Origin of the sequence: Vibrio thalassae, assembly GCF_900089835.1 — a bacterium.
Lineage (GTDB): Bacteria > Pseudomonadota > Gammaproteobacteria > Enterobacterales > Vibrionaceae > Vibrio > Vibrio thalassae.
The window spans coordinates 57,672-149,400 of sequence record NZ_OANU01000009.1; the positions used below are offsets into that span (position 1 = coordinate 57,672).

89 protein-coding genes, 6 tRNA genes and 3 pseudogenes (1 of these 98 running past the window's edge) are annotated in these 91,729 nt (G+C 43.9%); 58 read left to right on the plus strand and 40 right to left on the minus strand.

Translation table 11 applies throughout. The annotated features are described in order from the left end of the window. Together VTH8203_RS05255 and VTH8203_RS05260 are read left to right on the plus strand one after the other, a co-directional pair. On the plus strand, positions 1 to 462 hold the end of the coding sequence (locus VTH8203_RS05255; protein WP_096992719.1) for a PAS domain-containing hybrid sensor histidine kinase/response regulator. It extends 2,964 nt beyond the left edge of the window; the window shows 462 of its 3,426 coding nt (coding positions 2,965–3,426); the start codon falls outside the window, past its left edge; its stop codon occupies positions 460 to 462. A gap of 161 nt (positions 463 to 623) precedes the next feature. Beyond that, positions 624 to 959 carry a DUF3316 domain-containing protein gene (locus tag VTH8203_RS05260; RefSeq protein WP_096992720.1) on the plus strand — a complete coding sequence of 112 codons (336 nt, stop codon included), beginning with the start codon at positions 624 to 626 and terminating at the stop codon, positions 957 to 959. A 68-nt stretch (positions 960 to 1,027) separates the two neighbouring features. Here the strand turns inward: VTH8203_RS05260 and VTH8203_RS05265 are convergent, their stop codons facing one another. Together VTH8203_RS05265 and VTH8203_RS05270 are read right to left on the minus strand one after the other, a co-directional pair. After that, positions 1,028 to 2,731, minus strand: a complete 1,704-nt coding sequence (locus tag VTH8203_RS05265) for a sodium:solute symporter family protein (protein ID WP_096992721.1) — start codon at positions 2,729 to 2,731, stop codon at positions 1,028 to 1,030. Positions 2,732 to 2,742: 11 nt separating this feature from the next. Next, positions 2,743 to 3,009, minus strand: a complete 267-nt coding sequence (locus VTH8203_RS05270) for a DUF4212 domain-containing protein (protein ID WP_096992722.1) — start codon at positions 3,007 to 3,009, stop codon at positions 2,743 to 2,745. Between the two features lie 945 nt (positions 3,010 to 3,954). On the opposite strand from VTH8203_RS05270, the gene gspS2 reads away from it, so the two are divergent. Then, positions 3,955 to 4,317, plus strand: coding sequence for a type II secretion system pilot lipoprotein GspS-beta (gene gspS2 / locus VTH8203_RS05275; protein ID WP_158296057.1), 363 nt, complete (start codon positions 3,955 to 3,957; stop codon positions 4,315 to 4,317). Between the two features lie 534 nt (positions 4,318 to 4,851). Here gspS2 and VTH8203_RS05280 read toward each other — a convergent pair. The 5 genes from VTH8203_RS05280 to VTH8203_RS05300 form a co-directional block, all read right to left on the minus strand. Then, positions 4,852 to 6,297 carry a formylglycine-generating enzyme family protein gene (locus VTH8203_RS05280; RefSeq protein ID WP_096992724.1) on the minus strand — a complete coding sequence of 482 codons (1,446 nt, stop codon included), beginning with the start codon at positions 6,295 to 6,297 and terminating at the stop codon, positions 4,852 to 4,854. After that, the gene (locus VTH8203_RS05285; RefSeq protein WP_158296058.1) at positions 6,287 to 7,861 is read right to left on the minus strand and encodes a hypothetical protein; all 1,575 of its coding nucleotides are present in this window, start codon (positions 7,859 to 7,861) and stop codon (positions 6,287 to 6,289) included. Before VTH8203_RS05285 ends, VTH8203_RS05280 begins: the two co-directional genes overlap by 11 nt. Then, a complete protein-coding gene (locus VTH8203_RS05290; RefSeq protein ID WP_096992726.1) occupies positions 7,842 to 8,357 on the minus strand; it encodes a hypothetical protein in 516 nt (171 codons plus the stop codon). The genes VTH8203_RS05285 and VTH8203_RS05290 overlap by 20 nt, the downstream gene beginning before the upstream one ends. Beyond that, on the minus strand, positions 8,347 to 9,039 hold the full coding sequence (locus VTH8203_RS05295; RefSeq protein ID WP_158296059.1) for a MotA/TolQ/ExbB proton channel family protein: 693 nt from the start codon (positions 9,037 to 9,039) through the stop codon (positions 8,347 to 8,349). The genes VTH8203_RS05290 and VTH8203_RS05295 overlap by 11 nt, the downstream gene beginning before the upstream one ends. A 507-nt stretch (positions 9,040 to 9,546) precedes the next feature. Continuing rightward, positions 9,547 to 11,862 carry a putative bifunctional diguanylate cyclase/phosphodiesterase gene (locus VTH8203_RS05300; RefSeq protein ID WP_096992728.1) on the minus strand — a complete coding sequence of 772 codons (2,316 nt, stop codon included), beginning with the start codon at positions 11,860 to 11,862 and terminating at the stop codon, positions 9,547 to 9,549. A gap of 176 nt (positions 11,863 to 12,038) precedes the next feature. Between VTH8203_RS05300 and VTH8203_RS24960 the strand changes: the two are divergent. Further along, positions 12,039 to 12,220 (plus strand): annotated as a pseudogene (locus VTH8203_RS24960) (IS4 family transposase); the annotation flags it as partial. Between the two features lie 73 nt (positions 12,221 to 12,293). After that, positions 12,294 to 12,542 carry a DUF5062 family protein gene (locus VTH8203_RS05310; RefSeq protein WP_096992729.1) on the plus strand — a complete coding sequence of 83 codons (249 nt, stop codon included), beginning with the start codon at positions 12,294 to 12,296 and terminating at the stop codon, positions 12,540 to 12,542. Between the two features lie 133 nt (positions 12,543 to 12,675). Here the strand turns inward: VTH8203_RS05310 and VTH8203_RS05315 are convergent, their stop codons facing one another. The 4 genes from VTH8203_RS05315 to aspA all read right to left on the minus strand — a co-directional run bounded on the left by VTH8203_RS05315 (position 12,676) and on the right by aspA (position 18,282). Further along, positions 12,676 to 13,311: a response regulator transcription factor gene (locus VTH8203_RS05315; protein ID WP_096992730.1), complete on the minus strand. Its 636-nt coding sequence runs from the start codon at positions 13,309 to 13,311 to the stop codon at positions 12,676 to 12,678. A gap of 109 nt (positions 13,312 to 13,420) precedes the next feature. After that, positions 13,421 to 15,235 (minus strand): protein-disulfide reductase DsbD, encoded by a 1,815-nt coding sequence (locus VTH8203_RS05320; protein ID WP_096992731.1) that lies wholly within the window; start codon positions 15,233 to 15,235, stop codon positions 13,421 to 13,423. Positions 15,236 to 15,372: 137 nt separating this feature from the next. Further along, positions 15,373 to 16,683 (minus strand): anaerobic C4-dicarboxylate transporter, encoded by a 1,311-nt coding sequence (locus VTH8203_RS05325; RefSeq protein ID WP_096992732.1) that lies wholly within the window; start codon positions 16,681 to 16,683, stop codon positions 15,373 to 15,375. 147 nt (positions 16,684 to 16,830) lie between these two features. Continuing rightward, a complete protein-coding gene (gene aspA / locus VTH8203_RS05330; RefSeq protein ID WP_096992733.1) occupies positions 16,831 to 18,282 on the minus strand; it encodes an aspartate ammonia-lyase in 1,452 nt (483 codons plus the stop codon). A 352-nt stretch (positions 18,283 to 18,634) separates the two neighbouring features. On the opposite strand from aspA, the gene VTH8203_RS05335 reads away from it, so the two are divergent. Genes VTH8203_RS05335 through mutM form a run of 3 tightly spaced genes read left to right on the plus strand, consistent with a single transcriptional unit; the run spans position 18,635 to position 20,465 of the window. Further along, entirely contained in the window at positions 18,635 to 19,138 is a 504-nt protein-coding gene (locus VTH8203_RS05335; protein WP_096992734.1) for an FxsA family protein, read from the plus strand. Between the two features lie 4 nt (positions 19,139 to 19,142). Beyond that, on the plus strand, positions 19,143 to 19,643 hold the full coding sequence (locus VTH8203_RS05340) for a hypothetical protein (protein WP_096992735.1): 501 nt from the start codon (positions 19,143 to 19,145) through the stop codon (positions 19,641 to 19,643). A 12-nt stretch (positions 19,644 to 19,655) separates the two neighbouring features. Continuing rightward, positions 19,656 to 20,465, plus strand: a complete 810-nt coding sequence (mutM, locus tag VTH8203_RS05345) for a bifunctional DNA-formamidopyrimidine glycosylase/DNA-(apurinic or apyrimidinic site) lyase (protein WP_096992736.1) — start codon at positions 19,656 to 19,658, stop codon at positions 20,463 to 20,465. 71 nt (positions 20,466 to 20,536) lie between these two features. Here mutM and lpxM read toward each other — a convergent pair whose 3' ends face one another. The 4 genes from lpxM to coaBC all read right to left on the minus strand — a co-directional run bounded on the left by lpxM (position 20,537) and on the right by coaBC (position 24,473). Then, complete coding sequence (lpxM, locus tag VTH8203_RS05350) at positions 20,537 to 21,493, minus strand: lauroyl-Kdo(2)-lipid IV(A) myristoyltransferase (protein WP_096992737.1); 957 nt, start codon at positions 21,491 to 21,493, stop codon at positions 20,537 to 20,539. Between the two features lie 12 nt (positions 21,494 to 21,505). Further along, entirely contained in the window at positions 21,506 to 22,447 is a 942-nt protein-coding gene (gene lpxL / locus VTH8203_RS05355) for an LpxL/LpxP family Kdo(2)-lipid IV(A) lauroyl/palmitoleoyl acyltransferase (RefSeq protein ID WP_096992738.1), read from the minus strand. 5 nt (positions 22,448 to 22,452) lie between these two features. After that, positions 22,453 to 23,043 carry a nucleoid occlusion factor SlmA gene (gene slmA, locus VTH8203_RS05360; RefSeq protein ID WP_096992739.1) on the minus strand — a complete coding sequence of 197 codons (591 nt, stop codon included), beginning with the start codon at positions 23,041 to 23,043 and terminating at the stop codon, positions 22,453 to 22,455. A 227-nt stretch (positions 23,044 to 23,270) separates the two neighbouring features. Further along, positions 23,271 to 24,473 carry a bifunctional phosphopantothenoylcysteine decarboxylase/phosphopantothenate--cysteine ligase CoaBC gene (coaBC, locus tag VTH8203_RS05365; RefSeq protein WP_096992740.1) on the minus strand — a complete coding sequence of 401 codons (1,203 nt, stop codon included), beginning with the start codon at positions 24,471 to 24,473 and terminating at the stop codon, positions 23,271 to 23,273. Positions 24,474 to 24,683: 210 nt separating this feature from the next. Here coaBC and radC point away from each other — a divergent pair, with 210 nt between their 5' ends. The 3 genes from radC to rpmG all read left to right on the plus strand — a co-directional run bounded on the left by radC (position 24,684) and on the right by rpmG (position 26,075). Next, complete coding sequence (gene radC, locus VTH8203_RS05370; protein ID WP_096992741.1) at positions 24,684 to 25,358, plus strand: RadC family protein; 675 nt, start codon at positions 24,684 to 24,686, stop codon at positions 25,356 to 25,358. 299 nt (positions 25,359 to 25,657) lie between these two features. Further along, entirely contained in the window at positions 25,658 to 25,894 is a 237-nt protein-coding gene (rpmB, locus tag VTH8203_RS05375) for a 50S ribosomal protein L28 (RefSeq protein ID WP_004728407.1), read from the plus strand. A gap of 13 nt (positions 25,895 to 25,907) precedes the next feature. Then, positions 25,908 to 26,075, plus strand: a complete 168-nt coding sequence (rpmG, locus tag VTH8203_RS05380) for a 50S ribosomal protein L33 (RefSeq protein ID WP_002535344.1) — start codon at positions 25,908 to 25,910, stop codon at positions 26,073 to 26,075. Between the two features lie 80 nt (positions 26,076 to 26,155). Here rpmG and trmL read toward each other — a convergent pair whose 3' ends face one another. The 4 genes from trmL to VTH8203_RS05400 all read right to left on the minus strand — a co-directional run bounded on the left by trmL (position 26,156) and on the right by VTH8203_RS05400 (position 30,148). Next, positions 26,156 to 26,632, minus strand: coding sequence for a tRNA (uridine(34)/cytosine(34)/5-carboxymethylaminomethyluridine(34)-2'-O)-methyltransferase TrmL (gene trmL, locus VTH8203_RS05385; protein ID WP_096992742.1), 477 nt, complete (start codon positions 26,630 to 26,632; stop codon positions 26,156 to 26,158). A 220-nt stretch (positions 26,633 to 26,852) separates the two neighbouring features. Then, positions 26,853 to 27,977: a M14 family metallopeptidase gene (locus VTH8203_RS05390; RefSeq protein ID WP_096992743.1), complete on the minus strand. Its 1,125-nt coding sequence runs from the start codon at positions 27,975 to 27,977 to the stop codon at positions 26,853 to 26,855. Positions 27,978 to 28,076: 99 nt separating this feature from the next. After that, on the minus strand, positions 28,077 to 29,462 hold the full coding sequence (gene cpxA / locus VTH8203_RS05395) for an envelope stress sensor histidine kinase CpxA (RefSeq protein WP_096992744.1): 1,386 nt from the start codon (positions 29,460 to 29,462) through the stop codon (positions 28,077 to 28,079). A 2-nt stretch (positions 29,463 to 29,464) separates the two neighbouring features. Beyond that, positions 29,465 to 30,148, minus strand: a complete 684-nt coding sequence (locus tag VTH8203_RS05400) for a response regulator (protein ID WP_096992745.1) — start codon at positions 30,146 to 30,148, stop codon at positions 29,465 to 29,467. A gap of 171 nt (positions 30,149 to 30,319) precedes the next feature. On the opposite strand from VTH8203_RS05400, the gene VTH8203_RS05405 reads away from it, so the two are divergent. From VTH8203_RS05405 to pfkA, 3 genes are all read left to right on the plus strand, one after another. Next, positions 30,320 to 30,838: a CpxP family protein gene (locus VTH8203_RS05405; RefSeq protein ID WP_096992746.1), complete on the plus strand. Its 519-nt coding sequence runs from the start codon at positions 30,320 to 30,322 to the stop codon at positions 30,836 to 30,838. A 200-nt stretch (positions 30,839 to 31,038) separates the two neighbouring features. After that, the gene (fieF, locus tag VTH8203_RS05410; RefSeq protein ID WP_096992794.1) at positions 31,039 to 31,950 is read left to right on the plus strand and encodes a CDF family cation-efflux transporter FieF; all 912 of its coding nucleotides are present in this window, start codon (positions 31,039 to 31,041) and stop codon (positions 31,948 to 31,950) included. A gap of 282 nt (positions 31,951 to 32,232) precedes the next feature. After that, the gene (gene pfkA / locus VTH8203_RS05415; protein ID WP_096992747.1) at positions 32,233 to 33,195 is read left to right on the plus strand and encodes a 6-phosphofructokinase; all 963 of its coding nucleotides are present in this window, start codon (positions 32,233 to 32,235) and stop codon (positions 33,193 to 33,195) included. 121 nt (positions 33,196 to 33,316) lie between these two features. On the opposite strand, the gene tpiA is transcribed toward pfkA, so the two are convergent. Beyond that, a complete protein-coding gene (gene tpiA, locus VTH8203_RS05420) occupies positions 33,317 to 34,090 on the minus strand; it encodes a triose-phosphate isomerase (protein ID WP_096992748.1) in 774 nt (257 codons plus the stop codon). A gap of 253 nt (positions 34,091 to 34,343) precedes the next feature. Between tpiA and VTH8203_RS05425 the strand changes: the two genes are divergently transcribed. Both VTH8203_RS05425 and VTH8203_RS05430 read left to right on the plus strand, forming a co-directional pair. Next, positions 34,344 to 34,691 carry a 5-carboxymethyl-2-hydroxymuconate Delta-isomerase gene (locus VTH8203_RS05425; RefSeq protein WP_096992749.1) on the plus strand — a complete coding sequence of 116 codons (348 nt, stop codon included), beginning with the start codon at positions 34,344 to 34,346 and terminating at the stop codon, positions 34,689 to 34,691. 14 nt (positions 34,692 to 34,705) lie between these two features. Next, positions 34,706 to 35,131: a DUF805 domain-containing protein gene (locus tag VTH8203_RS05430; protein ID WP_096992750.1), complete on the plus strand. Its 426-nt coding sequence runs from the start codon at positions 34,706 to 34,708 to the stop codon at positions 35,129 to 35,131. Positions 35,132 to 35,137: 6 nt separating this feature from the next. Here VTH8203_RS05430 and VTH8203_RS05435 read toward each other — a convergent pair whose 3' ends face one another. The 3 genes from VTH8203_RS05435 to glpX all read right to left on the minus strand — a co-directional run bounded on the left by VTH8203_RS05435 (position 35,138) and on the right by glpX (position 37,369). Beyond that, entirely contained in the window at positions 35,138 to 35,467 is a 330-nt protein-coding gene (locus tag VTH8203_RS05435; protein WP_096992751.1) for a DUF3135 domain-containing protein, read from the minus strand. A gap of 124 nt (positions 35,468 to 35,591) precedes the next feature. Next, positions 35,592 to 36,212 (minus strand): helix-turn-helix transcriptional regulator, encoded by a 621-nt coding sequence (locus VTH8203_RS05440; RefSeq protein ID WP_096992752.1) that lies wholly within the window; start codon positions 36,210 to 36,212, stop codon positions 35,592 to 35,594. 149 nt (positions 36,213 to 36,361) lie between these two features. Then, positions 36,362 to 37,369, minus strand: a complete 1,008-nt coding sequence (gene glpX, locus VTH8203_RS05445; protein ID WP_096992753.1) for a class II fructose-bisphosphatase — start codon at positions 37,367 to 37,369, stop codon at positions 36,362 to 36,364. A gap of 341 nt (positions 37,370 to 37,710) precedes the next feature. Here glpX and zapB point away from each other — a divergent pair, with 341 nt between their 5' ends. The 3 genes from zapB (at position 37,711) to VTH8203_RS05460 (ending at position 39,847) form a co-directional block, all read left to right on the plus strand. Then, entirely contained in the window at positions 37,711 to 37,953 is a 243-nt protein-coding gene (gene zapB, locus VTH8203_RS05450) for a cell division protein ZapB (RefSeq protein ID WP_006075487.1), read from the plus strand. A 147-nt stretch (positions 37,954 to 38,100) separates the two neighbouring features. Then, entirely contained in the window at positions 38,101 to 38,754 is a 654-nt protein-coding gene (locus VTH8203_RS05455) for a TetR/AcrR family transcriptional regulator (RefSeq protein ID WP_096992754.1), read from the plus strand. Positions 38,755 to 38,851: 97 nt separating this feature from the next. Then, on the plus strand, positions 38,852 to 39,847 hold the full coding sequence (locus VTH8203_RS05460; RefSeq protein ID WP_096992755.1) for an acetyltransferase: 996 nt from the start codon (positions 38,852 to 38,854) through the stop codon (positions 39,845 to 39,847). Positions 39,848 to 39,868: 21 nt separating this feature from the next. Here the strand turns inward: VTH8203_RS05460 and VTH8203_RS05465 are convergent, their stop codons facing one another. Further along, positions 39,869 to 40,999 carry a murein hydrolase activator EnvC family protein gene (locus VTH8203_RS05465; protein ID WP_096992756.1) on the minus strand — a complete coding sequence of 377 codons (1,131 nt, stop codon included), beginning with the start codon at positions 40,997 to 40,999 and terminating at the stop codon, positions 39,869 to 39,871. A 156-nt stretch (positions 41,000 to 41,155) separates the two neighbouring features. Beyond that, the gene (gpmM, locus tag VTH8203_RS05470) at positions 41,156 to 42,688 is read right to left on the minus strand and encodes a 2,3-bisphosphoglycerate-independent phosphoglycerate mutase (RefSeq protein WP_096992757.1); all 1,533 of its coding nucleotides are present in this window, start codon (positions 42,686 to 42,688) and stop codon (positions 41,156 to 41,158) included. A gap of 396 nt (positions 42,689 to 43,084) precedes the next feature. On the opposite strand from gpmM, the gene VTH8203_RS05475 reads away from it, so the two are divergent. The 4 genes from VTH8203_RS05475 to cysE all read left to right on the plus strand — a co-directional run bounded on the left by VTH8203_RS05475 (position 43,085) and on the right by cysE (position 46,182). Next, complete coding sequence (locus VTH8203_RS05475) at positions 43,085 to 43,519, plus strand: rhodanese-like domain-containing protein (protein WP_096992758.1); 435 nt, start codon at positions 43,085 to 43,087, stop codon at positions 43,517 to 43,519. Between the two features lie 159 nt (positions 43,520 to 43,678). Next, positions 43,679 to 44,146: a protein-export chaperone SecB gene (gene secB / locus VTH8203_RS05480; protein ID WP_096992759.1), complete on the plus strand. Its 468-nt coding sequence runs from the start codon at positions 43,679 to 43,681 to the stop codon at positions 44,144 to 44,146. Positions 44,147 to 44,298: 152 nt separating this feature from the next. Further along, complete coding sequence (gene gpsA / locus VTH8203_RS05485; protein ID WP_096992760.1) at positions 44,299 to 45,321, plus strand: NAD(P)H-dependent glycerol-3-phosphate dehydrogenase; 1,023 nt, start codon at positions 44,299 to 44,301, stop codon at positions 45,319 to 45,321. A gap of 39 nt (positions 45,322 to 45,360) precedes the next feature. After that, complete coding sequence (gene cysE, locus VTH8203_RS05490; RefSeq protein WP_096992761.1) at positions 45,361 to 46,182, plus strand: serine O-acetyltransferase; 822 nt, start codon at positions 45,361 to 45,363, stop codon at positions 46,180 to 46,182. A gap of 57 nt (positions 46,183 to 46,239) precedes the next feature. Here the strand turns inward: cysE and VTH8203_RS05495 are convergent, their stop codons facing one another. Beyond that, positions 46,240 to 47,583 (minus strand): MATE family efflux transporter, encoded by a 1,344-nt coding sequence (locus tag VTH8203_RS05495; protein ID WP_096992762.1) that lies wholly within the window; start codon positions 47,581 to 47,583, stop codon positions 46,240 to 46,242. A gap of 232 nt (positions 47,584 to 47,815) precedes the next feature. On the opposite strand from VTH8203_RS05495, the gene VTH8203_RS05500 reads away from it, so the two are divergent. The 4 genes and pseudogenes from VTH8203_RS05500 to VTH8203_RS05515 all read left to right on the plus strand — a co-directional run bounded on the left by VTH8203_RS05500 (position 47,816) and on the right by VTH8203_RS05515 (position 52,742). After that, on the plus strand, positions 47,816 to 48,106 hold the full coding sequence (locus tag VTH8203_RS05500; RefSeq protein ID WP_031493033.1) for a co-chaperone GroES: 291 nt from the start codon (positions 47,816 to 47,818) through the stop codon (positions 48,104 to 48,106). A 68-nt stretch (positions 48,107 to 48,174) separates the two neighbouring features. Then, entirely contained in the window at positions 48,175 to 49,812 is a 1,638-nt protein-coding gene (groL, locus tag VTH8203_RS05505; protein WP_096992763.1) for a chaperonin GroEL, read from the plus strand. A 926-nt stretch (positions 49,813 to 50,738) separates the two neighbouring features. After that, positions 50,739 to 51,851 (plus strand): annotated as a pseudogene (locus VTH8203_RS05510) (reverse transcriptase domain-containing protein); the annotation flags it as partial. A gap of 327 nt (positions 51,852 to 52,178) precedes the next feature. Then, complete coding sequence (locus VTH8203_RS05515) at positions 52,179 to 52,742, plus strand: VC2662 family protein (protein ID WP_096992764.1); 564 nt, start codon at positions 52,179 to 52,181, stop codon at positions 52,740 to 52,742. A gap of 44 nt (positions 52,743 to 52,786) precedes the next feature. On the opposite strand, the gene VTH8203_RS05520 is transcribed toward VTH8203_RS05515, so the two are convergent. Both VTH8203_RS05520 and epmB read right to left on the minus strand, forming a co-directional pair. Continuing rightward, complete coding sequence (locus VTH8203_RS05520; RefSeq protein WP_244181150.1) at positions 52,787 to 53,209, minus strand: MgtC/SapB family protein; 423 nt, start codon at positions 53,207 to 53,209, stop codon at positions 52,787 to 52,789. Positions 53,210 to 53,361: 152 nt separating this feature from the next. Then, positions 53,362 to 54,384 (minus strand): EF-P beta-lysylation protein EpmB, encoded by a 1,023-nt coding sequence (epmB, locus tag VTH8203_RS05525; protein ID WP_096992765.1) that lies wholly within the window; start codon positions 54,382 to 54,384, stop codon positions 53,362 to 53,364. Positions 54,385 to 54,418: 34 nt separating this feature from the next. Between epmB and efp the strand changes: the two genes are divergently transcribed. Beyond that, complete coding sequence (gene efp / locus VTH8203_RS05530; RefSeq protein WP_096992766.1) at positions 54,419 to 54,985, plus strand: elongation factor P; 567 nt, start codon at positions 54,419 to 54,421, stop codon at positions 54,983 to 54,985. A 61-nt stretch (positions 54,986 to 55,046) separates the two neighbouring features. Here the strand turns inward: efp and VTH8203_RS05535 are convergent, their stop codons facing one another. The 5 genes from VTH8203_RS05535 to frdA all read right to left on the minus strand — a co-directional run bounded on the left by VTH8203_RS05535 (position 55,047) and on the right by frdA (position 59,213). Next, the gene (locus VTH8203_RS05535; RefSeq protein WP_096992767.1) at positions 55,047 to 55,742 is read right to left on the minus strand and encodes a VV20781 family protein; all 696 of its coding nucleotides are present in this window, start codon (positions 55,740 to 55,742) and stop codon (positions 55,047 to 55,049) included. 155 nt (positions 55,743 to 55,897) lie between these two features. Beyond that, positions 55,898 to 56,260, minus strand: a complete 363-nt coding sequence (gene frdD / locus VTH8203_RS05540) for a fumarate reductase subunit FrdD (protein ID WP_096992768.1) — start codon at positions 56,258 to 56,260, stop codon at positions 55,898 to 55,900. Positions 56,261 to 56,270: 10 nt separating this feature from the next. Then, on the minus strand, positions 56,271 to 56,654 hold the full coding sequence (frdC, locus tag VTH8203_RS05545; protein WP_096992769.1) for a fumarate reductase subunit FrdC: 384 nt from the start codon (positions 56,652 to 56,654) through the stop codon (positions 56,271 to 56,273). A gap of 1 nt (position 56,655) precedes the next feature. Further along, complete coding sequence (locus VTH8203_RS05550; protein ID WP_096992770.1) at positions 56,656 to 57,396, minus strand: succinate dehydrogenase/fumarate reductase iron-sulfur subunit; 741 nt, start codon at positions 57,394 to 57,396, stop codon at positions 56,656 to 56,658. Continuing rightward, a complete protein-coding gene (frdA, locus tag VTH8203_RS05555; RefSeq protein WP_096992771.1) occupies positions 57,396 to 59,213 on the minus strand; it encodes a fumarate reductase (quinol) flavoprotein subunit in 1,818 nt (605 codons plus the stop codon). The genes VTH8203_RS05550 and frdA overlap by 1 nt, the downstream gene beginning before the upstream one ends. 249 nt (positions 59,214 to 59,462) lie before the next feature. Between frdA and epmA the strand changes: the two genes are divergently transcribed. Next, complete coding sequence (epmA, locus tag VTH8203_RS05560; protein ID WP_370739204.1) at positions 59,463 to 60,437, plus strand: elongation factor P--(R)-beta-lysine ligase; 975 nt, start codon at positions 59,463 to 59,465, stop codon at positions 60,435 to 60,437. Here the strand turns inward: epmA and VTH8203_RS05565 are convergent. From VTH8203_RS05565 to rsgA, 4 genes and pseudogenes are all read right to left on the minus strand, one after another. Next, positions 60,434 to 61,330 (minus strand): DMT family transporter, encoded by an 897-nt coding sequence (locus tag VTH8203_RS05565; RefSeq protein ID WP_096992772.1) that lies wholly within the window; start codon positions 61,328 to 61,330, stop codon positions 60,434 to 60,436. The genes epmA and VTH8203_RS05565 overlap by 4 nt on opposite strands. A 123-nt stretch (positions 61,331 to 61,453) precedes the next feature. Beyond that, a pseudogene (locus VTH8203_RS05570) lies at positions 61,454 to 62,869 on the minus strand (SLC13 family permease). Between the two features lie 225 nt (positions 62,870 to 63,094). Continuing rightward, positions 63,095 to 63,985 (minus strand): archaetidylserine decarboxylase, encoded by an 891-nt coding sequence (gene asd, locus VTH8203_RS05575; RefSeq protein ID WP_096992773.1) that lies wholly within the window; start codon positions 63,983 to 63,985, stop codon positions 63,095 to 63,097. A 131-nt stretch (positions 63,986 to 64,116) separates the two neighbouring features. Next, complete coding sequence (gene rsgA, locus VTH8203_RS05580) at positions 64,117 to 65,172, minus strand: small ribosomal subunit biogenesis GTPase RsgA (protein ID WP_096992774.1); 1,056 nt, start codon at positions 65,170 to 65,172, stop codon at positions 64,117 to 64,119. Between the two features lie 99 nt (positions 65,173 to 65,271). Between rsgA and orn the strand changes: the two genes are divergently transcribed. From orn to VTH8203_RS05615, 7 genes are all read left to right on the plus strand, one after another. Further along, positions 65,272 to 65,817 (plus strand): oligoribonuclease, encoded by a 546-nt coding sequence (orn, locus tag VTH8203_RS05585; RefSeq protein ID WP_096992775.1) that lies wholly within the window; start codon positions 65,272 to 65,274, stop codon positions 65,815 to 65,817. 175 nt (positions 65,818 to 65,992) lie between these two features. Next, a tRNA-Gly gene (locus tag VTH8203_RS05590) sits at positions 65,993 to 66,068 on the plus strand. A 41-nt stretch (positions 66,069 to 66,109) separates the two neighbouring features. Further along, a tRNA-Met gene (locus tag VTH8203_RS05595) sits at positions 66,110 to 66,186 on the plus strand. A gap of 30 nt (positions 66,187 to 66,216) precedes the next feature. Then, positions 66,217 to 66,292, plus strand: a tRNA-Gly gene (locus VTH8203_RS05600). Positions 66,293 to 66,333: 41 nt separating this feature from the next. After that, positions 66,334 to 66,410, plus strand: a tRNA-Met gene (locus VTH8203_RS05605). A gap of 121 nt (positions 66,411 to 66,531) precedes the next feature. Further along, positions 66,532 to 66,607, plus strand: a tRNA-Gly gene (locus VTH8203_RS05610). 55 nt (positions 66,608 to 66,662) lie between these two features. Continuing rightward, a tRNA-Gly gene (locus VTH8203_RS05615) sits at positions 66,663 to 66,738 on the plus strand. Positions 66,739 to 67,331: 593 nt separating this feature from the next. On the opposite strand, the gene queG is transcribed toward VTH8203_RS05615, so the two are convergent. Continuing rightward, positions 67,332 to 68,459 carry a tRNA epoxyqueuosine(34) reductase QueG gene (gene queG / locus VTH8203_RS05625; protein WP_096992797.1) on the minus strand — a complete coding sequence of 376 codons (1,128 nt, stop codon included), beginning with the start codon at positions 68,457 to 68,459 and terminating at the stop codon, positions 67,332 to 67,334. 247 nt (positions 68,460 to 68,706) lie between these two features. Here queG and tsaE point away from each other — a divergent pair, with 247 nt between their 5' ends. The 13 genes from tsaE to rlmB all read left to right on the plus strand — a co-directional run bounded on the left by tsaE (position 68,707) and on the right by rlmB (position 83,780). After that, positions 68,707 to 69,171, plus strand: coding sequence for a tRNA (adenosine(37)-N6)-threonylcarbamoyltransferase complex ATPase subunit type 1 TsaE (gene tsaE / locus VTH8203_RS05630; RefSeq protein WP_096992777.1), 465 nt, complete (start codon positions 68,707 to 68,709; stop codon positions 69,169 to 69,171). Positions 69,172 to 69,191: 20 nt separating this feature from the next. Then, complete coding sequence (locus VTH8203_RS05635) at positions 69,192 to 70,883, plus strand: N-acetylmuramoyl-L-alanine amidase (protein WP_096992798.1); 1,692 nt, start codon at positions 69,192 to 69,194, stop codon at positions 70,881 to 70,883. A 34-nt stretch (positions 70,884 to 70,917) separates the two neighbouring features. Then, positions 70,918 to 72,918 (plus strand): DNA mismatch repair endonuclease MutL, encoded by a 2,001-nt coding sequence (gene mutL / locus VTH8203_RS05640; RefSeq protein ID WP_096992778.1) that lies wholly within the window; start codon positions 70,918 to 70,920, stop codon positions 72,916 to 72,918. Further along, a complete protein-coding gene (miaA, locus tag VTH8203_RS05645) occupies positions 72,915 to 73,862 on the plus strand; it encodes a tRNA (adenosine(37)-N6)-dimethylallyltransferase MiaA (RefSeq protein WP_096992779.1) in 948 nt (315 codons plus the stop codon). The genes mutL and miaA overlap by 4 nt, the downstream gene beginning before the upstream one ends. A gap of 190 nt (positions 73,863 to 74,052) precedes the next feature. Beyond that, on the plus strand, positions 74,053 to 74,316 hold the full coding sequence (hfq, locus tag VTH8203_RS05650) for an RNA chaperone Hfq (protein ID WP_006075248.1): 264 nt from the start codon (positions 74,053 to 74,055) through the stop codon (positions 74,314 to 74,316). Between the two features lie 44 nt (positions 74,317 to 74,360). Then, the gene (gene hflX, locus VTH8203_RS05655; protein WP_096992780.1) at positions 74,361 to 75,650 is read left to right on the plus strand and encodes a ribosome rescue GTPase HflX; all 1,290 of its coding nucleotides are present in this window, start codon (positions 74,361 to 74,363) and stop codon (positions 75,648 to 75,650) included. Positions 75,651 to 75,695: 45 nt separating this feature from the next. Continuing rightward, positions 75,696 to 76,898: an FtsH protease activity modulator HflK gene (hflK, locus tag VTH8203_RS05660; RefSeq protein ID WP_096992781.1), complete on the plus strand. Its 1,203-nt coding sequence runs from the start codon at positions 75,696 to 75,698 to the stop codon at positions 76,896 to 76,898. Between the two features lie 2 nt (positions 76,899 to 76,900). Beyond that, entirely contained in the window at positions 76,901 to 77,881 is a 981-nt protein-coding gene (gene hflC, locus VTH8203_RS05665) for a protease modulator HflC (protein WP_096992782.1), read from the plus strand. Positions 77,882 to 77,940: 59 nt separating this feature from the next. Further along, entirely contained in the window at positions 77,941 to 78,132 is a 192-nt protein-coding gene (locus VTH8203_RS05670) for a DUF2065 domain-containing protein (protein WP_096992783.1), read from the plus strand. A gap of 129 nt (positions 78,133 to 78,261) precedes the next feature. Then, positions 78,262 to 79,578 carry an adenylosuccinate synthase gene (locus VTH8203_RS05675; protein WP_096992784.1) on the plus strand — a complete coding sequence of 439 codons (1,317 nt, stop codon included), beginning with the start codon at positions 78,262 to 78,264 and terminating at the stop codon, positions 79,576 to 79,578. A gap of 225 nt (positions 79,579 to 79,803) precedes the next feature. Beyond that, positions 79,804 to 80,460, plus strand: a complete 657-nt coding sequence (gene motX / locus VTH8203_RS05680; protein ID WP_390341069.1) for a flagellar protein MotX — start codon at positions 79,804 to 79,806, stop codon at positions 80,458 to 80,460. 94 nt (positions 80,461 to 80,554) lie between these two features. Beyond that, a complete protein-coding gene (gene rnr / locus VTH8203_RS05685) occupies positions 80,555 to 83,026 on the plus strand; it encodes a ribonuclease R (RefSeq protein WP_096992786.1) in 2,472 nt (823 codons plus the stop codon). A 16-nt stretch (positions 83,027 to 83,042) separates the two neighbouring features. Then, entirely contained in the window at positions 83,043 to 83,780 is a 738-nt protein-coding gene (gene rlmB / locus VTH8203_RS05690) for a 23S rRNA (guanosine(2251)-2'-O)-methyltransferase RlmB (protein ID WP_096992787.1), read from the plus strand. Positions 83,781 to 83,937: 157 nt separating this feature from the next. Here the strand turns inward: rlmB and VTH8203_RS05695 are convergent, their stop codons facing one another. Then, the gene (locus VTH8203_RS05695; RefSeq protein WP_096992799.1) at positions 83,938 to 84,165 is read right to left on the minus strand and encodes a SlyX family protein; all 228 of its coding nucleotides are present in this window, start codon (positions 84,163 to 84,165) and stop codon (positions 83,938 to 83,940) included. 5 nt (positions 84,166 to 84,170) lie between these two features. After that, a complete protein-coding gene (locus tag VTH8203_RS05700; protein WP_096992800.1) occupies positions 84,171 to 85,151 on the minus strand; it encodes a WD40 repeat domain-containing protein in 981 nt (326 codons plus the stop codon). A gap of 160 nt (positions 85,152 to 85,311) precedes the next feature. On the opposite strand from VTH8203_RS05700, the gene fkpA reads away from it, so the two are divergent. The 9 genes from fkpA to VTH8203_RS05745 form a co-directional block, all read left to right on the plus strand. Further along, positions 85,312 to 86,097 (plus strand): FKBP-type peptidyl-prolyl cis-trans isomerase, encoded by a 786-nt coding sequence (gene fkpA, locus VTH8203_RS05705; protein WP_096992788.1) that lies wholly within the window; start codon positions 85,312 to 85,314, stop codon positions 86,095 to 86,097. A 222-nt stretch (positions 86,098 to 86,319) separates the two neighbouring features. Beyond that, on the plus strand, positions 86,320 to 86,994 hold the full coding sequence (locus tag VTH8203_RS05710; RefSeq protein ID WP_051647237.1) for a helix-turn-helix transcriptional regulator: 675 nt from the start codon (positions 86,320 to 86,322) through the stop codon (positions 86,992 to 86,994). 1 nt (position 86,995) lies between these two features. Further along, positions 86,996 to 87,391: a sulfurtransferase complex subunit TusD gene (tusD, locus tag VTH8203_RS05715; RefSeq protein ID WP_096992789.1), complete on the plus strand. Its 396-nt coding sequence runs from the start codon at positions 86,996 to 86,998 to the stop codon at positions 87,389 to 87,391. Then, positions 87,388 to 87,744, plus strand: coding sequence for a sulfurtransferase complex subunit TusC (tusC, locus tag VTH8203_RS05720; RefSeq protein WP_096992790.1), 357 nt, complete (start codon positions 87,388 to 87,390; stop codon positions 87,742 to 87,744). Before tusD ends, tusC begins: the two co-directional genes overlap by 4 nt. Before the next feature lie 7 nt (positions 87,745 to 87,751). Next, positions 87,752 to 88,015, plus strand: coding sequence for a sulfurtransferase complex subunit TusB (tusB, locus tag VTH8203_RS05725; RefSeq protein WP_096992791.1), 264 nt, complete (start codon positions 87,752 to 87,754; stop codon positions 88,013 to 88,015). 175 nt (positions 88,016 to 88,190) lie between these two features. Further along, a complete protein-coding gene (gene rpsL, locus VTH8203_RS05730) occupies positions 88,191 to 88,565 on the plus strand; it encodes a 30S ribosomal protein S12 (RefSeq protein WP_004399892.1) in 375 nt (124 codons plus the stop codon). A 97-nt stretch (positions 88,566 to 88,662) separates the two neighbouring features. After that, positions 88,663 to 89,133 (plus strand): 30S ribosomal protein S7, encoded by a 471-nt coding sequence (rpsG, locus tag VTH8203_RS05735; protein WP_023402463.1) that lies wholly within the window; start codon positions 88,663 to 88,665, stop codon positions 89,131 to 89,133. A 77-nt stretch (positions 89,134 to 89,210) separates the two neighbouring features. Next, positions 89,211 to 91,307: an elongation factor G gene (gene fusA, locus VTH8203_RS05740; protein WP_096992792.1), complete on the plus strand. Its 2,097-nt coding sequence runs from the start codon at positions 89,211 to 89,213 to the stop codon at positions 91,305 to 91,307. Between the two features lie 125 nt (positions 91,308 to 91,432). Further along, positions 91,433 to 91,729: GTP-binding protein (locus VTH8203_RS05745; RefSeq protein ID WP_244181149.1), on the plus strand; the 297-nt coding region annotated here is incomplete at its 3' end.

Consider the following 91,729-nt stretch of genomic DNA (forward strand, 5'->3'; position numbering starts at 1 on the left):
CGCTCTTGGCCAGATAAAGGGAGCGTGTTCTCGATAACGTTGGATTTGGCGACGGAGCTGGCACCGATTGCCGACAAAGCAAAAGTGGCACCAGATACAGGGTTAAGCCATCTCAAAGTGTTATGCGTGGATAACGAACCCGATATTTTGGTTGGTATGCAAACCTTATTAGCTCGATGGGGATGCGATGTTCGAACCGCATTGGATTTGGTTGCGAGCCTCAAGCATTTAGAGCAAGGATGGGAACCGGATGTCATTTTATCGGATTACCGACTGGACAATGGACGCACTGGGTTGGAGGTGCTTCAACAATTTAGGTTACGTATCGGTGATTCATTTAACGGCGTTATTATTAGCGCCGATAGAACCGAATCTATGCTTGAAGGAATTAAATCGAATGGCTTTAAGTTCATAGCTAAACCAGTGAAACCACTAAAGTTGAGAGCTATGTTAAGTCAATAAAATGTCAGAGAGAATGCGATTGTTATAGGTATGTCTTCTCTTTTTCTATATCTTTACTGAATATGTTGTTGCCTTTACCTTCATTGACAGACTCTTTACAGATGAGGCGGTAATCTAGATACCACTTACAGAGAGTCAGCCAGCAATAAAAAGGTGATTACATGAAAAAGTTAGCATTTATCACAGCATCATTAATAATGTCTTCTGCTGCAATGGCAGCGACCACGAGTATGGTGGGCGATACTGATTTCCGTACAGAAGGTTTTAACACTAAAGAGCAAGCATATGAGGCTGGCTTCAAAATGGTAAACGATTTGAAATCTACCCCTTCTACCGATTTGGTTTATAAGCTTCGCGTTAATGAAAATGACCTGCTGCGAAATTCCATTGAAGTTCAAGATGCTCAAGTCATCATAGAGGAGTTCGCTGATAACAGCAGCAACATCATGTATCGGGCTGTGATTGATGTTGATTACTCATACAAAAAGCGCTCATAAGTTTGACGTTAACAAAAAAGCCACCGCATTTTGCGGTGGCTTTTTTGTTATAGCTTAAGAGAATGATATTAGTGGTCGTGTGCCGCGCCTGCACCTTTCGGATAGCGGATTGACTCAACCATATCTTGCACTTCTTTCGGTACTTCTGCGGTGAACTTGTTAACGACGATAGAAACGGTGAAGTTCAAACACATACCTAGAGTACCTATACCTTCTGGACTGATTCCGAATAACCAGTTATCCGGCGTATTTGCGGCAGGGTTTACAAACTTGAAGTAGATGATGTAAGCCGCAGTAAACAAGATACCGGAAAGCATACCTGCGATCGCACCCTCTTTATTCATCTTCTTATAGAAGATACCAAGGATAATAGCAGGGAAGAAGGAAGCCGCGGCTAAACCGAAGGCAAACGCGACGACCTGAGCTACGAACCCTGGTGGGTTGATACCTAGGTAACCAGCACCTATTACGGCGAGTGCGGCGCCTATCCGGGCATACATCAATTCTTGCTTATCGGTCATATCGGGCTTAAACCCTTTCTTGAGCAAGTCGTGCGAGACGGCCGTTGAGATAACAAGCAGTAGACCTGCTGCAGTAGACAGTGCAGCGGCAAGACCACCAGCAGCCAGCAATGCAACTACCCAGTTTGGTAATTGAGCAAGCTCTGGAGAAGCCAATACGATAATGTCACGGTTAATCTTCATCTCATTGCGCTCATCGCCTGAGTAGAACATTCTGCCGTCACCATTTTTATCTTCCCAGCCTACTAGACCAGTGCTTTCCCAGTTTTTATACCAGCTTGGTGCTTCAGCTGCAGCGACACCTTTCATGTCTGGGCCGTTGATCGTGTCAATCATGTTAACACGAGCGAAAGCTGCTACCGCAGGCGCTGTGGTATAAAGTAGCGAGATAAAGACCAGTGCCCAACCTGCTGAGATACGTGCATCTTTTACGCGAGGTACTGTGAAAAAGCGAATAATAACGTGAGGTAAACCTGCAGTACCAACCATCAATGCCGCACAAATAAAGAAGACATCGACCATGCTCTTCGAGCCATCAGTATAGGCGGTAAAGCCAAGCTCTTGAGTCAGCCCATCAAGTTTATCCAGCAAATAAGTTTCCGACCCTGAAATCGTCGAGCCAAAGCCCACTTGTGGGAAGACAGAGCCAGTCATCATCAGTGAGGTAAATACAGCCGGTACTAGGAAAGCAAAGATTAGTACGCAGTACTGAGCTACCTGTGTATACGTGATGCCTTTCATTCCACCCATGACCGCGTAGAAGAAGACGATCGCCATACCGATAACGATACCAAGGTTAATGTCGACTTCTAAGAAACGAGAGAATACAACACCAACACCACGCATCTGTCCTGCCACGTAAGTGAAAGAAACGAAAATTGCGCAGAATACTGCTACCATACGTGCCGTTTTAGAGTAGTAACGATCACCGATAAAATCAGGCACGGTAAATTTACCAAACTTACGTAGGTAGGGGGCGAGACAGAGAGCTAGCAGAACGTAACCACCGGTCCAACCCATTAGATACACCGCACCATCGTAACCGATGAACGAGATGATGCCTGCCATTGAGATAAACGATGCCGCTGACATCCAGTCCGCGGCGGTCGCCATCCCGTTTGCTACCGGGTGAACACCTCCGCCAGCAACATAAAATTCACTTGTTGAACCCGCACGTGCCCATATCGCGATACCGATATAGAGTGCAAAAGTGATGCCAACAAGAATAAACGTCCAAGTTTGAATATCCATTAGTGTGCCTCTTAGTCTTCCTGTACGTTATATTTCTTGTCGAGAGCGTTCATACGAGCGACATAAACAAAAATCAGTGCAACAAAGGTGTATATCGAACCCTGTTGTGCAAACCAGAAGCCCAGTTTAAACCCGCCAAATTGAATCGCGTCGAGTGCGTCAACAAACAGGATTCCTGCTCCGTAAGATACGAGGAACCAAACCGCTAATAGGGATCCCATGATTCCCAGATTTTCCTTCCAATAGGCTTGAGCTTGTTCTGATGATTCGAACGCCATGGCCTTCTCCTTTTGTGTGATGTTAACGTATTGTTACGTTAAATAAGGTAGCAGGCTAAAAGCGATAACTCAGTGCAACTTTAGTCGACTGAGGAAAAAGATTAAAGTCATAAAAAACAGTGCGTTGACTGTAGGTGGGCAGAAAAGCGTGATGTTGATTTGGTGTTAAATTAGCCAAAGGTCTAATGTTTATCGATAAGATTAGAAATAAAAGTTATTGAATTAGGTAAGGAGACATTGGAATGTAAGTGATATCAATAGCCCTGTCTTGGTTCGAAAGGGGGCTATGTTCTCTAGTCATAATCGGTTTCACAATGGCTTGGTGCTATTTAGACAGATCAATCACTTAAAGTCATTTCCGAAAATTGAGAGCCACTTCTTAGTGTGCGCGGTCTAACCTTATCAGTTCCGTCCCACTTACTGTTGAAAAACAAGGAAACAAACCTATACTAAAAACAGAAATTAAAGTTAGGGGTTACGTGATGCAAAAGATCATTTCCGCTTATATTATTTATTTTTGCTAGCTCATTTCTAGCGTCAACATTGATAGAGATAAAATCTGGCGGATTGTCTCATCGCGTCAAAACTAGAGGTAAATTTATTGAAGGGATTAGAATCGAAGATTTGTAATCAGGACACTAACATCAATCAAGTCGAGTAGGATGTTGGACAATTAAAGGGAGCTTAAATGCAATAACGACTAGTTCGGTTTGAATTATAGAGATAAGAGAAAAGTAAATAATAACACAGAAATACTTCCATCTGTTGGTTAGTGAAAATATTAAAAAATAGGGTAGGGATAAATGGAGTAATAACAAAGCATGGTTTTTCACTATTGATCCTATCACTATCATTTAACTTTTATTAAAAGCATGGATTAGATTTATTCTAGGTCCCTAAGGATGTCTTTTAGATATAATGATTTCTTCATACAGGAGGGGGGGTATGAAAATTATACTTTCTATAATTTGGTTGTTTGTGTTAGCTGCAGGCTGTGCTAACCAAGAGCATCAAAACTATATAGTGGAAGAGATGGCTAAAAACAGAGCTAACATTATTAAATCGCATACACCAAAGCCTGTACGATGGGGAACAATAACGGATGCCTACAATGACGATGATACGGTTGTTGTTATAATTGACTCATCAGAGAGTGATTATATTAATATTCTGAACGGAAGAGAGGAGATAATAGAAAGGATATGTTCAAATCAGGATGTTGTAAATATAATATCAAGAGGGGTTTCGTATAGGTTTATAGTAAATCATAGTAATAAAAGGTCCATTTTTTCCTTGAAAAAATGTTAACTTATAGCCCAAGGATGGATTTCTGATACCCTTATATCATAATATGTTACTTTGTTGATTAATTTAGATAGAATATATTTTTGTCCTATCGTACTTAACTCTTAAACCATTTACTGATTTCAGGTATACCTAGTGCTGTAAGCTTGTTCGGCATTTTTATCATAGTACAAGTCTCGATCACTTGAGTGTTGTAGCTTTTCAGGCTTAATTTCCAGCGTACAACAACTGTTTTACTCGATCTATGCAATTATACTTAGCAAGATAAACGAGAGGCAAATTACTTGGTTTGAGTAATGTTTGGATGGATGGTCTCGTTGCAGGGTTGATATGTTGATTAGAGTCTAAAGGTCTGTACCGCTGAGATTATATATCAACATAGGATATGGACTATCTGCGGTGGGTAAGTACCTACTAATACATTTCTTGAGTATACTTTTGCCTGATGCGTTATACAAGACAACATGTGAAGGGGTGGAAAAATTCAAAAAGTTGACCGTGAATAATTTGGCCGAATGAAATATTAATTCCGAAACTTCACGGGAATATGACCCTAAACCCTAGAGTATCTGCACGGTAATGAGGAGAGATACTCTGCATATAGTGAGGATCTAGTGTTTGTTCGGTAGGAATACGAAAGTTCCCACCCTTGTAGATCATTTCTATTGCTCCCTCAGGAGTGATAACAACACTTGATGTCCATTCAGAAACATTATCAAATAACCCACAAATAGAGGTACTAGCAGAAGAGCATGTCGCCGATACTTCCTGAATTCCAGACATTGTGTCAGGAGCGTGATAAACATGGTTGAGAGTTTGTATATATATGTTGGTCCATTCATCCTGACTAGGAAGTCGTCCGCCGGCCCATACAGCAAAAGCGTGCGCAGACCACCAATCCACTCCCCGAACGGGATAGCTAGGAGATAAGAGCTGAGTTTTCCAGTCTAATGGTGTATAAGAGTGATTTTTTGGTTGGTTGCCTGAGGAAAACAAGTTCAAATGTACTAACGGGTCGAGTAGAAATCGATGATATTGATCTACAGTTATCTCATAGACAGAGAATTGCAAACTAGTACTGTGGTTTTTAGGATCAGAAGCTGTCAACAAGGAGGAATTGAACTCACTTTTAAAGTAGCTAGCGGGTATGGCCAGTAGCGACTGTTTAGGTACTCCGACTAAGTAGTTACCATCAGGGATTTTAATGATGTCTTGATTCTGTACAACGTTGTCAAAAATGCAGCGAAATCCGATCTGCTTACTCTTGGTTTTTGGATTAGCAGTTCGGTAAAACAAATTCAGTGATGAAAAAATACTGTCTTTATCGAAGCCGTTTCCACCTTTAATCATTGCAGATTGATCACTTACAACCCACTCTGATACATTGCCTGATAGATCGTGGACGTTGATAGGTGTTGATGTGCTTATTACTTTGCCACAACTTTTTGTCGTATTCAAAATAGGGTCAATGTACGGGTTATCGTCGTTTGAAAAAGAATTGCCCCATGGATAAAGACGCCGTTCTATACCGGTAGCTGCAGCTTCCCATTCGTAGTGAGTAGGCAGCCGTCCGCCAATACTATCGCAATATCTTTGAGCTTGTAGGAAGTTAACTCCTGTCACTGGTGAACTAAGTTTCCCACTTATTTTGTGGCTAAACGTTGCCGAACGATTTTCTCTCCCTTGAGAGTTTTGTACAAACTGATTAAACTCTTTTTGTGTCACTTCACACTGATGTATATATTTGTTTTTTATATTTACTTCTACCTCTGGTTGTCTCAATGACTTCCTAATGTTAGGGTTATTTGATATATATGAACGATTCTCATCAATAATAACGTCCAAATAGTGCTTATTAAATCTGTTGTCTAGGTTTTTGACATTAAGAGTCGGAATGTCATTCAGACTAGACATGGTACTTATGGCTATAACCAACGAGAATATAACAAAAATAACTAAGATAAAAAATATATTATTTTTCATGATATACACTTTTTAATATTTTTGAGAAAAAAAGTAACAATACAACAAATAAAGCTATAAACAGTATGATCGCCACTTTAACTGATTTGCTAACTATAGGCGGTATGTTAGAAGCAACTGCTTCACCTTGAATGCTAGGCTTACTCTCTTCAGCAGGTAATATTAACTCTCTCGTGTTGTTATTATATTGTGAAAATATTAATCCGAGTGTTATTTGACGTGTTTTTGAGTCCAAAACGCCAATCAGTCTCCACCGATGATTCTCATTTTTAATATTATCAACATAGAGTAATACGGAATTTCTATCTAGATTAATCCTATTCCCCTTATGAGGTAGAGGATAAGTATTGAGATTGATTTCCAAAAAATAATCTGATGATTTATTTAGGGGGGGGGCGATAGCTGAGTTATATAACCTTATATCATTAGCTGGTCTATTTTCATACAGACCAATTGCTGCGTATCCTCCGGTTTTTTCGACCAAATCTACATTATACAATGAACTAGAATTATCTAAGTTAATAAGATACATAATATCGCTGGCCCAGTACTTGAAGTCATTTGTGCTTGTGATTTTTTTGACTGTCTTACTGACTTCTATTGGGTTGATTTTTTCTAAAGATTCAAATGTGCCGTTTGTTATTTCTATATTGACTTGTAGCATTATTGCGTAGCTCATGGCAAGAGTGTCTACAAAATTAATATTACTTGTCTCAGAATTTAACACTGATAAACCAACAATATTTATCGTCGATGTTTCATTGGTTGATGTATCGAGTGATTCATAACTTTCGTTATATGAATGATTGTCACCAATATTTAATGAGTCTTGAGATATGAATGATTCATCAATATACTGACTGCCGGTATTCTCTGACAATTCCTGCTCGAATATGATATTTTCACTTTCCTTCTCAGAACCCTCATCTGTAGTGTTTTTTCCTTTAGATAGAGGGTCTTCATTGGAAATGTCATTATTTAAGCTATTATCACCTGATTTGTTATCAATGATTTTTAATACATTCTTTCCATATTCACTCATTATATCTTCACCCATAAAGTGCCAATGTTTCGGCTTTAGTTTATGGTCTTCCAGAATCGATATGAATAAGTAATAGTTTGTTATGTCATAGATGTCGATTCTGAATAGCATCCTATTTTTTTTAGATAGGCTTGATAGATAACTGTCGAGACTAGAATCTTGAGTAAGCAATGATTTTTTTGACCAGAATTTTTTTGATTGAACCTCATAAACACCATTATTTAAAAGTTCGAATATTGGAATCCTATCTTTGATTATCTTCTTATCTAACAAACTGTTGTTATAGTCATGTAAGATAGAGGGAGGGCTACTTTTAAGTGAATTCATAACTAAAGAAGACGCAATTTCTCGACTTAGTATGACCGTGATCTCTTTGGCTTGCTCAACTTTAATCGATTCTTTTTGCTTTTCACCGATTATCGTAGTTATTATTAGTATTAATAATATGATCACGCCATTTGCTAGAATATCGGATAGTGTCATGCTGAAAGTGTTGAATACTTTAGTTTTTCTTATCATCATTCTGTTCTATATAATAGGGCATGTCCCCTAAATTTATTGCTTTCATTGTGTTTTTATCTACTATCATCCAACCGATAGAAACTCTTTTTCCTTTGTATGTTTCTTGTATGCAGTCTCTAGCTTTTCTCATGGTGCCAACACTATTGTCTAGAACTGCAAATATTATTTGCGAGTTTTTCTGAGAGTAAGTCTTCCTTGTGTATTCTATAAATTTACTTTTAGCACTACAAATGTTGTCGTGTTTCTCAAATTCTCCAGTCTCGATGATAAACACGCTATCAGGATAAGTGACAATAACAAATCCATTTCCATGTTCTCCCCATTTTATTTTGAATTCTCCTTCATTTGATAATCTATCTAATCTTTCTTCAAGTCTAGCAGTGGCAAGAATATTAATAATTAAGAATAAGACCATCAGGATTGCGAATACACCACCGAATACCTCTATGCTTGCAATGCTTTCATTGTTTTCTATATTCTCTCTATTACTTTTCATGTCTATCTTTCTCCAGGTGAACTTGAAGTTCAGAGATATATCGTCTGTCAGAGTTCGAAGATACTAGAGTAAAGAAAGTAGAGATAATACCAAGCGATAGTGCGATAAGTGTTGTATCAAACGCGATGCCAAGAGGAGCAATGGCTTCACTTATACCTTTGTTCATATTGCTCATGCTATCATCGTTAGAAATCACTTTTTGAATGTTCTCAGAAGATAGAGATATACCTAGTACTGTGCCAATAAACCCTAGAATAGGAATCGACCAGTTGATAAATAATGGTAATTGAAATCTTCTATGATGCAATTCTTCAATGACTGCCATTTTTGTATGAATTGACATATTACTCGTTGAAAAAAAACTGTTGATATTTTTGCTTTTGTTCAGTTTTGCAAGATTTATTTTTGAATTTAAAAAAGTAGAAGATGTATCAACAATACACCAAAAAAATAAAAATAGAGTCATCGGAGGGATTACACCTCTATCTAAGAATTTTTCGCTAATGTTTAAAGCATAACTATCTTGGTAAATAAATATAATAACTAAGCTGAATAGTGTAATTGGCATTGCAACAAGAAAACTATAAACACTATGATTGGTGCTCTCATCAGCGTAGGCATAACCTTTATTATTATTGCTACAGTAAAATATTATAGAGTAGGATATAATGCTGAATGACATAGTTATCACAGTTTCTCTTAAACTGGAAAAGGAGCCAGAAAAAACCAAGTTATATATTGTTATTGACGCGTAAGAAAACGAAGATATGCTAATTAGCATCTGAGAATAAATAATTGTTATTAAAGGGACGTGTTTTATTCGAAGCAGTAATGCTAAATTAATTATTAATATTATACATATGAAAGAAATAGCAATGTAGTTTGTGTTGATGTATATGGAAACAACAAGTGCTGATAACAATGTAACTATATTAAGTAATCCTATTATTTTCATGTCACTAACGTCCACTTTATTCAAATCAGTACCCACTCTTACAACTATAGTATAAACTCACAGAAGTGGTAGACTTCTATTTATCCCCTTGGTACTAAAGTTTCGCGGTCTGTTCGTGTATCCTTGGTACATTGAAAATGCTCCGGCTTAACACTACTTTGCAAGTCAAGAGATTCCTCTCGCTAACCTAGTGAACGATGAAAATGAAGAGAGCTAGGGTGAAATACTTCGTCGTTAATCGTTGTCTTTTAGCTTTTCTGTGAGCTCTTGTATGCTCATTGGTTTAAACAAATAAAAACCTTGAATGATATCGACACCAATTGATTTTAAATATTCCAATTGTATTTTATTTTCAACGCCTTCTGCGACAGTATGTATACCAAGGTTGTCAGCAAGGTCTACTATTGTTTTGACCAATGCTTTTCCTTTCGGCCCGTTTTCTATTCCCTTTACGAATGTCTGGTCTATCTTTAGCTCCGAGATTGGCGTATCCTTGATCATGCTTAAGGATGAAAATCCCGTTCCGAAATCATCTAAAGAGAGCTGCACTCCGGCTTCATTTAACTTTCTTATTTGGTCGGTAGCATTTGAACCAGCTATTATAGCGCTTTCAGTGATCTCTAGCTTTATTCTGTCTAAATCGAAATTACTGTTACCCGAAACTTTCTTGATTAATCCTAGTACGTTACCTTTATTCAATTGAATAGGAGATATATTAATTGAAATGATTACTTTTCTCTCTGATAAAGAATCAATGTGTTTTATATCTTCGATAACTTTGAGTATAATCCATTTTCCTATGTCTAATATTAATTCAGATTCCTCTGCTATAGGAATAAACCTTTCAGGAGGTATCTTTCCATATTTATTACTATTCCACCTTAGTAGCGCCTCTAATCCAATTATTTTATTTGAACTGATACTCACTTGTGGTTGATAGTATACATCTAACTCATTGTTAGGTATGGCTTCTCTCAACATTTCTCGGACTAAAAACATTTCATTTATTTTTACGTTAGTATCTATGTTATAAAATCGATAAGTGTTTTTCCCATCTTTTTTAGCATCGTACATTGCAATATCTGCTTTTTTCATTAAATCCTTGTAATCTATAATATTATTACTAGTCGTAGCTATGCCGACACTTAGGTTAATTACGACCTTGTGATTATCAATTAATGAAGGGTTTCTGAATTCATGAATTATGTCTGAAGCTAGATTGCTTGGTTTAAAACTCGTGTTTTGTGTTCTCACAAAAATGGCAAATTCATCTCCTCCAAATCGACATAGCACATGCTCGCCATTTTCGAAGATATATTTATTTTCCATCATAACTGAATGCAGTTTTTTTGCCGTCTCTTGTAATACCCTATCACCAAATTCATGACCTAACGTATCATTAAATATTTTAAACTCATCAAGATCAATAAATAGTAAGAAACCAGAGGTAACTTCACAATCTTTTGAGAATATGTCCTTGAGGTATTTCTCAAAAAAGACACGGTTTCTCAATTTAGTCAAACTATCGAAATATGCAATATCTTTTATCTTCCGCTTTTGTCTTGATAGTTTATTATTAAAGTTTACCATCAAGAGTAAAAGTTCTCTGAGCTCTCTATTCATGTTTTTTGGTATTGAAATGCTTCTAATGTTTATCCGTGAACTTTTTAATTGAGTGATAACGTTCTCTATTGGTAATACTATAAATTTATCAATATGATTTATTAGAATGAAATTTGAGATCGCTATTATCAATAAACAAAGAGCAAGGCCGACATATAAGGTACTGCCGAATATATCTAGCAAAATTCCAGGTTTCCATCCAACAATATAGTCAAGAGTTAAGAATGATGATTCTTTATATAAAGAATCATTAGCATTTTTATTTTTTAACGCTACTTTATCACGTGGTATGTCATGGCGTAAGGCGCTTCCATTATGATGTATCAGGACGTCATTGTTATACAAAGCATGCCAACCTCCTTTGCCCATATGGGACGCGTCCATATATTCTATAATAAAATCTAGCGGATGAATAAGAGCAATATGGCTATACCCATTTTCAGGTTTTTCTATTGTCTTTATCAACTCAATCCAAAGCTTACCTTTAAGCTCTATAATTTCCAAATGTTCATCAAATTTTTTTTCTAATATTTTTTTGTGAATATTATTATAAAGTTCCTCATCCTTGGCTTGATTGTTTGTTATTGGTTTTCTTTCGATTGAATATATCGGGCTATTACCGTCTTCTATGATGTAATATAGTATTTGTTTTTTTTGTCCAAAAATGTATGAATTTAAATCCAGTTGGCTTTTTTCATAATTAAGGTCAGATTCAATTATTCTACTTATTGTTGAGAATGTTGATAGTATATACTCGACTTTATCTTCTATTATCCACTCAAATCTTTTGTTTTCTTCTGAGAGTAAGAATTCTATCTGAGTTTCAATGTGGGATTTATATGTATAGTAGGAAGAGAAGATTATTAATATGAATTGTATGATTATAGACACTGTTGACGTTACGATAAGTCTTTTTTCTAATTTCATTGTCTAACCTTCACTTTGCGCCCAACAACAATTAACCGAAGAGTTTTTATTCTGTAATGTTAGTCGTGATTGATATATTGTTCGCTCTATAAACTCAGTGTAGTTGTAATCCTCCTCACCTACCAGTCACAGAAATTAACCAATTTATTTGTCGTGTTATCTCATGCGTAGAAACCGGTTGGGATAAACTCTTTCAGGCGAACACTGTCAGAAATCGAAACGTTCTTTCAACAGTGCGCTTAGCATGGAAGTTTTGTGGCATTCTCGCTATCCAATAATAGTGGAGAGCTTGCTCTCAGCTGCGATCCCGCTTGTTCAAAGGCTATTCAAGCGTGCTTGTGTTTTGGGGAAATTATAAGGGGATCCTTCAGAGTTGAGCATTGTGATCTATACTCATCTATTGAAGCTAGTGATGTTTTTGGGGGTGCATAATGAAAGGAAAAATGAAAGATGAAGACAAACTATTTAAGCAAGCTATCAGCTATGGATTAAAACTTGCCGATATGCAAGGTTATCAAATCACCGACAAAAGAGCCTCTCAAAAGAGCGTTTCCAGAGCAGTATACTTGTTTTTAGTGAAAGTTCAGCTGCTTACCCCGCTTCCAGTAGATAAGACAGATGGGCCAAGTATCAAACGCAGACTTGCCGTCTGGATGAAGAGGGTTCTTAAGGAGTCATAATCAAGAACCCATCTCCCTAAGACACAGGACGTGAAGTATTGCTATTGAGTTTAGTTTATGGCGAGCGCCCTCTTAGCGCCGCGACAGCGGTTCTGAGAGAAAGGTGGCGAATAGAGCTAAGGGATTGAATGACTTAGCTGTCAGATTCCATTTGCTGCAATAGAATCACCGCTTGGGTACGATTCTTCACACCAAGCTTTCTGAATATCGCCGTCATATGTGCTTTGATTGTGGCTTCAGAGACATTTAAATCATAAGCAATTTGCTTGTTCAGTAAGCCATCAGACAACATGCCGAGTACTTTGTATTGTTGTGGAGTCAGTGTCGCCAGCTTTTCCGCAAGATCGTTATTCTCAGCACTATCAATCAATAACTCGGCAGGGAAGTAAGGTTCTCCATTCAATACCTGATTCAAAGCATTAATCAGTTCTCGCATGTCACTGGATTTAGGAATAAAGCCAAATGCGCGATGCGTTTTGGCTTGAGACACGATACTTGGCTCTTCACTGGCAGAGATAACGACGACCGGAATATCGGGATAGTCGGCACGTAGGTGAATGAGCCCGGACATGCCATTAGCGCCTGGCATTTTAAGGTCAAGCAAGATTAAGTCAGGTTCGTCATTCTTAGCCAGTAATCCAAGTAGCGAATCTAAGGAGTCCGCTTCTAGTAGATTGGCACCACTTATCGCCATGTGCACTGATTGGAACAGTGCATTTCTAAACAGAGGATGGTCATCGGCGATAATGATGGTGTAGCTGGGTTCCATAACATCTCAACTTTTTACGAAAGTGTTAATTTATATTATTAATTCAGACGGCTTTTTGAACAAATGAATCAAGGCAAAACTCTGATGAGAATCGAATTTTTATTATCAATCATGGGGTCAAAGTATCAATTAGCTGATTTTTACGAAGATGTTGCAAAAAGTCCTCCGCAGCAACAAAGCCGGTCAGGCGAGCGACAGGAATCGCATTTCCATTGGCATCCCAAAATTCAATGGTGGGAAGTCCCAGGACATCCATTGCTTTGAGCAACTCAATATCTTGTGGCTGGTTTTTGGTGACATCAGCTTGAAGTAACACAAATTGAGACAGCACGGGCTCGACCGAAGCATCGTGGAAGGTATATTTCTCAAACTCCTTGCAAGCCACGCACCAATCAGCATAGAAATCGAGCATGACTGGCTTTCTTGCTTGCTTAGCTTTAGCGAGCTCTGCGTTGAGTTCTGCTACATTACTGATTTGGATAAAACGAATGGATACTTCGCTGCCAATATTCTTGCTAGGGGTTCCAAACCAGTGATCGAGTATAGGTTGTGCGGAAGCAAATAAGCCTAAGATAGCAAGTATCCCGACGCAGCTTTGCTTCCAGCCGCCAAAGGGTAGAGCATTTTTTTGATGATACAGCCAACCAAAGGCCGCAATACCCAACAATGACCAAAGCACGCTGCTCCAAAACTCAGGTAGTAACCTTTCTAGTAGAAAGATTGGCGCGGCGAGTAGGACAAAGCCAAACAGTACTTTGACGCGTTCCATCCAACTACCCGCTTTGGGTAGTAGCTTATTGCCAAAGACTGCCGCAGCGATAAGTGGGATGCCCATTCCTAGTGCTAGAGCATACAGTGCGATACCGCCAGTGAGTAAGTCTCCGCTTTGGGCAACGTACAATAACGCGCCTGATAATGGAGCGGTGGTACAAGGAGAGCACACTAATCCGGAGATTGCTCCCATTGCAAAAACACCAAGTAGGTTACCACCTTGCTGTTTATTGCTGAGATTATTGAGCCACGTTTGCAGCCCGCTTGGCAATTGCAGAGTATACAAACCAAACATGGATAATGATAAAGCGACAAACAAGACACTCAGACCGATCAATACATAGGGGTGCTGCATTGCGGCTTGAAATTGCATTCCAGCTGACGCCACCACCAACCCTAAAAGGGTATAGGTCAGTGCCATGCCTTGCACGTAAACCATCGATAGTAAAAGTGCTTGCTTGTGACTGCGTCTACCACCACCTAAGACGATGCTGGTTAGAATGGGATACATAGGAAGAACACAAGGTGTGAAGGCGAGCCCTATGCCCAAAAGTAAAAATAGTGCTGGAGTCCACCAACTTTTCCCGAGCTGATCTGTTAGCTCATTGTCTCGAGTTTGTGTGGCGGCTGGTGGCGCTGTTTTCTCGGTATTTGTGTTAACCGCATTGATTTTATCGAGCGAGGCATCGTCAAAGCTGAAGGGTTTAATGTCGATGATGCGTGTTTCAGGAGGATAACAAAACCCTGCTTTGGCGCAGCCTTGATACTGGACGATAAGTTTAGCGTTTGCTTGATATTGGCTTAACGGGATGTCGATAAGTAATGGCTCAGTATAGATATTCACATCACCAAAGAACTCATCGTGATAAGGTTGGCCGTCTCGCATGTTGATGTGACCAACCAACACATTCTCACCGCTGATTGAGATACGATCTTGGTATAAGTAGTAGTCATCCTTTACCTGCCAATCAATGAAGATCTTATTACCCTGTTGGTAAAAATTCATTGGGAAGGCCTCGTCAACAGGTACAAACGTATTGGAAGCACTTGGTGTGAAAGCTGGCGCATTATTGGTATTACCAAACAACGCCCAACTCGGTGTAGAGAAGGCGATAGTAAAAAGCAGGACGAAATGAGACAAAATTCGGAACATATAAGCCAAGTAAACTCGATCGTGAATATGTTGAGGGTATCTTAACTTAAGACAGGAAGATAGGTGGTTTTGTTGCACGAAGGGTAAAAAAAGAGCGGCGTATTTACGCCGCTCTTTTTAGATTTCATGAGTGGGGCTTAACCAATCAAGATACCGCCGAAGGCGAAACCTAGTGCCACCGCTGTTGCGATAGTCACCACTCCAGGAACAAAGAATGGATGGTTAAAGACTAAGTTACCGATTCGTGTTGAACCTGTATCATCCATTTCTACTGCGGCTAGAAGCGTTGGGTAAGTCGGTAGTACGAATAGCGCACTCACTGCAGCAAATGAGGCAACGGCTGTCAGTGGAGCAACACCGATCGCTAGAGCTGCTGGCATCAGTGCAACCGTTGTTGCGCCTTGTGAGTAAAGCAGCATAGAAGCAAAGAAAAGAACCAGAGCTAGCATCCATGGATAATCAGCAAGTAGCGCACCTGCGAATTCTTTGATGCCGTCAACGTGTGCGTTAACGAACGTTGAACCTAACCATGCGACACCCAATACGCAGACACAGGCCGTCATACCTGAACGGAAAGTCGCGGCGGAAGGAATTTTAGACGCATCGATCTTTGTGGTCAGTGTGATGATGGTCGCTGCTGCTAGCATCACTGTCATAATCGCTTCGTTACGTCCAAGTGCCGGATTCTCAATTAGGCCAACAGAGCTAGAAATAGCCGCGGCATAACAAACGACGAAGGCAATAGCACCTAGGAAAATGTACGTTGCCTTTTTCGCTGTTGGCAGAATTTCACGTTTTTGAGCTGTGTTGAGTTTAATTAGACCCTGAGCAAGGCGCTCTTGATAAACGGGGTCGTCTTTGAGCTCGCTGCCCATGAAGTTGGCAACAAATGCCCCTACCATACAAGCGATAAAGGTAGTTGGTATACAAACCGCAAGTAGAGTTAGGTAATCAACACCCATCGGCGCTAGCATAGCAGCAAACGCGACAACCGCTGCTGAGATTGGAGACGCTGTGATAGCAATTTGCGATGCGACAACCGCGATAGACAGTGGACGAGATGGACGAACGCCTTGTCCTTTGGCAACTTCAGCAATGACGGGCAATGTGGAAAATGCAGTATGGCCAGTACCAGCCATGAGTGTCATCAAGAAAGTGACAATTGGAGCGTAAAAGGTAATCCTTTCTGGATGTTTACGGAGAAAGTCTTCGGCAACTTGCACTAGCCAATCCAGACCACCAGCGACTTGCATTGCAGCGATAGCAGTAATGACCGACATAATGATTAAGATAACATCTACCGGGATGTAAGCTTGATGTGTCGGAACCCCTAAGACCAAAGATAGGGAAATAACACCCGCACCACCCGCTAAACCAATTCCAATCCCGCCTATACGTGCGCCTAAATAGATAAACAGCAGTACGACGGCCAGTTCTATAGCAACCATAGCAATTCCTCGCATTATACCTTTGGGTTATTCGTGTAAACAACTGGAGGTATTTATTTGTGTCGTGTTATATAAGTTTTAAAAAGCTTTTAATTTGGCCTAGTGGCAATTAAAAAGGCTCTCCAAAAGGAGAGCCTTAAAAGCAGATTACTCGTAGCGTTTCGCTTTATACTGAGGTTTCATTAGATTGTCTACTGAGAATATATCATCAAGTTCTTCTTCTGATAGTAGACCTCTTTCAAGGACCACTTCACGAACACTCTTACCGGTTTCAGCACAAATTTTACCGACGATGTCGCCTTCATGGTGACCAATATATGGGTTAAGGTAAGTCACAATACCGATTGAGTTAAAGACGTAACCTTCACAAATTTCTTTGTTTACCGTAATACCCTCTACGCATTTATCACGAAGGTTGATACATGCATTCTTTAGAATCTCGAGTGATTCAAACATGCTCTGTGCAATGACCGGTTCCATAACGTTAAGCTGAAGCTGTCCACCTTCCGCTGCAAAAGAGATGGTATTGTCGTTACCAAGAACCTTAAAGCATACTTGGTTAACCACTTCTGGTACTACCGGGTTCACTTTTGCTGGCATGATTGATGAACCAGCTTGAAGTTCTGGTAGATTCAATTCGTTCAAACCCGTACGTGGGCCTGAAGACAATAAACGAAGGTCATTACAGATTTTAGAGAGTTTTACCGCCAAGCGCTTTAGAGCACCGTGTATCATGACATAAGCACCACAGTCTGATGTTGCTTCAATTAAATCTTCTGCCGGGACACATTCTAGTCCAGTTACTTCCGTGAGGTGTTTAACAGCGAGCTCTTGATAACCTTCGGCAGCATTCAGACCAGTACCGATCGCTGTCGCACCTAGGTTGACTTCAAGTAATAGCTTCGATGTGTAATCGAGGTTACGAATTTCTTCGTTTAAGGTGACAGCCCATGCATGGAACTCTTGACCTACGGTCATTGGCACGGCGTCTTGTAGCTGAGTACGACCCATTTTTAGAATGGTAGAGAACTCTTGGCTCTTGTCTTCAAATGCGCCTTTGAGATATTCGATAGCATCAATAAGCTTGCGAACACTGTTGAAAACTGCGATGCGGAAACCAGTTGGGTAAGCGCAGTTAGTTGATTGGCTCTTGTTTACATGGTCATTCGGGTTAATAAACTCATATTGCCCTTTTTCTTTGCCCATCAACTCAAGAGCAATATTGGCAATGACTTCGTTAGTGTTCATGTTCACAGACGTACCAGCACCACCTTGGAAAACATCCGATGGGAACTGATCCATGCATTTGCCAGTTTCTAAAATCACGTCACAGGCTTGAATAATGAAATGAGCAATATCTTTTGGAATGACACCAAGCTCCCTGTTAGCTAATGCTGCCGCTTTTTTGGTCATTACCATACCACGAACAAAGTCTGGCACATCAGAAATGGTGACGTTGGAGATATTAAAGTTTTCGATAGCGCGTAGCGTGTGAATGCCGTAGTAAGCATCCGCCGGGACATGACGTTGACCTAATAGATCTTCTTCAATACGAGTGGCTTGATTTGCTACAGGGTTAGCGTGTGTGGTTGTAGCCATATTATGGATCCTTAGATTATTGTTCTGCGTTGATTACAGTATATTTGCCAAATCTGTTTTAAGAATCCATTCGCCAGAATAATTGGCTAGTTATTACGTCCTGACTTATAGAGTACATATTACTTAAAGTAGCACACAAAAATAGTAGCCAGATCACCTTTTTCACCTAAAGTTTGCACAAGGTTGCGTAACGAGCCGGAGATGCGATGACCATCAAAAAAATTCATGGATAGAAGGCGCTCATTTACGCTTTGTAAAGCTAAATTTGTGGTTTGGATTGACGAAAACGCGCTTTTTATTTGTGGTTTGGTTCTAGGTCAGCGTAAACTGACATCAAACCAAGGAGGACGTTGTGTTTCCGATATTATTATTACTGTTTATTTTTGTGCCGATTATCGAAATTGGGTTGTTTATTCAAGTGGGTGGTTTCTTAGGACTCTGGCCAACAATCGGGTTAGTTTTACTAACCGCTTTTGTGGGGGCTTCTCTGGTAAGAAGCCAAGGTTTACAAACACTAATGTCGGTGCAAACACGACTTCAACAAGGTGAAATGCCAGCGCAGCAAATTGTCGAGGGTGTGATGTTGGCCGTCGCAGGTGTGCTACTACTCACTCCTGGTTTTATGACTGATGCCTTGGGCATGTTAGTGCTGTTGCCGGCTCCACGAGCGGCGATTGCCAAATACTTAATGAGTAAAATGGTCGTTAAAACGATGTCTGGTGGTGGATTCCACCAAGGCGGCTTTCAAGGGCATGACCCTTTTCAGCAAAATCCTTTCGATAAACACCAAGATGGACATACTTTCGAAGGTGAATATGAACGTAAGGATGACGATGACCGCAACAAATTAAATTAACACGATGTTTAAACGAGTTAAGCTGACCAAGCGCCGCTGGAATAACGTATTAATCATCGCTATCTCGGTATTTATGTTGTTGATGGCGGCGCCGAACCTCATTAAGCAGTACCTTCTTGAGCAAAAGGTAGCCCCTAAGACATTAACCGGTTATGTGTTAGACCCGAATGCGCAGCCTATTGAAATTAACTATGCGGGCATTCAATTTTATTTTGATGACGACACTTGGCATGCCATCCCAGAAAAATGGACACCAGAAGCGGCCAACGTTATTCAACGCTGGCAACAGATTCATGGAACGCCTGTGGATGAAGCGACCTACGCCAAACTGCAACCTGCATTGGAAAGCCCAATGACGGTAGAGGTATGGTATCAAGAGAAAGAAGAGCCTCAACGTATCACCGCCTACTCACTGAAAAAGTTCTGGCTTTTGAATACTTACGATGAAAATTGGGTTGCAGTCAGTTTTGAAGCCAGTAGTCTAATACCTACCGAAGACAACTAACAAAGAGCTCTTATGCCAGAGTTACCCGAAGTAGAAGTGTCTCGTCTTGGGATCAGCCCACACTTATTAGATGAGACCATCAAAGAAATTGTCGTGCGCCAGCGACAACTGCGCTGGTTGATCCCGGAAGAAATTCATCAGTTACACGGACAAGCGATCACTTCCATTCGTCGTCGAGCAAAGTATTTATTGATTGAGACGGAAGCAGGAACGGCGATCGTTCACTTGGGAATGTCTGGTAGCTTACGCGTTCTTGAAAACCCACCACCTGCAGACAAACATGACCATGTTGACCTAGTGTTGAGTAACGGCAAAGTGATGCGTTACAACGACCCACGCCGTTTTGGTGCTTGGCTTTGGTGCCCTCCTGGAGCGTCCCACGAGCTGTTGGCAAATTGTGGTCCAGAGCCACTAACAGAAGAGTTTTGTGCCGATTGGATGTTAGAACGAGCAAAGAACAAACGTGTGGCGGTAAAAACCTTCATTATGAATAATGCGAATGTTGTGGGAGTCGGCAATATCTACGCGTGTGAGTCATTGTTCAGTGCTGGAATTCACCCAACAACACCCGCTTATAAAGTCACGTTAACTCAGTGGCAGCGGCTGGTTGCAGAAATAAAGCGAGTATTAGCGCAGGCGATTGCACAAGGTGGCACGACGTTAAAAGACTTTTCGCAATCGGATGGTAAACCTGGTTACTTTGCTCAAGAGTTACAAGTATACGGGCGTGCGAATCAACCGTGTCAACAATGCACAGAGCCGATAGAGCAAATGAAAATCGGACAAAGAAATACGTTCTTTTGTTCCCATTGCCAACAGTGATAAGGTGTCTCGTTATCAAAAAAGAAGCGCTTGCCTTGGCAAGCGTTTCTTTTTGGGTAAGGCTTTACGAACTAGATATTGTCGTAGATACGAACACCATCACGCTGGGTTTCTAGCAGGTATAAGTTCCACATATATTGTTCGGGTCTATCTCGTAGCAAATCTTCAATCGCTTTATTCATCGCTCGTGCATCTTGCTCTTCATCGCCCGTCGGGAAGTTGTCAATAGCGGGCAAAATATGCACCTCATATTTGCTGGTTTTATCGTTATAGGCTGGCAGCACTGGGACGACTTTCGCTCGTGATAATCGCGACATTTTGCCAAAACCTTTTAACGTGGCTTTTTCGGTGGCAAAGAAAGGCACAAATACTGAGTTCTGCGGACCGTGATCCTCATCAGGGAGCCAATATCCGATATAACCATCTTTAATCGAGCGCACGAAGGGTTTTACACCGGCACTACGAGCGAAGATACGACCACCATATTGTATACGCTGCACATGCATCAGCCAGTCACCAATGGGGTTGTTTTGTGGTTTCATGATCGTTGCTACTTTATAGCCTTGTGCTGCGAGCATTACCGCTGGGTAATCTACCGCCCATGCGTGTGGTGCCAAGATGATCACATTTTCGCCGGCATCGAGCAGTGGCATCAGATTTTCTTCACCGATCATGATGCCACGTTTTTGATTGTGTTTAGTGGAACGAATCAAAAACTCTGAATAGCCCAACAAGTATTGACCTGCTTTAGCGAAGGTCTCTTCGACAATATGTTGTATTTCTTGCTCAGACTTTTCTGGAAAACACTTTTGTAGATTAAGGCGAGTGCGTCTTACAACACGGCCATTCTTGCCAACGATAATACCCGAGATATAACGAGCGAATTTATCGCGTGGTTTAGCAGGTACAAAAGCCAATAAAACGGCAAACAGAATACCGAGCCACGTTCCCCAATGTTTTGGGTGTAAAAACGCCCATTGGAATGTTGGGTTATAGAGGTTTTTGTCTATATTTTCTTGATTACTCATAAGGCTTCGCAGTTAAAGATAGCGTGAGTTAGTTTGAGTCTCATCTGGCACTGACTTAAATCGTTTATGCATCCACAGCCATTGTTCAGGTGCTCTTAGGATAATTTGCTCTACATATCGATTCATTAGTGCCGCAGCGGCTACTTCATCCTTTTGAGGATATTCATCTTCAATAGATTGGTTCGCTATGATTTCATACTGACCATTGTCATTCCTAAATCCAGAACCAGGTACGATAGCGCATTTACTGGTATAAGCCAAAATACTGGTACCAGTTGTTGTACAGGTTTCGTTGACGGCAAAGAAAGGGACAAAAACGCTCTTATTGTGCCCATAGTCTTGGTCTGGAAGGTAGAACAAGCGGTGACCTTGACGCATGACGCGGATCATTGATTTTAGGTCGGTGCGGTAGATCAGCTTGTTGCCGTTACGAGTTCGCCCTCTATATTGAATAAACTCGTAGGCAGGGTTGCTATGAGGTCGATAAGCCCCATAACCAGGAAGTCCTAGCACAGCGAAAGCTCGAGCGGTAATCTCGAGGTTTAACGCATGGACGCAGCACAACAGCACCCCTTTACCTTCGGCTTCGTGTCTTTCTAGCGCGCTGATATCTTGAGCAACCAAAATACGCTTAAAGCGCCACGTTGGCCAAAACCAAGTGATACCCGTTTCAATTAAAGCCATCCCTGAGTTCTTGAAGTTTTCTTCAATAAAAGCATCAAGCTCTGATGGGGTTTTCTCTGGAAAGGCGAGTTCTAAGTTGCGTCTTGCTATTTGAGCGCGCTTACCGCCAAATCGCATCCCAAACTTGCCCAAACCTCGTCCTAGTTTGAAGAGTAGAGAATAAGGAAGTAAATTCACAATGAGCGCGAGCAGACCAAACCCGAACCATACCCCCCAGTATTTAGGATGAAGTAACGATACGGTAAAGTCTGGCTTTTTATCTATTTTCATTCGGTTTACTGCAATTGTAGTTTTAGCAACGCCCAATATTCATCAAAGGTGGACGTTGGCGTGTATTTAAAGTCAGAACGAACAAAACGGTTTAGGCTTCCCTCAACTTGTCCGAGCAATTGTGCAGCTAAGATCTTTTCATCAACAGGGAAGCTCTTGCCTTCGCGAATCTTGCGCTCACGAAGAATTTGACGTAAAGATGTCTCAATTCTTTCATAAAGCTGATTAATTCGTTCGCGTAATCGTTCATTCTCAAACATTAGAGCATGACCAGAAAGAATGCGACTTAATCCTGGGTTGCGCTCAGAAAAGACAAGAATTAATTGAAGCACTAGACGGATGCGTGTCAGCGTGTCTTTTTCTTCATCAAGAATACGGTTAATGCGAGACATTAAAGATTCTTCGATAAACTCGATAAGCCCTTCAAACATACGGGCTTTGCTGGGAAAATGACGATAGAGCGCTGCTTCAGACACCCCAACTTGCTTGGCAAGTTTTGCGGTGGTGATGCGAGATGTTCCTTCGTTAGACTCAAGCATTTGAGCAAGAGCTTGAAGGATTTCCTCTTTTCTATTCGACTTTTTCGTAGCGGACATAAATCCTTTTCCTTTTGATTACTGCATGCCAATTTCAGCATGTTATCGCCCATAAGTAGATCTGTTAGTGTACCTAAGCGACTTATAACTACACAGTTCAACGTGGTAAATGGTTGAACTGTGTAACAATCTCTGTTTTGGGAAGTGCATTAACGGAAAGGCACTCTGTGATAAGTAGTGTGCTTAAGCGTGGCATGACTGACGTGTGCCACTATTTGTCATTAGATTTAGGCGATTTGTTCTGAGATAGTTTCCCAAATGGCATGACTTAACTCAGTTTTCATTGCATTGCCTAATGACTTGCTACCGCCTTGCCAATATACGGTAATCGCATTTGAGTCACTGTTAAAGCCCTGACCTGCAATAGACACATCATTTGCACAAATCATATCCAGATTCTTACGTTGTAGTTTGTCTAAAGCGTACGCCTCGACATCTTGAGTCTCTGCGGCAAAGCCGACAGTAAAGGGACGAGATTCTAACAATGATGCTACCGAGGCAATGATGTCAGGGTTCTTCACCATAGTGATTTGCATATCGTCTTTATCTGCGGTTTTCTTTATTTTTTGCGTAGCAATATCAAGCGGACGATAATCGGCCACAGCGGCGCAGCCAATGAAGATATCATGACACGTGGCATTTGCTAAGGCAGCTTGATGCATTTCTTCCGCGCTGACAACGTTAATACGTTTTACCCCATTAGGTGTTGGGAGTGTCACAGGGCCTGAAATCAGTGTTACGTCAGCACCGAGTTGCTGTGCTGCTTGAGCTAAAGCGAAGCCCATTTTTCCTGAACTGTGGTTAGAAATATAACGGACAGGATCGATGGCTTCGCGGGTCGGTCCTGCGGTAATGACGACGGATTTTCCTGCCAGCAACTTAGGGCCAAAAAACTGCTCACATTTCTCGACTAATTGCATAGGTTCAAGCATACGACCTGGGCCAACATCACCGCAGGCTTGCTCCCCAGCCGCTGGCCCCCAAATCATCATGTTTCGGCGAGAGAGGGTGGCGATATTTTCTTGAGTGGCTACGTTGAGGTACATTTGTTGGTTCATTGCCGGTGAAACTGCAACCGGGGCATCCGTGGCGAGAACGAGTGTAGACAGTAAGTCATTACCCATACCTGCCGACATTCTTGCAATGAGGTCGGCTGTCGCCGGCGCTAAAAGAACCAGATCCGCCCATTTGGCTAATTCAATATGTCCCATTGACGCTTCTGCAGCAGGGTCGAGTAAACTGTCGGAAACTGGTCTGCCGGAAACCGCTTGCATGGTGAGGGGAGTAATGAACTCTTTAGCCGCTTTCGTCATGACGACCTGAACCTGTGCTCCACGCTCAATGAGTCGTCGAGTCAGCTCCGCACATTTATAGGCTGCGATGCCACCGCTAATGCCTAAGAGTATTTTCTTTCCAGCTAATGTTCGCATAACCAGCTCCTTAAATTTTTCTGCGGCTAAGATACCAAATGCGTTGATGTCCCGCCACTTTCAAGGGGCTTACTGTCTAAAGTACTTTTTGATAAACCGCATAGTTACATAGCAATACGTACTGATTCGCAGCTTCTATGCTGTCATCTGTCTATTTCTCGCAAATTAAGTAATAAAGCAAAGACCCAAGGTCTAACTCAAATTTCCATTATGGTTCTAAAACACTTACCCAGTGAATCATTGCCGCGAGAGAAGCTACTCAATAGAGGAAGTCATGCGCTTAGTGATGCTGAGTTGCTGGCTATCTTTTTGCGCACCGGCACAAAGGGGATGAATGTACTGCAGTTGGCTGATGCCTTGTTGTCAGATTTCGGCTCACTGAGAGCGTTGTTTACGGCTAATCGGGAGGTGTTTTGTCAGCGAAAGGGGTTAGGTCTGGCAAAATATGTTCAATTACAAGCTGTATTGGAAATGAGTCAGCGTTACTTAAGTGAGACCATACAGCGAGGAGACAGCCTAAATAGTCCAGAACAAACCAAACATTATTTAATGAGCGTTTTGCGAGATCGGCATAGAGAGGCCTTCTATGTTTTGTTCTTAGATAACCAAAATCGTGTTATTGCTGGTGAAATTATGTTTGAAGGGACCATAGATGCGGCATCGGTTTACCCACGGGAAGTGGTAAAGCGAGCCCTGTATCATAATGCGGCGGCGATTATCTTGTCTCACAACCACCCTTCAGGTGTGGCTGAGCCAAGCCAAGCGGATAGACGGATTACCAGACGGTTAACCGATGCACTTGGTCTGGTTGATATTCGAGTTTTAGATCATTTTGTCGTGGGGGATGGCGAAGTGGTCTCTTTTGCCGAAAGAGGCTGGATTTAATGGCTTAAATAGAGGAAAGTACATTTTATTGCAATAACTGTGATACAGAGCTTTTGTTTTGGTGATTTTCTGCTATGATTCGCGCACTAAATTATCAACCAACATCAGCTCAAAGTGAAAAAGATCAGCAAATCCTTAAAAAAGGATCTGTTCGGGTCTTGAGCAATGCATGTCAAGTTAGTATAATGCGCGACCTTTGATAGCCTTGTATGGGTATTCCATAATGGTTATGGCCTCTTATAATTGAGGTTCGGCCACCAAGGTTGATATCGAGCTGAAACGATTTGGAGAAGACATTCATGTCCCGAGTATGCCAAGTAACTGGTAAGCGTCCTGTAACGGGTAACAACCGTTCACACGCACGAAATGCTACCAAGCGTCGTTTTCTGCCGAACCTACAAACTCATCGTTTCTGGGTAGAAAGCGAAAAACGCTTTGTTAAACTACGTCTAACCGCTAAGGGTATGCGTATTATTGATAAGAAAGGCATCGATGCTGTTCTTGTTGATATCCGCGCTCGTGGCGAGAACGTATAAGAGGAATTAAGCAATGGCTAAAGGCATTCGTGAGAAAATTCGCCTAGTATCTTCTGCAGGTACTGGTCACTTCTACACAACTGACAAGAACAAGCGTAACATGCCAGGCAAATTTGAGATCAAAAAGTTTGATCCAGTTGTTCGCCAACACGTTATGTACAAAGAAGCTAAAATCAAGTAATTGATAAGTTTCTACTTGTTAAGTATTGAAAACCCAGCTTAGTGCTGGGTTTTTTATTATCTAAAGCATCACAAAAGCGCTTAGAGCGCGCCTTCAAAGCCGAGTTGACGCCATGCTTCATAAGCGATGATTGCTACGGCGTTAGATAAATTCAAACTACGAGCGTCCGGCATCATTGGAATACGAATTCGTTGCTCCATAGGTAAGCTTTCAATTACTTCTGCTGGGAGTCCGCGAGTCTCCGGTCCAAATAAGAGTACATCACCGTGCTGATACTGAGCGTCGGTATGATGTCCTGTTGTTTTTGTGGTGCAGGCAAATAAGCGGTAGTCAGGATTATGCTGTTTGAGGTAAGCGATAAAAGCAGCGTAGTCTTTATGACGTTTCACGCGCGCTAGGTCGTGGTAGTCAAGACCGGCACGACGCACTTTCTTCTCTTCTAAATCAAAACCAAGCGGTTCAATTAAGTGTAAGTTTGCGCCGCAGTTAGCACAAAGTCGGATGATGTTTCCGGTGTTTGGCGCAATTTCAGGCTCGTAAAGGGCAATATCAAACATAGTGGATGTCGACTCAAATCAAATCATGGAGTGAGTATACCTGAAGTGATGAGAACGTGAGGCGACTAATTACAATAATGACATCATCCCGAAGTATAACGTCATCCTTGCGTATGCAGGGATCTCCCTAAAGCGATCACTCGACCTTAAGAAAATTCCTGCCTACACATGCACACAGCAAGTAGAATGACGAGCGAGCCAAAAGATGCTCGTTCCCTGATTACAGTTTTTCAGTCACTGCTAATGTCGCCGCCAACATATCGCGACCAAACATAATGCTTCGCTCTGGTGACCAACCGTAGAAAGGATCAGGATAGTTGTTGTTATCCTTAAATGGCATTTCAATGGTGTAAGACAGGCACTTAAATTGCTCTGCAACCCAATTAGAGCCAACCGTTAGGTTAGCTTTGCCCGGTTCATCCTTATCGTAGCCATAGTCATCTTGGAACTCAGGTGTGATAGTCAGTAGTGCTTGCTTGAACGCCGACTCTAGTGATGCCAAGCGTTCATCATAAGATGGTATACCTTCAGAACCCGCAGCAAAGTTGTATGGAATTGCTTCGTCGCCGTGGATATCAAGGAACATGTCCACGCCAGTTTTCAGCATACGTTCGCGTACTAAGTAAACTTCAGGACTTTTCTCCATTGAAGGCGTTTGCCATTCACGATTAAGGTTCACGCCTATAGTGTTCGTTCTGAGGTGGCCGCGAATGCTGCCATCAGGATTCATATTTGGGACGACATAAACAACGGCTTGTTCGAGCAGGGCTTGAGCGGCAGTATCAGTGTCGTCAACAAGGCGTTGAATCATGCCTTCAATAAACCATTCTGCCATAGACTCGCCTGGATGCTGGCGTGCAATCACCCAAATGTTCTTTTTACCTTCTTCAGGCTCACCAAACGTTAGCAACGACATATCGTTACCATCGAGAGTGTGGCCTAGGGTTTCAAGCGTGCAGTGATGTTCATTTTGAGCCATATGCAGTAAGTCGAGATGGCGATCGTAACTATAAGGTGCAAAGTAAGCGAAATACATTGAACCTCTCTCTGGAAGAACCGTGCAGCTCAATGTGTCCCCATCGAACTCGCAAGGAATTCGGAACCACTCCTCACGGTCATAAGAGGCAACAATATCGTAACCCTTCCAGCCTTCAGGGTAGGCCGATTTAGCTAAATCAATAATTTTAATGGTATGTGCTAGTTCAGGCGTCGACTCTAAGCGAAAGTGAAACCACTGATAAAACTCTGACTGATTGTCGTTGACGATTTTAAGTTGGATATCATTGTTGTCGTCGGCTTTAACGACTTGGATATTGCCACTTTCAAAGTTGCTGAAGATTTTCATCGGCTTAGTTCTCTTTATTCGGTGTATTGAGCAAGACCTCGAGGCTACCACATACCATGGCTATTTGAGTATAAATACAATGTCAGATTCGTGCCGATTTTATAACGGTAACTCAACATGCATCTTCAAACCGCCCAATCGACTTCTAGATGCCTCTATCTGACCGCTATGCTGCAAAATGGCGCTCTGAGTAATCGCCAGCCCCAAGCCGGTACCACCAGAATCGCGATCGCGCGCTTTTGACACTCGGTAGAACGGACGGAAAATATCTTGTAGTTCATCGTCAGGCACACCAGGACCATCATCTTCTACGACAATGCGTAACGTATCTTTATCAGTCGACAAAGTAATATTAATGGCCGTTTTACCGTAACGAATGGCATTTCTCACAATATTTTCAATGGCACTCATCAGCAATTTAGGATTGCCAGAAATAGAGACATCCGGGATCTCAGAAAATCGCAGTGTTTTGCCTAATTGCTCGGCTTCAAATTTAGCATCACTAAAGATCTCTTCCCATAAGCTACTCGCAGGTTGAGATTCGCGAGTCACATGGCTGTCGGTGTTCATGCGTGATAGTTCCAACAGTTCACCAATCATTTGCTCCAACCGCTGGGCCTCAGTATCAATTCGCAATAGTTCTTGGCTCTCGCCCTGTTTGCGTGTTGCTAATGCGGTCGCCATCCTCAGGCGAGTGAGAGGGGAGCGAAGTTCGTGAGAAATATCGGACAATAGACGCTGTTGCCCAGAGATCATCTGATTGACAGCCATCACCATCTGATTAAAACTGCTGCCGGCTTGTTTGAACTCGGACATGCCTTTTTCTAGCTCAGGATCTTGTTTGAATTCGCCATTGGCGACTCGCTTAGCCGCTAGCTCCAACCTTCTTGCTGGTTGGCTTAATGCCCAGGCCAGCCATAACAGTAAAGGTGTACTGACCGCCATCACGGCAAATAACAGCTGAAAGGGTTTATCAAACATACGCAGTAAAAAAGGTGGCGGCTCGGTCCAGCGCAATCCGATATAAAGGTATAGCTCTTGATTTGCCAATTTAATGGGAACGGGGCCAGCCAGCATGTAACGCCCATAGAGTTTCTGCATAGGGGTATCAAAAGAATCGACAGACGTAATGAAGTTCTTTAACACTTTGGTCTTAAAATCAGGGTTTTTCTGCGTGCTGAGAATATTGCCTTCTTGATCGACAATAAACACACTTGGGGCACGCTGTTTGTGGTTTCCTTTATGTCTAGACTCTGGCTTATCAAGTTGATAGATAATGCGCCCAAGATTACTTTGCCCTGCGAAACGTTTTTCTACTTTATCTCTTAGCGACAGCAGTTGCTCGAGTGGCTCTCCTGAAATCTCTTTAGTAACGCGTGGGTCAAGGTGCGGCAGTGCAAGCACTGCGATCAAGACCAAGAGCATCGTCAACCAGAAAATGGCAAAGATACGGCCGTAAAGGCTGGTTATCTTGGGCAATTTCATTGTTACTCCTTAACCAGTAAGTAGCCACGTCCACGCAGGGTTTTGATGCGTGGTTTTCCATCTGGTTTTTTTGGCAACTTCTTACGTAAATTGGAGACGTGCATATCCACCGCGCGATCAAAAGCCGATAACCGTTTGCCAAGAACATCAAGACTTAAGGATTCTTTGGTTAACGCCTCTCCAGGCTTTTGAACAAAATAGTGCAAAAGGGCAAACTCTGTCGTCGTTAAATCCAACAACTGGCTTTGGCAGTGAGCTTCTTGTTTCCCTGGGAACACTTGAATGTCTTCAAACGCTACACAGTCAGAAGAGGCTGTTTCTGGTTTACTTTGAGTACGGCGAAGAATGGCTTTAATACGAGCAAGTAATTCTCTATCGCTAAAAGGTTTTGGAAGATAGTCATCTGCACCCAATTCAAGGCCGATAACACGATCAATTTCTTCACCTTTAGCCGTGAGCATCAGAACGGGGGTTTCCCACTTTTCACGTAGTTTTTTGAGCGTGTCCATACCATTGAGTCGCGGCATCATGACATCCATTAATACCAGATCGATATCGTTATGCATTGCCTCTAAACCTGCGATGCCATCATTCGCTTCAGACGTCTCAAACCCTTCAAAGCTGAGTATATCTTTGAGTAGACTGGTTAGCTCTGTGTCGTCATCAATGATAAGTATGTGTGCCATAAACTACCTCTGTATTGTTCTATGCCCTGTAATAATAAAGCGTTAAATATTAGAAAAAGCGATCTTTACGATTCTTTACGCTCACTGTACGTTACTTTACTCACCAGGCCCTATTCTATACTCAAGCGCTGCAGAGGCAGCCATGGTATGAATCACATAAGGGTAAAGATTATGAAAATGTCAAAGAAACTGGTTATCGCTGCAACGGTTCTTCCATTAGTGCTTGGCTCAGCAAGCGCCTTGGCATACGGCGGCGGTAAAGGTGGCCACCATGGTAAAGGTGGCGAGGGTATGTGTGGTGGCTTTGATGGTAAACGCATGTTCCGTGAACTCGATTTGACCGATGCTCAGAAAGATCAAATGAAAGAACTGCGTCAAGCCAACAGAGACGCGATGCATGCGAAGTTCTCTGGTGACTTTGCAACTAAGCAAGCGGAAATGCAAGCTCGCCAACAAAAGATGCAAGATTTAGTGCTTGCCGATAGTTTTGATGCCGATGCTGCTAATGCACTTGCATCAGAAATGGTACAGCAGCAAACCGAACGCCGTGTACAAATGCTAGAAAGACAGCATGAGATGTTAAACATCCTAACGCCAGAGCAGAAAGTGAAGTTCAAAGAGCTTCAAAAAGAGCGTATGGAAAGATGTTTCTCTAAAATGGAATCTCGTGCAGCAAAACACGCTAACTAGTACGAGCAGTCCCTTCTAGACAATAGTGAAAGCTCCATGCCTTTTTAATGCATGGAGTTTTTTGTATATTTCACTCTAGGCGACGGCCATCTGGATAATGTTGTCGGTAAAGCCGACCCAATAGTTTTTCTATTTTTGTGAGGATTTATCGGTATACTTGCGGTTATGTTTTGAAATGACCTCAAGGTGCCAAAGTGAGTATCACCCAGAACAAATATGCAAGGCTTGTCACCGTTGCTGCTTGGACTGCAACAACCATTGCGAGCTTACTGTTTATTGTGAAGGTGCTGGCTTGGTGGGTAACCGGTTCAGTGAGCTTGTTGGCATCGTTGATAGACTCGGTCATCGATATTGCCGCCTCAGTGATCAACTTACTGGTTTTACGCTACTCTTTGCAGCCTGCCGATAAAGAACATACTTTTGGTCACGGTAAGGCGGAATCTCTAGCTGCACTGGCTCAAGCCATGTTTATTTCCGGCTCGGCATGTTTCCTTATTCTCAATGGTGTTGATCGCTTTTTCCGACCACAAGAACTTAACTCGCCAGAGTTAGGTATTTTTGTCAGCTTGTTTGCCTTCCTCGCGACTTCTGGGTTGGTTGTGTTTCAAAAGTATGTGGTGAAACAAACAGGTAGCCAAGCCATTGCCGCAGACTCTTTACACTATCAAACTGACCTGTATATGAATGCGGCTATTATGGTGGCATTAGGCTTAAGTTGGTATGGCATCAACCAAGCCGATGCTTTCTTTGCTGTTGGCATTGGGATCTTTATTTTAGTAAGCGCCGTAAAAATGGCTTACGGTGCTATTCAGTCTTTGTTAGACCGACAGTTGCCAGAAGAAGAGTTAACTAAAATTCGTGAGATAAGTACGGCCGTTGAAGGCGTGATTGGTATTCATCAACTTCGAACGCGAATGTCTGGTCCGGTCCGTTTTATTCAGTTACATCTTGAACTTGATGATGATTTGCGTTTGATAGAGGCTCATAAAATCGCAGACCGTGCTGAATCTAAATTGAAGCAGGCCTTTCCTGGCGCCGATGTGATCATTCATCAAGATCCGTATTCGGTGGTGTTAACTGAAGAAAAACAGCAGAAAGAGCAGGGCTGGTAGTTAACTAACAAAATGGGCTAGTAAGCGGCATGGCGAATGAAAATGGCAAGTTCAAAATGGATTGTCTATTATCAAGGCTCATGATAAAAAGTGCGATTCTGATGTGAATCAACACAATAGTTCTTATAAACTGTAATACTCTTACATAAGTAATAAAGTTACGTCGATGTTGTTGTGGGGAACGCATCGAATCATCGTAGCGATAACAAGAATTCTGTGCGTTGCGCAAGCAATAAGCGGCGTACTCAAAATTGAAATTAGATTGCCAAATCGAGGGTGAGCATGATTAAGAAAATCGGTGTTTTGACAAGTGGTGGTGATGCACCAGGTATGAATGCTGCGGTACGTGGTGTAGTTCGTACGGCTTTGTCAGCGGATTTAGAAGTATATGGCGTGTATGACGGTTACCTAGGTCTTTATGAAGACCGCATCAAAAAGCTAGATCGCTCTAGCGTATCTGATGTGATTAACCGTGGTGGTACGTTCTTAGGTTCAGCACGCTTCCCTGAATTTAAAGAAGTAGAAGTTCGTGAGAAAGCGATTGAAAACCTTAAGAAACACGGTATCGATGCACTAGTCGTTATCGGTGGCGACGGTTCGTACATGGGTGCGAAGAAACTGACTGAGATGGGCTACCCATGTATTGGTCTGCCAGGCACTATTGATAACGATATCGCAGGTACTGACTACACAATCGGTTATCTAACTGCGCTTAATACAGTTATTGATGCGATTGACCGTCTACGTGACACGTCTTCATCTCACCAACGTATCTCTATCGTTGAAATCATGGGCCGTCACTGTGGTGACCTAACGCTTATGTCAGCGATTGCTGGTGGTTGTGAATACATGATCACTCCAGAAACTGGCCTAAACAAAGAGCAACTTATTAGCAATATCCAAGATGGAATTGCGAAAGGTAAGAAGCACGCGATTATCGCACTCACTGAGCTTATGATGGATGCGACTGAGCTTGCCAAAGAGATCGAAACTGCAACTGGTCGTGAAACTCGTGCAACTGTTCTAGGTCATATCCAGCGTGGTGGTCGTCCAACAGCGTTTGACCGCGTCCTTGCGTCTCGCATGGGTAACTACGCAGTGCATCTTCTAATGGAAGGTCACGGTGGTCGTTGTGTTGGTATTCAGAAAGAGCAACTAGTACACCATGACATCATTGATGCGATCGAAAATATGAAGCGTCCAGTTCGTGATGACCTATTCAAAGTTGCTGAAGAGTTGTTCTAATCGACATTGATTCAAAAGATAACAAACCGCGGCTTAAGTCGCGGTTTTTTTACGCCTTAATAAAATGAAAGCATAAAAAAACAGGCTCGATGAGCCTGTTTTCCAGTAATGCGATAAGCGATTACTTAGCTTTTGCTGTTGCCGCTGCTTTAGCGATGGCTGCGAAGCTCTTAGCATCTAGAGATGCACCACCAACTAGAGCACCATCGATGTCTGGTTGTGAGAAGTATGCTTCAGCGTTCTCTGGCTTAACAGAACCACCGTATTGGATGATAACTTGCTCAGCAACTGCTTCGTCTTTTGCTGCAATTAAAGCACGGATAGAAGCGTGAATGCGTTGTGCATCTTCTGCTGTTGCTGCTTTACCAGTACCGATAGCCCAGATTGGCTCGTATGCGATGATAGCGCCGTTTAGCGCTTCAACACCGTATGCGTCGATTACTGCGTTGATTTGACGTGCACAAACTGCTTCAGTTTCGCCTGCTTCGTTTTGCGCTTCAGATTCACCGATACAGAAAACTGGCGTTAGGCCATTTTCTTTTAGGAATGCGAATTTCTTAGCGATGAACTCATCAGATTCGTTGTGGTATTCACGACGCTCTGAGTGACCGATGATGATGTGAGAAGCACCAAAATCTTTAAGCATCTCTGGAGACATGTCGCCAGTGAATGCACCGCTGTTGTTTAGGTCTGTGTTTTGAGCGCCAAGAATGATCTTGTTACCGCCTTCAGCGATTAGACGCTCTGCTAGGTCGATGTACAGTGCAGGTGGAGCTACCGCCACGTCTACACCAGTTACACCTTCAAGTTCAGCGTTTAGGCCAGTTAGCAGCTCAGTTACCATTGCTTTGCTACCGTTGAGTTTCCAGTTACCCATAACTACAGGTTGACGCATGAGATTTTCTCCAAAATCAGTGTTTGTAAAAAACGAATGTAAAAAATAAACGTGATTACGAAAGAATATAACAGATTAACTCAAGTAGATCATGACTGGAGTCATTTCTTTATCGCTTTGACGTTTTATTCTAGTAAACAAAACCAGAATCTCACCAGAGTGATCCAGTAAACAGAATAATAGAATACTTCTCGGAATTTTCCTTATAGCTTGTTATACCTTGTCGCTTGATGGTTAAAAATAGGGACGTAGCATGCCGAACCTTGTACTAGAGTACTCAAATACTGCGGATGAAAGACTGAATGTTCAGGGGTTACTGGAAGACTTACATCGAGTCACGCTAAACTGTGGGTTATTCGAGAAAGATTCTGTGAAATCACGTTCGTTGCGCAGCCACAACTGGTTGATTGGCGAGTCCGGAGACAGTGAGGATTTTCTACATATTAGTTTTGAACTTTTGTCTGGTCGCACTGAGGAGCAGAAAAGAGAACTTTCGAGAAAGTTGATGGAAGTGCTTCGAGAGCAGGCGGGACATATCAAAAGCTTAACGGTCAATGTCCGAGATATGGATAAAAGCTGCTTTCAAAAAATTACCAATTAAAAAGAGATTATGTGATGTCGTTTAAATCGTTACTGTTTTCGTTTGAAGGTCGTGTTGGGCGTAAAATATTTTGGATTTGGAATGTTTTTTATTACCTAGCTATTATTTTCTTTTTGAAAGGTATGGTTGAGCTGGCCCCACAGTGGGTGAACATTCTAGTGCCAATCTTTTTACTCATCCTTTTGATCCCAGACTTAGCGATTACGGCGAAGCGTTGGCATGACCGCAATAGATCGAGTTGGTGGCTGCTGCTCAACATTCCACTGGTTTTTGGACGTATGAGTTTACCCACATTGGACCCAGCAACGGCGGTACAACCTTCAATGGCTCAGAGTGTGATCTCGTTTGCTTCACTCGCTTGTGGTCTTTGGATATTAATTGAATGCGGCTTTATGAAAGGCACCCAAGGTCAAAACCAATATGGGCAAGAACCGCAGTAAGTTCATTTAACGCCAATCGTCAGATTTAGAAAAAGGGACGATTTCAGCGCCGTTTTCTACACTGGGCGCGTTGCCGTTCAGCGCTTGAGAGAATTTGATAATTTGACGATGCAGTTCCTGGCGCAGCAAAATGTTGGCATGAATGGGGTTCTTAGCATGCTGTAGAATCCGTTCAATGTGACTTTGCTGGGCGTGCAATCTAGGCTGCATGTCGGTAGAACAAGATGCGATAAACTGCTCAGTTAAATCATGACGTAATTGACTGAGTTGCTCTGGGTTATGTTTGGCCATAGCGACGAGTTCATCGAATGAAGGTAAACGAATAGAGGGGTCCATGTGCTTTCCTCGCTAAAATAATCTCCATGCATATAGATAGCGTAGGAGTTAATGAGAAAAGACACAATAAAACTTCCAGCAGTCTCAACGGTAAGACGAGAACCTTCCGGTCGCACTTGTAAGCTTAGACTTTGTTATTAAAGGTGTATACGCAGCGACGAGCACCTTGCACGATGTGCTCATCTCGTCGAACTGAAATATCGCTGCCAACCAAAGCTTGAAAGACATTGAGCTCAGACTGACACAGGGTCTCGCAGCGCTGTGCCGCTTTGCAAATTGGGCAATGGTTTTCAATTAACAGAAAACCATCTTCCGTTGCTTGATACTCTGCCATGTAGCCGTCTTGGTCACGTAACTCAGTGAGCTTCTTCACTTTGCTTTGTAGGTCAGGCAGGCTATCAAAATGAGGTCGATAGGTTGCGAGCGTATTCACTTCACGCTCTTTTGATATTTTATTCAGGCCTTCAGAACCAAACACTTGCTCAATCGCATCAATAAACTGAACCGTTAAATCGCTGTGGCGGTCTGAAAATTGAGCATGTCCTTTTGCGGTGAGTGACCAATGACGATTAGGACGACCTACTTTGACTTTGACATCTTCAAAACGCAGAAACCCTTCTTCTTCCAGTCCCTGTAAGTGTTGTCTAGCACCCATCGTGGTGATGCTTAAACGTAAAGCGATCTGTTTAGCAGTGACTGCGCCTTCTCGTTTAATGATGTCAATGATCTGGTCAGTGGCTTTCATCAGTGCGTCCGTTTCTGTTAAATCAGCCTAAGGGTAATGATAGTTGAGGTATTATGGCGAATAAGGTTAATAAAGCAAATTATTTACTATCGTCACCATAGATGAAAAAAACGCTGGCCATAGCCAGCGCTTTGTTCCAATGATGGCGATTACAAGATGATATCGCGGATCTCTGGATCTTTACGCTCTAAATAGTGCGTCGATTTGATACGGCGGATCGTACGGCAACGACCACGAATAAGCAGTGTTTCAGTCGTTGCAATGTTGCCTTGGCGAGCAATGCCCTCTAACAGATCACCTTTAGTAATACCGGTTGCCGAGAAAATGACATTATCACTGCGAGCCATATCTTCCATGCGAAGAACAACGTTCGCCTCAACGCCCATTTGCGCACAGCGTTCAAGTTCAAGCTCACCCGCTTTGCGATTTTCTTCGTTGTCGCCTTTTACTTCGTGACGTGGCAGTAGTCGGCCATGCATATCACCATCTAAGGCGCGAATCACAGCGGCAGAAACCACTCCTTCAGGTGCGCCGCCAATACAATACATAACGTCTACTTCACTATCTGGCATACAAGTGAGAATAGAGGCTGCGACATCACCATCGGGCACTGCAAATACACGTACGCCCATGGCTTGCATCTTTGCGATGACATCATCATGGCGCGGTTTCGCGAGCGTAGTAACGACAAGCGTATCAAGAGGCTTACCTAGCGCTGCGGCAATGTTAGTAAGATTATCTGACAGTGGCTTATTGAGATCGATAACCCCTTTTGCTCCAGGGCCGACCACCAGCTTCTCCATGTACATATCAGGTGCTTTCAAGAAGCTGCCTTTTTCACCAGCGGCTAGAACAGCAAGTGCATTTGACTGGCCCATTGCTGTCATACGCGTACCTTCGATAGGATCTACCGCGATATCGACGGCATCACCACCAAGACCGACTTGTTCACCGATATATAGCATAGGCGCATCATCAATTTCACCTTCACCAATAACAATTTCACCTTCGATATCGGTTTTGTTCAGTAGGCTGCGCATGACTTCAACTGCGGCACCATCCGCAGCATTTTTATCGCCACGTCCAAGCCATTTATAACCTGCTAAGGCGGCACCTTCGGTAACTCGTGAAAAAGCCATCGCTAAATCGCGCTTCATACTGACTCCAATTAAATGAAAAATGACAAAAGGATTTCTGGCGCGAATTCTAGCACATCCCAAAGGAAACGTTTGCTTTTTTGTGGATTTGGCCGCTATCTTGTCGCTAAGTGATGATGACTCATTAAGAAAATGCAAGACAAAAGGTCAGAGTAGGGTGATAGCAGGTTAGCTTTGACAAGCTTTAGGTAAAGCTTATGTCATTTTGCGATGCTTTTTTGACCGAATGGTGAAAAATCTGCAATATAGGGCGTGTCTATCTTCTCTATGCTGAGTAGAATGGGACAATATAGAGTATGAAGTCTTTTCATGTCACAGAATTAAATTAAGGGTAGGCCGAGATGTCTTTTGAAGTACTGGAACAACTAGAAGCAAAAATTCAAACTGCAGTTGACACAATCGCGCTTCTTCAAATGGAAGTTGAAGAACTGAAAGAAGAAAAAGTGCAACTAGCAAATCAAGCGGAAGAGCTACGTAATAGCCGTGAAGAATTGGTTCAAAAGACTGAGCAAATGCAACGTGAGCACGGCCAATGGCAAGAGCGTATTCGTAACCTGCTTGGTAAAATGGACGAAGTAGAGTAATTCATTCGTCAAACGTATTCGAAAAGCACTCATTTGAGTGCTTTTTTTATATCATTTGGTCTAACCAGTGTAACTCACCGTCTCTTGACTTTTCGTACACAACTTGAGCACGTATACTAACCCCAACTAGGGAAAGGAAAAGTTAGAATGAAAACACGTGACAAAATAGTGTATGCCGCCCTCGACTTATTTAATTTAGATGGCGAGCGCAACGTGACGACCAACCATATTGCGGCTCATATCGAGATTAGCCCAGGAAACCTCTATTACCACTTTCGCAACAAGCAAGAAATCGTCAGAGAGATCTTTGCTTTGTATTCGCAAGAACTCATCGAGCGTTTTACGCCGATCCAAGGTCAGCAAGAAAGTTTGGCACTCTTAAAACACTACCTTGATTCTATCTTTAACCTGATGTGGAAATACCGTTTCTTCTACGCTAACTTACCAGAGATACTTCAGCGTGACCCTAAATTGCATGATGAGTATATTGAGGTGCAAGAGCGACTCCAAGGTAACTTGGTGAACATTCTAAGGGCATTCGTCGAGCTTGACTTACTCGCTATTAATGAGAAAGAACTCAAGTCATTAGTGACCACATTGCATATGATGGCAGTGGGTTGGCTTAGCTACCAATCTGCGATGTCTCCAAAAACCAAAATCACCGAAGAGGTGATTCAGCAAGGCATGCTTCATATGATTAATGTCGTGAAGCCACTCTCGACGGCAAAAGGTCGCGAACAGCTATCGCTTTTGGAAGATGGAGTAAAAATGATGGGGACAGCAGAGAGTCGTTCGTTCTAATGGTATGATATATAGTCAATTCATCTTGCAACAAACCCTACATCCTTAGTAGGGTTTGTTGTTTTAGAAGCAAAGAGAACGCTAGGATGGTAATGTCATGGTCAACAAAGAAACCAGCATGAAAGCGCACTATGACGTGTTTAATGGCGATGCGGATGGCATCCTGTCTTTACTGCAATTACGACTGGCTCATCCTAAAGAAACACGATTGATATCAGGTATTAAGCGAGATATTGCTTTATTACAGCGGGTTCCTGTTGAACAGGCGAGATCGGTGACCGTACTCGATATTTCAATGGATAAAAATCAGGCCGCACTAGCTGAGCTTTTGGAACATGATGTTGCTATTACTTACATCGATCACCACAAAGCCTCAGTGATTCCCCAACATGAGAGTTTTGAAGCGCATATCGACCTTGATGCCAACATATGCACCGCATTAATAGTGGATAATCTGCTGCAGGGACAATTCCGGACTTGGGCGATTGCTGCTGCTTACGGCGATAATATGCTGGCTAGTGCCGAGCGATTAGCGGATACGCTGAAACTGACTCAGCAGCAGCGACATTTTCTCAAACAGCTAGGAATCTTGGTGAATTATAACGGCTATGGGGAAACCTTGGATGACCTTCACTTCGATCCAGTAATCTTGTTCCAAAGGTTATTGGCCTACCCTGATCCTTTTGAGTGCCAGCAAGATGCGGCTTCACCGTATTACACACTTAAGGCAGCGTTTGATAGTGACGAAATGGCATTAGGCGCGGCGGAAACTATTTTTGAATCTGATGCACTAAGAGTGATAAAGCTGCCAGCGACGTCAGCGGCAAGACGAATGTCGGGGACTTGGATTAATCGCTTAGCGAATGAGTCTCCTGAACAAGCGCATATCTCTCTGGTGCCAAGACGTGATTCAAGCAAAGGTGTGAGTTATACCGTTTCTGTCAGAGCCCCGCTAAACAATAAGCGAGGCGCTGCCGAGGTTTGTAGTCAGTTTGCCACTGGCGGTGGACGAGAAGCGGCTGGGGGGATTAATGCGCTGCCAGAGCATGAAATCGAGCAACTGATTCACGTTGCTCAATCACGTTATTGCTAAAGGTTCAGGCTTGGCTTGCGGTTACCGCTTTAACCAACTCTTTGGGTTTTGAACTTTACTATTGCGGCGGATCTCGAAATACAAAGATGACGTTGACTGACCGCCAGTATCTCCAGCAAGAGCAATGGTTTCACCAGCCGATACTTTATCGCCCTCTTTTTTCAAGAGTGTTTGGTTATAGCCATAGAGAGTCATGTCGCCCTTACCATGGTCTAGCAGCACAACCAGTCCATAACCGCGTAAATAGTCTGCAAAAACCACCGTACCGGAATAGACAGACTTAATTGCCTCACCATATTTGGCTTGAATGACCATACCTTTCCAATTGACCTGGCCGGTTTGTTTAGTACCAAAGCTGTGTAAGGTCTTTCCTTTTACCGGCCACGGCAGTTGCCCTTTTTGTCGAGCTAAGCCATCCATAGGGACTTGATTTCGCTTGGCGGCTTTAGCGATTTCCGCCTTCAGGCGTGTCTCATTGCGTTGCAGCTCTGCCAAGTATGTTTTATCACTAGAAATACTTTTCCTAATTTTCGAAACGGTACTTTTGCGGCTAGCTTGATTTTTCGCCAGTGAATTGCGTTTCTCTTTTTGTTGCTCCAGTAATTGAGCGATTTGATTTCGTTCTAGCTCAAGTGCACGTTCGCTTTCCGCTAGCTCAAGCTCAGTTTGCGCCAACTTCTCTAACGTTTCGGCACGCGCTTTAGCAAGATATTGATAGTACTGGCTAATGCGGTCTTCATCTGGAACAGAGCTAAAGACATTCGTTGCAGAGTTGTTCTGCTTAGTGACGTAATAGGTTTGTACTAATTCGGCGAGAATTTTCTGTTGTTGTTTCTTTTGTTCGGTCAGCGCTTCAACTTGTTGATGAAAACTGTCTAGATTGCGATTCGCTTGTGTAAGTTGTGCTGTGGTCGCCTTGATCTCTTTTTCGATATTAGAGATTCCGACTTCTTGTTGGCGCAAGGATTTTTGCAGTTTATCCAGCTCTTTTTGCTGGGCAGAAAGCTCTTTTTGTTGGCGCGTAATTTCACTTTTTACACCGCTAAGCTCACTTTGACTCGCTGAAGAGAGTGTCGGATATGTAATAAGCCAGATGCTAAGAACCAGTGCCGATATAGCGGGGATGAAAGGCGATTTGTTATTGGGTTTCATTCTACTTCCGTTAAAAATACCGACCAAGTTTGTTCGTGCCCATATGCGTAAGCACCATTATATCCACACTTAGTGTCACAGGTGCAAGCATACAAAAACGCCGATGCGTATGCACCGGCGTTTTATCAAGTAAATGTCATTACTTTACGAGGTCGGTTATTTAACCAAAACGTCGCCAGACATTTCCGCTGGAATTTCCATGCCAGACATAGAAAGCATCGTTGGAGCTAGATCAGACAGTTTACCGCCTTCTTTAAACTCAACCGCTTTATCACCAACATAAATCAGTGGTACTGGTAGGTTAGTGTGAGCGGTGTGGATACCACCAGTCTCAGGGTCTACCATCATTTCTGCATTACCATGATCTGCAGTGATCAGCATTTGACCACCGACTTCGTTAATGGCTTCTACTACTTTACCTACGCTTGTATCTAAAGCTTCAATCGCTTGCTCAGCGGCTTCGTATACACCTGTATGGCCAACCATATCGGCGTTTGGATAGTTACAGATGATAGTGTCATATTTGCCTGACTTGATAGCCGCAACCATTTTTTCAGTCAGCTCTTCAGAGCTCATCTCTGGTTGAAGGTCATAAGTTGCTACTTTTGGAGAAGCAACAAGTTGGCGCTCTTCACCATCAAATTCAGTTTCAACACCACCGTTGAAGAAGAACGTTACGTGAGCGTATTTCTCAGTTTCAGAGATACGTAGCTGAGTTTTACCTGCTTTCGATAACCACTCACCATAAGTATTCTCTAATGATGCTGGTGGGAATGCACAAAGTAGAGGAATGTCCGCTGCGTATTGAGTCAACATAACGAAATCAACCGCTGGGAACGCTTTTCGCTCAAAACCTTCAAACGATGGTACAAACGCACGAGTAATTTCACGAGCACGGTCAGCACGGTAGTTCATAAAGATCACTGCATCGCCATCAACGATAGCTGCCGATTCTTGACCTTCAGAGCGAATTTCTGTGGGCGCAACGAATTCGTCGTTTTCATCACGAGAGTAGGCCGCTTCAAGACCTGCAACTGCAGAGTCAAATGTGTACGCACCTTGTGCTAGAGTCAGTAGGTCGTAGGCTTTTTCTACGCGATCCCAGTTGTTATCACGATCCATTGCGTAGTAACGACCAACAAGAGATGCTACACGACCTTTGCCTAGCTCTGTAAATAGAGCGTCAAAGCGTTGTAGTGAACCTTCTGCACTACGTGGTGGTGTATCACGACCGTCTAAGAAGCAGTGTAGGTAGATTTTTTCTGCGCCACGTTCTGCCGCCATTTTCACTGCCGCGTAGATGTGATCTTCGTGAGAGTGAACACCACCTGGAGACATCAGACCCATAAGGTGAACCGCTTTACCTGCAGCGATAGCTTTATCCATTGCAGCGACAAGAATTTCATTCTGACCGAACTCACCGTCAGCGATAGATTTTGTGATGCGAGTAAGATCTTGGTATACCACGCGACCAGCACCAATATTAGTGTGACCCACTTCTGAGTTACCCATTTGACCATCCGGTAGACCTACGTCCATGCCAGAAGCCGAAATTAGTGTACGTGGATTGTTTGCCCACAAGCCGTCCATTACTGGAGTTTTTGCGTTATTGATTGCGTTGCTTGCGTTGTCTTCACGGTAACCCCAACCGTCAAGAATCACTAGAGCCATTGGCTTCTTAGCTGACATAGTTATAACCTCGTCAAATCGATAGTAACTTTACAGAAAACAAATTAGCGTAATTTTACTACACTTTTTAACCAAAACTGTAGTGGCAGATCAAATAATGTTTGTGATTGCCGTTGCTTGTTTTCAGTTTTGGACAGTTGAAAACACGAATCGTTTCCCGTGTGAGGTAATCATAGACGCTATTTTAGGATGATTCCTCGCCTTTGTTTCTATTAATACGCCTGTATTGGTCGGTTTGGCTAATCGGTTTTCTCTATCTTTGCAATAGTGAAGACATTCGGGTTGAGGAGAGGGATCTCAATTCTTTGTTCGAAACATTTTCCCCTCTCGCCACAGCACGACTAAGCCGCTATACTCCTCGACTGATTTAATGTTCAACTATTAAGAGCGCAAGCTATGCAAGAATATTTAGAATTTTTCCAACAAAACATGATCATGGCACTAGTGTGGGTTGCACTATTCGTCGCTCTGATTGCCAACATCTTCAAATCAGCAAACGCTGCATATAAAGAAGTATCGGCTGCGCAAGTGACTCATATGATGAATCGTGAGAATGGTTTAGTGGTTGATATTCGTTCAAAAGACGACTTTAAACGCGGTCATATTACTGACGCCGTTAACGTCCAACCGTCGGAAATTAAGTCAGGTTCAATCCCAAGCCTTGAAAACCATAAATCAGACCCAATCATTGTTGTATGCAAAACTGGACAAACTGCGCAAGAGAGCGCAAACCTGCTGGCAAAAGCAGGGTTTGAGAAAGTTTTCTTGCTGAAAAATGGTCTGACGGCATGGAGCGAAGCGAGCCTGCCACTGATCAAAGGCAAAAAGTAATCGAGAAATTTGAGTAATTTCGCGGCAGTTATGACTAAGGGATGTGATAAATGCCACGGAATTAACGGCTCGCCTAGTCATAGAACATTGGCTCGGATAGTCTGCAAGACAACTCATAAACGTTTTTGACAATTTTAGACGTATTTAAGGAAAATCATCATGGCTGAAGCAGCTCCACAAGAAGCACAACAAAACTTCGCAATCCAACGCATCTTTCTAAAAGACGTATCTTTTGAAGCACCAAACTCACCAGATATGTTCCAGAAAGATTGGAATCCAGATGTTAAGCTAGACCTTGACACTCAAAGCCGTGAATTAGGCCAAGGTATCTATGAAGTGGTTCTTCGCTTGACTGTGACTGTGAAAAACGCAGAAGAAACCGCTTTCCTATGTGAAGTTCAACAAGGTGGTATCTTTACTGCTGAGCAAATGGAACCAGGTCAACTTGCACACTGTCTAGGCGCATTCTGCCCGAATATTCTGTTCCCTTATGCTCGCGAAACGATTTCGAGCCTAACGATGAAAGGTACGTTCCCTCAATTGAACCTAGCACCAGTTAACTTTGATGCTCTGTTCATGAACTACCTACAACAGCAAGCTCAACAAGAAGGTAAAGCGGAAGCTTAAGCCTTTTTCGCAGAATCTCAATTCTGCATGAATGAGCAAAGTGAATAGACTTAGCTAATAAAAATGCACAGCGCGTCGCGATGTGCATTTTTTATTTGCTCCGTACGGAGTAGACTAACTACATTGAGCCATAACGAAAATTTGGTGGTGTTATGAATAACGCATATGGAAAAGAAATCGCAATGACCGTTATCGGTGCGGGTTCTTATGGGACCTCGTTAGCGATCTCTCTTGCTCGTAATGGGGCAAACGTGGTGATTTGGGGACACGAACCTGAGCACATGGCTAAGCTTGAAGCGGACAGGGCCAATCATGAGTTTTTGCCTGGGCTCGAATTTCCAGAAACCTTGATTGTAGAGTCTGATTTGCACAAAGCGGTTCAAGCCAGTCGTGATCTCTTGGTTGTTGTACCAAGTCATGTCTTTGGTATCGTACTTAACAGTATCAAACCTCATCTTCGTCACGATAGCCGCATTTGTTGGGCAACTAAGGGCTTAGAACCAGAAACGGGTCGACTTTTGAAAGATGTAGCCCATGACATCATTGGTGATAAATATCCCCTTGCGGTGCTGTCTGGTCCTACGTTTGCCAAAGAGTTAGCCGCAGGACTACCAACAGCCATTGCTGTTGCCTCACCTAATGCTGAGTTTGTCGCTGATCTTCAAGAAAAAATTCATTGCAGCAAAACATTTCGTGTCTACGCCAACGATGACTTTACGGGGATGCAGCTCGGTGGCGCAGTGAAAAACGTGATTGCGATTGGTGCAGGGATGTCAGATGGTATCGGTTTTGGTGCTAACGCACGTACTGCGCTGATTACCCGTGGGTTAGCGGAAATGACTCGTCTAGGTTCAGCATTGGGTGCCAAACCGGATACCTTTATGGGCATGGCTGGCCTTGGTGATCTTGTACTGACATGTACTGACAACCAATCACGTAACCGCCGTTTTGGTTTGGCGCTTGGTCAGGGCAAAGATGTCGACACCGCACAGACAGAGATTGGTCAGGTCGTTGAAGGCTATCGCAATACCAAAGAGGTGTGGTTACTCTCTCAGCGTATGGGTGTGGAAATGCCAATTGTTGACCAAATCTATCAAGTACTGTATCAAGGTAAAGACGCAAGACTTGCAGCGCAAGATTTGCTTGCTAGGGATAAAAAAGCGGAGCAACAATAACGCTCTGTTGGTGATTGAATACCAGTCGTAGGACAAGAAATGAAACACTGTGAAAAGAAGAATGTCTGGGAGTGCATTGTAACAGAAGCGCGCGAACAAGCAGAGCAAGAGCCGATGCTTGCGAGTTTTTATCATGCCACCATCATCAACCACGAAAGCTTTGGTGCAGCATTAAGCTACATTTTGGCCAATAAGCTGAAGACCGCGTCGATGCCAGCAATGGCAGTACGTGAAGTGGTTGAACAAGCATTTAATGCTGATCCATCGATTACCGATGCAGCCGCTTGTGACATTTGTGCCACAGTGAACCGAGATCCAGCGGTTGCCATGTACTCAATGCCGCTACTTTATCTTAAAGGCTACCATGCGCTCCAGGGTTATCGTGTCGCCAACTGGCTTTGGAAACAAGGACGTATGGCTCTTGCTACCTATTTGCAGAACCAAATTTCCGTAGCGTGTCAGGTGGATATTCATCCGGCGGCTCGCATTGGTAAAGGTATCATGCTTGACCACGCCACCGGCATTGTTATTGGTGAAACGGCTGTCGTTGAAAATGATGTTTCTATCTTGCAGAACGTCACACTAGGCGGTACTGGTAAAGACTGTGGTGATCGACATCCAAAGATCCGTGAAGGCGTAATGATTGGAGCTGGAGCGAAGATCTTGGGTAACATTGAAGTCGGTAAGGGAGCCAAAATTGGCTCTTGCTCTGTCGTGCTTCAGCCTGTGCCGCCACACACCACGGTGGCAGGGGTGCCCGCTAAGATTGTCGGTAAACCGAAAACCGATAAGCCATCATTGGACATGGATCAACAATTTAACGGTAAATCGCAAACCTTTATGGGTGGTGATGGGATCTAGTTCGTTACCGACAACGATGGTAATAGAGAAGCCAAGGTCATGTGCCTTGGCTTTGTTTTATCTGACAGCGGAAAGATGCTGCTTTCGAACTTTTAACGCGTAGAAGTATGCGAGAACGCCACCTAGTACATTACCTATAGCCACGCCAATAAACATGCCCTCTACGCCATAATAGTGACTTCCTAAAGCGGCAGCAGGGAGGGTGAAAACAAACAGTCTCATCGCACTCCACATAAAAGCTTTATTCGGTTCATGTAAAGCGTTCATACCACTGCCCAGCATCATGATGATACCTTGGAATCCATAGCTGAATGGCACAACGAGTAAGTAATGCCACAGAATATCTCGCACCGCTTGCTCTTGGGAAAACAGCGCCGAGAGAGGAATGCTCAGTGGAACCATCATGGCGAATATAAGGAGCTGGAAAACAATAGAGAATCGCATGCTTAAAAATAGACCTGCGAAGCTACGAGCGGGTTGTTTCGCACCAAAGTTTTGCGACATAAATGGCGTTAGAGCAGAGCTTAACGAAATCAAGACCAAAATAAGTATCGACTCTACACGTTGAGCTGCACCATAAGCAGCAACGGCTGCGGTGCCATGGGATGACAACATCTTCATCAGAATCGCACCTGAAATAGGAGACATGGCGGTCGACAGTCCTGAAGGCGTGCCAATATGCAAGATAGCGACCCAATCTTGCCAGATTTTGGTTGGCTCGAATTTGCCGAGTAGTTTTTCCCGTTTGATGAGGACGAACAATGAGCCACATAGGGCTCCAAGCCACGCGATGCCACTCGCAATGGCTGCGCCTTGAATACCTAACTCAGGGAAAGGCCCGATACCAAAGATTAACAGTGGGTCGAGCACCCCATTGATGAAACCAGATAACATCATGATCTTAGCGGGTGTCTTGGTGTCTCCAGTGGCGCGAATTGCGCTATTGCCTGCCATTGGTATAACGAGCAAAGGCACCGTCAAATACCAAATCACCATATATTCGTGAATCAGTGGAATGATCTCTTCACTTGCCCCAAGCAGTCTAAATAGCGGCTCAATAGTCAGAAGCCCAAAGGCTGAAGCTATGGTGACTAAAACGACCGCGAGAAGTAACCCATGGGTAGCAAACCGAGCGGCATTTTGAGTATTGCCTTGTCCAAGTTGACGGCCAATATTGGTTGAGAGACCCATACCAATACCCATAGTGATGCAATTGACCCCAAAGGTAACGGGGAACGTAAAGCTGATCGCGGCGAGAGCGTGTGTACCAAGCAGAGAAATAAAGAAGGTATCAACGAGGTTGAATGCCAAGATAGCAACCATGCCAAATACCATAGGAACTGTCATGTTTCTAAGGACGGTGGAGATGGGATCAGAAAGTAGACCGTGTTTATCTTGCATGGCATTCTGTGCTGATGAGACAGGCGCCTAGAATACAGCAATTGATGCCTTGGCGCGACAAAGGGTTTGGTGATGAAGGTCATTCACTGCTCAAAGCTCATTTTCGTTATTTTTGTCACACTTTTTTGGCATTCTGCCCTTGGTATTGAAGAAAATGCCCCCAACATATTCAACACAAGGCCTTGAAGGCAATCTAATAAGCTAAATGGAAAATAATCAGGAGAATCGACCGATGAATATCCGTCCTCTACACGACCGAGTTATCGTTGAGCGCCAAGAAGTTGAATCTAAATCTGCTGGCGGCATCGTTCTAACTGGTTCTGCTGCAGAAAAATCGACACGTGGTACTGTTTTGGCTGTGGGCAAAGGCCGCATCCTAGAAAATGGTACTGTTCAGCCATTGGACGTGAAAGTAGGTGATACGGTTATCTTTGCTGAAGGCTACGGCACGAAAACAGAAAAGATCGACGGTAAAGAAGTTCTGATCATGTCTGAAAATGACATCATGGCTATCGTTGAATAATTAAGTAGACGTTGAGTAATTTTTTACTCTAAACAAGCTATCCACTGAATTTAGATAAGGAAATAACAATGGCTGCTAAAGACGTTAAGTTTGGCAACGACGCACGAATCAAAATGCTAGAGGGTGTAAACGTTCTAGCTAACGCGGTAAAAGTAACACTGGGCCCTAAAGGTCGTAACGTAGTATTAGACAAATCTTTTGGTGCACCGACTATCACTAAAGATGGTGTATCTGTAGCGCGTGAAATTGAGCTGGAAGACAAGTTCCAGAACATGGGCGCACAAATGGTTAAAGAAGTTGCTTCTCAAGCCAACGATGCAGCTGGTGACGGAACGACGACGGCAACGGTACTGGCTCAAGCGATCATTTCTGAGGGTCTAAAGGCAGTGGCTGCTGGCATGAACCCAATGGATCTTAAGCGTGGTATCGACAAAGCTGTTGTGGCTGCGGTTGAGGAGCTAAAAGCGCTTTCTGTAGAATGTAAAGACACTAAAGCAATCGCTCAGGTTGGTACTATCTCTGCAAACTCGGACTCTACCGTTGGTAACATCATTGCTGAAGCAATGGAAAAAGTAGGTCGTGATGGCGTTATTACGGTTGAAGAAGGTCAGGCTCTACAAGACGAGTTAGACGTAGTAGAAGGTATGCAATTCGATCGTGGTTACCTATCTCCTTACTTCATCAACAACCAAGAAGCTGGTAGCGTTGATCTAGAGAGCCCGTTCATTCTTCTTATCGATAAGAAAGTTTCGAACATCCGTGAGCTTCTACCAACTCTTGAAGCAGTAGCTAAAGCATCTCGTCCACTGCTTATCATTGCAGAAGACGTAGAAGGCGAAGCGCTAGCAACGCTTGTTGTGAACAACATGCGCGGTATCGTAAAAGTAGCTGCGGTTAAAGCACCTGGTTTCGGTGATCGTCGTAAGTCTATGCTTCAAGACATCGCTATCCTAACTGGCGGTACAGTAATTTCTGAAGAAATCGGTCTAGACCTTGAGAAAGTGACGCTAGAAGATCTAGGTCAAGCTAAGCGTGTAACCATCACTAAAGAAAACTCAACCATCATCGATGGTGCGGGTGAAGAAGCGATGATTCAAGGTCGTGTTGCACAAATTCGTCAACAGATCGAAGAAGCAACGTCTGACTACGATAAAGAGAAACTTCAAGAGCGTGTCGCTAAACTTGCTGGTGGTGTAGCTGTTATCAAAGTTGGTGCTGCAACTGAAGTTGAAATGAAAGAGAAGAAAGACCGAGTTGAAGACGCACTTCACGCTACTCGCGCTGCTGTTGAAGAAGGCGTAGTGGCTGGTGGTGGTGTTGCACTTATCCGTGCTGCATCTAAAGTTGCTGGTCTTGAAGGTGACAACGAAGAGCAAACAGTGGGTATCCGCGTTGCACTTCGCGCAATGGAAGCACCAATTCGTCAAATCACAGCGAACGCAGGTGATGAAGAGTCTGTAGTAGCAAACAACGTGAAAGCGGGTGAAGGTAGCTACGGTTACAATGCTGCAACGGGTGAATATGGCGATATGATTGATATGGGTATTCTAGACCCAACAAAAGTAACGCGTTCTGCACTTCAGTTTGCTGCGTCTGTTGCTGGTCTAATGATCACAACGGAAGCAATGGTAACAGATATTCCTCAGAAAGATGCACCAGCAATGCCTGATATGGGCGGTATGGGTGGCATGCCTGGTATGATGTAGTGCGACAAGCGTCGCACTGACCGTTCCTTAGCATAATATGCTAAGGTGGGCGGAAATATCGATGGATATAACCGCCCTAGCTATCTACCCCGAGGATGTAATTGATAGCACTCTGCCTAGAGCTCCTCGACACTCAACCTTTCGCTGGAAACGGCAATCTTAGGATGAATAAGATTTGAGGCAGTGTATTGCTGCCTCCTATTTACCAGTATTACGGGTTACTCAAACTAATTGAGGTGTTCGTAATCAGCGGGAGACCGCTAGTAAAGGAGATAAGTCTTTGAGTCCACACACTTGTTTAAGTGTGCCTCAATATTAACTAAAGCACTTGGCTTCTTAACCTAGTGGGAGTAATCCTATCTAAGCAACGAGAAGATGCGCTTCAACGGTCAATGTGACTGAAGTCTGTGTTTTGTATTGTCTTACGCTCAATATCAATTTGAGTCGATAAGACCAATTTTGTAGCAAGTTGTAGCCTAGGGATAGTGCGAGTTTGGTAACGAACTGGTGCGAAGCTTCCTGACAATGTACTCCCTTTCGAGGTGCGTTATTCGTGTGAGCGAATAGGGCAGATATCGGTAATGACAACCGATTGAGAGGCTAGGCTTGGTTATAAGGTTAACGGATGTGAACTGTTGATAAACAACGTGAGCCGGAATGAGCGAAACGTCATTGCTTGCAGAAAACAACTCAGGTTGGCTTCTGCATGACGCTCTGACCAAAAGGTATGTGGACAGGTTATTCCTTTTACATCTGGGAATACGCTACTGTTGTGCCACCGTTGGATAGACAGAACCTAAGTAACTATCTGTACAAACACAGGAACTTGGTAAGCCCAATTATCCGCCCTAGTGGCAGGTGACCCGCAAGGGAAGCTGTTGGGTAAGTGGGTATGGGAACGATGGAAAAAGCGAATGCTTGACTGTATAGAGGGAGATATTAAAGGGTGTTTTGATTTCATAAGTCACGACTGGTTAATCGCCAATATTCCTATGGATAACGTGATTCTCAAGAAGTGGCTTAAAGCTGGATTCATGGAATCTGGGAGTTGGAATCCTACGGAAGCAGGTACACCACAAGGAGGAATAATATCTCCTGTACTTGCGAACATGGCATTAGATGGACTGGAAGCGGTACTTGAATCCCACTTTGGGAAGAAGAACACCAAAGCCAGTTACAAAACTAAGGTCAACTATGTGCGTTATGCGGATGACTTTGTAATCACTGGCATCTCGAAAGAGTTATTAGAGGATGAAGTTCTCCCTCTCGTTGAAGCCTTCATGGCGGAGCGAGGACAGTCTCTATCGAAAGAGAAGACACTCATTACTCACATTGAAAAGGGGTTCGACTTTTTAGGTCAGAATGTACGTAAGTATGACGGCAAGCTCTTAGTTAAACCGTCGAAGAAAAACGTTAAAACATTCTTGAGCAACATACGAGACTATCTCAACAGCCACAAAACGGCTCCAGCGAGTGCAATTATTGCCAAGCTGAATCCGATGATCCGAGGATGGTGCAATTACCACCGATGGGTCTGTGCAAGTGAGGCATTCAAGTATGTAGATTTCCGTATCTGGAAAATGCTTTGGCGTTGGTGTCGAAGAATACACAAGAACCGACGTAAACGCTGGGTTAAAGATAAATACTTTAGAACAGTGGGAGGAAGGAGTTGGGTATTCAGCGCACCAAGACCGAAAGGCGAAGATGGTTACTATCGTTTGACTTACGCAACGCAAGTAAAAATCGAAAGGCATGTGAAAATTATCGCTACAGCCAACTGTTACTTACCAGAGGATGAACAGTACTTTGAAAGTCTAACGACTAGAAGACTGAAGAAATCTTTAGGAGGTAACTTGAGGCTCTGGAGAATTGCTGAAAGGCAGGACTTCAAGTGTGCGGTATGCCATCAGCAGTTTGGCTCTGAGGATGAATGGGATGTTCACCATATCATTCGACGAGTCGATGGTGGCAATGACAATAGCTCAAATCTGATGATGTTGCATGTTAATTGTCATAGGCAAATCCATAGTGTAGCGTAGCCAAAACACTTAATTTGTGATTAGTAGCTGGCTTGTATTGATTACGAGCTTATAAAGGCTTGAGCCGTATGCGGGGAAACTCGCACGTACGGTTCTTAGGGGGCGGTGGTACAGTAATGTACTGCTGCTACCCGCCATTCGCATCAGAATGTTCTGACAAGCCGAAGGGAAACCTTCGGCTTTTTTGTATCTGGTTCAATAATAACCAAGTAATTTGTGAGAATGTTGCTGAATATGACATTTCACTGACAAATTGTATGGTTGTCCTTTTTAGCATCGTTTAAACTTATCGTTCGACAACAAGAAAATGTCAATGGAGACAAGATAATGAAAAAAGTCATTTCAGCCCTAGCAGTGGCAGCAGCGGTAACTTCACCAATGGCGTTAGCAGACAGCACGCCAGTTATGTTCTCATCACTAAACGGCTTTAACGCACCTGATGCAAATGCAGTTGGTGGTGTTCGTTTAGCAGTGCTTCATGGTCAAGTGAATGAAGTAAAAGGTGTCGACTTCTCTGTTCTAGGTATGTCTGAAACTCAACGTACAACAGGTGTGAACTTCGGTCTATTCTTCGGTGCGTCTAAAGTCACTCAAGAGATGAAAGGTGCTTCTTTAGGTATCTTCAACTGGAATACAGGTTCAACAACGGGTGTTAACCTTGGTGCGGTTAACGTAACTAACGACGTGAAAGGTCTGAACTGGAGTGCAGTGAACTACTCTGAAGGCTATACAATGGCTGACATCGGTCTTGCTAGCTTCTCAAACAAGTCTAACTTCCAGTTTGGTTTCTTCAACAAAACCAACACTATCGACGGTGTTCAGATTGGTCTGATCAACTGTGCAGATAACGGTTTCTTCAAGTGCTTCCCAATCATCAACTTCGCGAAGTAATTTGAATTGATTCGTCAAAAAAGCCCTGCCTAATCAGGGCTTTTTTATTTTCTCATTCGATGGCGATTCTGCATGGTTTGATGAACGCCACGGCGTAAGCTTTTAAAGCTGCTTTCAATCTTATCTACGCCCAATAGGACCGTTAATGCCAAAACAGTTAGAATGATCGATTCTTTTTGGTGACCGAGTCCAATCATCATTCCTAGCCCTGCCAAAACCCAGATAACGGCTGCTGAGGTTACGCCATGAATTTTCCCGTCTTGAGCCATCATTACCCCCGCCCCTAAAAAGCCAACGCCAGTAATGATCTGTCCCAGAACCCGAGCTTGATCGAGGGTGTTAGGAGATAATGAAACCGCCATGGACATAAAGAGATAAGTGCCTGAAACAATCAAGATCGCAGTACGAATGCCAACGGGTTTTCCGCGTGTTTGACGCTCCAGACCGACTAACGCCCCATTGAGCATACAGGCGCCAAGTGCAGACCATGAAAACGGTCCTAGATCGAGCAGTTGCGAATTGAATAACTGTGTCAGTTCCACATTACCTCCTAAAAAGCGCAGTATCTGACGATTATAGCGCCTGAGCGAACAAAAATATTTTGTCGAGACGAAAAAGCTTACTCGAGATGCAAATCCAATGGTGTTTTGCTGGCTCTACCGCCTTCTTCTCGCGTCAGTTTAGGGACTAAATACCCAGATACTTGTTTAATCAGTCCTTGAATGATGGCTTTGGCTTCGTCATCGCTAATAAAGAAGTGTGCTGCACCTTGAACCTTATCCAACACGTGAAGGTAATAAGGCAATATGCCCGCAGAAAACAGCGCATGACTGAGCTCAAACTGAGCATCAACAGAATCATTGACACCTTTTAGCAGCACTCCTTGGTTCAACAATGTTGTGCCTGTGTCCTTAATACGTGCCATTGAGGCAGAGAATTCAGAATTCACTTCATTAGCGTGGTTGATATGCGTTACCAAAATGGTATTTAGTCGAGTCTGTTTGAGAAGCTGACATAACTCTTCTGTAATGCGTTTTGGGATCACCACAGGTAATCTGGAGTGAATGCGAAGTGTTTTTAAATGATGAATAGATTCTGCTTTTTGAACAAGCCATGCTAACTCAGAATCTTTGGCCATCAGTGGATCGCCGCCTGACAAAATGATCTCGTCGATCTCTGGATGAGCCGCAATATAGTCGAGTGCGACTTGCCAGTTAGCTTTACCGCCTTTGTTATCTTCGTAGGGGAAATGGCGACGAAAGCAGTAGCGACAATTCACCGCGCAGCCACCCTTAACAATCAGCAGTGCGCGATTGTGATATTTGTGCAGTAACCCAGGTACAGCTGCGTCCTGTTCTTCTAAGGGATCTTCTGAGTACCCAGCGTGGACTTCAAACTCTTGGCTTAACGGTAAAACTTGTCTTAAGAGAGGATCGTGTGGGTTGCCTTTTTCCATACGATCGACAAAGCTTTGTGGAACACGCATTGGGAAAAGGCGTCGAGCGGTTAAACCTTTTTCCCACGGAGTCGCATCAATTTCTAGCTGCTTCAGCAGTTCATAAGGGTCTGAGATCGCATTCGATAGCTGTTTGAGCCAGTTTTGCTCAACAGAAACAAGATTTCGGGTTATGATAGGCGACATTAAATTTTAACTCGAAGAACACTAAGAGGATACAATGGCTACTGTTAGCACGAATGAATTTAAAGGCGGCCTTAAATTAATGCTGGATAACGAGCCTTGCGTAATTCTAGAAAACGAATACGTGAAGCCAGGTAAAGGTCAGGCATTCAACCGCGTAAAAATTCGTAAGCTACTGTCTGGTAAAGTTCTAGAGAAAACCTTCAAGTCTGGTGAAACTGTTGAAGTTGCTGACGTGATGGACATCGATCTAGATTACCTATACACAGATGGTGAATTCTACCACTTTATGAACAGCGAAACATTCGAACAAATCGCTGCTGAAGTTAAAGCTGTTGGCGAAAACGCGAAATGGTTAGTAGAAAACAACACTTGTATGATTACTCTGTGGAATGGTAACCCAATTACCGTGACTCCGCCTAACTTTGTTGAGTTAGAAGTAACTGAAACCGATCCAGGTCTAAAAGGTGATACGCAGGGTACTGGTGGTAAGCCAGCAACACTAACAACAGGTGCTGTTGTACGTGTACCGCTATTCATCCAAATCGGTGAAGTGATTAAAGTTGATACTCGTACAGGTGAGTACGTAGGCCGCGTTAAGTAAGCTTACTCTTTGCTGTATGAAGAAAAGGTCGCTTAGGCGACCTTTTTTAATGGAAGAGGTATTACTCTTGTGGTCGCCAGCTTAAAGCACTAGCTACAGTGCCAAGTGCTAAGGTGTCCATTTCTGCTTTAGGCAGATTGGCTAAGGTTTGTAAGGTAATAGCACCGTTGATTTGTGCTGCGGCGACCTCGACACTACCACGGCTAAAACTATAACCAAGTGGGTTATCGACACTCATCATCAACCCTTCACCATCGTGGATGGATTCCACGTTAAAATGGGTACTGTCTAAGCGAATGAAGCCAGTTTCTTTTTTAGCTGTCGACAAACTAATAGCTTCCGACTTTCTGGCCATTTGATACTCACCAACCGACTTACCATTTTCGCTGATCTCACAAACATAGGGACCGTTACCACCGAACGAGAAGCTGCCAAGATCCACACTGGTACCGCCACCACTACAAACGAGCGTCCAAGTTTTACCGTTGTCCTTGCGGGTCACCTCTGCAACCATCTCTCCTTCTTTGGTATTAATAGTATTGAACCAAGAGCTAGTGGAAGCACTGCGCGAGTATTTACCTTGATACAATCCGGCAAGATCAAAACTGCCCTCAGGACCAAAGCCCCAAAATGTACCATCCGTTTTAAGCATCAGTTTTGGTTGAGCTGCCACGGCATCTGATGTGGTCATATTAACCGTAGAACCACACCCAAAAAGTGCACTAGAAATAAGCAGTGCGCAAATAGACTTCTTCATTGTTACATCTCTTTTTTATTATCAAGCGGCGCGGATTATATAGAGAGAGTTGGGTTCTGCGTGTAAGCATTTGTCTTCTTAAATGCTGAGTCACAAAAATACTGGCAATAAAAAAAGGCAGCGATATCGCTGCCTTTGAGGTTTGTGTCTGTTGCTTAGAGCATAAAGATGAATATAACAGATAAGGCGCTGATTAAACCAGCAAAGAAGTAGCAAGCAATTTTTCCTGCCACACCCGCATGGATTTTCAGATCGTGCATACCGTGATGTAGGCGATGCATTGCATGCCACATCGGAAGTGCTAATGTCGCTATGATGAATAGTGCGCCAATGATGCTTGTAGCAAAATCTGCGACACGTTCATAACTCATTGCTTCTGGGCTAATAATGCCCATTGGCACTAGAATACCAAGCACAAGTACCGTTACTGGTGTAATCATGGCAAACCAGGTACCACCCGCACCAAATAGTCCCCACCATACTGGTTCGTCAGAGCGTTTTGGGTTTTGATTAATCACGATTCACTCCTTATACAATGATGAGAACAACTAGCGAGATAGCGGCAACCGCAGCCCACTGAGCAAGAACGATGGTTTTCTTTTCAACGACCTTTCCTTTCAGCTTGATTGGCATAACTTGCGGCATCATGCTAAAGAAAGTTTGAGCGTGGAATAGACTGCCTGCTAGGGCCACGATATTAATCGCGATGACGATAGGGTTGGCCATAAACTCCAGCCAACCTTGCCACGCTTCAGGGCCTTTCACTAATGCACCCAAACCAAAAGTCAGGAAGATCGTGAATAGAATAAGAGGCAGTACCGTCGCTTCACGCAACATGTAGAAGCGATAGAATGGATGGTTTTTCCACCACGTGCGTTTGATTTCACGAACATAAGGTTTTCTGTTACTCATTCTACGCCTCCTGTGGTTTTAGCATTGCGATGACGAAGTCTTTAGAAGACTCCACTTTACCTTGGTTAACCGCTGCTGCTGGATCAACGTTCTTCGGACAGACTTCAGAGCAGTAACCGACGAAGGTACAGCCCCAAGCCCCGTTTGCACCGTTGATCATCTTCATACGCTCTGCGGCACCATTGTCACGGCTATCAAGGTTATAGCGATGCGCAAGTGTCAGAGCTGCTGGACCGATAAACTCTGGGTTTAGACCAAACTGAGGGCAGGCCGCGTAGCAGAGGCCGCAGTTAATGCAGCCAGCAAACTGCTTATACTTCGCCATTTGCTCAGGTGTTTGGATATTGGTGCCATCCTCAGGCTTGCGATCATTACCGATAATATAAGGCTTGATGGCTTCAAGGCGTTCGATAAACGGCGTCATATCGACAATCAGGTCTTTCTCGATAGGGAAGTTAGCCAAAGGCTCGATCTTCAGACCATTTTGGTGGTCACGAAGGAAGCTCTTACAAGCCAACTTAGGTACACCGTTGACCATGATGCCGCACGAACCACAAATCGCCATACGGCAAGACCAGCGGTAAGACAGATCTTTATCGAGGTGGTCTTTGATGTAACCAATCGCATCAAGTACAGACATGGTCTCATCAAACGGAACTTCAAATGTTTGGAAGTAAGGTTCTGAGTCCTTCTCTGGGTCATAACGCAGGATCTCAACTTTCTGAATACGATTAGCTGACATTATGCTTGCTCCTCCGCACTGTTCTCTTGAGATGCTTTCGCTTCTGCCGCGGCAGCTTTTTCTGCTGCTTCACCGTACAAGCGTGCTTTAGGTTGCGATTTCGTTATCTTCACATCGCTGTAATCGATGCTTGGTGCGCTGTCTTCTTGGAAGAAGGCCAAAGAGTGTTTCAGGAAGTTCACGTCATCACGTTCAGTACAACCATCGTCTAAACGTTGGTGTGCGCCACGTGATTCTTTACGTAGGATAGCGGAGTGAACCATAGCTTCTGCAACTTCGAGGCCATAGCCCACTTCAATGGCATAAAGGAGATCCGTGTTGAACACTTTACCTTTATCTTTGATGCTGATTTTCTTATAGCGCTGTTTGAGCTCGGCGATCTTTTCAAGCGTAGCTTGCATCAGATCTTCTTGACGATAGATACCGCAGCCCGCTTCCATGGTGTGACCCATTTCGGTACGGATTTCAGCCCAGTTTTCATCGCCTTCTTGGTTCATGAGTGCTGCAATGCGAGCTTCAACCGCTTCAACTTGTTGCGCGATAGCCGCGTCATCCCAGCCTTTAAAAGCTTTCGCACGTTCAACAGCTTGTTCACCAGCCACGCGACCAAAGACTACGAATTCAGCGAGAGAGTTAGACCCTAAGCGGTTGGCGCCGTGTAGGCCAACAGATGCACACTCGCCGACAGCAAATAGACCTTGAATGCGTGTTTCACACTGCCCATTGGTTTCGATACCACCCATAGTGTAGTGAACAGTTGGACGAATTGGGATTGGCTCTTTCGCTGGGTCAACGTTCACGTAGGCTTTAGCAAGCTCACAGATAAATGGTAAACGCTCTTGCAAGTACTCTTCACCAAGATGGCGGAGGTCTAGATGCACAACGTCACCAAGTGGGTGTTTGATGGTGTTGCCTTTCTGTTGTTCGTGCCAGAAAGCTTGGGAAACTTTGTCACGAGGACCCAGTTCCATATATTTGTTTTTCGGTTGGCCAACTGGTGTTTCTGGACCCATGCCGTAGTCTTGCAGATAGCGGTAGCCATTCTTGTTGACGATGATCCCACCTTCACCACGACAACCTTCTGTCATCAGGATGCCAGTACCTGGAAGGCCGGTTGGGTGATACTGAACAAACTCCATATCACGTAGCGGTACACCATGACGATAAGCCATCGCCATACCGTCGCCTGTTACGATACCACCGTTGGTATTACAGTGATAAACGCGGCCCGCACCACCTGTTGCTAGTACAACAGATTTGGCTTTAATCGTAACCAGTTCACCTTCAGACATATGAATAGCAATAAGACCTTGAACCTCGCCCTCAACGACAAGTAGGTCAACCACAAAGTATTCGTCAAATCGTTTGATTTGCTCATACTTCATCGAAGTCTGGAACAGAGTGTGTAGCATATGGAAGCCGGTTTTATCAGCGGCAAACCATGTACGTTCAACCTTCATACCACCGAAACGACGAACGTTAACCTCGCCATTTTCCTTACGGCTCCATGGGCAGCCCCATTGCTCCATTTGGATCATTTCACGTGTGGCATTTTCTACGAAATATTCAACAACATCCTGTTCACAAAGCCAGTCGCCACCACCAACGGTATCGTTGAAGTGGTTATCTAAGCTATCTTCATCCTTGATTACAGCTGCAGAACCACCTTCTGCTGCCACGGTATGTGAACGCATCGGGTAGACTTTAGAAATCAGAGCCACTTCCATTTCTGGGTTTGCTTCTGCTGCTGCAATGGCAGTACGAAGACCGGCGCCGCCTGCGCCGATGACTGCGATATCTGTGGTAATTGTTTTCACAGTTATCCTCCAGTGTGTGAGTGCGAGTGAGCTCGCGAGTTATAATTAAATGCTTTAGTAAGCTTTTATAGAGTAAGGTTTTATATTAGATAAGCTGTATGGCAAAAAAATTGACTGAGTTAGGTTTTTGCTCCGGAAATGCAAAGTGAAGCATAGTATTTATATGATGTGTGATTAAAATCACGCGTTATTGAGTAGAAATCGTCACAGTCGTATAATTATCAATAAACAGAGCTAATGAGTTTAATTATGATTTGCAATGAGTGGCAGCCCACAGCTTCAGTGGCTTTACTAAAAAAAAGGGCACAAATAATCCATTCAATACGAGACTTCTTCCTATCAAGGAATGTAATGGAAGTGGATACGCCTGCTATGAGCCATGCGACCGTCACAGACATCCATTTACATACGTTCCAGACCCACTTTGTAGGCCCGGGTTATGCGGATGGTCGTAAGCTGTATTTTATGACTAGCCCTGAGTTTCATATGAAGCGTTTGCTGGCAGCGGGAAGCGGCTCTATTTATCAAATTAATAAAGCCTTCCGCAATGAGGAAAGCGGCCGCTACCATAACCCTGAGTTCACCATACTTGAGTGGTATCGCGAAGGCTTTGACCATCATCAGCTAATGGATGAAATGGATGAGCTATTAATGATGGTGTTGGCGTGCAACCGTGCTGAGCGCCTGACATATCAACAAGCGTTTATGACTCATTTAGGCGTTTGTCCACTAGAAGCGAGCATGTCAGAGTTGAGACAGGTGGCTGGAGGTCTAGGGCTGAGTGATATTGCCGATACGGAGCAAGATCGAGATACGCTGTTGCAACTGCTCTTTAGCATGGGAGTTGAAACCAAAATAGGCCAAGAAACACCTGCGTTTGTGTATGATTTTCCATCGTCACAAGCTGCGCTGGCTAAGGTCAATCCTAAAGATGAGCGTGTTGCAGACCGATTTGAAGTCTATTTTAAGGGGATAGAACTGGCGAACGGTTTTCATGAGCTAGACAACCCTAATGAACAGTTAGCTCGCTTTGAAGAGGACAATCGCAAGCGTCAGCAAATGGGCCTCCCTCAACAGCCGATTGACTATCATTTGATAGAAGCGCTCAAATCAGGTCTACCAGCGTGTGCTGGTGTCGCTTTGGGCATTGACCGCCTCATTATGTTGGCGCTTGGTGCCGCTCATATCGATGAAGTGGTGGCTTTTCCTTTTCCGCGTGCTTAACTGACCAAAATACCGGTGCCCGCGACAGCCAATAGGGCACCTAGCCAAGCATATTTATTAGGACGCTGCTTGGTGTATATCCAAAGCAGTGGCAAGACCATAATTGGAGTGGTTGACGAGAGCAGTGCGACCATTCCTACATTTCCAGTTTGCAAAGCAAAGAGAATCAGCGTCATTCCTACCGCCATCGCTAAGAACCCATTAAGAGCAGTAATCCCGAATATGGGCCAAGTAATAGGATGAATGCTCTTCGCGTGTCGAGTACCAGTGAATAGAAACAAGCAATGGGCAATAAATGCGGTGATCATACGTATCCCAGACGCTGCCACTGGATCCACCGCAGTTTGCATGACGGGTTTAGCGATAATCCCCCCAAGAGCCTGACACAAGGCTGCCGTGATTCCGAGTCCCACACCAAAGCACACATTGCCTTTAATGGTTTCTAGTTCGCTAGCTTTGTGGTTGCTGTTTCCATGTCGTCCAAAGAAGATCGCAGTAGCAACCCCTGAGAAGACCAACGCTGAACCGAGCAGCTCTAGTGGAGTCATGGTTTCTGAAAATAGGAAATAACCTAACAGTGCTGAAAACACGGCATGGCAGGAGAATAATAGTCCTGCTTGTCTTGGCCCCATTCGGTTTAGGCAGGCAAAAAGCGCAGTATCACCAATAAAAATACCGATAAGTCCAGATAGCATCATTGGTGTGATATGGCTACTTTCAACGGTCGACCAACCGCCAGTAACCATGGCCATTGTCGAGAGGATCAAGGCGGTACAGCCCATACGCCATCGACTGTAGGAAAACGATCCTAAATGCTTGGCTGGGGTGACGGAAATAATGCTCGATACCGCCCATAAAAAAGCGGCGATCAGCGCCAGCCATTCAAATCCCATTGCTATCCCTAATGTCTCAATCCTTGTGAACTGATTAGTTTTTACTATGCTGCACTGGAAACTGCAATGAAATCCTCTCGGAAATCCTTTCACCGACTGGCGAAAGGATTTCAATCATGACGGTTACGCGAGGATTAAAGTCGCAGCGTAAACAATGAGGAGGCCGACAACACCGATGATAAGGCCTGTTTTAGCCATGTCTTTACTTTCAATGAGTCCTGTCGAGTAGGCCAAAGAGTTCGGTGGAGTGGATACAGGCAGAATCATACCCAGTGACGCCGAGAACGCGACCACGACGAGCAAGCCTTGTAAACCGCCAATGCTTACTAGACTTTCCATAGAAGCGCCAATCGCTGCAGCAATAGGCATCAATAGGTTTGCTGTAGCAGTGTTAGACATAAAGTTGGCCATGATTCAACACACCATAGAGAGAGCAATGACAACGGCAAATGGAGAGAGAGACTCATAATCAATGGCGTGAGCCAATGCCGAAGCCAGCCCAGTTTTATCCAATCCAATGCCGATAGCGATACCCCCTGCAACTAACCAAAGTACGTCCCAGTTGATTAGTTTCAGTTCGTCTTTACCTATGATGCCCGTGAGTGTAAATACCGCGAGAGGGATAATAGAGACGACATAACTGTTCATACCATGCAGCTTGGTTGTCATCCAAAGCAGAATGGTAATAGCGAACGTTATGTAAACGACAACTGCGCGCCAACTTTTTTGAAATGCGCCGTCAAGCTTGAGCACCATTCTATCCTCGGAAGAAGGAAACAGCTTTTGCAGTAGGAACCAAGCTAATGTGAGCTGAACAATCACGAAAGGTAATCCCATCATCATCCATTGTAAAAAATCAATGCTGTTTTCACCGGTAAGATATTGCAACGCGATGGCGTTGGGCGGTGTACCTATTGGAGTGGCGATGCCCCCAGTGTTTGCCGCAATCGGTATGCAGAGCACTAGAGCTTTGATACCAAGGTCGTATTTCGGTGCAGAGGCGACGATAGGCCCTAGTAGCGCTAACATCATAACGGTTGTCGCCGTATTGGACATAAACATCGAAAACACGGCAGTGATCAACATAAGTCCTAACATAATAAATTTAGGTTGTTGGCCAAAAGGTTTGAGTAACACCCGTGCGAGATTGTTATCCAGCTCGTATTTAGACGCAGCGATAGCCAGAGCAAAACCACCCATAAACAGAATGATGATAGGTGAAGAGAAGGCACCGAAAATGTCGGTGTAAGACATAAGTTCACCAAGGTCGTGACCAGCTGGTGGAGTTCGGAACAAATGAAGCCCTTTGTCAGAGATCATGATGAGTTCAAGGGCAATGATCAGAATTGAAGTAGCGAAGACGGGAACTGGTTCGAGCACCCATAATAAAGCAGCCAGTAGAAATATCGCGAGAAGTCGATGTTGAATCAATGTGAGGTCATCAATTGGAATCCAATCTATTGGCATCATTAGGACGCCTAATGGCACTAAAAAGCAGATAAACAGTCTAATTAGTGTCCCAGTATGTATCTTCGGCATAGGGGCGGTCACCATGGTGAATATTTAAACTGCACCTAGGTTTAAAGATATTCGAATTCCGGTCTTAGACTGGCATTAAAGTTCTGAAAAATCGAGGGAAGATTCGAAGGGTGTTTTGCTTTGCGTCAAAATCCGCAGTGCTATTTGAACAACAAACTGAATATTGTGGTCTCAATATATCATTCAAAGAGAAACGGTGCCGAAGCACCGTTTGTTTATGAATAACTACTCGCTGACGTCTGATGTCGTTGCTGTTTGAGTCAATTGCTGAGCGTAAGGCGTTCCCATCACAGTTGGAGCATTGTTTTTCATTGAATCATCAAAGCGAATGCTGTCTTTGGCGAATAAGTTGATGACGGTTGAGCCTAATTTGAAACGACCCATCTCATCGCCTTTCTTCAGAATGACCGACTTATCACCAGTTGCTGGGTAATCCCAAGTGTAAACGGTATTACCGCGAGGAGGAGTTACAGTGCCAGCCCAGATTAGCTCAATACTACCCACAATGGTTGCTCCGACCAGAACTTGCGCCATTGGGCCAAACTCAGTATCGAAAATACACACAACGCGCTCATTACGAGCGAATAGATTTGGTACATTCTCAGCCGTCAATGGGTTCACTGAGAACAGATCACCAGGAACATAAATCATCTGACGCAAAGTGCCATCACATGGCATATGCACTCGGTGATAGTCTCTCGGTGACAGGTAGAGTGTTGCAAACTCGCCGTCAGCAAATTCAGCCGCTAAATCAGCACTACCACCCAGCAGTTCTTGTGCGGTGTAGTCGTGATTCTTTGCTTGGATAAGCTTGCCATCGGTGATCGGCCCAAATTGGCTTACACATGCGTCAGCAGGGTGGGAAATCACCGTTTCGCCTTCCGCAATTGGACGCATACCAGGTTTCAACTCACGCACAAAGAACTCATTGAAGGTTTTGAAGTGAGCAGGATCTGAGTGCAGAGCCTCGTCCATATTGACGTTATATTGCTTGATAAACCAACGAATGATCGCTGTTGTTAGACCGCCAGCCTTGGCTGATGCTAGTTTACCTACCAAACGGGTCAAACCGTGTTGAGGTATCCAATATTGCAGTCCAACTTTAATCTTATCCATTGTTCACTATTCCAACATTAATTGAGTGTTATTAATTCAGGGCGCGAGATACTAATGTAATTCGCCCCAAATGTCAGCAATTTGTGAATGGCACACGGTCAGAGTGTTAATCTCACCGTGTTCCTTGATGATCACAAGTCAGCTTTCTTGCTTCTAGAGTATTGTCGGTTGGCTTTACCTTCGCCCATGCTCTCGATAATTCGATGATAATTATCAAAACGTACTTGATCGATTTTACCGTCTTCAACGGCTTCACGGAGAAGGCAACCAGGGTCGTCTAAGTGTTTACAGTCTCGGAATTTACAACCACCGAGATAGGGTTTGAACTCAACAAAAGCTTCAGTGACTTCATTTGGCTCTAGGTGCCACAAACCAAACTCGCGTACGCCTGGAGAATCGATAAGGTCACCACCGGTTGGAAAGTGATATAATCTTGCCGCAGTAGTAGTATGTTGACCCAAGCCGGAGTTGCTGGAAATTTCGCCTTCTTCGACATCAAGCTCGGGCATGAGTGCATTCACTAAACTTGATTTGCCCACACCAGATTGGCCGACAAAAATATTAATCTTGTCTTTGAGGTGAGCTTCGAGCTCTTCTATGCCTTCGCCGCTTTCTTTGCTCACGAGCAGGACTTTATAGCCAATATATTTATAGACCTCTAAAAGCTGATAAAACGTGTCGCGCTCTTGTTCAGGCAGTAAATCTATTTTATTGAGTACGACAAGAGGCGCAATCTCAAGCGTTTCAGAAGCGATCAGGTAACGGTCGATAATGTTCAACGATAGCTCTGGCACAACGGCAGAAACAATGACCATTTGATCAACGTTTGCGGCTACGGGCTTGAGGCCATCATAGTAATCAGGACGGGTTAACATTGAGGTTCGCGGTTCTACGGCTTCCACTACGCCAGAAATACCGTGCATAGATTCGAGTCCGACTCGCCATTTCACTCGATCTCCAGAGACCAAAGACTCAATACCACGTCTTAAATTACAGCGGTGTATTTCTTTGGTTTCAAGATCTTCAATGTCGGCATGTTGTCCGAAACGAGTGATGACAAGCCCTTGCTTGACCGCGCCAAGCATAGTCTCATCCCACTGGACAGATTCTTCTTTTGCCAGCTTTTTTTTCTGGTTGTTGCGCACACGACGCACCTGACCTTTGGTTAGTTTTTTCTTTTTCGCCACGATATTTCAATGATGCGATGTGCATCAAACCATTTGGGTTACTGAATTTAATTTGGGTATAGTACCTCTTTTAGCAGAAAACAAATAGACGAGGGCATTATGTCTTTCAGCGATGACAACTTGATCTGGGTTGATTTAGAAATGACAGGACTGGATCCTGAACAACATAAAATTATCGAAATTGCCAGTATCGTGACCGACAGCGAGTTAAATATTCTTGCGGAAGGGCCTGTTATAGCGATTCACCAACCGGATGAAGAGTTGGCTAAAATGGATGATTGGTGCACCAACACTCATACTGCAAGTGGGCTGGTGGCTCGTGTTAAAGACAGTGAGTATGATGAAGAAAAAGCCATCAAAGAAACCATCGCATTCTTAGAGCAATGGGTACCGAAAGGAAAATCGCCGATTTGTGGTAACAGTATTGGTCAAGACCGACGTTTTCTTTACAAACATATGCCAGAACTCGAAGAGTATTTCCATTACCGATACGTGGATGTCAGTACGCTAAAAGAATTGACTCGTCGCTGGAAACCGGAAATCCTTGATGGCTTTTCTAAGCAGGGAACGCATTTAGCATTGGATGATATTCGAGAGTCTATCGCCGAACTCAAATATTATCGTGAGACTATTTTTACTATCTGATCTTCGAATATTTGTTAAAAAGAGAAGTTTAGGGCTGTAGTTGGCGGAAAAATAACGCATTTTTGTGTGCTTTTTCATCAAACGAAAAAAAAGTTGGTTTTTTTGCTGATAAGGACTTGCATCACAAAAAAATGCTCTTATAATTCGCAGCCCTGAACGATGAAAGACGTTCAATGCGACACTAGCTCAGTTGGTAGAGCGCAACCTTGCCAAGGTTGAGGTCACGAGTTCGAACCTCGTGTGTCGCTCCAACACATAGTTTTCATCGTACTTAACGGTGACACAATACGGACGCGGGGTGGAGCAGCTTGGTAGCTCGTCGGGCTCATAACCCGAAGGTCGTCGGTTCAAATCCGGCCCCCGCAACCAAATTTAGTCAATAGCAGTTGCTGTTGATATGCGACACTAGCTCAGTTGGTAGAGCGCAACCTTGCCAAGGTTGAGGTCACGAGTTCGAACCTCGTGTGTCGCTCCAAATTAATAAGCCTTCATCATGCTTTGAATGATGATTACGGACGCGGGGTGGAGCAGCTTGGTAGCTCGTCGGGCTCATAACCCGAAGGTCGTCGGTTCAAATCCGGCCCCCGCAACCAATACATTACGATAGTTTGGGTGGTTTCTTTATCATAACCCTCAGGTCGTCGACGGATGCGCCGCCCGGTACAAACCCGGCCCCCGCAACCAAATTTAATCAATAGCACTTGCTGTTGATATGCGACACTAGCTCAGTTGGTAGAGCGCAACCTTGCCAAGGTTGAGGTCACGAGTTCGAACCTCGTGTGTCGCTCCAATTTCCTTGAGTGAAAGAAATACACCGTTATTTAGTAGTAAATAACGTTAGCAATGCGACACTAGCTCAGTTGGTAGAGCGCAACCTTGCCAAGGTTGAGGTCACGAGTTCGAACCTCGTGTGTCGCTCCAATTTCTTCCACATAATGGACACCAAAAGCGGTCATCTCGATAAGAGATAGCAAAGTTGAGAAACTTGGTCCCTTCACCGCACGCTCTTTCCTAATGCTGAGAAGCATTACTCCCAAAATTAAGTCATTCAGTCACTACCTTACGATGATGTAATGTAATGCACTGACCTGTGTATTCTTATTTCTACACACCCAAACAGCACTAGGCGCCTGCCTTTGTTGCGATTCTGTCATACTTAAATTAACAGACTTATCCACATTTTTATTTTGTGGATAACTTGGTTGATAAATTGTATTTGAATGATATCTAAATTGGGCTCTTGAAAGATCTTTACATCGTTACCTTGACTGTTTAATACCAGATTTTTCATATAACTTATTGAATTTAAATAAAATAAGAGATTTTTAAATATCTTTGCCTTGACAGTTAAATGATCAGCAAGTGACGTTTTTTTGATCCTAGTCATATATTGAAACTGTGTTTAACCTGATTTCTCAACGACTAACCGTCAATGAAAATGTAGTTTTTCCACAAATCTAGATTTGAGATATTAGTCAAGAAAATAGATTTGATTTTTCTACACCCGTTGATGGCTATGCGTCTCGGGGTAATCCTTTTTTTACAATACGGATGAGTCGCTGGTTTTTGGTATGGATGCTGGTATCCAGCTTCATGGGGACCTGTCCCATTTGTCTCTGTAACGCCCACTCTATATGAGAGTCCAGAAGCTCTGATTTGCCTTGAATCTGTTGCAGTTTTTCAATGTAGTTTTGAGAAAAAGGCGCATTTCCCATAGCGATAATGATATTTCGCTGCCATTGTTCATGGCCAATTCTGCGGATAGCAGAGCCTTCCATATTTTTAAGAAATGTTGACTCATCCCAAGACAGCAACACGGCGAGGTTGGTATCAGCAAAACTAGCGCGTCGTTGAAAGTCTTGCTGTCGGCTTATCTCGGCATGGCGATTCCAGGGACAAACCAACTGGCAATCATCACAGCCATAAATTCGATTTCCCATGGCCTCACGAAACTCTGGAGGGATAACACCTTTGTATTCGATGGTAAGGTAGGAAATACATCGACGAGCATCGATAACACCATTTTCCAAAATAGCACCAGTCGGGCAAGAAGTGATGCATGCTCGACACTTGCCACACTCGTTATCGACTGGCGAATCGGTAGGAAGAGGCAAGTCGATAAATAACTCACCTAAAAAGAACCAAGAGCCGGCTTCTTTATCCAATAGTAAGGAGTGTTTACCTATCCAACCCAGTCCAGCTTTTTCAGCGATGGGACGCTCCAAAACAGGTGCTGAGTCAACAAATGGTCTGTAACCAAGTTCAGAGACTTCCTGTTCTATTTTCTGACCAAGTTTCTTGAGTAAATTACGAATCAGCTTGTGATAGTCACGCCCTAACGCGTATCGACTGATATAGCCGGAATGCTTATCTTCTAAGTTAGCGGCAAAGTGAGCATCTTCTGGGAGATAATCCATTCTAACGCTGATGATTCGACAGGTATTTGGGTGGAGTTTATCTGGATGAATTCTTAAATCTTGATGGGTTGCCATCCAAGCCATATCACCATGATATCCAGCAGCTAACCAATTTTTGAGAATGGCAGCTTGATCCTGTAAATCAATATCGCTGATACCGACTTTTTGAAAACCGAGCTCTTGTCCCCATTGTTTAATATCACTGGCAAGCTTGTTTAAGTCCATCATGATTACTCAAATAGAAAAGGACGCGTATTCTATACTCAAAATCAGTACTAACCCAAGTATGAATCCCAAAAAGTCCTTAATCTACTTTAGAACAAACTTTCATCGACTATTTTGTGCATGCGTAGTAGGGATAACGCTAAAATAATGGTAAATTTTCTGATTACTTACATAAGATCACTTGTCTGCGAAAAGCGACACAGTTTACTATTTCGACTCTCAAAGGCACCACTCAGAGAAAAACGTGATGAGCACTAAAAAATTTACCTTAGCTAATGAATCCGCAACGATTTTAATTGGAACTAAATTAGCCAACCTCTGTTCAAAACAGACAACGATTTATTTGCATGGTGATCTTGGAGCAGGAAAAACCACATTTAGTCGCGGCTTTATTCAAAGCCTTGGGCACCAAGGAAACGTAAAAAGCCCGACTTACACCTTGGTGGAACCTTATCAGCTCGATGGTTGGAACGTATATCACTTCGACCTATACCGTTTGGCGGATCCAGAGGAATTGGAGTTCATGGGAATTCGTGATTACTTTTCTGATGATGCTATTTGTTTAGTAGAGTGGCCTGAAAAAGGTATTGGCGTTTTACCTGCAGCGGATATTGATATCGAGATGAAGTACGTAGGTGAGGCACGAGAAATTGCTTTTACCGCTAATAGCGATTACGGAAGAGAATTAGTAAATCAGCTGGAGTTAAATTGATCAGTCGTTTTCTTAGTAGCATGGCACTAGCCATGCTGCCTATCTTATTGATGTTCCCCACTTTTGCCTTAGCGAATGCGTTAGAGGGTCTTCGTGTTTGGCCGTCACCGGACGAAACGCGCGTTGTCATAGACCTTAAGTCTGAGGCTGACTACAGTTATTTCTCATTATCGGGCCCAAGCCGAATTGTCGTGGATCTTAAGAACACCACTTTAAAAACCAAGTTGCCAATGAACGTAACGGATAGTCCAGTGCTGAGCAAAATTCGTAAAAGCTCGCCACCGAGTAAGGGCACTTATCGTCTGGTTTTTGAGCTAAAGAAGTCATCGACACCTCAAATATTTAAACTAAGCCCAACACCTGGTGGGCAATATGGTCATCGCTTAGTTATCGATTTACCTCACGGTAAAACCAGTAGTCAACCTAAAGCAACGGCATCAAGCAGTAAAACAGCAGTAAGTCGTGATGCATCTGAGTTAAGAGGTACCGCTGATATTATCGTCGCTATCGATGCGGGTCACGGTGGTGAAGATCCAGGTTCAATTGGTCCAACGAAAAAGTACGAAAAGCACGTAACGTTAAGCGTATCGAAAAAACTGGCTGCGCAAATCGATGCCATCCCGGGTATGAAAGCCGTATTAACTCGCCGTGGTGATTACTTTGTTAACCTCAACAAACGCTCAGAAATTGCCCGTAAAAATAAAGCGCACCTATTGGTTTCAATTCATGCCGATGCCTTTAGAACACCACAGCCGCGTGGAGCGTCGGTGTTTGTCTTGAATACAAGACGAGCGAATACTGAAATAGCGCGTTGGGTTGAAAATCATGAACAGCAATCTGAATTATTGGGCGGCGCTGGAGAGGTGTTGTCGAAGAACACCAACGACCGCAATGTCAGTCAAACGCTCTTGGATTTGCAATTTAGTCACTCGCAAAAAGAAGGCTATAAAGTTGCGACTAAAATCCTAAAAGAGATGGGGAAAGTTGCTCATTTGCATAAGAAAGAGCCGGTTAATGCGAGCTTAGCCGTGTTGAAATCACCAGATATTCCTTCTGTTCTGGTTGAAACGGGGTTTATTTCCAACCCAGCAGAAGAGCGGTTGCTGACTACTCGCAGTCACCAAGACAAATTGGCTCGAGCCTTAGCAAAAGCCATTGTTCAGTATTTTGAGGCAAACCCACCAGAAGGGACTTTATTTGCCAATCGCGGACAGCAGAAAAAACACACGGTGAAGCGCGGTGAATCGCTATCTGTGATTGCTCAAAACTATGGGACATCGGTGTCTGCCATTAAGAGTGCCAATAGCCTGAAGAGCACCTCGCTAGCGGTGGGACAAACGTTGGTGATACCCGGTAGTAGTGCACCTGTGAAAGTGAGCACTAAGGTCAATACGGTAGAAACCAAAACCATTATTCACACGGTAGCGAAAGGTGATTATTTAGGTAAGGTGGCCAATAAATACAAGGTCTATGTCGGCGACATTAAACGTGAAAATAACCTCAAATCTGATGTGTTGAAGCTAGGTCAGAAACTCAAAATCACTGTCAGTTTGAAAGACTTACCTCTTCGTAAACATAAAGTGCAGCGAGGGGAGTTTTTAGGCAAGATTGCTTCTAAGTATGGCGTTACCGTTCAAAGCATACGAGAGGCAAATAAGTTACGGTCGGACTCACTGGCGGTAGGCCAAGTCTTGTTGATACCTAATAAATAGACCAAATAGCGCTAGCTCATTTTGGAGGAGATAAGTGACGATTAAGATACTCCCAGCTCGATTGGCGAACCAAATAGCTGCGGGTGAAGTGGTGGAGCGACCAGCATCCGTAGTTAAAGAGCTGGTTGAAAACAGTCTTGATTCCGGTGCTACTCGTATTGATATCGATATTGAGAAAGGTGGCGCCAAACTTATTCGCGTGCGTGATAACGGCAAGGGTATTGTTAAAGACGAGCTGCAATTGGCGCTAAGCCGTCATGCAACTTCAAAGATCCATACCTTAGATGATCTTGAGGCCATTATGAGCTTAGGATTTCGAGGAGAGGCTCTCGCAAGTATTAGCTCTGTGGCTCGGTTGACGCTAACCTCCCGTCCTGCGACGCAAGAACAAGCTTGGAGTGCGTATGCGGAAGGACGTGACATGGCGGTTAAGTTAAAACCTGCCGCGCACCCCATTGGTACGACCCTTGAAGTGCTTGACCTGTTTTTCAATACACCAGCAAGGCGTAAGTTTCTGCGCACTGAGAAAACAGAATTCATCCACATTGACGAGTTGTTAAAGCGTATCGCTTTGAGCCGCTTTGACGTGTCGATCAACCTAAAACATAACGGTAAGTTAGTAAGGCAGTACCGCGCAGCAAAGACAGAAGCTCAAACAGAGAAGCGAATAGCTGCTGTATGTGGGGGGCCCTTTGTGCGCAATATGTTGAAGATAGAATTGCAGCATAATGATTTGAAATTACACGGCTGGATCACCACGCCTGAGGGTGCTAGAGCTCAAAGTGATCTGCAATATTGTTATGTGAATGGCCGTATGATGAAAGATAAACTCATCAATCACGCGATTCGTCAAAGTTACGAAAACAGTCTAGCCCCAGAACAGTTTGCCGCATATATCCTGTTCATTGATATCGACCCTCATCAAGTAGATGTGAATGTGCATCCAGCAAAACATGAGGTTCGCTTTCATCAAGCTCGCCTCGTTCACGATTTTATTTACCAAGCGCTCAGTGACGCGTTGATTCAGGCTAAATCTATCGATGTTCAGCCTGCGTCTCCGGCAGCTTTTAGCTCATCAGTTAATCTAGGCCATGAAGAGAAAATTACCGAGCAAATTGCACCCGAACAGACGGTTAAACCAGAGGTTAACGAGAGTGAGCTTAAAGCGATAGAGAATATTCCGGCTTACCCTGGAAGAGCCGACTATCAAAGACGTGATAGTCAGTCGGAGTATTCTGCGCAAAACGCTTCGTTTGGTCATGAGGTTGCAGAGCGCGCTCCTCGTAGCGACTGGGTAGCAGAGCACAGGACTAAGAGCTCCAGTGATAGAACCTCGAGTCGCGTCGCAGAGAAAGCGCCAACGGCGGAAGAAGTTCGAGTCTATCAGGCGTTAATGCAAACGCCTGATATTGAAACTGACGTTGCTCAACGAACTGAGCCAGCAATGAAACAGCCTAACTATATTGAGGTAAAGATTGAACGAATTGGTAAGGCCATTGCCATTGTCGATCAATGCTATGTGCTGGTGAAAGCTGAACCAATTTGCGCGATGGTGTCCTTGCGCCGAGCTGAGTTTTACAAATTATTTGCTCAATTAAGTCCAAAGACAGGCGCGTTAACCATGCAACCACTATTGGTGCCATTGTCATTGAAGGTTGGCGAACAGCAATTAAAAGCGGTCGAGATGTATAAGCAGCTCATGTCAAACTTTGGTATCGACATTAAGGTACGCAACAAACAAACGGCCATGGTAATGGGTGTGCCTTCACCTTTACGACAGCAAAATTTGCAATTGTTAATTGATGAAATGCTGTCATACTTGGCGACCCTTGAGCAGCCAGATGACACGACCAGTCAGTTAAGCCTTTGGTTAACGAAAAAAGTGCTGCAAGTGAAAAGTAGCTACACTTTATCTGAATCTGTTCAGTTGCTGGGCAACTTAGAACAGCTCTACGACGGTCAGCTACCGTTAAGCGATCCAAAATTTGTTCGACCTGTCGATTTTACGGCCACAATTGCAGCATTTTCATCATGAATCAAAAATTACCACTCGTTTTGTTTTTAATGGGTCCTACCGCATCTGGTAAGACAGACTTAGCTATTCGTCTTCGTCAGCAATATCCTGTGGAGATCATCAGTGTTGATTCTGCCCTCATTTACAAAGGTATGGATATTGGCACCGCTAAGCCGGAGGCTGAGGAAATCGCGCTTGCGCCACATCGTTTGATAGATATTTTGGATCCGGCAGAAGCGTATTCCGCGGCAGATTTTAGACGCGATGCGTTAAACGAAATTGCCAAGATTCATGCAGAAGGCAAGATCCCTCTGCTGGTTGGCGGAACCATGTTGTACTTTAAAGCGCTATTACAAGGTTTGTCGCCGTTACCCGCTGCTGATCCTGATATCCGTAAACAGATTGAACAGGAAGCCGTCGAAAAAGGGTGGCAAGCACTTCATAATGAACTTCGAGCGATAGATCCTGTCTCAGCAGAGAGGATACATCCAAATGATCCGCAGCGATTATCTCGAGCGCTTGAAGTGTATCGAATTACTGGTAGGTCTTTGACAGAATTAACTGAAACCAAAGGGGAACCTTTACCATTTCGTGTCAAACAATTTGCGGTAGCGCCCAAAGATCGTGCTTTGTTACATAAACGAATTGAATTGCGCTTCGAGAAAATGATACAAGCAGGCTTTGAAGATGAAGTCAAAGCGTTATATGCTCGTGAAGATCTTCACCCTGATCTGCCGTCTATCCGTTGTGTCGGATATCGTCAGATGTGGGAATATTTGGATGGAGAGAGCACTTTAGATGACGCGATCTTTCGCGGGATATGTGCAACTCGCCAATTGGCTAAGCGACAAATCACCTGGTTAAGGAGTTGGGATGATTTGGTTTGGCTAGACAGCGAACATGTTGAGGATTCAATGAAAACTCTCACAGATGCCATAGCATCTGATGGCATTAACTGTGTATAATGTGGTCGCTTTTGCGTATTTGTACCCAAAAAGGAACTGAGTTTTGTTTTCAAAGACAATAGTTGTTCTATGATTATAAAACTAAGGGGTATTTCATTGGTTTAGCTCAGATGCAAAGGCAGCACCTAACATTGCAGTGCACCAATAGCTAAATAATTAAAACTACAATATTAATATAAGGAAAATAAAAATGGCTAAGGGGCAATCTCTTCAAGACCCATTCTTAAACGCACTACGTCGCGAGCGTATTCCTGTATCCATCTATCTTGTAAACGGGATCAAGCTACAGGGTCAAATTGAGTCTTTCGATCAGTTTGTGATCCTTTTGAAAAATACCGTAAATCAAATGGTTTATAAGCATGCGATTTCTACGGTTGTTCCAGCTCGTGCAGTTAGTCATCATAGTGGTGAGCGTCCAGCTGGTGATCGTCAACAAGAGAAATCTGACGATTAATACCGAATTTAATAAAACAAGACCAATAAATAGGAGTTGATAGCTTGTTTGACCGTTATGAATCGGGGGAGCAAGCTGTACTTGTTCATATCAACTTCACGCAAGAAGGTGAGTGGGAAGATCTCAATGAATTTGAGATGCTGGTATCTTCTGCAGGCGTCAATGCGTTACAGGTTGTAACGGGAAGTCGGCAGTCTCCTCACCCGAAATACTATGTCGGAGAAGGTAAAGCTCAAGAAATTGCGCAAACCGTGCAGTTGACGGGTGCTGACATCGTGATTTTTAATCATGCACTTTCTCCTGCCCAAGAGCGTAATTTGGAAAGTCTGTGTAAATGTCGAGTCTTGGATCGCACAGGTCTGATCCTCGACATTTTTGCTCAGCGTGCGCGTACCCATGAAGGTAAGTTGCAAGTCGAGCTTGCACAGCTCCGCCATATCTCGACTCGATTAATTCGAGGCTGGACGCACCTTGAAAGGCAAAAGGGTGGTATTGGTTTACGTGGTCCCGGCGAAACTCAGTTAGAGACCGACCGTCGACTTCTGCGTGATCGAATTAAAGCGATTTTGCGTCGCCTAGAAAAAGTCGCAAAGCAGCGTGAACAAGGCAGACGAGCCAGAAACAGAGCTGAAATCCCAACGATCTCCCTAGTGGGTTATACCAATGCGGGAAAATCAACACTGTTTAACCGTATTACTGAAGCAGGGGTGTATGCTGCTGACCAGTTATTCGCAACACTCGACCCCACTTTAAGAAAAATACAACTAGCGGACGTCGGTCCGGCAATCCTTGCGGATACAGTAGGATTTATCCGTCACTTACCGCATGATTTAGTGGCTGCATTTAAGGCAACCCTGCAAGAAACGCAGGAAGCTGACATTTTGTTACATGTTGTCGATGCCAGTGATGACCGATTTCGTGAGAATATTCAAGCTGTTCATGACGTGCTAGAAGAGATAGATGCACATGAAGTGCCTTCTCTTGTTGTGATGAATAAAATAGATAATCTAGATGGCCAGCGTCCACGTGTAGAACGTAATGATGAAGGTATTCCGAGAGCCGTTTGGGTTTCTGCCATGGAAGGGCAAGGAATCGAACTGTTGTTCGAAGCGCTTACTGAGCGCTTAGCGAGCCAAATGGTTCAGTATCAATTGCGAATTCCGCCGCAGTTTCAAGGGCGTTTTCGTAGTACATTTTTCCAAATGAATTGTATTCAAGGCGAAGAATACGATGAAGAAGGTAACTTGTTGATTGATATTCGGATGCAACAAGTAGATTGGTCTAGACTTGAAAAAAGAGAAGGGGCAGTTTTGAGTGACTTTATAGTTACTTAAAGGACTGCTACAGTATAACGTCATACTAAATGATGGAGCTTCCTAATGGCGTGGAATGAGCCTGGTAATAACAATGGAAACAACGGCCGCGATAAAGACCCATGGGGTAATAACAATCGTGGTGACCGGAACTCCGGTGGTCGTGATCAAGGGCCGCCTGATTTAGATGAAGTCTTTAATAAGCTGAGTCAGAAAATCGGTGGTAAGTTTGGTAAACGTGGTGGTAATGGTGGCCCATCAATTGGCGGTGGTGGCAGTGCAATAGGCTTTGGTGTCATTGCATTGATCGCAATAGCTATTTGGTTCTTTTCTGGCTTCTATACCATTAGTGAGGGTGAGCGTGGTGTCGTTCTCCGTCTTGGTAAATTCGATCGAATCGTCGATCCAGGTCTGAACTGGCGTCCGCGTTTTATCGATGAATACCAAGCTGTTAACGTGCAAGCGATTCGCTCGCTACGCGCGTCAGGAACTATGCTGACAAAAGATGAAAACGTAGTTTCGGTATCGATGGACGTGCAATACCGCGTTTCTGATCCTTACAAGTATCTTTATGTTGTCACGAACGCTGACGACAGTTTGAGCCAAGCTACTGACTCTGCATTGCGTGCGGTAATCGGTGACTCACTGATGGACAGTATCCTAACCAGTGGTCGTCAGCAGATCCGTCAAAGCACTCAAGCAACGCTGAACGATATTATTGATAATTACGATATGGGTTTGACCATCGTTGATGTCAACTTCCAATCAGCGCGTCCGCCAGAGCAAGTTAAAGATGCCTTTGATGATGCGATTGCAGCTCGAGAGGATGAAGAGCGTTTCATTCGAGAAGCTGAAGCATACAAAAACGAGATTATTCCGAAAGCGACAGGTCGTTCTGAGCGTTTGAAGAAAGAAGCTCAAGGTTACTCTGAACGTGTTACTAACGAAGCGCTTGGTCAAGTTGCTCAGTTTGAAAAACTACTTCCTGAGTACAAAGCTGCTCCAGAAGTTACTCGCAACCGTTTGTATCTAGATACGATGGAAGAGGTATATTCAAACACATCTAAGGTCCTAATTGATTCCGAGTCAAGCGGTAACCTACTGTACTTGCCTATCGATAAGTTAGCAGGTCAGGACGGCGCATCTCAGTCTCGTAAGCCAAAGGAAACTTCGGCTTATGAAGAGATTCAGTTGGATCCGTCGACTAGCGATACTTCTTCAAGCAGCAATACGTCTCGTAACAACTCGACGCGTCAAGGGAGATACTAATAATGCGTAAATTGATGATACCAGTATTAGTCGTTGCCTTAGCATTGATGTTGATGTCGATGTTTGTTATCCCTGAGGGTGAGCGTGGCATCGTAATTCGATTTGGTCGTGTTCTTACGGATGACAACCAAGTGTCGCGTATTTACGAACCTGGTTTGCATTTTAAGATGCCGCTGTTCGACCGTGTGAAAACGTTAGATGCGCGTATTCAAACAATGGATGGCCGTGGTGACCGTTTTGTAACGTCCGAGAAAAAAGACGTTATCATTAACACGTATGTGAAGTGGAAGATTGAAGATTTCCGTCAATACTACCTAGCAACGGGTGGCGGTAATGCACTTACAGCACAAGCGCTGTTAGAGCGTAAGGTGACAGACGTACTACGTTCTGAAATCGGTGCACGTGAAATCAAACAGATTGTTTCTGGTCCTCGTAACAATGATGTACTGCCTGACAGTGCAGATAGTGAAGAAGTGACTACTGAAGCGGCACGCCAAGCACTAGAGATTGATGGTGAGCGTGACAAAATCATGGTTAACGTGTTGAAAGATACTCGTGAAAGTGCAATGAAAGACTTAGGCGTTCGTGTGGTTGATTTCCGTATTAAGAAAATCAACTTACCAGACGAGATCAGTGAGTCAATCTATCGCCGTATGCGTGCAGAGCGTGAATCGGTCGCGCGTAAACACCGCTCTCAAGGTCGTGAGAAAGCTGAAGTCATTCGCGCTCAAGCTGAGCTAGAAGTGGCAACACTATTGGCTGAAGCTGATAAGACAGCTCGTGTAACGCGAGGTGGAGCTGACGCAAAAGCTGCAGCGATTTATTCGTCAGCTTACAGCAAAGACCCTGAGTTCTTTAGCTTCCTACGTTCATTATCGGCTTACAAGACGTCATTCTCAGATAAGAGCGATATTCTCGTTCTCGATCCTAAGAGTGAATTCTTCCGTTACATGAATGATATGAACGGCGCTCCAGTTAAATAGTTACCAACAATACCGCGATAGGGCTCCTCAAAGGAGCCCTATTTTTTGGGAGAAGAATAATGTCACAATCGCTGTGGGTCGCTTTAGGTTTGGTGTTGGTTGTTGAGGGTCTTGGGCCTTTACTTGCACCAAGAGGATGGCGAAATATGGTTTCTCAATTGGCGCAACAGCCTGATGAACACTTAAGAAGAATAGGTGGCTGCCTAGTTGTTGCTGGTGCTGTCATTACAGTGATGATGTTGAACCATTAATAATATTGGTTTTTTATTAGTTAGCATCAATCACTTAACATAAAGCAGGTTTTTATGCTTAAAAAATGACTGCAAATTTGTGATTTCGATGCTAGAATCCTTTTTTAACTAGCAATCAGATTTGGAAAAATGGGTAATAACGTAGTCGTTCTGGGCACCCAATGGGGTGACGAAGGTAAAGGTAAAATCGTAGACCTTTTAACTGAAGATGCAAAGTACGTGGTTCGCTACCAAGGCGGTCACAATGCAGGTCACACTCTAGTCATTAACGGTGAAAAAACCGTTCTTCATTTGATTCCATCAGGTATTCTTCGCGATAACATCAAGTGTGTTATTGGTAATGGTGTTGTTCTGTCACCAGAAGCACTTTTAAAAGAAATGAAGCCTCTAGAAGAACGTGGTATTCCAGTTCGCGAGCGTCTTTTCGTTTCTGAAGCTTGTCCTCTAATTCTTCCTTACCACATTGCTATTGACCAAGCGCGTGAAATTGCTCGTGGTAACAAAGCAATTGGTACAACGGGTCGTGGTATCGGTCCAGCATACGAAGACAAAGTTGCACGTCGCGGCCTACGCGTTGGTGACCTTTTCGATAAAGAAGTCTTTGCTGAAAAGCTAAAAGAAGTCATGGAGTTCCATAACTTCCAATTAGAGCACTTCTATAAAGCAGACACAGTAAGCTACGATGAAGTCCTAGAACAATGCATGGGTTATGCAGACCTTCTAACGTCAATGGTTATCGATGTGACTGACGAACTTGATGCAGCGCGTAAGCGTGGCGACAAAATCATGTTCGAAGGTGCTCAAGGTACGCTTCTAGATATCGACCACGGTACATACCCTTATGTAACGTCATCAAATACCACAGCTGGCGGTGTTGCAGCTGGTTCAGGTTTTGGTCCTCGTCACATTGGTTACATTCTAGGTATTACTAAAGCTTACTGTACTCGCGTTGGTTCAGGTCCGTTCCCGACAGAGCTATACGATGGTAAAGAGAAGCAAGACCCAGTTGGTAAACACCTTGGTGACGTCGGTCACGAGTTTGGTGCAACAACAGGTCGTCTACGTCGTACGGGCTGGTTTGATGCTGTAGCAATGCGTCGTGCAGTACAAATTAACTCTATCTCAGGTTTCTGTCTAACTAAGCTAGACGTTCTTGACGGTCTGGAAGAGCTAAAAATCTGTACTGGCTACAAGATGAAAGATGGCACTATCCTAGAAGTATCTCCAATGGCAGCGGAAGCATTTGAAGAAGCCACGCCAATTTATGAAACTATGCCTGGTTGGTCTGAAACAACATTTGGTGCAACGTCTATCGAGCAACTTCCACAAACTGCTCTAGACTACATCAAACGTATTGAAGAACTAACAGGTGTTCCAGTAGACATCATCTCTACTGGCCCAGATCGTAACGAAACGATCATCAAGGTTCAGCCTTTCGAAGCTTAATCGATAGAAAGTCATCAAAGCCAGCGTTTACGCTGGCTTTTTTGTCTTGGTAACGAAACAAGACAAATGTGATCTTTTGCCAAGGTTTTGACGCCAGTGAACCCCCACTATCTAAAAGTGGCAATATATTGCCACTTTTACTAATTTTTCTCTAAAGCGAGGCGGGCAACTGCCGATAAAAAAGTTAAACCATTCATTAGCTTTGGTTGGCTTTGATACTTGCCTATGAGGAGTAGTTACACAGTGATTAAGCGACACAAACTAGCAGCACTTGTTTGCATGGCGCTACTTGGCTCTGTAAAAACACTTCATGCCCAAGAGGTGGGTGCGCCTATTCCTATCTATTCTGAAGATGAACTGATTGGTTTAATTGAAGAAAATCGACATCTTGCGCGAGTTAAAGCAGATAACTGTCAGCTAGTTGAAGATATTATGGCGCGCGCTACGCGCATCAACTTACCGTCCTATGAATTTCTTTATGGCGATATGCTGGCCTGGGGAGTATGTGTCCCTCAAGATGTAGAGCTTGGTCTGTACTATATGGAAAATGCAGCCCATCAAGGTCTACCGGTAGCGTTGGAGCAACTAGGACGCTATTACTCTCGTGGCACCTTTGTCCAACAAGACAAAGAGCGAGCTATTCCATATTTCAGAGAAGCCGCATCAATGGGCAATATCGATGCGCGTATCCAGTTAGCAGAACTATTGCTTCGAGACTACGGCAGTCCTCTGGATTACGAAGATGCCTACCGTTGGCTCTATAACTCCATCACCCCCGATGGCCGCAAGCATAAACGCATTTCTATGTTAAGGCGTGGTTTAGAGCAACGCATGCCTGAAAATATAATCGCGAGAGCAAAGCGCCGCAGCACATTCTGGTAATGATAGCCTAATGGCATAAATTCAAAGCATTTCTGTAGCTTATCTGCTCTGTCAGTTATAATCGACGTATCCCTCCTAAAATATAGGTCAGACTATGTCGAACAAGCCTAGCGATATCAAAGTAGACGACCCTTTTGCAGAAAGAGAGTCTCAAAACTACGACAATCCGATTCCGAGCCGAGAATTCATTACCGATTTCCTAGAAAGCGTTAATGTTCCAATGAACAGGAATGATCTGTTTGAAGCATTAGGGTTGGAAGGTGAAGAGCACTATGAAGGACTGCGCCGTCGTTTGCGAGCTATGGAACGCGATGGTCAATTGGTTTTCACTCGACGCCAGTGTTATGCCTTGCCTGACAAACTAGAAATGATAAAAGGTCATGTGATTGGCCACAAAGATGGGCATGGTTGGGTGAGACCTGAGGGAAGCATGAATAAGGATAATGATATCCTGCTTCCACATCATCAAATGCGAACGTTGCTGCATGGTGATTTTGTATTAGTACAGCCATCTGGCACCGATAAACGTGGTCGAAAGGAAGGACGACTAGTCCGTGTATTGGAAGAGCGTAAGACACAAATAGTCGGTCGATTTTTCCTAGAATATGGCTACGCTTATGTTGTCGCTGATGACTCTCGAATCAGCCAAGATATTCTGATTCCAAACGAGCACCGTGGTGGAGCTCGAATGGGTAATGTTGTGGTTGTCGAGGTAACGGATCGTGGTAGCCGCTCCCGTGGAATGATGGGGCAGGTCGTTGAAGTGCTAGGCGAAAATATGGCGCCAGGTATGGAAACGCAAATTGCCATTCGTACTCATCAAATCCCTCACGAATGGCCCGCTGAAGTTGAAAAACAAGTGCAGCAATTTGGGGAGTTCGTTCCTGAGGAAGCCAAAAAAGGTCGTGTAGATTTACGTGAATTGCCACTCGTAACGATTGATGGTGAAGATGCTCGAGATTTCGATGATGCTGTCTATTGTGAGCGTAAGAAAAGTGGCGGCTGGCGTCTATGGGTGGCGATTGCTGATGTCAGCTATTATGTTCGACCAGATTCCCCGCTAGATAAAGAGGCCATCGTACGTGGTAACTCGGTCTATTTCCCATCTCAAGTAGTACCTATGCTGCCAGAGGTACTATCGAATGGTTTGTGTTCACTGAATCCTCAGGTCGATCGACTATGTATGGTTTGTGAAATGACGGTATCGGAAACAGGTAAACTGTCAGGTTATAAACATTATGAAGCAGTGATGAACTCACATGCTCGCCTTACCTACAACAAGGTGAACGACATTTTGGAAGGGAACGAGGAATTACGTGAACGCTACAGTGAGTTAGTGCCGCATTTACATGAACTGCACAACATGTATCAAGTGTTGAAAGAGGCGCGTGACTACCGTGGTGCGATAGAGTTTGAAACGGTAGAAACTAAATTTATCTTCAATGCAGAGCGCAAGATCGATCGTATTGAACCTGTTATTCGAAACGACGCTCATAAGATCATCGAAGAATGCATGATTTTAGCCAATATTGCCTCAGCTTCTTTGGTAGAAAAAGCGAAAGAGCCAGCGCTGTATCGTATCCATGAAACTCCAGGAGAAGAAAGGCTACAAGGCTTTAGAGATTTCTTGGGAGAATTAGGTTTGGAATTGTCCGGCGGTTTAGACCCATCGCCAACGGACTATGCTGAGTTGGTTCGCAAAATCCAACAGCGTCAAGATAAAGAACTGATTCAAACCATGCTGCTTCGTTCAATGAAGCAAGCTGTCTATAACGCCGATAATGCAGGTCACTTTGGTTTAGCGTTGAAACGCTATGCGCATTTTACCTCTCCGATTCGCCGTTATCCTGACTTGTTGCTACATAGAGCAATCAAGTACCTCATTGCTAAACAAGAAGGTCGCAACACCGATCGATGGACACCAACAGGTGGTTACCATTATTCCTTTGATGATATGGATTTTTATGGTGAGCAATGTTCGATGACAGAGCGCCGAGCAGATGATGCGACTCGTGATGTAGCTGATTGGCTCAAATGTGAGTACATGCAAGATCATGTTGGCGAAGTGCTCGATGGTGTCATCGCAAATGTCACTGGCTTTGGGTTCTTTGTACGTCTAACGGAATTGCACATTGACGGCTTGGTGCATATATCTTCTTTGGCTAACGATTACTATCAGTTTGACCCAATAGGACAAAGACTTATTGGTGAGAGCTTTGGCGCGATCTACCGACTAGGCGATGCGGTAAAAGTGAAAGTACTGGCCGTTAACCTCGACGAGAAGAAAATAGACTTTGAATTAGAGGAAACAAGTCGTAAGCTACGCGGCAAAGGAAAAACGGCTAAAAAACGTGTTGCTGAAGCTGAGAAGAAAAAAGCAAAAGCAAAACAGCGTGTCGCGGAAGTGAGAGGGAAGCGAGGCACTAAAGCTAAGCCCCTTGTTGAAGCAACGAAAAGGCCTGACGGACAAGAAGATGTATTGCCGCATAAGCGCAAAAAGTCTAAAGCCGAAAAAGCTCGTAAAAACAAAGCTCGCAGTAAAGCGGGTCGAGCGAAGAAAAAATAGAGTCCAAGGTTAAACCATGAGTAACGAATTTATCTACGGCATTCACGCGGTGAAAGCTGTTTTGGAAAGAGATCCGGTACGTTTCATTGAAGCGTACGTCTTAAAAGGGCGTCAAGATGAACGCTTGATGCCGGTATTAAATCAGTTGAACCAAATTGGTGTGTCGATTCAGCAGATGAACCGCAAGACACTTGATGATAAAGCACATGGTGCCAATCATCAGGGAATCATTGCAAAAGTAAAACCAGCGAAGCAGCTAAATGAGAATGATCTGGACGGGATTCTTAGCCAGCATACTCAGCCATTATTGCTGATTCTTGATGGTGTGACCGATCCTCATAATTTGGGGGCGTGTTTACGTAATGCTGATGCTGCTGGGGTTGCTGCTGTTATCGTCCCGAAAGATCGCTCTGCACCATTAACCGCTACAGTCAGTAAAGTGGCTTGTGGTGCGGCAGAGACGGTTCCTTTGGTTCGTGTGACCAACTTAGCCCGTACCATGCGTGTACTGCAAGAGCAGGGAATCTGGATTGCGGGTACCGCAGGGGAAGCCACTCACGACATTTATCAAGCAAAACTTGATGGTCCTTTGGCGATTGTCATGGGGGCTGAAGGCGACGGTATGCGTCGTTTAACGCGTGAGACGTGTGATGATCTGATTAAGATTCCAATGGCGGGGTCGGTATCGAGTTTGAACGTCTCGGTAGCTTCGGGCATTTGTTTATTTGAAGCGGTTCGTCAACGAGCGCTCTAGACCCTGAACTCGAAGATGTCACTCCTCTGGCTGTGTGCCTAATCAGGCAGGGCCCTACTTAAGGCTTAGTGAGAGCGCTAAGTAGATCTCTGTCTGTGCAGGGGGGACAACAAATCAGCCAAGACGGCAAAAATGAAAGATATTGGCTATTGAAATATCAATAGTGAGGAGGAGGTGTCTCTTCCGATGGATCGGCTAAGTTTGATGTATCCATATTCTTCACTTTACCCACAACATACTTCATTTGATCCTGCATTTTACTGATCAGTAACTGCTGTTGAGTTAAGGCGTCATTGAGCTCATCAATGGTCTGCTCTTGGAAAGCCATTTTACATTCCATATCATTAATTCTCTCTTCGAGAGCCAAAATTTCTTTATTACTCATAATCACTACTTACTCAAATCCCAAGCTTGCACCACACCGGCAGACGAGGCTGAGAGGACGCGTTGGTTGCTGTCAAAAGCGGCATCATACACTACTCCTCTGGGGGGGCGAATATCTTTTAACATTTCCACTTCGAAGCCTCCTAGTCGTTTACCTGTATATGTGTCCCAGACAATCATTCTAGAAGATGGAGAACCGGTGACTAAACGACTGCCATCATTCGAAAAGCGCGCAGAAGAGAAGATAAGTTGTCGAGTCCAGCTATTAAGCTGACTGACCTCTTTGCCTGTTTTCAAATTCCAGATAATGGCATTGTTCCCGCTATCTGAAGTGAGGGCGAACAAACCATCTCGTTGCAGTTCTACCGTAACAACTCGTTGCTCATGTGCAAATTGTTGCAATATTTGCCCTGATTCAGTGCTCCAGAAGTAGGCGTTATGGTCGTTGCCCCCTGATAGCGCATATTTTCCATTGGGAGAAAGTGAAACAGAATTTACTTTTTCTACGTGAGCGAGGAACTCTAGGCGCCTTCCAGTGACTAAATCGATGAAGATGGCTTTACCATTACTAAGGCCAACAAGTACTTCATCGCCATTATTGCCCAAAGCGATGTCTTGTATGAGGCCGTCTGAGATAGACCAAAGTCCGCTAGATTGAGACCAGGCTAAATCCCAGATGGCAAAGTTGGTTTGTGTCGCGGTGATAGCAAAGCGTCCATTATCGCTAAAACGAATGAGGGAAATAATATTCTGTTCAGGGTCTTGAATACCTAAGCGAGCCAATAGCTTGTTTTGGTTGAGATCCCAAAGTTGAAGGTGCTGTTGCTTGGAGTAAAGCAAAGCGAACCTTGCATCGCGGCTTAACGCAATGGCACTGGTTCCCTCTAGCGCTAAGTCCCATTGTCGCTGTGAATTATCGGAGAAAAAGCAGCCATTTAACAGGCTGATGACAATTAACCACAGCACAGAATGAGATATTATTCGCATCATTAGCGTTATTCCACGTTGAGTCTTGAGTTTAAGCTAGTATATTTAAAGCTTGAGCTATGAAGAAATAGTTACTAGATTGAAATAGTTACGCATGCTGCGCTGAAAGACAAGTTGAATAGCTACGAGTAGGCGTTGAATTCCATAATCGGAGAATTAAATGAAATCACTATTTAAAGTGTCGCTACTTGCTGCGACAGTAATGTTGGCAGTCGGTTGTCAAAAAGAAGAACCAAAAGTAGAGCCAGCTGCGCAAGAGCAAGTTCAAGCGGAGACGGGCAAAGCGGTTCACTTTAAGACAGAAGATGATAAAGCAGCTTACGCAATCGGTGTTTCTTTCGCTAACTACCTAAGTACGAGCATTGAAAAACCCGCTGAATTTGGTATTGAACTGAAGAAAGAACTGGTTCTTAAAGGTATTGAACAAGCATTTGCGGGTAAAGCTGAGCTGACGGAAGATGAAGTTCGCGCAGCATTAGAAGGCCTGGATAAACGTGTAGCTGAAACGATGCAGAAACAATCGCAAGAAAAAGCAGCTGCGACTAAGAAAGCAGGTGACGATTTCCGCGCTGACTTCGAGAAGCAAGATGGTGTGAAAAAGACAGACTCTGGCCTACTATACCAAGTTGAAACTGAGGGCACTGGTGAGCAACCAAAAGAGACTGACACAGTAGAAGTGCACTATAAAGGTACTTTGATTGACGGCACTCAATTTGATAGCTCATACGATCGTGGTCAACCAGCAACGTTCCCTCTTAACCGAGTTATCCCTGGTTGGACTGAAGGTGTTCAACTAATGAAAGTGGGTTCTAAGTATAAGTTCGTCATTCCACCAGAGCTTGCTTACGGTGAGCAAGACACACCAACGATTCCTGCAAACTCAACATTAGTGTTTGAAGTTGAGTTGTTAAAAATCGATGGCGATGACGCGCAAGCGACTCAATAATCATAGATTAGATGATAAAGGCCCACTTCGGTGGGCCTTTTTTGGGCTTACAATAAACGATAGTCGCTAAATAACGGCACTTTTTTTGCCCTAAATCACTTGTTAGATACATACTTAGAGGTCAGCTTCAAATTTTCTGATAAACTTACGTTAATTTTTTTAAGTTATCTCTAGGGTCAAAGTACAGTGACGGAAATTACCAATCCCGATGAGCTGCTTGAAATGGAGTCAGTCGATGTGGCGCCATTTAGCGAGCATGACAAAATCATCCTTAAGTCTTATGAGGCCGTGGTCGATGGTCTGGCAAGTTTAATTGGCCCCTTTTGTGAAATCGTTTTGCATTCGTTAGAGTCGCTAAATACTTCTGCGGTAAAAATTGCTAACGGTGAGAACACCGGGCGCCAAGTGGGCTCTCCGATTACCGACCTTGCTCTTAAGATGCTTAAAGACATCGAAGGTTCAGAGCGTAACTTCTCTCGCTCATATTTCACTCGTGCGAAGGGTGGGGTGCTGATGAAGTCGATTACCATTGCGATTCGTAATGGTGATAATCGAGTTATTGGTCTGTTGTGCATCAACGTAAACCTAGATGCACCATTCTCGCAAATTCTACAGTCTTTTATGCCCACTCAAGATGCGAAAGATGCCGCTTCTTCGGTGAATTTTGCCAGCGATGTTGAAGAATTGGTTGACCAAACCGTAGAGCGTACCATCGAAGACATCAACGCGGATAAGTCAGTGTCGAACAATACCAAGAATCGCCAGATCGTTATGGAGCTTTACGACAAGGGAATTTTCGATATTAAAGATGCAATTAACCGTGTCGCGGATCGTCTAAATATCTCTAAACACACCGTTTATCTTTATATTCGTCAGCGTAAAACTGAGGACGAGTAACGTGTCGGCGCTAACCTATACATTAGTGGTCAATGGCTCGGTTTATGGGACTCAGTCTGCACGTAATGCGTTGCTTTTTGCTAAAGCCCTTATCGCTAAAGGTCATAAGTTGGTGAGTGTGTTTTTTTATCAGGATGGAATCCACAATTCGTCGCGTCTTGTGGTACCTGCTAACGACGAGCTAGATCTGACGGCCGAATGGCAGAACTTGGCAAAGGAGTATGGTGTACGCTTAGAGACTTGCGTTGCTGCTTCATTGCGACGCGGGGTACTGGGTTTTGATGAAGCCACACAGCATGATCGTGATGTTGATAACTTAGCGCAAGGTTTTGAACTCGCTGGATTAGGCAGTCTCGCTAGCGCAATGTTAACGCAAGAGAGGGTGGTACAGTTTTGACAACAGTAGCTTTTGTATTCAACTCGTTACCACATACCTCTGCCAAAGGACGTGAAGGGCTCGACGCACTCCTTGCGACATCTGCGTTTACTGAAGACATTAAGGTGTTCTTCGTTGGTCCTGGCGTTAATCAACTCAGACAGCACCAACACAGTGCAGACGTACTCTGTCGTGATTACATTAGTGCGTTTAAATTGATGGAACTGTACGACATTGAAGATGTCTTTATCTGTGAACAAAGTGTGCAGTACTATCAGTTAGATTCAGAACAGTTAGTCATTAGCGGCCACGTAGTTGACGCGGCTGATATTGCCAAGCAGCTGAGTCTTTGTCATAAGGTATTAACGTTCTAGGTCTTTTATGCTGCACATCATCAAAACAGAAACAGGCTACCAACAAGCGCTAAGCTATTTATCACAAGATGACCAATTGATTTTGGTTGAAAGTGCATGTTATTTAGTCACTGACAAAAACGTAACCTTGCCTTCGGCGTGTTTCGTATTGCAACCAGATCTAGCGGCAAGAGGGTTAATGTCTTTCGCGTCAGATTTAATTCAAGTTGTGGATTTTAATGGTTTTGTCGAACTTACTGAACAACATGTTAGTAGTACAACTTGGGAATAGTCATTTCATATCGCTTGTTGGAAATCGTAAATCCCAGCAGTTAATCTAAAAAAGATCTGTATATTTCTTGACACACATCCCACTGCTGCATAGAATTTTGCGTCCCTAATTGCCATTGGTGATTAGGGCTAGATTTTTCACAAAGCTTACTTTCAAGTAAATCAGGAGCTAGTTAATGGCAACTATTAACCAGTTGGTACGTAAGCCTCGTGCAAAGCAAGTTGTTAAAAGCAACGTGCCTGCACTAGAAGCGTGCCCACAAAAACGTGGTGTATGTACTCGTGTTTACACTACTACACCTAAAAAACCTAACTCAGCACTTCGTAAAGTATGTCGTGTTCGTCTAACGAACGGCTTCGAAGTGACTTCGTACATCGGCGGTGAAGGTCACAACCTTCAAGAGCACAGTGTTGTTCTAATCCGTGGTGGTCGTGTTAAAGACCTTCCGGGTGTACGTTACCACACTGTTCGCGGCGCACTAGACTGTGCTGGCGTAAATGACCGTAAACAAGGTCGTTCTAAGTACGGTGTGAAGCGTCCTAAGTCTTAATGGATTCCGTTAAGTAAGGCCAAACACTAAATTATTTTTAATTTTTGAAGAAACTGAAAAGTTTTGGATAACCTGAAGAAGACAACGGAGAATATCCATGCCACGTCGTCGCGTAATTGGTCAGCGTAAGATCCTTCCAGATCCTAAATTCAAATCTGAATTGCTGGCAAAGTTCGTTAACATCCTTATGGTTGACGGAAAGAAATCTACTGCAGAGAAAATCGTTTACACTGCACTAGAAGTTATGGCTGAGAAGTCTGGTAAAGACCACTTAGCTGTATTTGAAGAAGCTCTTGAAAATGTTCGCCCAGCGGTAGAAGTTAAATCTCGCCGTGTAGGTGGTTCAACTTACCAAGTACCTGTAGAAGTTCGTCCGGTTCGCCGTAACGCACTTGCTATGCGTTGGTTGGTTGAAGCTGCGCGTAAGCGTGGTGAAAAATCTATGGCTCAACGCCTAGCTGCTGAAATGCTAGACGCGTCTGAGAACAAAGGTACTGCGGTTAAGAAACGTGAAGACGTTCACCGCATGGCTGACGCGAACAAAGCGTTTGCTCATTACCGCTGGTAATACCTTTTCAGTGCTGCGAGGTTCTCTCGCAGCACTTTTCTATACTCTAAGGTTAACCTTAGTAAGAGGATACAATCGTGGCTCGTAAAACTCCTATTGAGCGCTATCGTAATATCGGTATCGTTGCTCACGTAGATGCAGGTAAAACAACCACAAGTGAGCGTATTCTGTTCTACACTGGCCTTTCTCACAAAATCGGCGAAGTTCACGATGGTGCAGCAACCATGGACTGGATGGAGCAGGAGCAAGAGCGTGGTATCACTATCACATCTGCTGCGACTACTACCTTCTGGCGTGGTATGGAAGCACAATTCCAAGATCATCGCGTAAACATCATTGATACCCCTGGACACGTTGACTTTACTATCGAAGTAGAGCGTTCTTTGCGTGTGCTTGATGGTGCAGTGGTTGTATTCTGTGGCTCATCAGGTGTTGAACCTCAGTCTGAAACTGTATGGCGTCAAGCTGATAAATATCACGTTCCACGTATGGTATTTGTGAATAAGATGGACCGTGCAGGCGCAGACTTCCTACGCGTTGTGGATCAAATTAAAAATCGTCTTGGTGCGAACCCAGTTCCTATCCAATTAAATATTGGTGCAGAAGATGAGTTCAAAGGTGTCATCGACCTTATCAAGATGAAAGCAATCAACTGGAACGATGCCGATCAAGGCATGACCTTCACTTATGAAGACATTCCAGCAGAACTGCAAGATGAAGCTGAAGAGTGGCGTAACAACATGGTTGAAGCCGCTGCAGAAGCAAGCGAAGAGTTGATGGATAAATACCTTGAAGAAGGCGAACTAACGGAAGCTGAAATCAAGGCGGGTCTACGTGCTCGTACACTAAATAATGAAATTGTGCTCGCAACATGTGGTAGCGCATTTAAGAACAAAGGTGTGCAAGCGGTATTAGACGCGGTTATCGAATACCTTCCTTCTCCAGTAGACGTACCTGCGATTAAAGGTATCGACGAAGAAGAGAACGAAGTAGAGCGTCACGCTGACGACAACGAACCATTTGCTGCACTTGCATTTAAGATTGCAACTGACCCGTTTGTAGGCACCCTTGCGTTTATGCGCGTTTATTCAGGTGTCGTAAACTCGGGTGATGCCGTTTATAACTCAGTGAAACAAAAGCGTGAACGTTTTGGCCGTATCGTTCAAATGCACTCTAATAAGCGCGAAGAAATCAAAGAAGTTCGTGCGGGTGACATTGCAGCAGCGATTGGTCTGAAAGACGTGACCACAGGTGACACACTATGCGATCAGAACCACAAAGTGATTCTAGAGCGCATGGAATTCCCTGAGCCAGTCATTCAGATCGCGGTAGAACCTCGCTCTCAAGCTGACCAAGAGAAAATGGGTATTGCGCTAGGTAAACTAGCAGCAGAAGACCCGTCGTTCCGTGTGGAAACTGATGATGAAACTGGCCAAACGCTAATTTCAGGCATGGGTGAGCTTCACCTAGACATCATCGTTGACCGTATGAAGCGTGAATTCAGTGTTGATTGCAACGTGGGTAAACCTCAAGTTGCGTACCGTGAAACGATTCGCGGCAGCACAGAAGTTGAAGGCAAATTTGTTCGCCAATCAGGTGGTCGTGGTCAATATGGTCACGTATGGCTTAAGCTTGAGCCATCTGAAGCGGGTGAAGGGTTTGTGTTCGTTGACGAGATCGTGGGTGGTGTGGTTCCTAAGGAATACATCAGCTCGGTATCGAAAGGTATCGAAGAGCAGATGAACAACGGTGTACTTGCTGGCTATCCTGTATTGGATGTAAAAGCAACGCTGTTTGATGGCTCATATCATGATGTCGACTCTAGCGAGATGGCGTTTAAGATCGCCGGCTCGATGGCTTTCAGAAAAGGTGCGCTAGAAGCACAACCTGTTCTGCTTGAGCCAATGATGAAGGTTGAAGTAACCACTCCAGAAGATTGGATGGGTGATGTTGTTGGTGACCTTAACCGTCGCCGCGGCATGATTGAAGGTATGGATGAAGGCCACGCTGGTCTGAAGATCATCCGTGCACAAGTACCACTCTCTGAGATGTTTGGTTACGCAACTGACTTGCGTAGTGCGACTCAAGGTCGTGCGTCATACTCGATGGAATTTAGTGAATATGCTGAAGTTCCGAAGAATGTGGCGGATGCGATCATTGCACAGCGCAGCTAATCAGCTATTGTTTAGTAATGAATCTGTTGCGTTGAGTAAAATTGACGCATAAAATAGCAAATTCTGGCGCGCCCCGACATAAATTTTGTTCTCGGGGCGAATCATAACTAGGAAGGAACACGATCGTGTCTAAAGAAAAATTTGAACGTACTAAACCGCACGTTAACGTTGGTACTATCGGCCACGTTGACCACGGTAAAACTACTCTAACTGCAGCTATCTGTACAACACTTGCTAAAGTTTACGGCGGTTCTGCTCGTGACTTCGCATCTATCGATAACGCTCCAGAAGAGCGTGAGCGCGGTATCACAATCGCAACTTCTCACGTTGAGTACGATACTCCAAGCCGCCACTACGCACACGTAGACTGCCCAGGACACGCTGACTATGTTAAAAACATGATCACTGGTGCTGCGCAAATG

What these genes read in the sequence shown, in the direction of transcription:
- VTH8203_RS05260 (WP_096992720.1), top strand. Translation starts at nt 624, where the DNA reads ATGAAAAAGTTAGCATTTATCACAGCATCATTAATAATGTCTTCTGCT.
- VTH8203_RS05265 (WP_096992721.1), bottom strand. Translation starts at nt 2,731, where the DNA reads ATGGATATTCAAACTTGGACGTTTATTCTTGTTGGCATCACTTTTGCA.
- VTH8203_RS05270 (WP_096992722.1), bottom strand. Translation starts at nt 3,009, where the DNA reads ATGGCGTTCGAATCATCAGAACAAGCTCAAGCCTATTGGAAGGAAAAT.
- gspS2 (WP_158296057.1), top strand. Translation starts at nt 3,955, where the DNA reads ATGAAAATTATACTTTCTATAATTTGGTTGTTTGTGTTAGCTGCAGGC.
- VTH8203_RS05280 (WP_096992724.1), bottom strand. Translation starts at nt 6,297, where the DNA reads ATGAAAAATAATATATTTTTTATCTTAGTTATTTTTGTTATATTCTCG.
- VTH8203_RS05285 (WP_158296058.1), bottom strand. Translation starts at nt 7,861, where the DNA reads ATGATGATAAGAAAAACTAAAGTATTCAACACTTTCAGCATGACACTA.
- VTH8203_RS05290 (WP_096992726.1), bottom strand. Translation starts at nt 8,357, where the DNA reads ATGAAAAGTAATAGAGAGAATATAGAAAACAATGAAAGCATTGCAAGC.
- VTH8203_RS05295 (WP_158296059.1), bottom strand. Translation starts at nt 9,039, where the DNA reads ATGTCATTCAGCATTATATCCTACTCTATAATATTTTACTGTAGCAAT.
- VTH8203_RS05300 (WP_096992728.1), bottom strand. Translation starts at nt 11,862, where the DNA reads ATGAAATTAGAAAAAAGACTTATCGTAACGTCAACAGTGTCTATAATC.
- VTH8203_RS05310 (WP_096992729.1), top strand. Translation starts at nt 12,294, where the DNA reads ATGAAAGGAAAAATGAAAGATGAAGACAAACTATTTAAGCAAGCTATC.
- VTH8203_RS05315 (WP_096992730.1), bottom strand. Translation starts at nt 13,311, where the DNA reads ATGGAACCCAGCTACACCATCATTATCGCCGATGACCATCCTCTGTTT.
- VTH8203_RS05320 (WP_096992731.1), bottom strand. Translation starts at nt 15,235, where the DNA reads ATGTTCCGAATTTTGTCTCATTTCGTCCTGCTTTTTACTATCGCCTTC.
- VTH8203_RS05325 (WP_096992732.1), bottom strand. Translation starts at nt 16,683, where the DNA reads ATGGTTGCTATAGAACTGGCCGTCGTACTGCTGTTTATCTATTTAGGC.
- aspA (WP_096992733.1), bottom strand. Translation starts at nt 18,282, where the DNA reads ATGGCTACAACCACACACGCTAACCCTGTAGCAAATCAAGCCACTCGT.
- VTH8203_RS05340 (WP_096992735.1), top strand. Translation starts at nt 19,143, where the DNA reads ATGTTTAAACGAGTTAAGCTGACCAAGCGCCGCTGGAATAACGTATTA.
- mutM (WP_096992736.1), top strand. Translation starts at nt 19,656, where the DNA reads ATGCCAGAGTTACCCGAAGTAGAAGTGTCTCGTCTTGGGATCAGCCCA.
- lpxM (WP_096992737.1), bottom strand. Translation starts at nt 21,493, where the DNA reads ATGAGTAATCAAGAAAATATAGACAAAAACCTCTATAACCCAACATTC.
- lpxL (WP_096992738.1), bottom strand. Translation starts at nt 22,447, where the DNA reads ATGAAAATAGATAAAAAGCCAGACTTTACCGTATCGTTACTTCATCCT.
- slmA (WP_096992739.1), bottom strand. Translation starts at nt 23,043, where the DNA reads ATGTCCGCTACGAAAAAGTCGAATAGAAAAGAGGAAATCCTTCAAGCT.
- coaBC (WP_096992740.1), bottom strand. Translation starts at nt 24,473, where the DNA reads ATGCGAACATTAGCTGGAAAGAAAATACTCTTAGGCATTAGCGGTGGC.
- radC (WP_096992741.1), top strand. Translation starts at nt 24,684, where the DNA reads ATGGTTCTAAAACACTTACCCAGTGAATCATTGCCGCGAGAGAAGCTA.
- rpmB (WP_004728407.1), top strand. Translation starts at nt 25,658, where the DNA reads ATGTCCCGAGTATGCCAAGTAACTGGTAAGCGTCCTGTAACGGGTAAC.
- rpmG (WP_002535344.1), top strand. Translation starts at nt 25,908, where the DNA reads ATGGCTAAAGGCATTCGTGAGAAAATTCGCCTAGTATCTTCTGCAGGT.
- trmL (WP_096992742.1), bottom strand. Translation starts at nt 26,632, where the DNA reads ATGTTTGATATTGCCCTTTACGAGCCTGAAATTGCGCCAAACACCGGA.
- VTH8203_RS05390 (WP_096992743.1), bottom strand. Translation starts at nt 27,977, where the DNA reads ATGAAAATCTTCAGCAACTTTGAAAGTGGCAATATCCAAGTCGTTAAA.
- cpxA (WP_096992744.1), bottom strand. Translation starts at nt 29,462, where the DNA reads ATGAAATTGCCCAAGATAACCAGCCTTTACGGCCGTATCTTTGCCATT.
- VTH8203_RS05400 (WP_096992745.1), bottom strand. Translation starts at nt 30,148, where the DNA reads ATGGCACACATACTTATCATTGATGACGACACAGAGCTAACCAGTCTA.
- VTH8203_RS05405 (WP_096992746.1), top strand. Translation starts at nt 30,320, where the DNA reads ATGAAAATGTCAAAGAAACTGGTTATCGCTGCAACGGTTCTTCCATTA.
- pfkA (WP_096992747.1), top strand. Translation starts at nt 32,233, where the DNA reads ATGATTAAGAAAATCGGTGTTTTGACAAGTGGTGGTGATGCACCAGGT.
- tpiA (WP_096992748.1), bottom strand. Translation starts at nt 34,090, where the DNA reads ATGCGTCAACCTGTAGTTATGGGTAACTGGAAACTCAACGGTAGCAAA.
- VTH8203_RS05425 (WP_096992749.1), top strand. Translation starts at nt 34,344, where the DNA reads ATGCCGAACCTTGTACTAGAGTACTCAAATACTGCGGATGAAAGACTG.
- VTH8203_RS05430 (WP_096992750.1), top strand. Translation starts at nt 34,706, where the DNA reads ATGTCGTTTAAATCGTTACTGTTTTCGTTTGAAGGTCGTGTTGGGCGT.
- VTH8203_RS05435 (WP_096992751.1), bottom strand. Translation starts at nt 35,467, where the DNA reads ATGGACCCCTCTATTCGTTTACCTTCATTCGATGAACTCGTCGCTATG.
- VTH8203_RS05440 (WP_096992752.1), bottom strand. Translation starts at nt 36,212, where the DNA reads ATGAAAGCCACTGACCAGATCATTGACATCATTAAACGAGAAGGCGCA.
- glpX (WP_096992753.1), bottom strand. Translation starts at nt 37,369, where the DNA reads ATGAAGCGCGATTTAGCGATGGCTTTTTCACGAGTTACCGAAGGTGCC.
- zapB (WP_006075487.1), top strand. Translation starts at nt 37,711, where the DNA reads ATGTCTTTTGAAGTACTGGAACAACTAGAAGCAAAAATTCAAACTGCA.
- VTH8203_RS05455 (WP_096992754.1), top strand. Translation starts at nt 38,101, where the DNA reads ATGAAAACACGTGACAAAATAGTGTATGCCGCCCTCGACTTATTTAAT.
- VTH8203_RS05460 (WP_096992755.1), top strand. Translation starts at nt 38,852, where the DNA reads ATGGTCAACAAAGAAACCAGCATGAAAGCGCACTATGACGTGTTTAAT.
- VTH8203_RS05465 (WP_096992756.1), bottom strand. Translation starts at nt 40,999, where the DNA reads ATGAAACCCAATAACAAATCGCCTTTCATCCCCGCTATATCGGCACTG.
- gpmM (WP_096992757.1), bottom strand. Translation starts at nt 42,688, where the DNA reads ATGTCAGCTAAGAAGCCAATGGCTCTAGTGATTCTTGACGGTTGGGGT.
- VTH8203_RS05475 (WP_096992758.1), top strand. Translation starts at nt 43,085, where the DNA reads ATGCAAGAATATTTAGAATTTTTCCAACAAAACATGATCATGGCACTA.
- secB (WP_096992759.1), top strand. Translation starts at nt 43,679, where the DNA reads ATGGCTGAAGCAGCTCCACAAGAAGCACAACAAAACTTCGCAATCCAA.
- gpsA (WP_096992760.1), top strand. Translation starts at nt 44,299, where the DNA reads ATGAATAACGCATATGGAAAAGAAATCGCAATGACCGTTATCGGTGCG.
- cysE (WP_096992761.1), top strand. Translation starts at nt 45,361, where the DNA reads ATGAAACACTGTGAAAAGAAGAATGTCTGGGAGTGCATTGTAACAGAA.
- VTH8203_RS05495 (WP_096992762.1), bottom strand. Translation starts at nt 47,583, where the DNA reads ATGCAAGATAAACACGGTCTACTTTCTGATCCCATCTCCACCGTCCTT.
- VTH8203_RS05500 (WP_031493033.1), top strand. Translation starts at nt 47,816, where the DNA reads ATGAATATCCGTCCTCTACACGACCGAGTTATCGTTGAGCGCCAAGAA.
- groL (WP_096992763.1), top strand. Translation starts at nt 48,175, where the DNA reads ATGGCTGCTAAAGACGTTAAGTTTGGCAACGACGCACGAATCAAAATG.
- VTH8203_RS05515 (WP_096992764.1), top strand. Translation starts at nt 52,179, where the DNA reads ATGAAAAAAGTCATTTCAGCCCTAGCAGTGGCAGCAGCGGTAACTTCA.
- VTH8203_RS05520 (WP_244181150.1), bottom strand. Translation starts at nt 53,209, where the DNA reads ATGCTCAATGGGGCGTTAGTCGGTCTGGAGCGTCAAACACGCGGAAAA.
- epmB (WP_096992765.1), bottom strand. Translation starts at nt 54,384, where the DNA reads ATGTCGCCTATCATAACCCGAAATCTTGTTTCTGTTGAGCAAAACTGG.
- efp (WP_096992766.1), top strand. Translation starts at nt 54,419, where the DNA reads ATGGCTACTGTTAGCACGAATGAATTTAAAGGCGGCCTTAAATTAATG.
- VTH8203_RS05535 (WP_096992767.1), bottom strand. Translation starts at nt 55,742, where the DNA reads ATGAAGAAGTCTATTTGCGCACTGCTTATTTCTAGTGCACTTTTTGGG.
- frdC (WP_096992769.1), bottom strand. Translation starts at nt 56,654, where the DNA reads ATGAGTAACAGAAAACCTTATGTTCGTGAAATCAAACGCACGTGGTGG.
- VTH8203_RS05550 (WP_096992770.1), bottom strand. Translation starts at nt 57,396, where the DNA reads ATGTCAGCTAATCGTATTCAGAAAGTTGAGATCCTGCGTTATGACCCA.
- epmA (WP_370739204.1), top strand. Translation starts at nt 59,463, where the DNA reads ATGATTTGCAATGAGTGGCAGCCCACAGCTTCAGTGGCTTTACTAAAA.
- VTH8203_RS05565 (WP_096992772.1), bottom strand. Translation starts at nt 61,330, where the DNA reads ATGGGATTTGAATGGCTGGCGCTGATCGCCGCTTTTTTATGGGCGGTA.
- asd (WP_096992773.1), bottom strand. Translation starts at nt 63,985, where the DNA reads ATGGATAAGATTAAAGTTGGACTGCAATATTGGATACCTCAACACGGT.
- orn (WP_096992775.1), top strand. Translation starts at nt 65,272, where the DNA reads ATGTCTTTCAGCGATGACAACTTGATCTGGGTTGATTTAGAAATGACA.
- queG (WP_096992797.1), bottom strand. Translation starts at nt 68,459, where the DNA reads ATGGACTTAAACAAGCTTGCCAGTGATATTAAACAATGGGGACAAGAG.
- tsaE (WP_096992777.1), top strand. Translation starts at nt 68,707, where the DNA reads ATGAGCACTAAAAAATTTACCTTAGCTAATGAATCCGCAACGATTTTA.
- VTH8203_RS05635 (WP_096992798.1), top strand. Translation starts at nt 69,192, where the DNA reads ATGGCACTAGCCATGCTGCCTATCTTATTGATGTTCCCCACTTTTGCC.
- miaA (WP_096992779.1), top strand. Translation starts at nt 72,915, where the DNA reads ATGAATCAAAAATTACCACTCGTTTTGTTTTTAATGGGTCCTACCGCA.
- hfq (WP_006075248.1), top strand. Translation starts at nt 74,053, where the DNA reads ATGGCTAAGGGGCAATCTCTTCAAGACCCATTCTTAAACGCACTACGT.
- hflK (WP_096992781.1), top strand. Translation starts at nt 75,696, where the DNA reads ATGGCGTGGAATGAGCCTGGTAATAACAATGGAAACAACGGCCGCGAT.
- hflC (WP_096992782.1), top strand. Translation starts at nt 76,901, where the DNA reads ATGCGTAAATTGATGATACCAGTATTAGTCGTTGCCTTAGCATTGATG.
- VTH8203_RS05670 (WP_096992783.1), top strand. Translation starts at nt 77,941, where the DNA reads ATGTCACAATCGCTGTGGGTCGCTTTAGGTTTGGTGTTGGTTGTTGAG.
- VTH8203_RS05675 (WP_096992784.1), top strand. Translation starts at nt 78,262, where the DNA reads ATGGGTAATAACGTAGTCGTTCTGGGCACCCAATGGGGTGACGAAGGT.
- motX (WP_390341069.1), top strand. Translation starts at nt 79,804, where the DNA reads ATGAGGAGTAGTTACACAGTGATTAAGCGACACAAACTAGCAGCACTT.
- rnr (WP_096992786.1), top strand. Translation starts at nt 80,555, where the DNA reads ATGTCGAACAAGCCTAGCGATATCAAAGTAGACGACCCTTTTGCAGAA.
- rlmB (WP_096992787.1), top strand. Translation starts at nt 83,043, where the DNA reads ATGAGTAACGAATTTATCTACGGCATTCACGCGGTGAAAGCTGTTTTG.
- VTH8203_RS05695 (WP_096992799.1), bottom strand. Translation starts at nt 84,165, where the DNA reads ATGAGTAATAAAGAAATTTTGGCTCTCGAAGAGAGAATTAATGATATG.
- VTH8203_RS05700 (WP_096992800.1), bottom strand. Translation starts at nt 85,151, where the DNA reads ATGCGAATAATATCTCATTCTGTGCTGTGGTTAATTGTCATCAGCCTG.
- fkpA (WP_096992788.1), top strand. Translation starts at nt 85,312, where the DNA reads ATGAAATCACTATTTAAAGTGTCGCTACTTGCTGCGACAGTAATGTTG.
- VTH8203_RS05710 (WP_051647237.1), top strand. Translation starts at nt 86,320, where the DNA reads ATGGAGTCAGTCGATGTGGCGCCATTTAGCGAGCATGACAAAATCATC.
- tusB (WP_096992791.1), top strand. Translation starts at nt 87,752, where the DNA reads ATGCTGCACATCATCAAAACAGAAACAGGCTACCAACAAGCGCTAAGC.
- rpsL (WP_004399892.1), top strand. Translation starts at nt 88,191, where the DNA reads ATGGCAACTATTAACCAGTTGGTACGTAAGCCTCGTGCAAAGCAAGTT.
- rpsG (WP_023402463.1), top strand. Translation starts at nt 88,663, where the DNA reads ATGCCACGTCGTCGCGTAATTGGTCAGCGTAAGATCCTTCCAGATCCT.